The sequence below is a fragment of the Lysinibacillus sp. S1 genome, from assembly GCF_044986265.1.
Classification (GTDB): Bacteria; Bacillota; Bacilli; order Bacillales_A; family Planococcaceae; genus Lysinibacillus; species Lysinibacillus capsici.
Genome location: NZ_CP173154.1, coordinates 3,278,759 through 3,394,101, shown reverse-complemented (window position 1 = coordinate 3,394,101; position 115,343 = coordinate 3,278,759). Strand labels below are relative to the sequence as shown.

Sequence of the window (115,343 nt, the reverse complement as noted above, 5' to 3'; positions counted from 1 at the left end):
ATAATAACACTTATCTTTTGAAACCATTTCTCACAAAGCTCTATGGCTTCTTTATAGTCATCCTCCTCTTTTGATATGGGATCTTCACTATTATCCATGAACATATATTCTTGAATAGGCTCTGATAAATGATCTACTACTAACTTTAGCGATAGCTGTGAAATTGTATCTTCTTCTACCTCCTCTTCTTCTATTTCATCTGCTTCAGCAAGTAAGGAACCACTCATTAGATGATTCTTTGTTCTAACCGTAAATACTTCATCTTCCATGATGGCAACCTCATATATTCTGTTAAATGGAACCTCTATAATTTTTAGTTCTTCGTCTAAAGCTTCTCTTCGGGCAAAAATAAGCATGTTTGTCTGTTCATTTAACAGTAAAGCATTTAAAGCATCATTGGAAACTGTACATTGTGTATGAGGAATAGCCATTATCTCCTCCTCACTAGCTTCCGTCATGGCTGTCAAAGTTTGTATGGCAATATAACGCTCTTTTAAATAACGGATACTCCCTAGACCGACTAAAGCCAGCCCGATTAAAAAAAATAGTTGCTTAATAATGACTAATTCAATGGCATTTGCTAGATAAAGATAGACAATCCCTAATAAAATGAAGAAAATATTTTTCATCCAATTCCCGCCTTTATCAAGATAATCACTAGAAAAATTCAGATGATGTACTAGCAATAGTATTCTTGATTCTATCGTTTCATTCTAATAAAAAACACGAATTCATTGAACTTTACAATGAATCCGTGCTTTTGCTTTTAACGGCCAATTAGCGCTTCTTTACTACTTACGTCGTCTAATGTTTTATCTTTTTCTATTTTATGCATCTCAAGAACATGCTCAGATGGCGGAACGAGTATGCTCACCACGACAATTGTGATACCAGTTATAACAACACCTGAAAATACAGGAGCCTGCCATAATTCATTTAATAGACCTATGAAGCCTTCTGATTGGATTGTCAGACTAGGTACGAATGTTAGTGATGTCACAATGTAATAAACTAAGCCAACGGAAATACTTGCCCAAACTGCTGGTGTACTGACACGTTTCCAAAATGGTCCTAAAACGATTGGCCAGAATATTGTTACGAATATAATATCCCAAGCTAAATAAGCTAAATCAATTACTTTTTGGAAGCTTACAGCTAGCACTAAACCTAATAAAGCACTAGCTAGAATAATAGATCTCGAAAATCTTAATAGCTTCTTAGGATCAGGATTGTGATTAATAAAATCTAAATAAATATTCTTTGTCACAATCCCTGAAGTCGCTACATAACATGCAGCTACTGTAGACATCCCCATGGCTGCCATGGCTGTTAAGAAAATAGCTGCTAATAAAGGAGGAAAATAACCTTGTGCAAAGGTAAGCATCAATGTTTCTGGGTTTGTGCTTTCAGGATAAATAGACTTAAAGGCTTCCCCTAGCATCCCTGGAATCCAGCTAATTGCAATGACAATAATACCAGCAATAATCATGCTTCGTTGTGCCACCCGTGGACTTTTTGCAGCAGCTACCCTCTGCCCAAGGTCAACTGCAGGGATATCTCCAAGTGCTAGTACAAGATACAAAGTCCAGAATTCTGCTCCTGCCTTCTCAAATAATGTACTGATATTCCACCACTCGGGATTAAATGTAACGTCTGGATAGTAAAACAAAATAAAAATGGTAATACCCAAAATACCTGCCACTGCAAGTGCACCTTGTACGATTTCAGTATAGGCTACTGCCCATAAACCACCAATAACTGAATAAATAGCCGTTAGCGATACAAATAGAAGCGCCGCAGGTATAAAATCAATTTGCAATAATTGCTGAATAATATACGTTCCACCAACTGTTAACGCCGCTGCATTAAAAACTCCAAAAGCAATTGCCATAACAACCCCTGTATAGGCTCCTAGCTTTTTACTGCCATAGCGTAAACCGTAGTAATCTGCTAATGTCCAGCCCTTTAAACGTCGCAATGGCTTTGTCCAAATGAGTGCTCCAAGAATCATACAAGTCCCTAAACCACCCATTGTTGCCGAACCTTCAAAGCCACCACTTGTATAGCCAGAGCCTACCGCTGCAAAAAAGAAGGGAGCTGCTAATAATGCAGCGACTAAACTACCCGTGACAACGGATAAAGGCATGCTCCAGCCAGCAACAATTAAATCCTCGGCTGTGTTGACACGCTTATAGCCTTTATAGCCAATATAATAGATAAATAATAAGTATAAGCAAAAGATAATAATATTTAACATTATTTACTCCTTCGTTTTCCATTAACCGTTCATTACGACCCCACCATTTGGCGTTAAAATTTGACCTGTATAGAAGTCAGCATGATTAGAGGCTAAAAATAATACACTTTTCGCAACTTCTTCTGGTTGTGCTAAACGTTTTAATGGATATTTTGCGGATTCTTCCTCCACATAGTTATCGCCAAACTCTTGTAGAATGTCCGTAAATGTTCCACTAGGAGCAACTGCATTGACAAGTATAGAAGGTGCTAATTCTCTTGCTAAAGCCTTTGTAAAAGCATTAATAGCACCCTTTGCAGCTGAATAATGCGTGAATTCTTCACAACCCAAGCTACCAATATCAGATGAAATATTGATGATTTTTCCTGTATTACGTTCCTTCATTCTTTTTGCTGCTTCACGGCAATTATAGAAACAGCCATATAAATGAACTTTAATCATACGATCCCACTGCTCATCCGTTAAATCTGTAATGCTGGAACCCTGTGCAAATCCAGCGTTATTTACAAGAATATCAAGATTCCCGAGATGCTCGTCCATAAATTGATGCATCGCTTGTACTTCTTGAGAGTTAGAAACATCTGCGTGGAATATTAAAGCTTTCACACCCAACTTTTCTGCTTCTGCACGTACAGCTTCTGCCTCTTGCTCATCCCCAATATAATTAATTAAAATATTGGCTCCATGTTGCGCAAAGCCTAAAGCAATTGCTTTACCGATTCCTTTACTAGAGCCTGTAATTAAAACATTTTTTCCTGTAAAATTAATGTCCATTATGATCATTCTCCAATTTGAATTTTGCCACTAGACCTTGCAGCTCTTCTGCTGTTTTGCCCAGTGATGAAGAGGCATCCTTTACTTCCTGCATGGTAGATAATTGCTCTTGTGTAGAATTCGAGACATTTGAAGAGAACTCTGCTGACTGCTCTGCAGATTGTTTAATATTATTAACAGATGCCGCCACTTCTTCTGAGGATGCAGAAATTTGTTGTGAGGCTGCTGAAATTTCACGTATTTGGCTAGCTACTTCTTCTGAGGAAGTAAGAATTTCTTTAAAGATTTCGCCTACTTCATTGGTAAATGCCATCCCTACCTTAACATCCTCTTTACCTTTCTCCATAACCGTGATAGAAGCGTTTGAATCAGACTGAATAGAACTAATTAAATTGTAAATTTCTGTTGCTGATTGAGAGGATTGTTCAGCTAAGCGTCTCACTTCATCCGCAACAACGGCAAAGCCTTTACCGTGTTCACCTGCTCGTGCCGCTTCGATCGCAGCATTTAAAGCTAATAGATTTGTTTGATCAGCTATAGCAGTAATTAAGCTAACAATTTCACTTATTTTTTTAGTATTAACATGTAGTCCATTAATGGTTGTCCCTATTTGTTCAACAGAATCATTAATTAACTCCATTTGAGCAATAACTTGTTGTACAACTTCATTGCCTCGTTCAGAAGCCTGTGATGCTGAAATAGAGGATTCCGCAGCTACATTTGCAGAATCAGCAATTTGCTGAATACCTGTTGCAGTTTCTTCCATAGCAGCAGCTGTTTCCTCTGTCATGGTCATCGAGGCCTCAGCATTTTGTGTAATTTGATTCATGTCTAGTGCAATATTTGTTGAGCTGTTATAAGTTTCACCAGCATGTACCGTTAATTGATTGGCTGCTGAAGAAACGTGATTGGATGTATTGCGTATGTTTAAAATAATATGTTGCAAATTAGCCACCATTGTACGAATGGATTCAGATAATTTACCAATTTCATCCTTCGATGTCTCTAAATCCACATCTATTAATTCACCATTTGCCACTTGATTGGCAACGTTCACTACTTTTTTCAGTGGCTTTAATAGTCGATCTATAATTATGTAAACTAAAACTAATAAAATTAAAATGCCGATAATGGCAATGACAATTTGCTTAATCACACTTGTTTTAATAATCGTATTGATATAATCAGCGGAGTAATCAATCCCTAATAGGGCAATCAGTTGGCCATTATCATCTTTAATAGGACTAAAAACCGTTCTCCAAGAACCAAAAGGATCCTCGAATATATCAGTTACCTCTGTACTATTATTTTCAATAGCTAATTTTGCTGTTTCTACATGTTCATCCGCTAAATCAGTAAAAATTTCACCGGCTTCATATACTTCATTTAGATTAGAGGTATAGCCAATTGGATTGACGCCACCCTCATCCTTGACATCCCAAATATAACTCCAGCTCATAATACCTTGCTGGTCCTGAATCATATCAAGTTGCTTTTGGATCTTTGTAAACTTTGCGTTTGTTTCCCCTTTTTCGGACAGCAAATCTTTTACTTCATCACTGTCTAAGTTCATAGCTGTTAATAAACCAACACTTTTTAATTCTTGCTTCAAATCCACATTCATCCGATTATTCAATTCACTAATACTTTGCGTCGTAATAATAGCGATAAGCAGTAATACAACGATAGAGACTGTTAGTAAAAGCTTATTTTTTAATGATGTGTTTTTTAACAACTTCATTTCCCCTTTTCCTCCTTTGAACTTTACTTGCAAAAAAATGCCTATTTCAAAAGAAATAGGCATAAAAGAACAAAAACTAGAATGAGAATGATACAACTAGCACTCTTTTGCAACCCAGCCGCCATAGCATTTATTGCCTTAGACCTGTAGCTTTGCGTCTTTACTTTTCAGTAAATTTGCCTATATTTCCCTACCAAAATTAACACAGTAGGTAAAAGTAGTCAATGCTCTCTACTTAAAACATACATATTATATACTAGCTGTTCCTTCATTAATAATTATATAAATTACTTAATTATGATTCATCTATTGAACAAAATAAAAACAGCTACAACCTCAATTAGCGTTGTAGCTGTCCACTTTCAATTCACTTACCCCTAAGTGTTTGAATAAATTATACGTTTTGTGTGACAAGTAATACGGATGGTATAAAGGATAATGCAAACATAGCGATATACCATACGGAAGTACGTCGTAATGAAAAGCGTACTTTTTTTCGTTCCGCATAAAAAATATCTAACATAACTGCAACAATAAAAGGCATTGTAATACATGCAATAGCTACTAATAAGATGTCAAAATAAATCATACAAGCACCCCTTTGTCTGTGAACATTTTTCATCTTTTTTGTGAACATTTTGTGATAATTTTATTGTACACAATTTCATCACAAATTGTCAACGAGTTTTAAAGAAAAAAATGGCACTTTATGATTGATATCCATTGTGCATTATGCTCTATATTTATATGTTAGGCCCCTTAAAAAATTTCGTACGAATGAATCGCCACACTCTTTATAATTACGATGACTTGGATTTCTTAAAATAGCACCTAATTCACCTTTTGTAACTTTAATGCCGCCGTCATATAAAATCTCAAGCATCTCCTCCGTTGTTAAAGCTAAAGCAATTTTTACTTTCTTTAGCAGCATATTATTTGGGCTTTCTTTACCTGACACAGGTAAAGGTCCAACAGCCTGTCCTTCTCTTGGTTTCTGAGGCCCACGTTTAAAAGTAATTAATCCATTTAAAAATGCCTCTAACATTTTATTATTACATTTGATGTATTCCTCTGGCGCTTCTTCCTCATCATTAATCTTAATCAGCATATTTAATACTTCTTCCTTTGAATAATCCATGCCACCAAGTTTAAAAATTTCTACCATATCTACATTTTTTATATCGAACGCATAGCGTAAACGAATTAAGATATCATTATTTGTCATTATATTTCCTCCTTTAATTAACCTTATATAGTAAAGAGCCAGGCTTAATTATAACAGAGAGTTTGCTGATTATTGCTAGCTTTCCACAAGTTGTTGTTGTTAGCAAATAGCGTGTGCATTTCCTACTTTTTAAATGTATKAAAAATTTAATCGCAACCATTCTAAGKWCAARGAGGTGAGAACAATGGCTAACAATAACCGCAGTTCAAATAAACTTCTAGTACCTGGAGTACATGAGGCTGTCAATCAAATGAAATATGAAATTGCACAAGAGTTTGGCGTTCAGCTTGGGCCAGAAGCATCTTCTCGCGCAAATGGTTCCGTTGGAGGAGAGATTACAAAACGCCTTGTTGAAATCGCTGAAAAACGTTCAAAAGGTTTATTATAATTAAATACTAATAAGAAAAGAACGAATCCCATTTACATAATTGGAATTCGTTCTTTCGTGCTCTATAAAATTATGCTGTTTGCAATTCCTTCCCTGAGCTCTTAAGCGTTAGCATAACGATAAAGGAAATACAATACAGTGCTGCTAAGTAAATCATCACGACAGTCATATCGTAGCTTTGTAAAATAAAGCCTACAAAGATTGGTGAAAACCCACCTATAGCTCGTCCAAAGTTAAAAATGGTGTTTGTTGCTGTACTGCGAATTTGTACTGGATAAAAGCTACTAATTAATGCACCATACCCTGCAAACATTCCATTAGAGAAGAATCCTACAACCGCACCGCCTACTAATATCGCTACTGCACCTGTTGCAAACGAGTAAAAGAATACAGCACATGCAGAGGCTACTAAAAATATCCCGAATGTTCGCTTTGCACCAAAACGATCCATAAATCTGCCAAACGTCAGCATTCCAATGATCATGCCAACTGCGGTACTAATTGTCCACAATGCTGAGCTTGAAACCGATAAACCTTGTGATTTCTGTAACATCGAAGGTAGCCAAATCATTAGACCATTATAGCCTGCGATTTGAACAGTAGCCATTAGAATTAGGGAGAGTGTTGTCATGGTGATACGAGGTGAAGCAAATAATTGTGCTAATTTCCCGTTCTCTTGCTTATTATTTTGTTGTTTCTGCGCTGCTAACCATTCTGGTGATTCATCAATATTTTTACGTACGATAAAGGCGAAAATAACTGGTAGTAATCCTACAAAGAATAATGCACGCCACCCTAAAGTTGGTAAAATAATAGCACTTAATAAAGCGGCTAAAATTACTCCATATTGTGCACCTACACTGACATAAGAGGATGCTCTGCCTTGTTTATTCTTTGGCCAAGCCTCCGCCACAAGCGCCATCCCAATACCATATTCTCCGCCAGCACCTAAACCAGCGATAAATCTATAAACATAAACTTGTTCAATACTTGTTGCTACTCCTGTTAAGGCCGTTCCGATGGCAAACAAAATAATCGTATACGTAAACACTTTTACTCGACCATATTTATCTGCTAATACTCCGAAAATAATACCACCCAGTAGCATCCCAATATTCGTGATGGATGAAATCAATCCACCTGTTGCAAGATCAATATTAAATTCTGCAATAATCATTGTCATAGCAAAGGAAATAAACATAATGTCCATTCCTTCTAGCGTTAGCCCCGCCACTGAAGCAACCACGGTTTTTTTACGATAATCCATTCTTTTTAGCCTCCATTTTCTAGTTGTCGATCTCTTTTAGTGAATGGATTATAGCTGTCTTGTCCATTCTCTTTTGAAGCCTCACGGGACTTCCTTTAAAAGAGGAGTACGGAACAATAATAAAAGCCCTTCCGTCACAGAGGACAAAAGGGCATGACAAAGCAAAGATATTAGCTTAAAAATATCACATAGCCCTTTTCAGCCTCTCTGGACCGTATTAAAGGATTTATATATCGTTCATTTATACCGTTCTACATTCTATAAGATTACTGAAGAAAAAGCAATGGTCGAATAGTGGAAATTCAACACGGTATTTCTATAAAGTTTTGAGCAAACTGATAAATTAGATTGGCAGGTACAGCCAAATTAAGGTTTTGACCATCATCGAAGCCTGCTGTAATCAGACCAACCAATCGCCCATGCATATCCAATAAAGCACCACCTGAACTGCCATTTGATATAGCGGCTGTAAATTGAATCATAGACATTTGCCGAATATCACGAAAACCCGAAACAATCCCATCAGAAACTGAGTTAAACAATCCTAACGGACTGCCAATCGCCACAATTTTTTGCCCTCGAACTAATTGTCCATCCATTTTTACAGGTAAAGGATGGCCTATTCTGTCTACCTTCAAAATAGCCAAATCATGCATATCATGATATTTCACAAATTGATGGGTAATATACTCGTTGGTATCATTTTCATAGAGCACAGAATAATATTTTCCACCACCCACAACATGCAGATTTGTTAAAATATATCCATCTTGGTGGAGAATGACACCAGAGCCATAGCATAAAACCTTGTCATCCTCCCCGAAGGTCTTAATCATCACAACAGATGTGGCTAAGGAGGCTAATTGCTCATAGCTCCACTCCTCCGTCGCATTCGTTTTTTGAGCAGGAATGTTCAATTGTCTTGAAGTACTTTTAATAGGCAATGTTATTTCTTTTTCATAGAAATGTCGACACATATGTAAGGTAGATGACGCTTCTATTATAGGGTACAAATTGGCAATATCTCCTTTGGGATTCATGTAACAAATATCGCACCCCAGTGACGATAAGAAATATAAAAATAGTAATTCATGCTGCGTAATGTCACCTATAAAAACAATTTTGGGGGAAGTTGGATTTTCCTCCGAAAAAATTTGTGGTAAATAATAATCCATCCAATACAAAAATTTAACTGCAAAATTTTTTAACAACGTTTCATTAGTATAAGGCTGATTTTCTTTAAATATTTGAATCATCTGTTTAAAGCTTAGCTTTTTTGTCCATTCAAGTTGATCACTCACTAATTTACTGCACAAAGATAGCTTATACAGTAATTGCGGGTTTTCAGCAGCAGTCTGCCACATTCTCCAGCTTCCGACAATCTATCTACATCTTCCTTATTACGAATGACCTCAAGCTTATGCAGTCGTAAATAAAAAATGCTTTGCTTGGAGAAATACTCCTCCATTTTTAGAATCTCATCTTTATAAAAATCTACAGAATCAGGTATACCGATATATCGTAGAAAAACAACTTCCTTCGTAAGAGAATGTTTGTTGTGATTAATTTGCATAAACTCCTGAAAAGTATTTGCTGATTTATTGTATTTAATTTTTAACGGTCTAGTTGTCACAATCATCTTCATACAACTCCTATAAGCTCTTCATTACATATAATGGTACTTATATACAATTCTCTGATGTTTCTCTAAATCCTCTATTGATGCAAACAAAAAAGCCCGACTCTATAAAGAATTGGACGTAGCTTTGGAATAAAGATTTAGAATAACAACTTCCAATGTTTTTGAGTTGTTCATTAGTATTCAATTAGTTGTTAATGCCACTCTAACATAATTAAAAACTAAAAAGATGTTTTATTCATTCAATATAGTGGAATAGATTGAATGTGAACATATATAGGAGGGATCAATAATGACAGTCAAATTGACAGTAGAAAACGTAGTACAGGCGAAACAAGAAGTGGAGAAATTAGAAGCGCAAGGATATCTTCGAGATAACATTTACATCTTTGCGCACTATGAAGAACGTGAAGATGATATTAACGAAGCACTCGGGACTGAAGAAGCTGGTATTAGCGAGCAAGGGTTCCTGACTTCTATGAAGAACCTGGTGAATTCCCGTGGAGATGAACTCCGCAACAAGTTAGCTTCTGTCGGCTTAAGTGAATCGGAAGCTGCTCAATTCGAGAAGGAACTGGATACAGGTAAATTGGTCATAGTTGCCAATAAGTAAAAACAAACCCGGGAATCCAATCCCGGGTTTGTTTCATTTTAACCTTCGTCTCTGTATTCAAGATAGCCTTTCAACTATTGTCAATTATCTGCTCGAGGAAATTTTCTTCTTCTTCATTAAAAAGTCTTCTTCAACAATATGGTCCTATTCATAAAGAATGATAATTTTCCTTATTACGGAAAAGCACCCGATAATGGAATAACTAAATATGATTTCCATCAGATTATTTCTCCCAAATTAATACTGCACGTTCTAAAACTGAATCCCAAGAATCCTTTCCTCCAGGAACCATCTCTTCTGAATCAAATTCCACATAATATACCGCATCGTTATTTCCACTTTCAGGTAGAACGAAGGTATCTTCTTGTCCAAGCCTCTTTTCATCATCAATCAGGTTTCTCGAAGGTGAATCAGTCATTGTTTTTGTATAATAAATAAAACTCACAATCTTTTTCTCTCCATCAATTTCAAATTCCTTAGGAAACGTTCCGTGAACACCTGCACGGCTTTTGCCATAATATCGGGAAATCAACTGATGATCATTTTGTCTTTCGATTTTGATCAAATCTTCCGATTAAGGAATAACCGTTTCAAAATAGAAAACAGACAAATAGGTCCCCAATAAAATAAGTGCCGTTATAAAAACCGAAGTAATGGAAATGATCACTTTTTTCTTACGCCATTTTTTACTGATCTCTTTAAATTGAAAAGCCTTATTTTCTGCCGGGATATAAAGTTCCTGTTTCATGGTTTCATATTCTTTTTGACATTTTTCACAATGCTGTAAATGTTCGTCTACCATTTCTTTTGTATCTTCACTAACTACCTCATCAACATACAGAGGTAAAACATCTTGAATAATTGTGCATTTAATCTCTTTCATAATTCATCGCCTCCATATACTCGATAATTTGTTTTCTCGCTCTGTAAAAGGTAACCCTTGCCCACCCTACACTTTTTCCAAAAAGACGTCCTATCTTTTCAAAAGTTAATTCTCCAAAAGTACGTAATGAAAAGACCTCCTTATATGGCTCATTCATCGAGTGAAGAAACTGATGAACCATGAAGGCATCTTCTTCATTCATCAAATGCTTTACAATTTGCACTTCCATACTTGATTCTTCTACTGCACCTGAATCTACTTGTCGTTTCTTTMTTTTGTAGTGTGAGAAATATGTATTTTTCGCAATTGTAAAAAGCCATGCTCGAATATCCTTAGAACCATCAAATTTTTTTATTGCTTTTAATGCCTTAAAAAATGCTTCTTGTGTTATTTCCTCGGCTATGCGCTCATCGTGACTTAATGATAGGATATATAAATAAACTTCTTTAAAGTATTCGTGATAGATTTCCTCAAAGTCCACCTATTTTCACCCCTTTCACTTATATAACTCTTAGAATTTAATTACGTTACAAAAATATGTTATTTTCGATTACCAATATTCAAAAGATTCAGTAGCGACATTGTTAAATAAAAAAACATAAAAACAAGAGCCCCCTAGCATCTGACAAAACCTCAATAGCGATAAATTGAAAGGAGCAAAGAAAGGGAAATCTCATCCCAAAATCTTTGCTCCTACTTCTACTGTTATTTACTTGACTTTATTGGTGGGTTCATCATTTCATTGTCATTCAATATTGTTTGATTCAAAGTTGTCTAGCAATACACGCACTTCATCCGTTGATTTTGTGTTCATCAATTGACTTCTTAATTCACCAGCTCCTCGGAATCCTTTGACATAAATTTTGAAGAAGCGATGAAGTCCTGTGATGGAACGTGGCAGTTCTTCCGCGTATTGATCTTGAAGATCGAGCTGCAGTCTTAAAAGATTAAGATACTCTTTACTGCTATGCTCTTTTGGCTCTTTTTCAAAAGCAAAAGGATTTTTAAAAATACCTCGTCCAATCATCACGCCATCAATCCCGTATTGTTCAGCTAGTTGGAGTCCCGTTTGACGGTCAGGAATATCTCCATTGATCGTCAGTAGCGTATTAGGTGCAATACGGTCACGAAGTTTTTTGATTTCCGGAATAAGCTCCCAATGCGCATCTACTAGGCTCATTTCCTTTCTTGTTCGTAGATGAATCGAAAGGTTCGCAATATCCTGCTTTAATATATGCGTTAGCCAATCCTCCCACTCATTTACATCCTTGTAGCCAAGCCGTGTTTTCACGCTAACAGGCAGTCCCCCCGCTTTTGCTGCTAGAATTAATTCTGCGGCCACATCTGGTCGGAGAATAAGGCCACTCCCCTTCCCTCTTGATGCTACATTCGGTACAGGGCAGCCCATGTTAATATCAATGCCTTTAAAACCTAGCTCTGCCATCCCAATACTCATTTCACGGAAATATTCGGGATTATCTCCCCAAATATGTGCCACCATTGGCTGCTCATCTTCTGTAAAGAGCAAACGACCGTGCACACTTTTCTTTCCCTCTGGATGACAGTAGCTATCCGAATTTGTAAACTCAGTAAAAAACACATCTGGTCGACCTGCTTCACTTACAACGTGACGAAAAACAACATCCGTTACATCTTCCATCGGTGCAAGCACAAAAAAAGGCCGTGGTAAATCGCGCCAAAAATTATCTATCATGTTAATTCCAAATCCTCTCACTATGGACATATTGATATATTTACCTCATTACCTAATAGAGGTAGAAGCATTATTTATCAAGAGCTAATGTAAAAATCAACAATGTTTATTTTAACGAAAATCAGTACTAAATGGTATTTTAACAAACAAAAAAGTAGATGGTATAGATTGTTTCTACCTCATCTACTTTTATTATACCTAATTTTCATTTCTATATTTTTTCGAATGGATCCATTTGTGAGGTGGATTTAAACAAAATAGATAATATGACTGCAATACTATCGGGCAGAACTCAAATATTTACTTTCTATATTTGAGTTCTGCCGTTATCTTCTTGCATCTGTTTATTATACTGTACCTCTGGTTTCTCTGGTTTTTTCGACCAATAGGTAGCGAGAATCGGACCAGAAATATTATGCCAAACAGCCCCAAGTACACTAGGTAGGGCCGCTAAGGGACCGAAGTGGGCAGTGGCTAACGCTACACCCAGACCAGAGTTCTGCATTCCAACTTCAATTGAAATAGCTCTTCGATTGCTTTCATCAAGGCCTAATACACGAGCTGTTATATAACCAAATAACAATCCGAATGCGTTATGAAGCACTACAGCTGCAAAAATAATGGAGCCTGCCGAAGCGATGGTATCGACATTACCAGCAACAACAGCAGATACAATAATCATAATAGCAACTACTGAAATAAGAGGAATCACATTAATACTTTTTTCTACGATTTGAGGAACAACTCTTCTGATAATAATCCCTAGGATAATAGGGATAATAATTACTTGAATAATTGAAGTAAACATTGCTATTGGATCAACTGGCATCCATTTACCTGCAAGTAATAATAGGATGATTGGTGTGGCAATTGGAGCTAATAATGTCGAAAAGGATGTCATTGTGATGGACAAAGGTACATTTCCTTTAGCTAAATACACCATGACGTTTGAAGCAGTTCCACCAGGTACAGATCCAAGAAGGACTAGCCCTGCAGCTAATTCTGCTGGCAAGTTCATTATATAAGCAATTAAAAAAGCGGAAAGTGGCATGATAACATATTGAGCACATACACCAATAATGACTGGTACTGGATTCGTGATAACCAATTTAAAATCAACTGCTTTTAACGTCAGACCCATGCCAAACATAACAATGCCTAGCAAAATCGTGATATACCCGCCAAATATTAAAAAGGGTTCTGGAGCTATAAAGGCAATAACAGCAATACAAATAACCCATATAGCAAAGTATTTTCCAGCAATCGTACTAATCGCTTCTAAAATTTTCATATTTCCACTCCCTATATTTTTATTTTCAATATTTTATTCGGATTGAAAAGTGTGTCAGGGTCAAGTGCTTGTTTAATCTTTTCCATCACTAGAAGTGCTTTACCGTGTTCTTTCTCTTGATATTTCTGCTTACCAATGCCCACACCATGTTCTCCTGTGCAAGTTCCTCCTCGTTCCAGTGCATACATCACAATCAACTCATTTAATTCATCAGCTTTCTTTATTTCCTTTGGATCATTCATATCAATCATTAATAGTACATGGAAATTTCCATCACCAACATGTCCAACAACCCCACCTGTAAGCGCTAACATATCAAGTGCTTCTCTTGCATGTTCAATAGCACCTGCTAACTCGGATATCGGTAAGCAAACATCGGTTACCATTAGTTTTTTTCCTGGATGTCCATGGACATAGGCGTAAGCTAAATTATGGCGAGCTTCCCATAGTTGATTTCGGGCTGCATTATCCATCTCAAATTCAATATTTTTGCAATTATGAGCCGCTACAATCTCTTTCATAAATTCTACATCCTGCCTTAAGCCAGCCTCATTTCCCTCAAATTCCAAAAATAAGGTTGGTTGTTCTTCATAAGCTGTTTGACTATACAAGTTCAYTTGTTTCATTGAAGGTTCATTTACAAGTTCAACTCTTGCAATGGGAATTGCCGCTTGTAGAATACTCACAACACCTTCCACAGCATCATTCACTGTTTCGAAGGACGCTCTAGCAGCCATRACACATTCAGGAATACCATAAACTCTTAACGTCAACTCAGTAAAACAACCAAGTGTTCCCTCTGACCCAACAAATAGACCGTTTAAATGATAGCCCGATGAAGATTTTTCTGCTAAATTCCCTGTATGAATCACTGTTCCATCTGACAGAACAACCTCTAAATCTCGAACTTGATCGCGCATAGTTCCATATTTAACAGATGTTGTCCCACTAGCATTTGTTGCGGCCATTCCTCCAATTGTCGCATCTGCTCCTGGGTCTACGGAGAAAAATAATCCATATTTCTTCAACTCTTTATTCAATTGAGAACGTGTCACCCCTGGTTGAACTTTCACAAGAAAGTCCTTCTCTCTAACTTCTACTATTTTGTTCATGAGTGAAAAATCAATTGTTATCCCATGATTATAAGGAATCACATGTCCTTCTAAGCTTGTTCCTCTTCCAAATGGCACTATTGGTACTTTGTATTGATTTGCTATGTTCATTATCTTACTCACTTCTTCTGTCTTTGTCGGAAATACCACAATATCGGGTAGACAGGCACTATGATAGGATTCATCACTGCTATGCTGTTCTAAAATCGTTTGATTGATTGTCACTTCAATTTCTGGAAGAACACTTCGTAGGGCCATCACTAATTCTTCATTTGTAGTAATCATTTTTTCCTTCCCCTTTTGCTCTCATAGTATTTGGATGGTTTAATTAATAATTTTATATGTCATACCAATTTTCTATATTCTTAAAATTGGTCCAACCTTTTTACATTGTACTAAATATTCAGAAAATATCAACTATTATTTTTTTTCGTAAATTGATAAACATGCTGTATTTCTGTATGATTAAAGCGTTTATAGTACTATGTATTTAAGGTGGTGAGATAGGTAATGCCTCAACCAAAGAAAAAAGCGTATCAAGTAATTGTTGATCAAATAAAGGAATATTTTTTAAATGGTGAATTACAGCCTGGGGATAAACTCCCGACAGAAAGAGAATTAGCAAGTCGTTTTAATGTCAGTCGAACATCGGTAAGAGAGGCACTTCGAAAGCTTGAAATAAAGGGATTTATTGAAATTAAACAAGGCAGTGGTAGCTTTATTAAAACAGCAGAGTCCCATACTTTAGGTGAAGAACTTTCCTCTACAATTATTAATACTGAAAAAAAATTAATTTATGAAATGTTGGAGCTTCGCCAAGCACTTGAAGTGGAGTGTGCCTTTTTAGCTTCACGACGAGCTACTTCTGTAGACTTAGAACGAATTAGCCAAGCATTAGACATGATGGATCAAGGTAAAAATGATGTAGAATTAGGAATTCAAGCAGACCTAAGTTTCCATCATAATATTGTACTCGCTTCACATAACTCTATATTTTTACAATTATTTCAAACCCTTAGTGAGCATATGCAAGACACAATCCGAGCTACCCGCAGACAACGCTTGGAAGATTCGGAACGAATGCAAGAGACTATTGATGAACATAAAAAAATTTACTTAGCCATCGCCTCTGGAGATGCGAACCAAGCTAAGCAACTCATGGAAAACCATATCACGCAAATAAGACGAGAATTGACAGAGTCACTTTTAAGTCATATTGGAGAAAAAAACAATTAAAACTAGAGATACACAATTATATATAGTTTATAAGTGATGGGATGTTCTGAATGGTTTTTGTCAGTGGGAATTGGCTCAATTAGTGAATGTTACAGATGGAAGAAATTACATCGAAAAAAACTCGGATTCGTATTTGATCGAATCCGAGTTTTTATTGATTTTAACTAAATTCCGTCCTAAAACGGTAATTTTTATATTGTATAGATGAGTTTAGTAATGTGTTACACATTTAACTTAAGCCATGCCACGGCTTCACAATGTGTGGAGTGCGGGAACATATCCACTGGCTGGATTTCCTGCGTTTGATAGCCGCCATCCTCTAAAATGCGAAGATCGCGTGCTAGTGTGGCTGGGTTACAGGATACGTAGACCACTCGTTTTGGTCGTTGCTCTAGAATAGTAGTTAGCAGTGCTTCATCGCAGCCTTTGCGCGGTGGATCAACTACTAGTACGTCTGCTTCCTTGCCTTCTTTATACCATCTTGGGATAACTTCCTCTGCTGGGCCTGCCTCAAAATAAGTATTTGTAAAACCATTAAGCAGTGCGTTGCGTTTGGCATCTTCAATCGCTTGTGGGACAATTTCCACGCCCATGACAGCCTTTGCTTTTTGAGCAAGGAATAAAGAAATCGTACCAATTCCACAATACGCATCAATGACACGTTCATCTCCCTGTAAGTCAGCATAATCTAGTGCTTGCTTGTAGAGGACCTCTGTTTGCTCTGGGTTGACTTGATAGAAAGAACGAGCAGAGATTTCAAAACGTACATTACCGATAGTATCAATAATAACGTCTTTACCCCAAAGGTTGATTGTGTCATCACCAAAAATAACATTGGTTTTCTCACTATTCACATTTTGCATAATTGATGTAACGTTTGGCACTAGCTTTTGGATTACTGCAATAGCTGCCTCTTTTTGTGGGAACTTTTTCTTTTTCGTTACAAGGACAACCATGACTTCTCCTGTTGCTCGTGCTTTACGGATAACGACATGACGCAACATGCCTTCATGTGTATGCTCATTGTAAGAGCGAACACCTAACGTTGCTAATTCCTTTTTCAAGCCTGCAAGAATAGCATCTGCTTCTCCTGTTTGAATTAAACAGCGATCCATATCCACAATGCTATGCGTTTTTGTTTTATAAAAGCCTGCAATCGCTTGTCCTGCTTCATTTTCAGAGAAAGGAATTTGTGCTTTATTACGGTAGTGCCAAGGTTCTTTCATACCTTTTACTGGGTGAACAGGTGCATGAATTTTACCAATCCGCTGCATCACATTGCGCACCATATTTTCTTTCCATTTTAGCTGCCCCTCATAGGATAAATGCTGTAATTGACAGCCGCCACACTGCTTGAAGTAATCACATGGAGCTTCAACACGGTCTGGAGATGGCTTGATAATATCTATTACCTTTGCAAAGCCATAGTTTTTTAATGTTTTTAACACATGGATTTCGGCCGTTTCGTTTGGCAGTGCGCCTTGTATGAATAGTGGATAACCTTCAACCTTTGCGACACCATTGCCATCATGCGTTAGATCTTCTATATAAACTGAAAGTCGTTCATTTTTTTTCACGGGTGCTGACATTCGTACATCCTCCATTTCAATCTCCTTATTGTAGCATGTGTTGGCGAATGAAAAAAGAACAAGACTTGGCTGTTGCGCGTCTCTGCTAATTAACTTGAAAAAAGAGTCGCTATTCGCGACTCTTTTCCTGCTCTTTTGTAATATGATAATCCCTTGGTGCCCACCAAAATGCACACAAGATCCCAAGAATGACGACAATAAAAGGTGCATAAAAAATTAAAAAACTTTGCATATGTGCTTTCCTCCTATGCGTGATTGTCTTCTTTTCCTGTCACATATTTTTTATTGAATAAGAATAGTTTCATCAATAAATAAAGTGAAGGAAGAAGAAGACACAGTCCTAAAATAAATGCGATAACTAAAGCGATCGCCATTTGTGTGCTTGTAAAGCTATCGTAAATGGTTAAATACGGATACAGTAGGTATGGATATTGAGCAATTCCATAAGCAAAGAAGGCTACGGCAAATTGAGCAATCAGGAGCCCAACTGCAAGTCCGTACTTTTTACGCATGGCAATGAGTACGACTGTGACAATAAATAAGACAGCTGAAATCGCAAACATCCACCATAAATTTACCATATGACTGTAGCTCTCTGGGTTGATGGATTTCATTTCATACATAATGCCAAGCGCACTAATCATTAGCGGTGCTGCCCACACAAGAGCATATTTTCTCATTAGTTTCGTTGCTTCGCTATCATTTGCTTTATGCGCGTACCATGTTAAAAATACGGCAGAAATATACAATACCGCAGCGATACTTAGTACCACAATGCTCCAAGCAAATGGACTTGTATATAAAGTCCAGTAGTTCAGCACAGGCTGCCCATCAATTACATCAACATAGCCTCCACCAGCAATGGCAAAGACAACGGATAAAGAAGCGGGAATTAATAAACCTGCTACACCATATGTCAGTGTATATCCGATATGGCCTCGTGTACCATACGATTCAAAGGCATAGTAGGAGCCTCGAATTGCCAATAGTACAAGCGAAATACTAACGGGCACAAGTAAAATCGTTCCGTAATAAAAAGCGGTTTGCGGGAAAAAACCTACGATTCCTACAAAGAAGAATACTAAAAAGACATTGGTAACTTCCCAAACAGGCGATAAATAACGTTTAATAATATTTGTTAAAATATGATTTTTTCCAATAAGTAGGCTGTATGCATTAAAGAAGCCAGCACCAAAATCGATTGATGCGACTATGACATAGCCAAATAGGAATATCCATAATACTGAAATACCTAAAATCTCTAACGTCATAGGATGTCACCGCCTTTTTCAGAGTGGCGATCTTCAATCTCGCGTTCGATTGGGTTCTTTTTAAACATTCTTACCAATACGACAATACTTCCCACTGCTAATACTGCATAGACTCCTGCGAATAAAAGCAGCATTAAATCCACATGGTCGCTCGTCGTAGCTCCCTCAGGTGTACGCATTAGTCCATAAAGTATCCATGGTTGACGTCCAACTTCGGCAAGCCACCAACCTGCTTCAATCGCGATAATTGATAGTGGTCCTCCCGCTACGATAATCCATCTATACCATCGTGTATGAATAAACTGCCAGCCCCGTGCTTTCCCTACAACATAAAGTAATGAAACTAGCATCATAAACATACCAATGGAAACCATGATATCAAAGAGATAGTGAATATAGAGTGGTGGTAGATCCTCTTCCTCAAATTGATCTAAGCCGATTACCTCTGCATTAGGATTAAAATGTGCAAGAATGCTTAAAGCATACGGAATTTTGATAGCATATTTAACTTCTTCTCCATCTAAGACACCAAATAATACAAGAGACGCCTTACCTTCTGTTTCAAAATGCCATTCTGCTGCTGCTAGTTTTTCGGGTTGATATTCAGCTAAGTATTTTCCTGAAAAATCTCCAATCACAGCGGCTGCTATGGAGAAAATCAAGCCAATTTTCATTAGTAAAAGTAGTGATTTTTTATGGTATACATGCTTCGAGCCTTTTAACATTCTAAATCCTGCAATAGCTGCTAGCACAAATGCCGATGTCATGTACGCTGTCACAAGTACATGTGCAACCTTCGTTGGCATGGCGGGGTTAAACATTGCAAGAAAAGGTTGAATATTAACAAGTTCTCCGTCTACGATATCAAATCCTCTTGGTGCGTTCATAAAAGCATTAACGATTGTGATAAAGACTGCCGACATCGATGCTCCGACAGCAACAGGGATTAACAGAAGCATATGCTTTTTCTGACTATCAAAGCGATCCCAAGTATATAAATAGATGCCCAAGAATATCGCCTCAAAGAAAAATGCAAACGTTTCCATAAAAAGTGGTAACGCAATTGTTTGACCAGCGAGTTGCATAAAATTAGGCCACAATAATGATAGTTGTAAGCCGATTGCGGTTCCAGTTACCACGCCGACTGCTACAGTAATGACAAAACCACGGGCCCAACGTCTTGCCATTAAGATATAATGTTCATCATTCTTTTTATACCCAGTCCATTGAGCAATCATAATCATTAACGGGACACCCACACCAATTGTTGCATAAATAATATGGAACGATAATGTTAACTCCGTTAATGCTCGGCTCCAATAGACCGCTGATTCATTAATCATCTCATTGCCCCCTTAACTTCCAAATATTCTTCCAAGAATAGAAAGTAGCATAATGATTGCAACACCAAAGCTTAGCCATATAAGCTTCTTTTCTTGTGACTTATACAAAGGCAACACTTCCTTTCCCTTATCCATACCCCCATTTTCCACTATTCCAACGAAAAAAACCTTAATAACGGACCGAAACTTCAGTCTATTATTAAGGTTTCAAATTTTGTTCAAGTAATATACGCACATTTGCCAAACATTTTTCTAATTTCATTCACATTCTTACTTCTAAAGCTTAGTTTATGGGATTTAGCCAGTTTTATTCTAATGATGGAATTTTAATTTGGAGCGGCCTCTCCTTCTTTGAGAGCACTTCAAGCAATCAAAAAAATACAAAATAAAGCTCATCCACAATAAAATCGGATGAGCTTTTCGGGTTCATTAAATACGGTCTTCCTCTCGAATATCTGCGAGTGGAACAAAGATTTCGATGTGACGCTTTAGGTTTTCAAATGTAGCAGGAGCGTCTCCGCCATATTCGCCATCGAGGTTAAGGTGGACCTCATTTTCTGTAGTAACTTTGACAACGCTAGCTTTTTTGTAGATGACACGATCATCATTTAAATGTTCGCCTCTTAGTGCCATGGCAGCTAGTTGAATAAATTCAGGAAGACTTACCTTCTTTAGCACTATTAAAGTAAAGTAACCATCATTAATGCTTGCATCAGGAGCTAGTTTTTCAAAGCCGCCTACTGAATTCGTTAACCCACATAGGAACATCATAGCGTCGCCATCAAATACTTCGCCATCATATTCAATGCGCATATGTGAGGCTTTGATGGATGGAATCATCTCAACTGCCTTTACATAATAGGCTAACTGACCAAGCATTGTTTTCATTTTGCTTGGTACTTCGTATGTTAGCTCTGTAATACGTCCGCCAGCAGCAATATTGATGAAATAGCGTTCGCCATTTAAGAGTCCAACATCCACTGGCAATGTGTCGCCTTGAATAATAATGTCTACTGCCTCTTCAATATTTCGAGGGATATGCACGGCACGGGCAAAATCATTTGTAGTGCCCATTGGAATTAGACCAACTTTCGGACGGTTTTCAAATGGACTTACACCTGAAACAACTTCATTTAATGTGCCATCTCCACCAACTGCGATGATGATATCAAAACCGCGTTCTACCGCATTTTTTGCTGCAAGCGTTGCATCGCCTTCACATGTTGTTGCGTGACAGGARGTCTCATAGCCTGCTACCTCTAGTTTTTCCAACACCTCTGGTAGATGTTTCTTAAACACTTCGCGTCCAGATGTAGGATTATAAATGATTCTTGCTCGTTTCATAACATACCTTCCTGCTTCATAAGATTCTACTTCATTCAACGATTTATACGTTGAAATGTTGCAATACTCTTGTTATTTTTGTAATGCTTCTGTTACTTGCTTCTTAAAGTCCTCATAAACAAATGTCCAATATGTTTGATTGGAGATATTTTCTTCACGAATTTCTGCATAAAGAGCCTTTTGTGCCTCTTCAAATGTTGGATCTTCTTTATCTGGTAAGCTTGCTCGTTTCGTTACGACGAACTCTTGTAATTCTGGTGCGCGTGGTCCCCATTTTCCAATCACTTCTCCAGCATCATCTAATAATAGATAAATTGGAATTGCACGACCACCGTTTGTTAAATAACGATCAATTAGTTCTGTATCAGCATCACGGAAAACGGTACGCATATCTAATCCTGCCGCTTCAGCAATACGGCGAATAATTGGATTATTTAACATTGCGTCTCCGCACCAATCCTCTGTAATCGTTAAAATTTTAGGTTGTTTTTCTTTTAATAACTCAATAAAATCATCGTTTGTTGGTACTTCAAAGCCATCATAAATACGAAAGCTTTCTTCTTTTAACGTCGTCATGTTCTCCATATATTGCTGTATTGATATAGCTTCATTAAAATACTGTTGTTCTGTTTTCATTGGCTCGTCCCCCTTATTACTGTCTATTCTATATTTTGCTATGAATACTCTTTTTAAACAACTATTAAGTTTCGCAAAATGCAAATTTGTTACATTTTTGAAAATTAATAGCCGAGGGAGCAATGAAGCTCTCTCGGCTATTATGTTACAACGAGTATTATCGTTTGGCAATTTCTTGTTGTAATAATTTATTAACCATTGGTGGGTTAGCTTGACCTTTTGTTGCCTTCATAATTTGACCAACTAAGAAGCCAATCGCACGGTCTTTACCATTTTTGAAGTCCTCGATAGATTGAGCATTGTTATCTAAAACTTCTGTTACGATTGCTAGTAATGCACCTTCATCAGAAATTTGCACTAAGCCTTTTGCTTTCACAATATCCTGTGCAGATCCGCCATTTTCTACCAATTCAGCAAATACTTTTTTACCGATCTTAGAAGAAATTGTACCGTCTGTGATTAATTTCACCATTTCAGCAAGGTTTTCTGGTGTTAATGCAGTATCTTTTAGATCTTTTTGCTCTGCGTTTAAATAAGCAGAAACATCTCCCATTAACCAGTTAGCAGAAAGCTTAGCATCTGCCCCATTTGCTACCATTGCCTCAAAGAAGTCTGAGATCTCTTTAGAGATAACAAGAACTCCAGCATCATAAGGTGTTAAGCCTAGTTCTTCAACATAGCGTTTTTTACGAGCATCTGGAAGCTCAGGAATTTCAGATTTCACACGCTCTAACCATGCATCATCAATTGAAAGACGAACTAAGTCTGGCTCTGGGAAGTAACGGTAATCGTCTGTTCCCTCTTTAACACGCATTAAAATTGTTTTACCTGTTTTTTCATCAAAACGACGTGTTTCTTGCTCAATCACGCCACCAGATAACAATACATCTGCTTGACGTAATTCTTCATGTTCTAAACCACGACGAACATAGTTGAAGGAGTTCAGGTTTTTAAGCTCTGTTTTTGTACCAAATTCTTCTTGACCATAAGGGCGAATAGAAATATTGGCATCACAACGTAATGAGCCTTCTTCCATCTTACAATCAGATACGTCAGTATATTGAATAATCGATTTTAATTTTTCGAGATATGCATATGCTTCGTTTGGTGTACGAATATCTGGCTCAGAAACGATTTCAACAAGCGGTGTTCCTTGACGGTTAAAGTCAACTAGTGAATGGTCACCAGCATGTGAAAGTTTACCAGCATCTTCTTCCATATGAAGACGTGTGATACCGATACGTTTTGTATAGCCGTCTACTTCAATATCAATCCAACCATTTTTACCGATTGGTTTATCGAATTGTGAAATTTGATAAGCTTTCGGATTATCTGGATAGAAGTAGTTTTTACGGTCAAACTTTGTTTCTTGTTCGATTTCCATATTGAGTGCAAGTGCTGCACGCATAGCGAAATCTACTACATTTTTGTTCAGGACTGGTAGGACCCCAGGATAGCCTAAATCGATTACTGTTGTATTTGTATTTGGTTCAGCACCAAAGTGAGCTGGTGCTGGTGAGAAGATTTTTGAGTTAGTCTTCAACTCAACGTGTACTTCTAAACCAATGACTGTTTCAAAGTTCATGTTATTTTCCCTCCCACATTTGAGGAACTTCTTTATGGAACTCAGTTGCTTGTTCAAAAGCATGAGCCACACGGTAAATAGTTGCTTCATCGAAATATTTACCAATTATTTGTAAACCTAATGGTAGGCCGTTTTCAAAGCCACAAGGAATTGAAATCGCTGGTACACCTGCTAAGTTCATCGGGATTGTTAAAATATCGTTTGCATACATTGTCATTGGATCATCAACATTTTCACCAATCTTGAATGCTGGTGTTGGAGCTGTTGGTCCAATGATAACATCAAAGTCTTCAAATACTTTATCGTAGTCTGCTTTGATCAATGTACGTGCTTGTTGTGCTTTTTTGTAGTACGCATCATACGTACCTGCACTTAGTGAATAAGTACCTAGCATGATACGTCGTTTTACTTCATCACCAAAGCCTTGTGCACGTGTTTCTTTATAAAGGTCCATTAAATTTGTAACGTTTTCTGCACGGAAACCATAGCGGATACCATCAAAACGAGATAAGTTAGAAGACGCTTCAGATGAAGAAAGGATATAGTACGCAGCTAGTGCATATTTCGAGTGAGGAAGTGATACCTCTTCTACAGTAGCACCTAAGCCTTTTAATACCTCTAATGCCGCAAGCACTGATTGACGAGCTGCTTCACCAACTCCTTCACCAAGGAATTCTTTTGGCACAGCGATACGTAAGCCCTTAACATCACCAGTAAGAGCTGCAGCGTAATTTGGCACCTCAACATTCGCAGAAGTCGAATCATTTGGATCTAATCCAGCGATAGCTTCTAGTAATAGCGCATTATCTTCAACATTGCGTGTAATTGGTCCAATTTGATCTAGAGAAGATGCGAATGCAACGAGACCAAAACGAGATACACGACCATATGTAGGTTTCATCCCTACAACACCACAGTAAGCTGCAGGTTGACGGATTGAACCACCTGTATCTGATCCAAGAGAGAATGGTACTTCACCAGCTGCTACAGCTGCTGCAGATGCACCTGAAGAACCTCCTGGTACGTGGTTTAAGTTCCATGGATTTTTTGTTGTTTTATAGTATGAGTTTTCGTTTGAAGAACCCATTGCAAATTCATCCATGTTTAATTTACCAACTGTAATCATGCCAGCTTCACGTAGCTTGTTGACAACAGTTGCATCATAGATCGGCATAAAGCCTTCTAGAATTTTAGAGGCACATGTTGTTTCTAAGCCTTCTGTTACGATGTTGTCTTTCACACCGATCGGTAGACCGAATAATGGTCCACGCTTTTCAAATGGTACTTTATCCATTTCAGCAGCTTGAGCAGTTGCTTTTTCTTCGTTTGAAGCAAGGAATGCTTGTACATCGCCATCAAGCTTTGCAATACGCTCGTATGCTTCTTTCGTTAAGTCAGCGATAGATAAGTTACCCGCTTTAATTTCTGCTTGTAACTCCTTAGCTGAACGTTCAAATAGCGTCATGAGGAATCCTCCTATGTTTTAGTATTACATGATAGCTGGTACTTTTACTTGACCATCTTCTTGTTCTTTTACGTTTAACATCATTACTTCGCGGTCTAAACCTTTTACTGCTACATCTTCACGCATTACATTCACTAATGGTAAAACGTGCGTTGTTGGTTCAACATTTGTTGTATCCAGTTCATTTAACTGCTCCGCAAAGTCTGTAATTTTACCAAGCTGTTCAGCAAATTTCTCTGCTTCTTCTTCTGTAATTGCAAGACGTGCTAAATTTGCCACGTGCTTTACTTCTTCTTTTGTTAATTTAGCCATTTTTCACACCTCCGAATACTTGTTCAATTCATTGTTTTTATTGATAACAATAGGGTTGAATAAAGTTAACCATGCCAATAATCATAACATTTTTCATTTTAAAAATCACAACTTTCACTAAAAATATAGAAACTTTCACTACTATAACAAAGTGTTGTCTCTATCATCCTGTTGTGTTCCTCTATTTCAATCCATTACCATAAAAAATATAGTCAGCACAAAGGCTGACTATATTAATCATAAACATGCACGTAAGGGTCCTTGTCATTGGCCTTTTTGATGATTAATGCCTCAGGACCATTCACTGAAGTAACACTTACTTCCACATGAATATTATCAAATTGATTGATTAAAATCCCTGTTAAATATTGCGTAAATCCTATTATCTCTGCTTTGCCGAAAAATTGGATTGGGATTTCAATCGAAAGGTTTTGTATTTGTTTATTACGATAGAAACCAGTTCCGATCACACTTGTATAGTTAGAAAAATATTTATCAACATCTTGTTTGAAGTTCTTGAAGTTATTGTTGACATCTCGGTATACATCTTGTGAATCATCTGTTGGGAACAAGACGTAATTTTCATCTATACCTTCCCAATCAGCGATGCTGTTCTGCCCAGCTTTTGCTACACCATAGCTAAAGTATGTCCCTGGAATAATTTGATTACGGGCTTGTTGCTTAAACAGACCGACCACAATCGGTACATCCTTTAACTCTTCACGTGAACGTAAACGAGAAACGATTTCAGCAGCCATTTTTTTGCCCTGCTCAATAAGAGTAGACTCTGAAATTGGTTCCTCGTAATATTCGCCATACTGTTCTTTTTGATAGTAATAGATAGAATTTAAGGCAAGACCGATTGAAATCCCACCTAGTTTCACTTTATTATCCTTCGTTTTTGTTAAGTAGTTTTGCTCTACAATATGGGATAAATAAACTGGAGCCTTTGTTGCTCGCTCCTCAGGTGTCATTGTGTCTGTTGTCGGTGGATTTAATCCATCCTCTGTTTGTGAACTACGAGCAAGCCAAGAGCTTACTGTACTTTCAGCTAAATATTGACCTTCTTGGAAGTAGTAGTTTTCTGTGTCGAACTCATTTTGAGATAAACGCATTAAACCTGATTCAACTTCCTTCATATCATATTTCGTATAAATGTTAGATACCACTAGACCTCTACTTGCACTCTCTTTATAAGGGATAAGCGTCTTATAATAAGATTCATCAATTTGTATGCTTGGGATAATTGTTGTTTCAGCTTTTTCTTTCTGTTGCGTTTCCTGTGTAAGCTCTGTCTCCTTCTTGTCAGAAGGCACACAGCCGACTAGCATTGCAGCAGCTACGATTGCTGGAATGAGTCGAAAAGACTTCATTATTTAGTGCTCCTTTACTAATAGTCAATTTTAGGTCGACGAAACTACTCGACGCCTTGTTGTAACGGTTGTGCACTCAACATTGCCTCCTATTCATAAAAGGAAGGATATCATGCACTTATTAAATGAGGTTAAGTTGTTCAATTAAGTTATCTTCAGTCCAAACTTCGATACCCAATTGCTCAGCCTTTGTTAGTTTAGAGCCTGCATCCGCACCTGCGATCACTAGATCTGTTTTTTTGCTGACACTACCCGTGACTGTACCACCTAACTCTTCTATTTTCGCTTTTGCTTCGTTGCGTGTCAATTGCTCAAGTTTACCAGTTAAGACAATTGTTTTACCTGCAAAAGGACTATCACCTATCGCTACTTCTACTTTTTTACCTTTGTATGTCATATTCACGCCTGCATCAGCAAGACGCTTAATGACTGCTCGTGCATCTTCATTTGAGAAATACTCCACTAACGATGAAGCCATTTTATCTCCAATTTCATAAATTGCTACAAGCTGCTCCTCTGTTGCAGCCATCACTGCTTCCATTGAACCAAATTCCTCTGATACGATTTTGGCTGCTTTTTCACCAACATGACGAATTCCTAGTCCAATTAATAAACGCTCCATCGAATTTTCCTTCGATGCTTGAATGGCATTTACTAAATTAGTTGCTGATTTTTCGCCCATACGCTCCAATTCCACAAGCTGCTCTACCGTTAAATGATACAGGTCAGAAACATCATGTATTAAATCTGCACGTAATAATTGCTCCACTACTTTATCCCCAAGACCGTCAATATTCATCGCGTTTCGAGAAACAAAATATTTTATGCTTTCTGCAATTTGCGCAAAGCAGGCAGGATTTACACAGCGCAGGGCAACTTCGCCTTCAATCCGAATCAATTCACTATCACAAACAGGGCAATTTTTTGGCATGACAAAAGGGACTGAGTCCTCAGGACGTTGTTCTATTAGCACACCCACAACTTGAGGAATAATGTCACCAGCTTTTCGAATAATAACTGTATCTCCAAGACGAATATCCTTATCTCGAATTAAATCTTCATTGTGTAAAGAAGCACGTTGAACGGTCGTTCCTGCTACTTGTACGGGGGTTAAAATCGCCGTAGGAGTAACAACACCTGTACGACCTACTGTTAAATCAATATCAAGTAACGTTGTAACAACTTCCTCTGCGGGAAATTTGTAGGCAATCGCCCAGCGTGGACTCTTTGCTGTATAACCTAGTTCATCTTGCTGAGCATAACGGTCAACTTTAATAACAATTCCGTCAATCTCGTAAGCTAATTTTGGACGATTTTCTGTCCAATGTTCTATAAAGGCCATTACCTCTTCAATAGTAGAGCATCGTTGGCGTTCTTTATTGGAAGGGAAGCCTAAGCCTTCTAAATAATCAAGCATTTCTGCATGACCGTCGATACCATATACTTCTCCGTCTCCGCCAATGGCATAGATAAACGTTGATAATTGGCGACTGGCCGCAATTTTAGGGTCTAACTGACGTAATGAGCCAGCAGCAGCATTCCGTGGATTAGCAAATAACTCCTCACCATTGTCTGCACGTTGGGCATTTAAGTTTTCAAAGGATTTTTTTGGCATATACGCCTCACCACGTACTTCAATCGTAATGGGTTCCTTTAAACGAAGGGGAATCGCACGGATTGTCTTTAAATTGGCGGTAATATCTTCTCCTACCACACCATCTCCTCTTGTAGCCCCTTGTACAAACATGCCATTTTCATATTTTAATGAAATAGCTAAACCATCTATTTTCAGCTCACATACATATGAAAATTGGTCTCCGATAGCCTGACGCACTTTACGATCGAATTCTCGTAAATCCGCTTCATGAAAAGCATTTGAAAGACTAAGCATTGGGTAATCATGCGTCACTTTTTTAAAACCTTCTACCACTGCTCCACCAACACGCTGCGTAGGAGAATCGGGGTAAATAAGGGATGGGTTCGCTTCTTCTAATGCAATCAGTTCCTGTAATAGCTGGTCATAGACACTATCTGCCACGACAGGTTTATCTAATACATAATAGGCATAACCATATTCATGCAATAATTTATTTAACTCCGCTATTCGCTGTTCTATTTCGTTCATTTATGTTCCTCCGCTTACGCTTTTTCAATCGGTGCAAATTGAGCAAGTAATCGCTTTATACCAATTGGTTGTGGGAATGCGATATCAAGCTCTGTACTATCACCTTCACCTTTTACACTAACAACCATACCTGTTCCCCATTTTTTATGAATCGCCTTATCTCCAGCCTTCCATCCAAATTGATCTCCCCCCGTTGCTTGTAAACGTGCTGTGGCAGGTTGTGTTTGCTGAATAGCACCCAGCGTACGCTTTTGATGGCCACTGGTTGAACGATTGTTAGTAGCAAATGGTACTGTTGATGTTGTCCCTGCCTTAGAAATTGACTCTGTAATATCTTGAGAAATTTCACCTAAAAATCGGGATGCATTATTAAAGCTTGAACGACCAAAAATCGTACGGCTTTGGGCACATGTTAAATATAGACGTTCCTCAGCACGGGTCACACCTACGTACATAAGGCGGCGTTCCTCTTCCATTTCATCTTGATCGTCTAATGAGCGGGAATGTGGGAAGATGTTTTCCTCCATACCGATTATAAAGACAACTGGGAACTCTAAGCCTTTAGCTGCATGCATCGTCATTAAAATAATATTGCCTTTAGATGCATCCTCCTTGTCGAGTGCATCAATATCAGCTATAAGGGCTAAATCTGTTAAAAAGGCAATTAAGCTTTTATCATCACTACGCTCTTCAAAAGCCTTTGTGACAGATAAAAACTCTTCAATATTTTCTAAACGGCTTTCTGCTTCAATTGTTTTTTCGTTTTGTAACATTGCTCGATAACCCGATTTATCAATAACTTGCTCCACAATTTCAGTGACAGATAGATATTCCTGCATTTGTGTAAAGCCTTTAATCATGGCATAAAATTGCTCAGCCGAATTTGCTGCTTTCCCTGATAATCCCATGAAAACAAGATCATTCATCGCATCAAAAATCGAACGATCCTGATCTATCGCATAACGTGCCATTTTTTCAAAGGAAGTTGCACCAATACTGCGCTTTGGCTCATTAATAATACGTGCTAGTGATAAATCATCATCATTATTAGCAATAAGTCGTAAATATGCTAGTAAGTCCTTTATCTCTTTTCGATCATAGAACTTTGTTCCGCCTACTATTTGATAGGCCATATTGGACTTAACAAGTACTTCCTCCATTACACGAGATTGAGCGTTTGTACGATATAAAATAGCAAAGTCATCAAATGAACGATTTTCTTTTTCAATTAACTGTTGAATCGTTTGTACAACAAATTGCGCTTCCTCCTGCTCGTTATAAGCTTTATATAGTGCAATCTTTTCACCTTCTGAATTTTCTGTGCGTAATTCTTTTGGGTAACGTGTTGTATTATTTTGAATGACGTCATTGGCTGCCTGTAGGATGCGTTTAGTTGAACGATAATTTTGCTCTAGCATAATCACCTTTGCAGTTGGATAATCCTTTTCGAAGGATAGGATATTCCCAATATCTGCACCACGCCAACGATAGATAGACTGATCGGAATCACCTACAACACAAATATTTTTAAATTTCTTTGCTAGTAACTGTACAAGTAAATACTGAGATTTATTGGTATCTTGATATTCATCGACATGAATATATTGAAATTTATTTTGATAATATTCAAGCACTTCAGGTACACGTTTAAACAACGTAATAGTCGTCATAATCAAATCATCAAAATCAAGGGATTGGTTGCGGCGTAATCTTTTCTCATAGCCTTTATAGACACGTGCAACTGTTTGTTCATAAGGATTCTTATCATTCATTTGGCCTGCGTAATCATCCGCTGCTATACACTCGTTTTTTGCTGCACTAATAGCATTTAAAATTGCTCGTGGCTCAAAACGTTTTGGATCAATATTTTCTTCCTTCATCACATTTTTGATGACTGAAAGCTGATCCGTAGAATCTAAAATAGAGAAATTACGAGAAATGCCTAGTTGATCGATATTACGACGTAAAATTCTTACACACATAGAGTGGAAAGTAGAAACCCACATACTATCGCCCGTACCATTACCAAGAATGCCATCAATACGTTCACGCATTTCTCGTGCTGCTTTATTTGTAAATGTAATCGCTAAAATTTTAGAAGGATATACTTCCTTTTCGATAACTAGGTAAGCAATACGATGTGTTAAAACTCGTGTTTTTCCTGACCCAGCACCTGCCATAATGAGTAATGGTCCTTCAGTTGTTTTAACTGCTCTTTCTTGTTCAGGATTCATGCCTGCTAGTAAATTTTTTGTTAACTGTTCCATTTCGCACCGCCTTACAAACATTTGTTCTAAAATTATAACGTATTTTTAACAGCCTTAACAGTCGCAAGTGCAGCTTTTAAATCTTCGTAAATAATATTTCCAACTACTACCGTATCTGCAACGCGTGCCATTTCCTCTGCTTGCTTTACAGATGTTATGCCACCACCGTAAAAGAGTTTGGTATGCTTCAGTTCGTTTTTCACAGCACTAACTACCTCTAGATTGCCATACATTCCACTGTACTCTAAATAAAAAACAGGCAGTTTAAAGAAATTCTCTGCCATGCGTGCATAAGCTACCACGTCATCAATTGTTAAATCTGTTTTCGCACCCGTTACATGGGCTACTTTACAATCAGGATTTAAAATACAATATCCTTCCGCTACTAATTCATCCCATACCATAATATCGCCGTATTCTTTAATAGCCTCATGATGTAAATTTTTAATCCATTTTGGATCATCACTATTTAATACCGTTGGGATGAAATAATAGTCGTAACCTGGTGTTACCGCATCGATCGTAGAAATTTCAAGTGCTATCGGCACCTCAAAACGACGCACTCGAACAAGTAAATCTAATACCCCATCCAACGTTACATTATCTGTTCCCCCGACCAAAATAACATCTGTCCCAGACTCGCAAATTTTTTCTAATGCTTCATCGGAAATGTCCTTCGCTGGATCTAGCTTGAACACATGTCTCCATTCTAAATAATCCATCTATGTTTACCACCTATCATTTTCTATCTATTCGTTTACAAGTATAGCTTATGATTCACGACAAAAAAATGAAAAAGACCGAGTAGAACTTCTACTCAGCCTTTTTTCTGACTATTCTTTTGGTGCTTGGAATGGTTTTTCATCTGGATACAAACGACCTAACATTTCATCATATGTATCATTCCCATAATCGAAGCAGCGACGCACGCGCGAAATAGTTGCAGTACTTGCCCCTGTTTCCTTTTTAATGGATTCGTAGGTTTTCTTTAATCGTAATAAATGTGCAACCTCAAAGCGTTGTGCCAACGATTGAATTTCACTAATCGTACATAAATCATCAAAAAACTTATAGCATTCCTCGATGTCCTTCAACTCTAACACTGCTTTAAATAATTGATCTGTTTGATGCCCCCGAATTTTTTCGATTTGCATACAATTTTCCTCCCTTTAAGGCTGCGTTTTCACCATTGCTTGTAACCCTGGCGAAGATGGTACGAAATGAACCCACGACTTTCCTGGTACAAGCTTTACAGGATCCCCTGTTTGCTCTACAGCCATTGGTATTCCATTAACATTAGCCCATTTGACTTCCCTCAAATAGCCATTTTGAAATACATACGCATTTCCACCAGACGTTAAATCAATTGCTTGGCGACCAATATCATCAATTGTTTGGTGATCCATTTCGAAAAATAGAACATTTGCTAATGACACTGTTTCGCCTGTTAACATATCTTTTGTGTCCACGCTAGCCGATTGTCGTTCATAGTGATTAGTTTGATGATTATACACATACGCGTTATGGAAATCTTCATTATTTCCGTAATAAATGTCAACTTGACTTGTTTCAATACCTATTTTACCACGTTCATCTGGTTCATAAAAAGCCTGAAGTACTTTTTCACTGTAATTCATTGAAGCACCTACCATTTCAGCACCTTTTAGAATGTTTTCTGATGTAATATAGGAATTGTGTGGTGCAACGCGGTCGTTAGAACGTTTAAACAGAATACCATCATAAGCCATACCGTTGATATTGTCGACGATACGATGATCAAGCATTGTTTTCGCCTCTGGACTATAGCCATGTGCTACATAAAAGGCATCAAATCCCTTGGCCATATCGATAAAATAAGAGCGTGCACTACGAACTGGTCCAATATTTTCAGGCAGTTCACTTTGGTATACTGCTAAAAAGCGTGTCACATTACCTTCTGCAAGCATTTCATAAATGATATCCGCCGCAGCTAAGCCTGATTGTGGACGTGCCGCTGGATGATTATTAATGGTTACGATAATTGGTCGCTGTGTAATTTCTTCTTGTACAGCCTCCCCAGTAAGTGGTGCAACAAATGCTGGTTGTTGCACAGGCTCCTCCACTACTGCTTCTTCCTCTACAATTGGTTCATCATCCTCTTTGACTTTTGGTGTATCCTTTGAACATCCCCCGATTACCAAAGCACTAAATGCAAAAGCAATCCATAATTTTTTCGATTTGAACACAAGCATATCTCTCCTTTGAACAATTACAATATTTGTAATTGTTTAAACAACTGAAACACTTTCATGAATTAGCGCATAACAGCAGGTAATAATAACTTATTCTTCATCACATCGAAAATTCCTTGTGGTGTTATACGAATATATGGTAAATGAGTAGATTGTAAAAATAATAATGTATAAATGGCATCTCCTAATTGATAGCCTCTATCTGCTAAAGCTTGTTTTAAAGCCTTTTCTTTCTCTGTTAAAGTGAATACATCTCCATCATATAAAAGCCCACCAATTGTTAATGGTATATCCGCTATAACTTCACCTTTTTCGACGAGAACAATACCACCATTCATTGCCTTCATTTCTTCGAAGGCTTTAATCATATCGTCTTTATTTTTTCCAATTAACAATATGTCACCCGTGTTGGAATAAGAGGATGCAAAGCCTTGGACATCTGTTGCAAATCCTTTAATCATTGTATTTACATGCCAGTTGCCTTTTCGGTTAATGAGCATTAAATAACACTCATCATGATTTGCCAATGGCCCTTCTTTCGTAATTAAAGAATTATAAGGCTTTGTAATCACATCATTAACTAATTGAATCCCAAACGGCATAGAAAACTGGAAATCCTGTGAATCTAATGAGAAATCTAAATCTAAAGCTGGGATGGCAGAATAATCAATTGTCGCCATTCTATGCACACGATCTCCATTACGCTTCAACCAGACACCCTTTGATAAAACACTTTCTGGAACAGGATGATATTCATCTTGTAAAATATTGAGTGAAGCAAAACGCCCTGTTGCGATAAAACCATGTAAATTAGACATGTTGTAATAACGTGCTACATTATAGGAAGCCATTTGATAAGCATCAATAGGAGATACCCCTGCATCTAAAGCTACTTGAATGCATTTATCCATCACACCATCCTCATGGAATGAAGGAGTTGAACCGTCTGTTGTCATCATTAAATGATCAAAGATTGGAAGCTCTTTTTCTACTATTCCTTTTAGTAGATGTGGTAAATCTGGTCGTATGGAAGAATGACGTAAAGTTACAGCATAGCCCTGCATAATACGACGCTCTACCTCTTCTACTGTCATTGCCTCATGATCACCATCAGCACCGAGCAGTTTCATTCGTGCCAATGTTCTTTCTGAAGCTCCAGGGAAATGACCTTCAATTTTTTTTCCCAGTCCCTTAGCCATTTGCATACGATAAAGCATTTGATCGTCGCCATGCAACAGCTTAGGCCAGCCTGTCAACTCTCCACCAAGTAAGACATCACTTCGCTCTAACCACTCTAATATAGAAGTATTAGAGAAAACCTCTTCTTCTTGCTCCAATTCAGTTTGTGAGTCAAAGCGAGTCCACCAATAAAAAGAAAAAGGTAGCTTTTTCAAACTCTCTAAAATTGAAAACGCTTTCTTATTTTCTAAATTTAAAACAAAGCTTAAATTATCCGAAATAAAAGTTGTTGTCCCAAGCTGACCACAAAAATCTGCAAATGACTGTGGATGATAAAGCTGGAATGGGTGTACATGTGGCTCAATATAGCCAGGTACGATTGTTTTTCCTGTACAATCCACCACTTCTGTTCCTTCTAATAAAGGAGGCATTCTGTCACCAGCATAGACAATGCGATCTCCCAAAATCCAAATGTTCCCTACTATGAATTGCTTTAACATACTATGCAAATAACGTGCATTCTTCAGCACGATATCTGGTGCCTTTTTCCCATCGATTACTGCTAATTGTTGACGTATTTTTGTTATTTTCCATACTGGATCCATGCTATTCGCTCCTTCCTAAATTACGTAATTTTTCATTGTGTAAATCCAACTTGAAATCACATACTACTACTGCATAATCGCATATTTTCATAAAAATTATGCTTTATGCAATCATCTTGTTTCAATCGTAACACAGCACTTTCATAAAGCAAAGTGCACCTCGCTTATTTTTTCCACAATGACTAAAGGAGGAAGTAATGATGATGCAGCAAGCAAATTTAAGCGAAAAGAATGCATTTTGTCGTTTTGCCATGGGGACAAGTTTAACCGCATTTGGTATCGCTAAAGTTTCTAGAAATCCTAATTGTACAAAAGGTCGATTAATGATTGCATTAGGTGCCATGAAAATGGCTGAGGGACTTTTTAAATATTGTCCAACGAAAGCAGTTTTAAGCTCCAATATGCAGAATGCCATGAACACCTCTATGCAAAGTATGTTCAGCGGGCAAAATTCTATGTCTACTGAACAAATCGATAAGCTCATGAAGGATTTTTCCTCTGCTATAGCTGGTAATTCTTCAGGTTCACAAGCTACTGCTTCAAAACAATCTAACACCAGCACTTCAACCCAAAATTCCTCAAATAGTAGCGATTCTTCAACGAATAAAGCTCAGAATCCTTCTTAGTCAAAGGAGCCGTCCCAATCTATTATTGAGACGGCTCTTACCTCTTACGTTTTGAAACAACAAGAGGTTTCAAAAGACGATAAAAAATATTTAGTGAAAATAATAATTACTTAAACGTACGCCAGCCAATATCTTTACGGAAGAAAAAGTGATCCCATGTTTCCGTTGCAATACCTTCATAAACCTTTTCCTGTGCTTCTTGTAAAGTAGCTGCTTTTGCACCAACTAACAGTACACGTCCTCCATTACCAACGAATTGACCGTCTACTAATTTTGTACCTGCATGGAAAACTGCATGTGATGTCGAAATTGCCTCTAAATTCGGTAATACCTTACCTTTTTCAACGTCTCCTGGGTAACCCTCTGCTGCAATGACTACACCAAGCATTGCTTCTTCTGACCATTGTAAATCAAAAGGCTGTTCATCCATTAACGCCATCATAAATGCACCAAAATCTGAAACCATACGTGGCAATACAACTTGAGTTTCAGGATCACCAAAACGGGCATTAAACTCTATGACCTGAGGACCTTTCTTTGTTAAAATTAACCCTGCGTATAAAATACCTGTAAAGGAAGCACCATCTGCCTCCATCCCTTTAACAGTTGGTTCTACAATAGTTTGAAATGCAATATCTATTACCTCTTGTGGGATTTGTGGTACTGGTGAATAAGCACCCATACCTCCTGTGTTTGGTCCTTTATCACCGTCATAAGCTCGTTTATGATCTTGTGCAATAACCATCGGATAAATTTGTCCTTTGTGCACAAAAGACATAAAGGAGAATTCTTCACCGTCTAAAAATTCCTCAACGACAACACGTGAAGAGGATTCACCAAAACGTTGGTTTCCAATCATATCCTCTACAGCTTCAATCGCTTCTTCCTCTGTCATTGCCACAACGACACCCTTACCAGCCGCTAAACCATCAGCCTTAATGACAATAGGCGCACCTTGTTCTTTAATATAGACTATTGCTTTTTCTGCTTCAGTAAATGTTTCATGTGCTGCTGTAGGAATATTGTATTTATTCATAATTTCTTTCGCATAGGATTTACTGCTTTCTATTTGAGCAGCAACTTTTGTAGGACCAAAAATACGTAAACCTCTAGCTGTAAAGAAATCGACAATGCCTTCAGCAAGCGGCTGTTCTGGGCCAACAAATGTTAATGCAATATCATTTTCCTTGGCAAATTGAGCGAGACCTGCGAAATCCATTGTATCAATAGCAACAACTTCTACTTCGCCTCGCATCCCATCATTTCCTGGCGCTACGAATACGTTGTTCACTGATGGAGAGATGCTAAATTGTTTAGCTATTGCGTGCTCACGGCCACCGCTTCCGATTACTAATACATTCATTTTAGAGAATCCTCCTCTTTGTAAGTAAAACCGAGATGAACCAACATCTCGGTCTGTTTAGATTTCTATATAATTCTACAATTAATGTTTAAAATGACGTACGCCTGTGAATACCATCGCAATGCCGTATTCATTTGCTTTATCAATGGAATCTTGATCTTTAATGGAACCACCTGGTTGAATAATTGCTGTAATCCCTGCAGCGGCTGCCGCCTCCACAGTATCGCTCATTGGGAAAAATGCATCTGATGCTAATGCAGCACCTTTCGCTTTTTCTCCAGCTTGTTCAAAGGCAATTTTAGCTGCACCTACACGATTCATTTGCCCTGCACCAACCCCAAGTGTCATTTGAGAATCTGTTACAACAATCGCATTGGATTTCACATGTTTGACAACAGACCAACCAAGTTGCAATGCTTCCCATTCTTGCTCTGTTGGTTCACGATCTGTCACCACTTTAATATCCGCATTGCCAAAGCCATAACGATCTGGCTCCTGTACAAGAAGGCCACCCTCAACTGATACTACATTGAATGAATCTTGTTTCGCTTGCTCGAAAGGAATTGTTAGTAAGCGGATATTTTTCTTTTTCGTTAAAATATCTAATGCTTCTTGTGAGAAAGCAGGTGCAATAATAATCTCTAGGAAAATATGACTTAGCTTCTCAGCAGTTGCTGCATCCACTTCCATATTTAATGCGATAATACCGCCAAAAATAGATGTTGGATCTGCTTCATATGCTTTATCGAATGCTGCCTCTAACGTGACACCAGTGCCAACACCACATGGATTCATATGTTTCACCGCTGCAGCAGCTGGCATTTCAAATTCTTTTACAATTTGCAATGCTGCATTACCATCTTGAATATTATTGTAGGATAACTCTTTACCATGTAATTGTGTAGCATAAGCTAATGAAAAGTCAGAGCCAAGACGCTTTTGGTAGAAGGCCGCTTTTTGGTGAGGGTTTTCGCCATAGCGTAAATTTTGCTTTAATTCATATGTCATCGTTAAGCTCTCTGGGAACTCTTCTTCAGTCAGGTAGTTCGAAATATAAGAATCATATGCGGCTGTGTGACGGAAAACTTTCGCAGCTAGTTTACGACGTGTTTCAATTGTTGTGGCACCGTCTGCTTTAAGTTCCTCTAATACTGTTGCATAGTCATTGCTGTCCACGATTACTGTTACATATTGATGGTTTTTTGCAGCAGAACGTAACATTGTTGGACCACCGATATCAATGTTTTCAATTGCATCATCCCAAGTTACATTAGGCTTTGAAATTGTTTCAACAAACGGATAGAGATTCACACAAACAATTTCAATTGGTTCAATTCCATGCTCATTCATCTGTGCTTGATGAGAGACATCATCAAACTTTCCTAATAGACCACCGTGAATCATTGGATTTAAAGTTTTCACACGACCATCTAAAATTTCAGGAAACTTCGTTACTTCATCTACTGCTGTTACAGCTACCGCATTATCCTGTAACATTTTTTTTGTACCGCCAGTTGATAAAATTTCATAACCTAATGCTACTAATTCCTTTGCAAATTCTAAAATACCATCTTTATTGGAAACACTGATTAATGCACGTTTTGTCACAACAATATCCTCCTAATTTTTATCGTGCTGTCCACGACTGACTTGCTTCAATAGATTAATAGAGTTAGGTCTTACTTGTTGAGTAGGATTCTCGACCTAACTCCCTCTTCAGTTACTGTAATAATTGCTGTAATGCCTTTGTATATAATAAATGCTCTTGTTTATGAATTTCAGCTTCTGTTGCCTCGCGATTTCCTTCAATGACAGGTACCGCTGCCTGAGCGATAATTGGTCCAGTATCCATTCCTTCATCAACAAAATGCACTGTTACACCTGTTATTTTCACACCATGATTAATGGCTTGTCCAATAGCGTCCTTTCCAGGAAAGGCAGGCAATAGGGACGGGTGAATATTAACAATTCGCTGTGGAAAGGCTGCTAATAATACGTCACTGATTAAACGCATATACCCAGCAAGCACAATCCATTTCACATCGCACTCATGTAAAGCTTCGATAATAGCTGTCTCATATGCTGACTTTGAGACAAACTCTTTTGGATTCAATGCTAACACTGGAATCCCAAAGTTTTCAGCACGTGTTACTACAAATGCTCCAGGCTTATCTGTGACCACTAGTGCGACCTTTGCATGGAGTTCACCACGTTCAATGGCCTCTTGAATGGCTTGAAAATTGCTACCGCTACCTGACGCGAACACGGCTATTTTTGTTGGTGCAGTCATTACACTAAACTCCCATCATGTGAGCCATTAAATACTACTCCGTCACCTTTAATAACACGTCCGATTGTATAAGCCTTTTCACCATTTGCTTCAACTGCAGCGATTACTTTATCAGCTTCAGTTTCTGGCACAGCTATTACAAAGCCAATACCCATGTTAAACACATTATATAAATCTTTATCTTCTAGCTGACCTTTCTCTTTTAGGAATTCAAAGATACGTAATACAGGCCAAGAACCTAAGTCGATTTCCGTTGCTAGTCCCTCTGGCATCATGCGTGGTAGATTTTCATAGAAACCGCCACCTGTAACATGTGCACAGCCATGTACATCTGCTGCCTTTAAAGCTGCTAGCACAGGTTTAGCATATAGCTTTGTTGGCACTAGAAGCGCCTCACCGATTGGGCCTAGATCTTCATAGCCTTCTACAATAGCATCCACAGCATATTGATGATCTGCAAAGACAATTTTACGCACTAAAGAATAACCGTTTGAATGTACACCACTTGATGCAATTCCAATAAGTACATCGCCTTCTACGATTTCTTCACCTGTCACGATGGCAGACTTTTCACACGCGCCTACTGCAAAGCCAGCTAGATCATATTCATCTTCTTCATAAAGACCAGGCATTTCCGCAGTTTCTCCACCTATTAGAGCCGCACCTGATTGCACACAGCCATCTGCAACACCTTTGACAATTTGTTCGATTTTTGCAGGCTCTGCTTTTCCAAGAGCTACGTAATCTAAAAAGTACAGCGGTTCTGCTCCTTGAGCAACAATATCATTTACACACATTGCTACACAGTCCACACCGATTGTATCGTGCTTGTCTACCATGAAGGCTAGCTTTAGCTTTGTTCCAACACCATCTGTCCCCGAAATAAGAACAGGTTCTTTAAGATTCAGTTCTGACAAGTCAAACATGCCACCAAAACCACCAAATGTCCCCATTACACCTAGACGGTTCGTACGTTCAACATGAGACTTCATTCGTTTTACGGCTTCATAGCCCGCTTCAATATTTACACCTGCTTGTTCATATGCCTTTGACACGCAGAGTTCCTCCTTATCATCCAAGTCGCCTAAGTTTCCTAGATAGAAATGACTGTAAGACACTAATTTGTTGCGATGTTGTTCTTAACGTAATAATTCTTTTTCATGTGGCAAAATCGTATCCGGGAAAATCTCTGTTGGATATTTGCCTGTAAAGCATGCAAGACAAAGTCCTCGGTTTTCATCTTCGTATGGTCGTGCAATTGTTTCTACCATCCCCTCAACAGAAAGGAATGTCAGAGAATCTGCACCAATTGCTTCACGAATTTCATCTACATTATGACTAGAAGCAATTAGTTCTTCATGCGTTGATGTATCAATGCCATAATAACAAGGGTTTGTCATCGGCGGTGATGAAATCACAACATGAACTTCCGCTGCGCCAGCATCTTTTAGCATTTTGACAATGCGACGAGATGTTGTACCACGAACGATAGAATCATCAACCATTACTACTTTTTTTCCTTTTACGACTTGAACAACAGGTGAAAGTTTCATTTTCACACCACGTTCACGTAGCTCCTGTGTCGGCTGAATAAACGTACGACCAACATAACGGTTTTTAATAAGACCTAATTCATAAGGGATTCCACTTTCTTCTGCAAAACCAATCGCTGCGGAAATACTTGAATCAGGAACACCTGTTACAACATCTGCTTCAATATGCGCACACTCACGAGCAAGCTGTTTACCCATACGTTTTCGTGCCATATGAACGTTAATACCATCAATATCCGAATCAGGACGTGCTAAATAAACATATTCCATCGCACACATCGAACGTTTATCCATATCAGCAAAACGATCTGATTTTACGCCCTCATCATTAATAATGATTAATTCACCTGGTTCTACCGAACGAACGAATTCTGCACCAATTAAATCGAATGCACAAGTTTCAGAAGCTACCACCCATCCATCTCCTAGCTTTCCAAGAGATAATGGACGTAAACCATGTGGATCACGTGCAACAAGCATTTCATCCTTTGTCATAATTAAGAAAGAATAGGCACCCTTTAAAAGAGATAGGGCATTTTTCACCTTCGCACGGAATGGTGAATGTGAACTTTTCTTAATAAGATGCGCCAACACTTCTGTATCAGAGCTAGAGTGGAAAATGCTACCTTGTCGCTCTAGATATTGCTTTAAATGTGTCGCATTGACTAAGTTACCGTTATGGGCAATTGAAAGGCTACCAGTTGAGGAGTGGAATAATAATGGCTGTACATTTTCAATACCGCCACCACCAGCAGTCGTATAACGAACATGCGCAATAGCTGCTTTGCCGTTCACTGCTTTTAATTTATCTTCGTTGAAAACATCATTAACTAGTCCTTCGCCTTTCACCGCGCGAAGATGCTGTCCGTCTGAAACGACAATTCCAGCGCCTTCTTGTCCACGGTGTTGAAGAGCATGAAGCCCGTAATAGCTAAGGTGCGCTGGACTTGGGTTACCCCAAATACCAAACACCCCACATTCTTCGTTTAAGCCTCTGAGTTCAGCAAGCATGGGATTGCTCCTTTCCAATTAGAACGGAATTCCTCCACTGTACCTTCTACAAGCACACCTTTGTCCCCGTTGATTTTCACAAGTGCATCGTTTGTTACGACACCAATTTTTTGAGCATCTTTCATGATTTCTACAAATGCTGCAGCGTTTTCTTCTTTAACTGTAACAACAAAACGAGATTGACTCTCACTGAATAGCGCAGTTGTTGCAGAGCCTGTTAATGTTACATCCACACCAAGACCGTTAGCGCCAAATGTTGTTTCAGCAATCGCCACAGCTAGACCTCCCTCTGCTACATCATGCGCAGATTGAACAAGGCCTGCTTTAATCGCCTTTAATAAAGCTTGCTGACGTGTCGCTTCAACCTCTAAATCAATAGCTGGCGCTTTCCCTGAAATAACACCATTATTTAAAAGTTTTTGAAGCTCTGAACCGCCAAATTCTGTTTTTGTCTCACCAATAACAAAGACAAGATCTCCTGCTGCCTTTACATCCTGTGTCGTTACATGTGCTAAGTCTTCAATAAGACCAACCATACCAATTGTTGGCGTTGGATACACCGCTTCGCCTGAACGCTCATTATAAAGAGAAACGTTACCTCCGATTACTGGAGCATTTAATGCCGTACAAGCTGCCGAAATACCATCTGCAGATTTTTCAATTTGCCAGAAGATTTCTGGTTTCTCTGGATTACCGAAGTTTAAGCAGTCTGTAATCGCAAGTGGCGTGCCACCAGTTGCCACGATATTACGAGCTGCTTCGGCTACTGCGATAGCACCACCCACTTCTGGATCTAAATAGATATAACGTGAGTTACAGTCTGTTGTCATTGCCAACCCTTTATTTGTGCCACGTACTCGAATAACAGCAGCGTCAGAGCCTGGTTTAACAACTGTTGATGTACGTACCTGGTAATCATATTGATCGTATACCCATTCTTTAGAAGCAATTGTCGGTGCTTTTAATAAAGCAATGAGTGTTTCTTTGTAATCAGTCACAGCAGGTTCAGTGTTTTCGATTGCTTGGAACTGAGCATAGTATGCAGGTTCTGCAGATGGTTTATGATAAACAGGTGCATCTTCTGCTAATGCGTCTGCAGGTACCTCTGCAACTACTTGTCCTTTGTGTAGCAGACGAAGCATTTTATCATCTGTAACGCGACCAATCGCTACTGCATCTAAATCGTATTTATCGAAAATCGCTTTAATTTCATCTTCGCGACCTTTTTTCACAACTAAAAGCATACGTTCTTGAGACTCAGACAACATCATTTCATACGCTGACATTCCTGTTTCACGCTGAGGCACTAAGTCTAAGTTCATTTCTACACCAGAACCAGCCTTTGAAGCCATTTCTGCTGAAGAAGAAGTAAGACCAGCTGCACCCATATCTTGAATACCAACTAGAGCATCCGATTTTACAACCTCTAAACAAGCTTCAAGTAAAAGCTTCTCCATAAATGGATCTCCAACTTGTACCGCTGGACGTTGGTTTTCTGATTCCTCAGTTAATTCCTCAGAGGCGAATGTTGCACCATGAATACCATCACGGCCTGTTTTTGCTCCAACATACATCACTGTATTACCTACACCAGCAGCAATGCCTCGTTGAATATCTTTATGATCAATTAAACCGACACACATAGCATTCACTAGAGGATTACCTTCATAGCAAGGATCAAATTGAATTTCGCCACCTACTGTTGGGATTCCGATACAGTTACCATATCCTGCGATTCCCGCTACTACTTCTTCAAATAGATATTTACCACGTGCTGACTTTAATTCACCAAAGCGTAATGAGTTTAACATAGCGATTGGACGTGCACCCATTGAGAAAACGTCACGGATAATACCACCGACACCCGTTGCAGCCCCTTGATAAGGTTCTATTGCAGATGGATGGTTATGCGATTCCATTTTAAACACTACTGCTTGTTCGTCACCAATATCAACAATACCTGCACCTTCACCTGGTCCTTGTAATACCTGTGGCCCTTTAGTAGGGAATTTACGTAGTACTGGCTTTGAATTTTTGTACGAGCAGTGTTCAGACCACATTACTGAGAAAAGACCTGTCTCTGTCCAGTTAGGTAGACGTCCTAAAATACCTTCTACCATTGCAAATTCTTCGTCTGACATCCCCATTCCAGCGTATAGCTTCTCATCTTTAATCTGCTGTGCTGTTGGCTCAAACTTAGTTGTTGACATGATTTTCCCTCCACTGCTTCACGATTGATTTAAATACTGCTAGACCGTCTGCGCCGCCCACCAGTGCATCAACAGCTCGCTCTGGGTGTGGCATCATCCCTAATACATTGCCGCGCTCGTTTATAATCCCTGCGATATCTTCTAAAGAACCGTTTGGATTGTCACCTGAGTATGTGAATACGATTTGATTATTATCTTTTAGTGATTGTAAAGTTTCCTCGTCACAGTAGTAGTTACCTTCACCATGTGCGATTGGAATATTGATGATTTGACCTTGCTCATATTGATTTGTGAATAATGTATTGTTGTTTTCAACTTTAAGCTGCACTGTACGGCACATAAATTTTAAGTTTTTATTGCGCAATAAAGCTCCTGGCAATAAACCTGCTTCCGTTAGGATTTGGAAGCCATTACATACACCTAATACAGGTTTACCAGCATCTGCTGCCTTCTTAACTTCTGTCATAATGTTAGATTGATTAGCCATTGCACCACAACGAAGATAATCCCCATAGGAGAATCCTCCAGGTACTAATACACCATCAAAACCACTTAGATCTGTTGCTGTATGCCATACATATTCTACTTCTTCACCTAGCTCGTCTTTAATCGCATGATACATATCGATGTCACAGTTTGACCCAGGGAATACGAGTACTGCGAATTTCATGATTAAATAGCCTCCTCGACTTCGTAACGGTAGTCTTCAATTACAACGTTCGTTAAAACCTTTTCACACATTTCTTTTACTAGAGTATCAATGTCACGTTCTGAATCTTTAATTGATAGTTCAAGATATTTACCGATACGTAAATCTTCTACTTCACCGTAGCCCATCTTAGCTAAAGAACCTTGTACTGCAGAGCCTTGAGGATCAAGAATACTCTCACGTAATGTTACATAGATTTTTACTTTTTTCATTGTTATTTGCCTCCGAGTCTAGAAAGTATAATAGTATAAACTTCAGTTAAATTACCAAGGTCACGACGAAAAACATCTTTGTCTAACTTTTGCTTCGTTGTTGCATCCCAAAGTCGGCATGTATCTGGTGAAATTTCATCTGCCAATAATACATGACCATCCATATCACGGCCGAACTCTAATTTAAAATCAATCAATGTCACATTGACATCTGCAAAGATCGGCTGTAGCACTTTGTTAACGGCTAATGCACCATCATAAATAGCTGTTACTTCAGTTGGTGTGGCAAGTTCAAGAACATCAATATGTTCTGTCGTAATAAGTGGGTCGCCTAAATCATCGTCTTTATAATAAAATTCAACGATTGGTCGTTTTAAAGGTGTCCCTTCTTCAAGACCTAGACGCTTTGCTAAACTTCCAGCAGCAATATTACGAACAACTACCTCAATCGGAATAATTTCTACTTTTTTTACAAGTTGTTGTGTATCGGATAATCGTTTTACGAAATGTGACGCAATTCCGTTAGCTTGTAATTTTTCGAAAATTAATGAAGTAATGCGATTATTTAAAATGCCCTTACCTTCAATTTCCTCTTTCTTTTCACCATTGAATGCTGTTGCACTATCCTTGTACTCAACAAGTAGCACATTTGGCTCCTCTGTTGTGAACAATTTTTTTGCTTTACCTTCATACAAAAGTTGACCTTTAGTCATTTCGTTTTCCCCCTGATATTATGAGATACGCTTGTAATAATGTTCAGAATTGAACCGTATCTCTACGATTCAACTCTGAAACTTTTACTGGTGGCTCTAACATTTATTATTAGATGGCTAAATAAATATTAGTTAAGTCCTAGTCGTTCAAAAATCATATCAACATGCTGTAAGTGGTAGTTGTAATCAAAACAATCATCCAACTCTTCTTTTGTTAAATAAGATGTGATTTTTTCACTTGCATCGACTAATGTACGGAACTGAACTTGCTCGTCCCAAGCCTGCATTGCTAAAGGTTGTACTGTATCATAAGCTTCTTCACGTACTAGTCCTTTATCAATCAATGCTAGTAAGATGCGTTGAGAATAAATAAGACCAAATGTACGATCCATATTACGTTTCATGTTCTCAGGGAATACTGTTAAGTTTTTCACAATATTACCGAAGCGATTTAGCATATAGTTAAGAGTAATTGTTGCATCCGGTAAAATAACACGCTCTGCAGATGAATGTGAAATATCACGCTCATGCCATAAAGCTACATTTTCATAAGCAGTCACCATATAACCTCGCATTAAACGAGACATACCAACCATGTTTTCAGAACCGATTGGATTACGCTTATGTGGCATTGCAGATGATCCTTTTTGTCCTTTTGCAAAAGCTTCCTCCACTTCACGTGTTTCAGATTTCTGTAGTCCACGAATTTCTGTTGCGAATTTTTCAATTGAAGTAGCGATTAAAGCTAATGCACCTAAATACTGAGCATGGCGATCACGCTGTAAAGTTTGTGTGGAGATCGGTGATGCTGCAAGTCCTAATTTATCGCAAACATATTGCTCAACACGAGGATCGATATTGGCATATGTTCCAACAGCTCCAGACATTTTTCCTGTTTCAATTACTTTGGCAGCTGCTTCAAAACGTTCAAGGTTACGCTTCATTTCCTCATACCATAAACCAAGTTTCAAACCGAAAGTTGTTGGTTCAGCATGAACACCATGTGTGCGTCCCATCATAACTGTATGTTTATGTTCTTTTGCCTTAGTAGCAATAATATCAATGAAATTTACTATATCTTTTCGTAAAATATCATTTGCTTGTTTGATTAAATAAGAAAGTGCTGTATCTACTACGTCCGTAGAAGTTAAACCATAATGTACCCATTTGCGCTCTTCTCCAAGTGTTTCAGAAACAGCACGAGTAAAGGCTACAACGTCATGACGAGTTTCTTGTTCAATTTCTAATATACGATTCACATCAAATGAAGCATTTTCGCGAATTTTAGCAACATCCTCTTTAGGGATATCTCCTAACTCTGCCCATGCTTCACAAGCTAAAATTTCAACCTCTAGCCAAGCTTGGTATTTATTTTGTTCTGTCCAAATTGCGCCCATTTCGGGTCTTGTGTAACGTTCAATCATCGCGTATCTCCTTCTATTCTGACCAAATGCCAGAACTCTCGATTTGTTGTAGTGTAGCTTCTAAGTCTTTTGTCATAATCGTCACATGGCCCATTTTACGGTTGACCTTAGCTTCAGCTTTCCCATAAAGATGTATGGACCATTCAGGATATTTAGCAATTGAGTTACTGAGTGGCACGACATGCTGCCCTAATACATTGACCATAATGGATGGTGCCCATAGTTGTGGCTTACGTAACGGCCATCCACAAACAGCACGAATATGCTGATGGAATTGTGAAACATTACATGCTTCAATTGAATAGTGACCAGAATTATGAGGTCTTGGTGCTAATTCATTGATAACAATACTACCATCTTCTAATACAAACATTTCTACCGCTAGCGTTCCTACTAAATGTAAATAATCTGCAATTTTCAAAGCTTCTCGTTCTGCAGCTTGAGCTGTGCTTTCAGTTATGCGAGCAGGTACTATTGTCTCGTGAAGAATATGATGAACATGAATGTTCTCTCCAACTGGCTGACAATACGATTCACCATGACCATTTCTTTGAACAATGACCGATACTTCCTTTACGAAAGGAACAAATCCTTCTGCAATACATTGCGAATGCGTGAATAATTCTTTCGCTAAAGGCAAATCTTCAGTTGATTTTAAAAGCTGCTGTCCCTTGCCATCATAACCACCTCTTGCTGTTTTGACTATACAAGGATAACCAATCGAATCAATATTGGCTACTAATTCTTCATAAGTTTTTGCAACAATATATGGTGCTACTGGGCAACCAGCTTTCACAATAGCTTCTTTCTCTGTTATACGGTTTTGTGTAATACGTACCAACTCTGCTCCTTGAGGAACATAAGCCATTTGTGATAAACGCTTTAAGCCTTCATAATCAATATTTTCAAATTCATATGTGATAATATCACTTACTTCTGCAAGTTCTTCTAAAGCAGCTTCATCATCATATGGAGCTACAATGCGAATATCTGCAACCTGCCCACAAGGTGAGTCCATTGCTGGTTCAAGAACAGCCACTTTAAAACCTGACTCCTTTGCAGCAAGTGCCATCATTCGACCAAGTTGCCCTCCGCCTATAATGCCTATCGTTTGTCCAGGATAAATAATCTTCGTCACACTAAGTCACCTGTACTTTCTAATACTTGCTGCTTTGTTGCTTCACGTCTAGCATCTAATTTATTAGCAAGCTCCGCATCTGTTGTTGACAAAATTTGAGCTGCAAGTAACCCTGCATTAGTCGCTCCTGCTTTGCCAATCGCTACAGTAGCTACAGGTACGCCACCAGGCATTTGAACGATGGATAATAGTGAATCAAGTCCATTAAGTGCGCGGGATTGAACTGGTACACCGATGACAGGTAATGTTGTTTTAGCTGCCACCATTCCTGGTAAATGTGCAGCACCGCCTGCTCCAGCAATAATTACTTGTATTCCTCGCTCGCGAGCTGCCTCTGCATATTCAAACATTAAATCAGGTGTACGATGTGCAGATACAACTTTCTTTTCGTACGGTACTTGTAATTCATCTAAAATATCACATGCATGTTTCATTGTTTCCCAGTCACTTGAACTACCCATAATGACACCGATTTTCGGATTCATAAATTGTCGCTCCTTTTAAACGATAGAAAAATGATCAATTATTTATTGTGCTAGCCTCTATTTTGAATAGCTACTGCAATTCTTATTTACAAAGAAAATCCCCAAATAAACTACTCTCTACCAGTACACGTGAAAGCAGTTTACTTGAGGATTATTCGGACAAGATCGTCTCCATGTACATAGCTGTACAAAGACCTTCTCACCATACGCCAAAAGTGCTTTCCCGCATAGTCCAGCATTTACGGTGCCGGGTAGAGACACTAGAGCCAATCCTCTAGCATATATGTGGGATCTATTTGTTTTTCCTTCTCACATTTTAACAAGGGATTGTCTTATCGTCAATCCAAAAATGCGAACATTTTTTATTAGGTGAAAAAAAATGTTCGGTTTTTAGTCAAAATCATTCGATATCTTGAGCAGGTATACCTTTAAACTGAATTTTTTGGCGCAAATAAGCTGGCTCACCATCTACGATATGAAAAAGTGGCTCTTCTTTTCGTCCTATGACCATAAAGCCATCTTTCCGCATTCTTGCCAAGCAATCCTCGATTGACTCGTTTTCCTGTACCTCATACCAAATTTGCTTTTTTCCCAACTTTTTCTTCCTTTCCATTGTACATATTCATTCACAACCAATTTGTAATTCATTATACCTTTTGTTGCTTACAGAAGTATGTAAGAACTTAAATAAATAGAAAAAACTGCAGAATTCCTCTCCGCAGTTTTGATGAATGCTCATGGAACATAAAATGCCTTTAAATAGATACAAAAAAATAATAGCAGTAGGAACAAATGAAGGACAACAAGAACCATACGATATCCTTTGATGCCAAATAGGGCACTGGTGATGCCTAAACCACCTAAAATAAACGGCATAAACATATTTACACGATAGAGAAATGTAAAAAAGTTTCCATACCATTTGGTTGAATCATAGCCAAACATAAAGAATATAAGTAGTAGACTTGAGATCGAAATCGCAGAAAAAATGTTCTGCCTCATTTTGATTCCTCCATTATTAAATCCAGAATGTATCTAGGCGAAAGAAATTTCCTTTAAATCCACTTGTAAATATTAAATATATTATAGCATTTTATGAATAGTTCACAAAATAAAAAAAAGCCATGGAATACATCCATGACTTTTTAATTGCCTAGCGACGTCCTACTCTCACAGGGGGAAGCCCCCAACTACCATCGGCGCTAAAGAGCTTAACTTCCGTGTTCGGTATGGGAACGGGTGTGACCTCTTTGCCATCATCACTAGACTATGGTCGACCTTCCATACACGGCGTACTGCTGTGTCTAGAAGCTCTCTCTTTAGAAAGATTTGCTCTTTCAAAACTGGATAAACGATACATTGAATATTTCAAACTGTTTTGGTTAAGTCCTCGATCGATTAGTATTCGTCAGCTCCATGTGTCACCACACTTCCACCTCGAACCTATCTACCTCATCGTCTTTGAGGGATCTTACTTACTTGCGTAATGGGAAATCTCATCTTGAGGGGGGCTTCATGCTTAGATGCTTTCAGCACTTATCCCGTCCACACATAGCTACCCAGCGATGCCTTTGGCAAGACAACTGGTACACCAGCGGTGTGTCCATCCCGGTCCTCTCGTACTAAGGACAGCTCCTCTCAAATTTCCTACGCCCACGACGGATAGGGACCGAACTGTCTCACGACGTTCTGAACCCAGCTCGCGTACCGCTTTAATGGGCGAACAGCCCAACCCTTGGGACCGACTACAGCCCCAGGATGCGATGAGCCGACATCGAGGTGCCAAACCTCCCCGTCGATGTGGACTCTTGGGGGAGATAAGCCTGTTATCCCCGGGGTAGCTTTTATCCGTTGAGCGATGGCCCTTCCATGCGGAACCACCGGATCACTAAGCCCGTCTTTCGACCCTGCTCGACTTGTAGGTCTCGCAGTCAAGCTCCCTTGTGCCTTTACACTCTACGAATGATTTCCAACCATTCTGAGGGAACCTTTGGGCGCCTCCGTTACCTTTTAGGAGGCGACCGCCCCAGTCAAACTGTCCGCCTGACACTGTCTCCTGCCCCGCTAAGGGGCATGGGTTAGAATTTCAATACAACCAGGGTAGTATCCCACCGACGCCTCCTTCGAAGCTGGCGCTCCGAGATCTCTGGCTCCTACCTATCCTGTACAAGTTGTACCAAAATTCAATATCAGGCTACAGTAAAGCTCCACGGGGTCTTTCCGTCCTGTCGCGGGTAACCTGCATCTTCACAGGTACTATAATTTCACCGAGTCTCTCGTTGAGACAGTGCCCAGATCGTTACGCCTTTCGTGCGGGTCGGAACTTACCCGACAAGGAATTTCGCTACCTTAGGACCGTTATAGTTACGGCCGCCGTTTACTGGGGCTTCAATTCGCAGCTTCGCTTGCGCTAACCACTCCTCTTAACCTTCCAGCACCGGGCAGGCGTCAGCCCCTATACGTCACCTTACGGTTTTGCAGAGACCTGTGTTTTTGCTAAACAGTCGCCTGGGCCTATTCACTGCGGCTCTCATGCGCTTGCACGCTCAAGAGCACCCCTTCTCCCGAAGTTACGGGGTCATTTTGCCGAGTTCCTTAACGAGAGTTCTCTCGCACACCTTAGGATTCTCTCCTCGACTACCTGTGTCGGTTTGCGGTACGGGCACCTCTCACCTCGATAGAGGCTTTTCTTGGCAGTGTGAAATCAGGAACTTCGTCCATACGGACTCGCCATCACAGCTCAACGTTACAGTGTGCGGATTTGCCTACACACACGCCTTACTGCTTGGACGCGCACAACCAACGGCGCGCTTACCCTATCCTACTGCGTCCCCCCATTTCTCAAACGGTGAGGAGGTGGTACAGGAATATCAACCTGTTGTCCATCGCCTACGCCTATCGGCCTCGGCTTAGGTCCCGACTAACCCTGAGCGGACGAGCCTTCCTCAGGAAACCTTAGTCATACGGTGGACGGGATTCTCACCCGTCTTTCGCTACTCATACCGGCATTCTCACTTCTAAGCGCTCCACCAGTCCTTCCGATCTGACTTCAACGCACTTAGAACGCTCTCCTACCACTGACATCGTAGATGTCAATCCACAGCTTCGGTGAATCGTTTAGCCCCGATACATTTTCGGCGCAGCGTCACTCGACCAGTGAGCTATTACGCACTCTTTAAATGATGGCTGCTTCTAAGCCAACATCCTGGTTGTCTGTGCAACGCCACATCCTTTTCCACTTAACGATTACTTTGGGACCTTAGCTGGTGGTCTGGGCTGTTTCCCTTTTGACTACGGATCTTATCACTCGCAGTCTGACTCCCGTGTATAAATATCTGGCATTCGGAGTTTGTCTGAATTCGGTAAACCGGGATGGCCCCCTAGTCCAAACAGTGCTCTACCTCCAGTATTCTCATCACGAGGCTAGCCCTAAAGCTATTTCGGAGAGAACCAGCTATCTCCAAGTTCGATTGGAATTTCTCCGCTACCCACACCTCATCCCCGCACTTTTCAACGTGCGTGGGTTCGGGCCTCCAGTAAGTGTTACCTCACCTTCACCCTGGACATGGGTAGATCACCTGGTTTCGGGTCTACGACCACGTACTATTTCGCCCTATTCAGACTCGCTTTCGCTGCGGCTCCGCCTTCTAAAGCTTAACCTTGCACGTAATCGTAACTCGCCGGTTCATTCTACAAAAGGCACGCTATCACCCATTAACGGGCTCTAACTACTTGTAGGCACACGGTTTCAGGATCTCTTTCACTCCCCTTCCGGGGTGCTTTTCACCTTTCCCTCACGGTACTGGTTCACTATCGGTCACTAGGTAGTATTTAGCCTTGGGAGATGGTCCTCCCGGATTCCGACGGAATTTCACGTGTTCCGCCGTACTCAGGATCCACTCAGGAGAGAACGAACTTTCGACTACAGGGCTTTTACCTGCTCTGGCGGACCTTTCCAAGTCGCTTCATCTAACTCGCTCTTTTGTAACTCCGTATAGAGTGTCCTACAACCCCAAGAGGCAAGCCTCTTGGTTTGGGCTCTTCCCGTTTCGCTCGCCGCTACTCAGGGAATCGATTTTTCTTTCTCTTCCTCCAGGTACTTAGATGTTTCAGTTCCCTGGGTCTGCCTTCAAGACGCTATGTATTCACGTCAAGATACTACGCGATTAAACGTAGTGGGTTCCCCCATTCGGAAATCTCCGGATCAAAGCTCACTTACAGCTCCCCGAAGCATATCGGTGTTAGTGCCGTCCTTCTTCGGCTCCTAGTGCCAAGGCATTCGCCGTGCGCCCTTAATAACTTAACCAAGTTATTAAGCCTATAAAAAACTTAAAAAATAAATGTGTTTGTTACAATTTCAATGTCGTTTTATCCAGTTTTCAAAGAACAAGTTTTGAAGTGTTTCATTCAGAAGAATGAACCTTCAAAACTGAACGCAAAACGTAATCTTACAAACCCAAGGTTTGTATTCCGAAATAATCCTTAGAAAGGAGGTGATCCAGCCGCACCTTCCGATACGGCTACCTTGTTACGACTTCACCCCAATCATCTATCCCACCTTCGGCGGCTGGCTCCAAAAGGTTACCTCACCGACTTCGGGTGTTACAAACTCTCGTGGTGTGACGGGCGGTGTGTACAAGGCCCGGGAACGTATTCACCGCGGCATGCTGATCCGCGATTACTAGCGATTCCGGCTTCATGTAGGCGAGTTGCAGCCTACAATCCGAACTGAGAACGACTTTATCGGATTAGCTCCCTCTCGCGAGTTGGCAACCGTTTGTATCGTCCATTGTAGCACGTGTGTAGCCCAGGTCATAAGGGGCATGATGATTTGACGTCATCCCCACCTTCCTCCGGTTTGTCACCGGCAGTCACCTTAGAGTGCCCAACTAAATGATGGCAACTAAGATCAAGGGTTGCGCTCGTTGCGGGACTTAACCCAACATCTCACGACACGAGCTGACGACAACCATGCACCACCTGTCACCGTTGCCCCCGAAGGGGAAACTATATCTCTACAGTGGTCAACGGGATGTCAAGACCTGGTAAGGTTCTTCGCGTTGCTTCGAATTAAACCACATGCTCCACCGCTTGTGCGGGCCCCCGTCAATTCCTTTGAGTTTCAGTCTTGCGACCGTACTCCCCAGGCGGAGTGCTTAATGCGTTAGCTGCAGCACTAAGGGGCGGAAACCCCCTAACACTTAGCACTCATCGTTTACGGCGTGGACTACCAGGGTATCTAATCCTGTTTGCTCCCCACGCTTTCGCGCCTCAGCGTCAGTTACAGACCAGAAAGTCGCCTTCGCCACTGGTGTTCCTCCAAATCTCTACGCATTTCACCGCTACACTTGGAATTCCACTTTCCTCTTCTGCACTCAAGTCCCCCAGTTTCCAATGACCCTCCACGGTTGAGCCGTGGGCTTTCACATCAGACTTAAAGGACCGCCTGCGCGCGCTTTACGCCCAATAATTCCGGACAACGCTTGCCACCTACGTATTACCGCGGCTGCTGGCACGTAGTTAGCCGTGGCTTTCTAATAAGGTACCGTCAAGGTACAGCCAGTTACTACTGTACTTGTTCTTCCCTTACAACAGAGTTTTACGATCCGAAAACCTTCTTCACTCACGCGGCGTTGCTCCATCAGGCTTTCGCCCATTGTGGAAGATTCCCTACTGCTGCCTCCCGTAGGAGTCTGGGCCGTGTCTCAGTCCCAGTGTGGCCGATCACCCTCTCAGGTCGGCTACGCATCGTCGCCTTGGTGAGCCGTTACCTCACCAACTAGCTAATGCGCCGCGGGCCCATCCTATAGCGACAGCCGAAACCGTCTTTCAGTCTTTCACCATGAAGTAAAAGAGATTATTCGGTATTAGCCCCGGTTTCCCGGAGTTATCCCAAACTATAGGGTAGGTTGCCCACGTGTTACTCACCCGTCCGCCGCTAACGTCAAAGGAGCAAGCTCCTTTTCTGTTCGCTCGACTTGCATGTATTAGGCACGCCGCCAGCGTTCGTCCTGAGCCAGGATCAAACTCTCCATAAAAAGAAATTTGATTAGCTCAAATTGTTTTGCTGGCATCATGTTTGATGTCCAAAATTTTTTTTGTTCACTAGCAAAACTAGCTACTTAAAACTTTATTGATTACGTTTTGCTTGTTCAGTTTTCAAGGTTCATTTACTAGTTACACTAAGTAACTTTTTATAATTTAACATAATGTTAACTCGTTGTCAACTGTTTATGTTAATATTTTTTAAGTTGTTCGTTTATTTCGTAACAACGTGTTTAAATATATCATCATAAATTTAAGTTTGCAAGTGTTTCATTAAAGTAAAACTATTCGCATTATTTAAAACCGAGTTTCTTCTATATAAATGTAAAAATAATACCTTCTTTTATTTTGGATCAACTCAATAAAAAACACCTTTAATTGTTAGCAACTTACTAACAATTAAAGGTGTCTGTTTAACTAACGTACCCAAATGAAGTATGCAAGGAAAACAAAGAATAGACCATACATCATTGGGTGAATTTCTTTTTTACGACCTGCTAATAACATTGTAATTGGGTAGAATACAAAGCCGATTGCAATACCAGTAGCAATTGAATAACCAAGTGGCATCATTAATACTGTAAAGAATGCAGGTACTGCTATTTCGAATTTGTCCCAATCAATTAAGCGTAAGGACGATACCATTAGTACCCCTACGATTACTAAAGCTGGAGCAGTAACTGCTGGTGTTACCACTGCTAGTAATGGTGAGAAGAATAATGCAACTAAGAACAGTACTGCTGTTACGACTGCTGAAAATCCTGAACGAGCGCCTGCAGCAACTCCAGAAGTTGACTCTACGTACGCTGTTGTTGTTGACGTACCAAATAAAGAACCGATAGTTGTTGCTAGTGCATCTGCCATTAAGGCACGTCCTGCACGCGGTAATTTATTATCTTTTACTAAACCTGCTTGTGTCGCTACAGCCATTAAAGTACCAGCTGTATCAAAGAAATCAACAAACAAGAATGTTAACACTACTACTAAAAACTTCACGTTAAATAATGTACCGAAGTCACCAAGTGGTTCTAGTGCTACCATGAATGTAGAATCTACACTTGGAATAGCTGATACAACGGCTGTCGGAGGATCAATGATACCTGTGATCATCCCAATAACTGCAGTAATCACCATCCCTAAGAAAATACCGATACTGCGCAATTTAATAATAAGAATAACTGAAAGAATAATTCCGAATACCGCTAATAATGTAGCGCCTGTGAAACTTCCTAAAGTGACTAAAGTAGCTGGGCTATCGACAATGATCCCTGCTCCTTGTAAACCAACAAAAGTTATAAATAAACCAATACCTGCAGAAACTGCATATTTAAGTTGTACTGGTATAGCATTAATAACAGTTTCGCGGATACCAGTTAAAGATAAAATAATAAAGATAATCCCTGAGAAGAACACGCCTGTTAAACCAGTTTGCCACGGAATACCGTATGCTCCGACTACAGTAAATGCAAAGAATGCATTTAACCCCATCCCAGGAGCAAGTGAAATCGGAAACTTAGCGAAAATCCCCATAATCAAAGAACCGACTGCTGCTGCTAATGCTGTTGCTACGAAAACAGCACCTTTATCCATCCCTGCATTTTCTAGAATACCTGGGTTAACAGCTAGAATATATGCCATTGCAAGGAAGGTTGTAATACCGCCTATTATTTCGCGGCGATAATTAGTTCCTAATTCATCGAACATGAAATATTTTTTCATTATCAAAAAATCCTCCGTGTGGTCGTCTTCAATATCGAAAACAAAAAAGACACGCTGACTACTCTACTAGTCGCATGTCTACGATATATTTCATCACAATTAGTGTGTGAAACAAATTAGTGTTTATACATTTATGTATAAACCTAAATCGTAGTCAAGTTATTTACGGTAACTTGGTAGAAACTCACGGGCCTTATCCCCGACATTATACGACGACGTATTTAATTTACATTCGTAATATATCATTTCGTTTTTTAGATTTCAACCCTATTTCCGAACATTTTTCTAAAAAGAAATGCGAAAGTTCGTGTAAAATTCTTATTTAATGTTCAGGTTCTATTAAATGTATTACTAAAGAGGCTTTGTACTGAACATTTCAGCAATTAGTTTAAAGAAAAAATCCCCTAGAAATTCTAGAGGATCCTTCTTTTGAACGTATGTTTTAACTCATCACTTTACTTTGCAAGACTTGAATTCTTTTTTCTAATTTTTCTTTCCAATCTTCTGCTAATGCATCTACTGCTTGTATTTGTTTCATAGCGATTGCATCATTGTTTTTGAAGTACACTTCATTGCAATACAAAACAGAGATACGTGCAGGATGCTTTTCTACAAGCTCAATTGTTGAATCTGCACAGATTGTCCCTTCTTCAAGTACACGCGCAAGGAAACCTGTATAGCCTGTTTCGATTAAACGTTTGAGTAATGTGTTTGCCTCGGTATATCTATCAATCGTACTACATGGAATACGTCCCTGTGTAATTTGAATGACAGCATCTCCAATTTTATAAATATCACCAATACAAACATCTGATTCTAACATATTTGTTACGGTTAAATTTTCGCCAAATGCAGCAACGGGTAACGTTTTTCCAAGTTCCTGTTCCCATTGTATGTAATGCTCCGCAGGATATAAACAAACTGCTCGATCAGGGCCACCGTGATGTTTTTTATCTGCCACATCATCCCCTTCAAAGCCTTGAGAGGACAAATAAACTTCTTGCACTCGTTGCTTTTCAATCCCTGTAATCATTGAACGTCCTTTACTATCAACCAATTCTTTTGGCATCCCAACCGTTAATGTATGAATCATTGGTTTATTTTTCTCCATTTAAATCCCCCCTAATCTGAATAGTATAATTTCTTGTGCATTCATTTAGTTTACTACATACAACACTTTACCAGCAATTTTTGCAGTTGAGATACTTCATTAAGCCATAAATTCAGAAGGAAATAAATCAAAAAAAGCCCTAAAAACCTCTCAGGGCTTTTAGGGCTTTTGCTATTATTCCCACTCAATCGTTGCTGGTGGCTTAGATGTAATATCATACAGCACGCGGTTCACGTGTTTTACTTCGTTTACAAGGCGGACGGAGATTTTCTCTAGTACATCCCAAGGAATACGTGCCCAGTCAGAAGTCATACCGTCGATAGATGTAACGGCACGGATACCGATTGCATAGTCATACGTACGAGCATCGCCCATTACACCTACTGAACGGATATCAGGTAATACCGTAAAATATTGCCAAATGTCACGATCAAGGCCAGCTTTTGCGATTTCTTCACGTAGAATGAAATCAGATTCGCGAACGATTTCTAATTTTTCTTCTGTTACTTCACCAAGCACACGGATACCTAATCCAGGACCTGGGAACGGTTGACGCCAAACGATTTTTTCGTCTAGTCCAAGCTCTAAACCTAGTGCACGTACTTCATCTTTAAATAAAGTTTTCAGTGGCTCAATTAGTTGGAATTGCATATCTTCAGGAAGACCACCAACATTATGGTGTGATTTGATTGTTTGTGCAGTTGAAGTACCAGATTCAATAATATCTGTGTAAAGAGTTCCTTGTGCTAAGAAATCCATACCTTCAAGCTTAGATGCCTCTTCATCAAACACATAAATGAATTCATTACCGATAATTTTACGTTTTTTCTCTGGATCAGAAACCCCAGCAAGTTTGTCCATGAATCGTTTACGTGCATCAATTTTAATAAGATTCATGTCAAAGTCTTCTGTGAATGTTTTCATTACTTGTTCAACTTCGCCTTTACGGTTTAAGTTGTGGTCTACGAACATACAAGTTAATTGATCGCCTATTGCTTTATGGATTAACACCGCTACCACTGATGAGTCTACACCACCAGAAAGTGCACATAATACTTTTTTATCGCCAACGATTTCACGAATTTTTGCAATTTCAAGCTCAATGAAGTTTGCCATTGACCAATCGCCTTTCGCTTCACAGATGTCGAATACGAATTGACGTAATAGATCATTACCATATACAGAGTGACGTACTTCTGGATGGAATTGTACAGCATATAGTTTACGTTCAACGTTTGCCATTGCAGCAATCGGACAAGATGCACTAGTTGCGATGACTTCAAATCCAGCTGGAACTTCTGTTACATGGTCACCATGGCTCATCCAAACGATTTGTTCTGTAGGTAATTCACCAAATAATTTGTTTGGTGTTGTTACTTGAATTTCGGCTTTACCATACTCGCGTGTTTCAGCACCTTCAACTTTACCGCCGTTTGTATGGGCCATTAATTGCATACCATAGCAAATACCTAAAATCGGTAAACCTAATTCGAAGATAGCTGGATCCACATGAAAGGCATTTTCATCATAAACAGAGTTTGGACCACCTGAGAAAATAATACCTGTTGCGTTCATATCTTTAATTTCTTCTGCAGTTACCGTATGTGGATGTAATTCACTGAAAACACCAAATTCACGAATACGACGTGTAATTAATTGGTTAAATTGGCTACCGAAGTCTAGTACAACGATTTTTTCTTGCTCTTTTAATAAAGGGCTAGCTGTCAAAATTTCCACCTCTTCTATTATTTTTAAAGGATTTTTCATGTGTTCAAAGAAAAACGCGAAGAAAGTAAAAAAACTTTCTACGCGTTCATAAGCTCTAGAATATTGATAAAGGCGAATGCGTAGCAAAGTAAAGTGATTTACTATACTTTTCACCTAACGAAAACATCCGCCTTCATAGAGAAATCATTTAAGGTGATTTCGTAGAAACATCCGAACCCTATTATCGAACTTATATGAAAGCAATCCTTGCATTTAATTTTTTTCATTTTACTCTTTGTCTACGTTAAAATCAACTGATAGTGCGATTGATTAAATATTCCCAACTTTCTTTCAGCTTCACAAAATCAACATCTTCTTTGTCTTTCCCATAAATATGTTGCTCGTAAACTACCGTCAGCTTTTGCATTTCATCTGTTTCTAATGCTGAATCTACACGCTCTGCGAATGCACTTAACGTTTCTCCATCTTTTCTCCGCAAACCAATACGGGATAATTGCTTCAGTAAAACATGGTAGGAAGAATCGAAATTTGACCAATCCGCTACTTTTTTACGGTATGCTCGAACATGCATCTTAGGAATCCACGTTTTACGCTGTAAGAATAAAGAAATACCTGTGATTATTAATAATACAACAATTATCACCCAAACATAGGCAAACTTTTTCATCCATAACCACATTGCATCAAAGCTAAATGTTGATTTTGTCTGTTCCTTCTCGGTTACCTGTTCTTGTGGTTGTGGCTGCTCGGGTTTTCGTTCTGGCTGCGCCACTTCCTCCTCATCAGACGTATCTAACGGAATATCATAATCGATGTTAACATTGCCAGAAAAGCCGATTGTAGGCTCAAACTCCATCCATCCCGTTCCAGGTATAAAAGCTTCTACCCATGAGTGCGCATTGTCATTCGTGATGCGATATTCGCGTAATCCATCTGACACAGGTCCTGCAGTCCCAGGTGCAAAGCCTTTCACCCATCGAGCTGGGATTCCTACTGAGCGTAAAAGTACCACCATTGAAGTGGAGAAATTATCACAATACCCAACTTTTGTATCGAACAAAAATTGATCGACATAATCCTGATTTTCACCAGGAATGGCAGCTTGCGTTTTATCGTACTTAAAACCATTTGTTCTAAAATAACTTTCTACAGCCTTAATTTGTTCATAAACCGTATCTTTCTTTTGCGTTATTTCAGACGCTAAGTCCCTTACACGCTGAGGAAGTTGGTTAGGTAACTGCAAAAATCGATCAAAGGAAGAATCCATTGTTTCAAGTGTTGCTGGATATGACAATTGGAGCTGCTCCATACTATAAACAGGCTCACTATAAGACAATGAATAGTTTGATAATGATTTCGATTCCCCTACCTGTTGTTCTATATTCATTTTTTCAGTCTGCTCATCTTGAATAAATAAAGTGGAATCTTGAGCCGAAACAGAAAGCATACCATATGTTTGAATTAAAAATGGCATTGGAACAGCAATATCTAATTGAATCTGACGTTCACTTTCGGGCGGCCCTACTTGTAAAGAAGTCAGAATGGGTGTATTTGACTCATAAACATTTTTCCCAAAGTTCCCCTCTGAAACAATCCAACCTTTTGACGTATACGTATCTTTTGTTTCAATACGCCAATAATGACGATCACGGGAAGAGGCAGTGAATATTAAAGTATTATCTCCTTGGAACGGACCACCTAACTGACTATCATCCTGGCTATAACCAACTGATTTTTGACCATTTCCATTTCCGTCTTGTCCAGTAACCCCTTGGATAAACGGCACCGGATCTGCCCATGTTGGCCCAGTCTTTGGTAAAAAGTATGCTACAGAACTAACGAGTAATACAGATACTAGCATGGGAATAACAATTTTCCATTTCTCCATTACCGTACTTGTAGTTTCTACTTGAAGCCATAGGCGCTTGACAAAAAGAACACCTGTCATGATTAATCCTAAAACAACAACTTTTACAATTGCCGCTTTACCGTCATAGTCACTAAATGTATCCAAAGTAGCAATAAAGAATACGGTCATGGCAAAGAAGTAGAATATATTTTTTCGCACCGAAACCCAATGGTGAATTAAATAGACCAGCATCCAAATCAATACAAGAAATAACACTGTTCTGAAAACATCTGAAACCTGTCCAAAGTCACCTGTTAGAATCGTGGCCATGTTCCCTCTCCATTCAGCCAATAAAAAAGGCAATGTATCACCAGATAATACAGGACTAGGGCTATAGATAAAAACGACAAACCAGGTAATATAACCAAACTTCACTAATCCTGATAATAAAGGATGTACGCGGAAAAGACTTAGCGCTAAAGACATACCGATAAACACTAAGAAAAGATGCATCCCACCTGTATTCGTTAATTGCATAATGGGAATAAGCCATTCACGCAAAATGAAAAATACAATAACATAAGCTATGGCTAATTCTAAAAATTCTCCTAATGATTGCTTCACGGTCTTATCACCTCCGTGAATAAATGATAGAAATCTGCTGGATTTACATAAATAACTTGTATATGTTTATACCGCATCGCAAGCTCAGATTGCACTGGTTGCTGCTTTGCCACTACAAAACAAATACAGCTTTTCACTATATTCGCAAGAGTATGTAGGAATTCATCTGAAACATCACTTGTCACATAAAGCAGTGTTGCAACTTGTTTAAAGGCTTGTTGGTCATGAAATCGAAACTTGACATTCTCTGTAGGTTTTATCGCAGCTAAATGATACATGACTTGATCTAAATGCTTGTCACCCTGTATAGCTGGGAATACTTTCGTCATTGCTCCAGCAGAAATAAATGATAAATCTCCTCGTTCCTGAACGATCATTTGTAGCATTGAAGCTACTAACTCTACTTTTTCTTCAAACATCGAGGATTTTGTAGCGTCTAGCACTAACATTAGTTCAGATGATTGTCGATCCTCAAATTCCTTAGACTGTAACTTTTGTGTACGTGCAAATGATTTCCAATGAATCCACGAAAAACGATCTCCTGGAACGTACTCTCGTAATCCAACAGCCATCGATGTGTCCTTCACAATAGAGTATGGAGACATCATCAAGCCAACATCATATTTTGTTTGAAGCGCAGCATATTTCATCTCTTGTACTCTTGGGTAAACTAAAATAGTTTGGTCCTTTTCTGCTACGACAACCTTTTTAGCCCAGCCAAAAAAATCATAGAAAACAATTGTAACACCTAGGTAGCGATGTTCACCACGTGGCATATTTTCCAATTCATATTGCCAGCTAAAGGTCTTTTTGAATCCAACGAACTTAATGGCATTCGCATTTTGTATTTTAGCTTGCACTAATCCCTCACTATCCACAAGTTCCTCCATTACGATATAGGCAAATGGAAAACGTGTTTTACGTTCTATCGTAATAAGCACCTTCGCTGATTGACCTCGTTCTATATGAATCGGGTCAATCTTGCGTTCGATTAGTAAAATATCTTCTCTAACGACAAAGAAAATGAATGCATATACTAAAAATGGGCTAACCGTAAAAAATACAAACCAGCTCACAAACCCACCTTGGAACATTGCATAACAAAATGTTACGATCATCAAGAAAGCGATTAATAGGAAATGTTTGCTTTTTTCTACAAAAGCTTTCCATTGCCTCATTGTTCTGCAAACCTCTTTGTCGGAACTGGTGTTTTAGCAATGATCCGCTGGATAATTTCGTCTGCTGTCACGTTATCATAGCGTGCATCTGGTTTTAAAACTAAACGATGGTTAAAAACAAATGGCACTAAATATTGAACATCATCAGGGGTAACATAGCTTCGTCCTTTTAAAAATGCGTAAGCTTGAGAAGCTTTCATTAGCGCTATTGTGGCACGTGGACTCACACCTAAATAGACATAATTATTTTCTCTTGTTAGGGTAGCAAGCTCCACCATATAATTTTTAACAGAATCTTCTACATACACACCTTGAACAAGTTCCTGTAATTCGATTAATTGCGCTACCGATAATACTGCTTCGATTTTTTCAATGGCTTTACCATTCTCAGCTCTTCGTAAAATTTCAACCTCTTGCCCCCTAGATGGATAGCCCATTTTTATCTTTAAGAGAAATCGATCTAGTTGTGCTTCAGGTAAAGGATAGGTACCTTCATGTTCAATCGGATTTTGTGTAGCCATCACAAAAAATGGCTGATTGATCATCAGCGTTTTCCCATCAATTGTAACAGAAGCCTCTTCCATCCCCTCTAACAACGCTGATTGAGTTTTCGGAGACGTTCGGTTAATTTCATCGGCTAATACAACATCCCCCATGATTGGTCCTGGACGAAATTCAAACTCCATTGTCTTGGGATTATAAATAGAAATACCGACTACATCTGATGGCAATAGATCTGGCGTAAATTGAATACGCTTAAATTGTGCATCAAACGATTTTGCAAGTGCTCGCACCATCATTGTCTTTCCTACTCCAGGTACATCCTCCAATAAAACGTGTCCCCTTGCTAATAATGCGACAATACTGAGCTCAGCAACTTCTCTTTTACCAATCATTACTTTTTCTATATTTTCTAAAACATTCTGTATTTGAGCATTCATTAATCGAAAAGCCTCCCATTCCATCAAGCAATTGTGTGAATTGCAAGCAAACTTAATCTAAGCATAGCGAAATCTGTCTTGTAAAACAATTATCTGAAACTTCTACTTCCTACGAACATTCATAAAAAAGGCTTGTTTGATAACATCCAAACAAGCCTAATCCTTATTATATAACGTCATTAACCATTAGAATGTTACAAATTCAATCTTTTTAACCATATTTCTTCTAAAGATGTAGAATTTTCTTGCAAGAAAATTTCAGATATCGCCCCAGAAATGATAATTTCACCTTCATGTAAAACTAATACATCATCTGCTATTTCTTCAGCAAAAGATAGCAAATGAGTAGAGAAGATAACGGTATTGCCTTTTTTCTTCTCCTCCAGCATCATGTTTTTCAACTGTGCTATCCAAAAGGGATCTAGACCATTCGTTGGCTCATCTAAAATTAACAATGACCCGCTACCAAGTAAGCTCTGGGCTAGGTTTAGCCGTTGGAGCATCCCTTTGGAAAAGTGTTTAGCTCTTTGCTTCCGAACATCCCACAAGGAAACACGCTTCAGTACATTCTCTTGCTCATATTTATCTACTTGTTTTAAAGATGCCAACAGCTCTAATATTTCAGCTGCAGTTAGCATAGTTGGAAAGTTTACATCATCAGGCATAAAACGGATTGTTTGTGGTTGATGCCATATTATTTCACCAGATTGCTGTTTCTCTTGACCCGTTAACAAACGAATCAAAGTACTCTTCCCAGCCCCGTTTCCTCCAACCAATGCAAGAATTCGACCAGCTTGCAGCTGAAAGGAGGCTTCTTTTAATCCTCTATCATTTTCATAAACCTTAGCTACATTTTTTCCCTCTAACAGAATCATCGCCGCTCCCCCTCCTTTAACAGCTTCGTAGCAAGCATTAACGGTAGTACAATCCAGAGTATTGTTATTATTCCATACACCACCTGACCAAGCGGTGATAAGTAAAACCTCGTTACATCATAAAAGGCTGGACCAAGCACACTAGCTTGATTACTAAATATAAAATAGCCGAAGCGCAGCCATTCTACTGGATTAATATGTATCATTATGATGATGAGCTTTTGTAAAAGATGTCCTGAAACAACTGCACCTATCGCCATTAAAGCATAAGAAATGAGCAATAAAAGAAAGGACCATACTACAAGTGATAATGCAAGTGCAAATAATCTTTTTTTTGCAAATACCCCTAGCAAGATTCCTAAAGACACAAAGATAATAATACATAATAGCGTAAGAATAACTAAAACAATTGGTAACCGTACCCCACCTAGTAACCCACCTACGGTTAATACAAAACTAAATGCCACTACTATTACTAATAAAAACGCAAGTACCGTAGCTACATATTTGCCTGTAATATATTGCTTCCGCTTCATAGGGTATGTTTTTAATAACGATAACCAACCTGATTCTATATCACCAGCTATACTCATACTACCAATGGTGAGGATAAATAGCGGCAGCAGAAATAATAACACACTTAAAAATGATGCAGTTTGACGTGTAAAGCCTTCAATATCTGGTAAAGCCATTTGTTGAATGACGACTATGGCAACGAAAACAAACGTAAACAGAAAGGCTACTAGTTGCATCCATCGACTTCTTAAAATCTGCTTCAGCTCTATTTTTACAAACATCACTCATGAATCCCCCAATTCAATGTCAGCAAATCACGATAGGCAAATAGTTGACCTTCTTCTTCATCATTCATCCATTCTTTGGCTTCGTCTTTTGTAGCAAATGCAATAACACCATAGTTCATCGGCGTCCAATAATTTTTGTTGTACACATAAATCGCTTTATAAACGTCAATCCATTCATTCGTTGCTTTATTTTTAATATAGGCTGCTCCCACTTCACCATCGCCATTTAGCTCAATGTAATCCATTAAGCATCCAATATCATCAAAAGTCTCATAGTCTCCATTTTTCAAAACAATTTGCCCTGCGTATTCATTATGAACAATACTCATATTACAAACTTTACAAACATCTGTTTCACTATTGATTTCACGTGGATGGTATGCTTTTTCACCACAGCCTCCTAAAATAACGCCACATATAATTACTATCATTATCCATCTAGTCACACTCGTATCCCCCTTTTCCAAAGCCATAAACTTCCCATAAACACGATAAAACCAATCACTAATTGTAAGATATTTAATGAAAACTCTATCTCTTTCATATTGCTCAGTAATTTTGGTTCATTATCTACCATTAGATTTCGTTCTGTTTTATTAATCTGTTGATCTAGTGACGTCAGGATAACAACGCTTGGTGATGCCACAAAAAATTGATAAACCGGCTGTCTCACCATCCATTGTCCAAAACTCGACACAGCCACATATGGAATATCTCCAAAACCATCACCTGTAACATCTAGCCCTGTATAATCATCATAAAAATTATGAATTAAACGTAATCCTCGATTGTCTGACCTTGCTGTTAATATATTGCCTGTAAACTGATTATTCATAATGATTGAACGCTCATCGACTTTTGTACCTTCTAATGCAGTTTGATTCATCTGAAAGCGATTTTCTTGTATTTGAATCACTGAACTCTTCTGCAACGCTACCCCTACACGATTATGCAGAAAGCTATTTTCTCTTACCATTGCCTCCTGTGTGTCATACATCATAAGTCCATAACTATTGAAGCCATTATGATTACTAATTGTATTACTACTTATTTCTAAATTAGTAGTCATCATCACCATAAGACCTGTAACATTCTGTAAATATGTATTGAACAACACCTTCACATTACTTGAATACATAAAATGTGTTCCATAACGGCAATTTGTTACCTTGTTTCGCTGTACATCTATTCGCGTCCCTTCTTCAACATATATACCATCCTGGACTTGTTCGATCGTATTTTGATCGATCACGACATCTTCACTTTTAAAAACCGCAATTCCATTTCCTTTTTCAGCAAAGTGAGATTCATTTCCAATGATCCTATTTTCTAAAATTCGTATATGCCTTGAATGCTGAAGATGTATACCAACTCGGATATCTTTTAGTTCAATAGCTCTTAGCTCTAAATTATCCGCCTCATTAGTAACAATTCCTTTATTTTTTGCTGTTATCCTTATATTTTCTATGGAAACATTCGATACATGTTCAATTTTTAATACAGGTTCATCATTTTGAGCATAAAGCTCAGTCCCTTTTTGTCCGTACAGTTTGATCGGTTTCTTCACCGTGAAATTCCCTTGGTAACGACCAGCAGGAATATGAATACTATCTCCAGCTTTTGCTTGATCGATAGCATATTGAATATCAAATTCTGCATACGCCGTTTGACTTGTCATGAGAAAAAATAAAAAGAACAACATGATTTGCTTCATCACTTTCCACCTCCTCATTCAGCAAGAAAAGACTAGAGGATTTCCCCTAGTCTATAATTTAATGACCGTGCCCTTCTTGATTCACCTCATTCGAATGCATAGAACCGGATGCATCTTTTTCATCCTCAGCCTTTTTTTGCATCATTTTCTTACGTCTCTCCAATGCATCATCTTTAATTTTTTGTAGTTCCTCCACATAAGCTTTCGAATTTTCTTGCATATATTTATCTGCTTCAGCCTTGTCCACGAAATAAATATAGCCCCAGTTCATCGGAGATTTCAGCTCTGTTTTTATAATTGTTACATCTTCAATCTTTGCCCAATCTTTCGACACAAAATCACGTACAAATTTTTCGTTTTTTTCTTCATTAGCAACCTCTGCATTTAATAAACAGCCAATATCGTCATAAAAAGCGATTGTTCCATCTTCTTTTATTGCCTGTGCTGAAAATACACCCATCTCATGGTCTTTCATATAAACTTTCATATTACACATTTCACAAGTTGTCTCTTCTTCAGGCTCTTGTAACCGTGTATCTACTAATGAAGCAACTTGCACGGTTTCTGATTCATTTTTCGTAACTTCTTGCTCAATTTCCGTTTCTTCTACCTGTTTCTTTTCGCTACCACAAGCTGCAAGTACAAATAATAATATTAGTGCAGGTAACCATAATTTTTTCACAACTTTATCCTCCAAGTTTAGTTTTTTGTTGCCATCTCCTACACTACAGATTAGTTGTGAAATTAGTTAAAAATCGCTGTGAAGAAATGGAAAAATTACCTTGAACATTCCATGAACATCTTCACTTCAAATATTTTGAATTTAGTACTTTCATTTACTTCCCCTCAAAAATAAAAACTCTCCACACTGATGTGGAGAGTTTGGCTTATATGGAAGAACGGTAACTATTGAGACGCTTCTTTTGTTTGTTTAAACGACTGAGCTTTAATGCCGTCTCATTTAATTCACGGCGAATTTCCAAATCACTAGCGCTATCTATATGGATAGGTGTAATCGGTTGCTGCTGTTGTGAATTTACAGAAATAGTTGTTGAATTGTACGTCTTCTCTTTATTTTTTTGTAATCTATTCCGAAATTGCTTTTGTGGATTTTGCCCAAAGTTATGGCGGAGATCACCAGCATGTAAATACTGTTGTTCCTGCCGAAAAACACTACTTGTCGTTGCACTCACTCTAGAAGTCCTCATAAAAAGTTACCCTCCCCTACATTTTATTATCCTTATAGGTAATTATATCGACATTATATGCTGACAATTAACAACATAGAACCATAATACATAAAAAAAGAGCGAAAAGAGCTATTTTCAAAAGTGAAACCACTTTCTTTATAACCCTTTTCGCTCATCTTACTTCCAAAAATCATCAAATATTGTAATTGGCATATGACGTTTATGTTGGGAACGCAAATAATACCCTTCTAATCTTTGGCGAGGTTCTTCTGGAATTTCTTTCCCCTCTAAATAATCATCTATTTGATCATACGACACACCTAGCGCCACTTCGTCTGGCAATGAGGGACGATCTTCTTCTAAGTCTGCTGTAGGCACCTTTTTATAAAGATGCTCAGGGCATTGAAGTTCTGCTAACAATTGCTTTCCTTGTCGTTTATTTAAACGAAAGATTGGCATTAAGTCTGCTCCACCATCACCAAACTTTGTATAGAAGCCTGTAATAGCTTCCGCAGCATGATCTGTTCCTAATACAACCGCTCCATTCATTGCAGCAATTGAATATTGGACCTTCATACGCTCACGAGCCTTTTCATTCCCTTTCACAAAGTCATTCAGCTCAACCCCCGCATTTGTTAGAGCTCTCACACTAGCATCCACTGCGTCTTTTATATTTACTGTATAAACCTTCGTTGGCTTTATATAATCAATGGCATCTTGGCAATCCTGTTCATCAGCTTGTACGCCATACGGTAATCGTACAGCGAAAAACGAATACTTCATTTCTCCCACTTCTGCATTTAATTCATCAATAGCCAACTGCGCTAGTTTTCCTGTTAATGTTGAATCTTGACCACCAGAAATACCAAGAACAAAACCTTTTACAAAACTATAGCGTTTTGCATATTCCTTTAAAAAATCAATTGATTTACGTATTTCCCTCTGTACATCAATGTTAGGCAGTACGCGTAATTCCTCAATAATTTGTTGCTGTAAAGTCATTGCACCCGTCACTCCTTTTTACATTCGTTTAACCATCGCATGCACTTCTTCAATATTACGCATCTTATTATCCCAGCATTTTTGACTGAGATCGACCGGATATTCTTCAGGATTCATCGCACGCTTATATTCATCCCACAACAGCTCTAAATTCTCCGCCGCGTAATCACGCATTTCCTCTAATGTAGGGTTTTGATAATTGATCGCTCCATTTTTAATAACATGCTGATGTAAATTTTTTGCTTCAAAATTTGTGACAAACTTTGAGACAAACGTATGAATCGGATGGAACATTTTGATACGTTCCTCAGCTTGAGGATTTTCATCGTGCATTGTGATGTAGTCTCCTTCTGCCTTTCCATTCTTTTTATCGATAATACGATAGACATTTTTCAAGCCTGGCGTTGATACCTTTTCCGCATTAGCTGAGATTTTTATTGTATCTTCAAGTTGCCCTTCGCTATTCTCGATAGCCACCATTTTATATACTGCACCTAACGCAGGCTGGTCGTAAGCTGTAATAAGCTTTGTACCAATTCCCCAAACATCCACTTTTGCTCCTTGAGCTTTTAAATTTAAGATGGTGTATTCATCTAAATCGTTTGAGACAATGATTTTGGCATCATGGAAGCCTGCAGCATCCAACATACGACGAGCTTCTTTTGATAAGAAAGCAATATCGCCGCTATCTAAGCGTATGCCAATAAAGTTAATTTTGTCTCCTAGCTCTTTAGCTACTTTAATTGCAGTTGGCACCCCTGATTTCAATGTATTATAAGTATCTACCAAAAACACACAATCGCGATGACGTTTTGCATAAGCATGGAATGCATCATAATCATTTTTATAAGCTTGCACTAATGCATGGGCATGTGTACCAGAGACAGGAATTTTAAAAAGTTTACCTGCTCGAACATTACTTGTGGAAGCAAAACCACCGATAAACGCGGCACGCGTTCCCCAAATAGCAGCATCCATCTCTTGTGCACGCCTTGTACCAAATTCCATCGCCACTTCATTTTTAATAATTTGCTTGATACGGCTAGCCTTTGTAGCAATTAATGTTTGATAGTTAACAATATTAAGTAAGGCTGTTTCAATTAGCTGCGCCTCTACTAATGGAGCTTCAATTCGGACGATTGGTTCATTAGCGAAAACCAGTTCCCCTTCTACCATGGAATACATTTCTCCAGTAAATCGGATGTTCTTTAAATACTGAATAAAGTCATCTTTATAACCTACTTCATCACGTAAATACGCAATATCCGATTCACTAAAATGAAAATCACGTAGATAATCAAGCATTCGCTCTAACCCAGCAAATATGGCATAGCCATTACCAAAAGGTAATTTTCTAAAATACAATTCAAAAACCGCTTTTTTATTATGTATGCCATCCGCCCAGTAGGATTCTGCCATATTGATTTGATATAAGTCTGTGTGTAGCGCTAAGCTATCATCTGCATAGTTTGATCTCAAAAGAAACCCCTTCTTCCGCTTTGATAATTAGTCCTAGTATACACTATATACCCAAATTCTTGCGTATTACATTCCCTCTTGTAGATGTTAGGTTTTTTAACATAAATAGTCAGAAAATTTAGAACCGTACACATTTTAGACACAAATTTTAGTACCGCTTTCATTCCCTTTATAAAAACCTTTTTTCTAAAATACTTCGAGACTAGAAATATTCTATGTAAACTAACCTTACATAGAATTCAAAAAAACAATTGCACTGTTTTTAATACCGTTTTAACATGTAAATTAAATTTACGCAAGGAGCTGGTACTCATGAAAAAAATTGAAGCAATCATTCGTCCTGAAGTTTTTGGAGCTGTTCGGGATGGTCTTGCACAGGAAGGAATTGCAGGGTTAAGCGTTTCTGAAATCGCTGGTTGTGGTCGTCAGCTAGGTCGAACAGGACTCTTCCGCGGCAATACGTATGAAATTGAATTTTTACCTAAATTAAAATTAGAAATGATTGTAGACGATGGCAAAGTTGATGCCATTGTAGAGATTTTATTGCGTGAAGCAGCAACCGGTAAAGTTGGGGACGGGAAGATTTTCATTTATCCAGTAGAACAAGCAATTCGTATCCGAACAAAAGAAGTCGGATCGATTGCAGTAGAATAAAGGGGGCGATATAAATGGATGAAGTACTATTATCTGTTAATTTAATTTGGGTGATGCTTGGCACTATTTTAGTATTCTTTATGCATGCAGGTTTTGCTATGGTTGAGGCTGGATTTACCCGCTCAAAAAATGCAGTCAATATCATCATGAAGAATTTTCTTACCATTTCTCTTGGTGGAATCGTCTATTTTTTATGTGGCTATGCCATTATGTTCGGAGACTCAGTAGGTGGCATTTTCGGCACAAGTGGCTTTGCTTTAAAAGGAGTAGATGATCTTTCTTTCTTTATCTTCCAAACGATGTTTGCTGCAACTGGAGCAACTATTTTATCGGGGGCTGTTGCAGAACGTACTAATATTTTCGCTTATGTTGGAGTTATTATACTTATGTCTTTAGTTGTTTATCCTGTAGTAGGCCACTGGGTTTGGAGTGGTCAAGGTTGGTTAACAGATTTAGGTTTTGTTGATTTTGCTGGCTCGACAGTTGTCCACTTAACAGGGGCTGTTGCAGCATTTGTCGCAGCAGTTATGGTCGGACCTCGACTAGGCAAATATGAAAATGGGCGAGTAAATGTTATTACAGGACACAGCATTCCATTAGGTGCATTAGGCGTATTTTTACTTTGGTTTGGTTGGTTCGGCTTCAATGGCGCTTCTACATTAGCAGCTGATCCAGAGCTAGTTCCTAGTGTTATTGCTAATACGTTTTTTGCAGCTGCAGCTGGTGTCGTTGCCACTGCTTTCTATACAAAATTTCGATACGGACATATCGATGGCTCTCTTACATTAAATGGTGCATTAGCTGGGCTTGTAGGGATTACTGCTGGTGCAGCGAATGTCAGCATTTTTGGCTCACTTATCATTGGTTTAATTGCTGCCCCTTTACTTGTGGAAGGTGTACGCTTCCTAGAGTGGAAGCTAAAAGTTGATGATCCTGTTGGAGCAATTGCTGTTCATGGTATTTGTGGTATTTGGGGAACACTGGCAGTTGGCCTCTTTGATATTGGTGGGCAAGGCTTATTTTATGGTGGGGGTTTTGGTCTATTAGGTATTCAAGCAATCGGCGTTATTGCAACTATTGCTTGGGTTAGTGTATCTGTAGCTGCAGGTTTATTGATCATCAAAGCATTTGTCCCATTACGAGTAACAGCTGAAGAAGAAATTGCTGGATTAGATGTAATGGAACACGGAACGCCTGCCTACGAATACCAAGATATTTTCAAAAGCTCCGCTGTACGAGGCGAAACCTTCGCTCATCGTTTAACACATTTCGGTAAAACGCAGAACAATGTTCAAGAAGAACAACATGTATAGCTAGTTCATCTGCTCCTTTATCTTTGGATAATGGGGCAGATTTCTTTTGGTGCACTCCTACATGTGAAACTGTTCGTTTACAGAGAAAGAAGGTTACTTTGTTTGAAGTGATCCAATCCATAGAAAAAGCGCTCTTTCCATTATTTCGCAAGAGACTAACATTTACCGCTTCACTCGTTCTATTCCTTCTCTAACTCAAGTAAAAATTGTTTCATAGCTAAGCCGCTTCTGAAGCCTGTTAATTGACCATTTTTGCCAATAACCCGATGACATGGAATAATTGCCAGGATTGGGTTTGCTCCAATAGCAGTCCCCACCGCTCTAACCGCTTTGGGATTACCAATGCGTTGAGCAATATTTCCATAAGTTGTTGTTGTACCATAGGGTAATTCTTTTAATGCATCCCACACTGCTAATTGAAATGCTGTCCCTTTCACATGGATTGGAAGATTAAATTCAATAAGTTCCTTCTTAAAATAGGCTGTTAACTGCTCTTTATATGGGAGCAACTTTTCTGAATTCTCTTCAAAACAATATCCTTTAAATGGTTTTATAGCCCACTCCTTTACTTCATCGAATGCTGCATTTGGTGTACCTATATAAACAAGTCCTTTGTCTGAAGCCACAACATACATATCGCCTTTTGCATATGTTAATGTATCGAAATACAATATTTCCATTCCCAAATTCCCTTCTTTCTTTTATTTCAACACCATCTTCCAGTCATTTCATGCTAAAGTTATTTTACTGACTAAAGTAAAGGAGTTTCAATAGATGAATATGTTATATGAACCTGCCATTCACTTTCAACAAGTTCATTTTTCAGTAAATGACAAAATGATATTAAAGTCAATTACTGGGTCATTTCCGAAAGGGCAAATCACCACTCTCGTTGGCCCCTCTGGCGCTGGTAAAACAACATTACTTAAATTATGTAATGGCCTTCTCTCACCATCAAATGGGCATATACTCGTCGATAATCAACCTATTTCTACATATGATCCAACAGCTTTAAGAAGGCATGTTGGTATTGCTTTACAGGCAGCTCCTATGATAGCAGGTACAGTGTTAGAGAATCTTGCACTTCCCCGTACACTGCAAGGACAAAAACTTTTGCAGCAGGAGGCTATTCAATATTTAGAGGACGTTGGGTTAAACGAAAGCTTCCTGCATCAATCTACAAATGATCTATCAGGCGGACAACGTCAAAAGGTATCCATCGCTCGAACACTTATCAATAAATCCTCTATTTTATTATTAGACGAAATAACGTCTGCCTTGGATCGTCAATCCGTACAGGATATTGAAAAATTGATTGTCACCATTAACAAAAAATACAATGTTACCATTATTTGGATTACCCATAATTTGCAACAAGCGCTAACGATTGGTCACTATACATGGGTTATGATGAATGGGGAGCTCGTTGAAACTGGTAAAAGTTCATTACTCGATGCACCAACAAATCCACGTGTTGCCGAGTTTGTACAGGGGGTAAACAAATGACATATACAGCCTTATCACTGACATTAATTTTTGTTTGTATCCCTTTACTATTATCCAAAATATTAAAATTAGACCTTGAAAAAGATACGCTTATTGCAACATTACGCTCCATCATTCAATTGCTTGCTGTCGGCTATATATTAAAGTTTGTGTTTGATGCAAATAGTTATAGCTATATTTTCCTGATGGTAGCACTAATGATTATCGTAGCCACGTTAAATGCACGAAAAAAAGGAGCAGGTATTAAAGGAATCACCTGGAAGATAGCACTGACTCTTGTCATGATAGAAATAATTACACAAGGTGTTTTGCTAGGCTTTCATATTGTTCCAGCAACCGCTCAGTATATCATTCCCATTAGCGGGATGCTAATTGGTAATTCCATGGTGCTATCCATTTTATTCTTAAATCGTTTTACAGCTGAAATTATTAACCATAAGGATCAAATGGAACTAATACTATCCCTGGGTGGCACACCAAAACAGGCTATTCATCGCCAATTAATTAATGCCATAAAAGCTAGTATGATTCCTACGATTGAGAGTCAAAAAACAATCGGGCTAGTACAGTTACCAGGTATGATGAGTGGTCAAATTATTGGGGGAGCCGACCCTATTCATGCAGTCCAATTTCAACTTTTAATTATCTTTGCTCTCTTAACTACTGCAACATTATCCAGCGTTATGATTGGCTTTTTAAGTTATCCTGCACTATTTAATGAACGTATGCAATTACTCGAAATGAAATAATTGTTAGGCTGAATGTAATATAGTTTAAAAAATTTATGTTATACTAAAAAGAAAATGCAGTTAGGAGAATGACCATGTTATTACGCGATTTTTTCATCCACTTATCTGAGAACCAACTATTAAATAGTGCTGCAAAGAAATATGGCCTAAAATTAGGAGCACAAAGTGTAGTAGCTGGTACAAATATCGAAGAAACAATTGCAAGCATCAAAGAACTAAATGCACATAATATTTCTTGTACAGTAGATAACCTAGGTGAATTTGTTTCAAGTAAAGAAGAAGCGACTGCTGCTAAAGAAAAAATCCTTACTGTGATCGAAGCTATTCACGAAAATGGTGTAGCGGCACATATTTCATTAAAGCCATCTCAATTAGGCTTAGATATTGATGTTGATTTTTGTTATGACAATCTGTATGAGATTGTAGAAAAAGCCGCTTCATACGATATCTTTGTTAACTTTGATATGGAAGACTATGGACGTCTACAAACTTCCTTCGATATGGTGGAAGAATTATCGAAAACATTTAATAATGTTGGTACAGTCATCCAATCATACTTTTACCGTGCAAAAGATGATATTGAAAAATTTAAGGACTACCGTTTACGTATCGTAAAAGGTGCTTATAAAGAGCCAGTTGAAGTAGCCTATCAAGATAAATTAGATATTGATTTAAACTTTATTGAGTTGATTGAATATCACCTACTAAATGGTAAATTTACATCAATCGCAACTCACGATCACAATATTATTGCGCACGTAAAACGCTTTGTAGCTGATCATAATATTCCGCTTGATAAATTTGAATTCCAAATGCTATATGGTTTCCGTACAGATATGCAAAAAGAACTTGCAAAAGAGGGCTATAACTTCTGTGTGTACGTTCCATTCGGTGAAGATTGGTACGGCTATTTCATGCGCCGTTTAGCTGAGCGTCCTCAAAACCTTAATCTTGTCACAAAACAAGTATTTACGAAAAAAACGAATACTGTTCTTGCAGTAGCAGCAGGTGCATTCGTTCTTGGCCGTTTAACTAAACGTAATAAGTAAAAAAAAGAGAACCTTTTCGCTTATGATGCGAAAAGGTTCTCATTTTATTTATTCCATCCTTTTTCTTTAAAGCGTGCAATGGCCTCAATTCGATTGCCGACGTTTAGTTTTTCTAAAATCGTCGAAATATAGTTACGAACTGTGCCAGCAGACAAAAACAGCTCAGCAGCAATTTCCTTTGTCGTCTTGCCCTCTGCTACAAGTGTCAGAACTTGACTCTCTCGCTCCGTTAAAGGATTTTCACTATCATCTTCATAGACAAAATCAACGAGCTCTGGCGCATAAATGCGTTTACCGTCCATGATTGTACGGATTGCGCTCACTAACTCCTCTATAGGGCTATCCTTTAATAAATAGCCTCTGACACTCGCTTTTCTAGCACGTTCGAAATAACCAGGTCTAGCAAATGTAGTTAAAATAATGACTTTACAACCTGAGCCAGTGCTATGCATTTCTTCTGCTGCATCTAGTCCCGTTTTCACTGGCATTTCAATATCCATAATACAAATATCAGGCTGATGCTCTTCCACAAGCATCAATGCTTCCTCACCATTTTTTGCTAAGCCAACAACCTCCATATCCTCCTCCATACTAAGTAAAGAGCGAAGCGCGCCTAATAGCATCCCCTGATCTTCAGCAATCACAATTCGTATCATGTCACAATCCTCTTTTCTATATATTCTTCAGATTGTCTTTGACATTCTGATGCGTAATAGCTACTGGGATAGTTACCGTTAATGTGGTGCCCTCAACACTTTCAATTTTGAAGGACCCATTAATAAACTCTAAACGTTCCCGCATTCCTTTCAATCCATTACCAGTTCTCCAGGCTTGTTTTTTCGTAATGCCCTGTCCGTTATCTCGCACTACTAAGTAAACTTCTTTAAAATTTTGATGGAAAGCAATTTCACATTTCGTTGCTCCACTATGTTTGACAACATTATTAACCGCCTCTTTTAAGCACATAGATAAAACATTCTCTACAAGTGGTGGAACTTGCAGTGCGTTTTTATCCCCCTCAAAGACAAACTCCATTTCAGCTGCCTTTAGTATTTGTGAAATACGCATGATCTCATCTTCAAATTTTGCCGTGCGCATATCTGAAACTAATTCCCGAACCTCTTTTAAAGCAATACTAGCCGTCTGGCGTATATCCTTAATCTCAATCAAGGCCTGCTGGGGATTTCGTTCAATCAGCCTAGAAGCTAGATCACTCTTCAAACCAATCATGGACAATTTTTGCCCTAATGTATCATGCAAATCTCGAGCTATTCTTTGTCGTTCTTCAAAAACAATTAACTCAGCAATACGTTCATTGGCTGTTTCTAACTGTCCCTCTAAATTTTCACGTTTATTTTTGGAATAAAGCGTTAGCGGTAAAAGGACGACAGCTAAAATTGTTAATACAACGAAAGGCAACTGCGATAAAAATAGGTTGAGCTCTACAAAGAATCCAGCGCCAGTTGAAATAACTGTAAATCCAATATGTAGACCATACATAATATAAAAGCCGACGGGTCTTCGGATATTGCCAATAAAAAATGCTGTAAAAATGGACAAATAGACATAGCCATACAAGATGGTCATAATAATGTTTATGACCATTTCAAAGCTAATCCACATGTAAACTAAACCGCTTTTCGAATTCATGGCAAATCGATAGAAGATAAAATAGAGCATTAAAAATGTAATGCCTATCGAAATTTCGATGTAAGAAGATTTCCTAAAAATGAAGAAAAACGGTAGGAAACAAAAAATTATCCACAAATATACACTGAGCATCGGACTATTCGGAATAATACTATGCCATTTCCTCAACATAATCTCACGCTCTTTCCTACTTTTCCCTTATTATAACAAGAAAATTAAATTTATGCCTGTACATGCTTTGACCCATATTCTTCTCTTTACATAAAACAGCCATCTCTCTTGCAGAGATGGCTGTTATCAACTAAGCGGCAATACTGCCTCTTTCTTTACGTTTTATAATTTCATTTACTTCTTTAAACGTCACAAATTTACCTTGATCTTCATCATATAACTTGTAACGTAGTGATTCTAAACTCGTACGTAAAGTAATCGTTGTTGCCATGTGTAATGGCGGTGTCTCATTGTGTGCCTTTTCAAGATTATAATTAGGTACACGAGGAGCTAAGTGATGAACATGATGGAAACCAATATTCCCTGTTACCCATTGTAAAAGTTTTGGCAATTTATAATAGGAGCTTCCTTCAACTGCAGCTTTCACATAATCCCACTCTGAATCGTGTTCAAAATAAGAATCTTCATACGTGTGCTGGATATAAAATAACCAAATTCCTAAAGAACCTGCAATAAATAAAGTAACGCCTTGCACTAATAAAAACGCTTGCCAGCCCATGAAGAAAATTAAAGCGGCACAAATTCCTACAATGACAATATTCGTTAAAATTGTATTGAGACGTTCCTTCTTCTTCGCATCCTTACGATTAAAACGATTTAAGACAAGAACCATATAAAGTGGGCCTAATCCAAACATCACAAATGGATTACGATAGAAGCGGTACCATAGACGTTGCCCTTTTGAGGCTTGCATATATTCTTCAACTGTCATCATATCAATATCACCGATACCACGCTTGTCTAAGTTTGAGCTTGTTGCATGGTGAATTGTATGTTCACGTTTCCATTTTTCATAAGGGAATGATGTTAGCACCCCAGTAAAAAATCCAACCCAGTCGTTTGCCTTTTTACTTTTGAAAAATGAGCCGTGTGTACAATCATGAAAAATAATAAAAGTTCGTACGACAAAACCTGCTGAAATAGCACTTAAGCCGACTGTTAGCCAAGGTGATACATCCACTAACAAGTAACCAGCCACCCATAATGCAATTAACGGTACAATTGTATTTATAATCTGAAAAACACTTTTACGCGTATCTGATTTGGCAAATGGCGCTACATCTTGGCGTAACTTTTTTGTTTTTTCTTTAATAGTTGCCATCTTTTACTCCCTCGTTTCTTTTTTTCTTATGACCTCATCATAAAACAAGAATACAAGTCAGTAACAGACGCAAACATCACAAAAAGGATATGACATTTGTCATATCCTTTTATGATTTCGGTCCAGTCAAATGAAGTTGATAGAACACAAGGTCTAGCCATTGTTCAAATTTATAGCCTGCATTTTTAATGGTTCCTGCATATTCAAAGCCTAATTTTTCATGTGCTTTAATACTACCAATGTTTTCTCCATCAATACCAGCAACAAGCGTTTTGACACCATTTTCTTCAGCGATCGCTATCAGCTTGTTCATGAGCTTTGTCGCAATCCCTTTTTGATAATGTTCTTTATGCACATAGACAGAGTGCTCCATTGTATATTTATAACCTGGGTAAGGACGGAATTGACTATAGGTAGCAAAGCCAGCGACAAGCCCATTATCCTCAAATACAAGTAAAGGATTATCTAATGCTTGTTGCTCCCTAAACCACTGTACTTTTTCATCTAAAGTTTGTATTTCGTATCGATAGACAGCCTTGCTTGTTAAAATAATATCATTATAGATAACCAAAACCTCGGGAATATCTCTTTCTTCCATGAATCGTATCATTCTGCTCACTTCCCTTAACCAAATGTTTTCTTCTATAAAGAAACAGAGATAGACGGTCATTGAATAGACTATCTATCTCCTCTTATTTTATGCCTTAAACATTGAAGTAGCGAGCATCAGGATGAGCAAAAACGATTGCAGATACAGATGCTTCAGGCTCCATCATAAAGCCTTCTGTAAGATGGACACCAATATCCTCAGGTTTTAATAGGCCGAATAGTTTCTCTTGATCCTCCAAGTTAGGACATGCAGGATATCCGAATGAAAAGCGTTGACCTTGATATTTTGCAGCAAAACGATCTCTCATAGTGAAATCTGTTGCATCAGGGAAGCCCCATTGGTCACGAATTTCCTGATGCATACGTTCAGCAAAGCCCTCTGCTAATTCTAAAGCAGTCGATTGCAAGGCATGACTTTCAAGAAATTTCCCAGCCTCTTTTAACTGGCGTGCTTTAGCCATAACTCCTTGCCCTGCTGTTACAACCATGAGTGCAATATAGTCCATTTCACCGCTCTCTACCGTTTTTAAGAAATCTGCAAGACATAAAAATGGTTCAACCTGCTGACGAGGGAAGGTAAAACGTTCAATTTCTGTCTTACTATCGGCAGGATCATACACAACGACATCATCACCATCTGCTTGAGCCGGGAAAAATTGATACAAACCTGATGGCTTTAATAGATCACTTTTTAAATAATCATCTACTAAATCCTTGAGCTCTGTTGCTCTTGAATCGCCCGCATCAAGCAATTGCTGGACTTGCCCTTTCAAGCCTAAATGGTGTCCTAGTAATGTACGCATATTAACATAAGGATATAAATGAGATACAGAATAGTCTTTTTTCACATGACGTCGTAAATCAGCTGGTAAAAATACTGGCGCTCCTTTTACTGTTCGCGCAGGCTTTATTGTTACCTCTTTTGCCGGACGAGCAGCTCGTTTTTCATCGGCCGCTAAACGTTTTTGACGGGATTCTTCAATTTCTGCTAAGAAATTTTCACGTGTCCCTTCACCCATTAATAGATTCGCTTGCTCTAAGCCTTGCATAGCATCCTTTGCATAAATAACAGGACCACCATATTCATCTGCAATTTTTGTTTCAGTAAAACGACGTGAAAGTGCAGCACCACCAACTAAAATAGGAACATCAATTCCCGCCTCTTTAAAATCCTGAGCAGTAATAACCATCTGTTGCGCTGATTTTACGAGTAAACCTGACAGCCCAATAAAATCAGGTTTTTCCTTACGAATCGCTTCAATCAATTGGGCAGGGGTTACTTTAATGCCCAAATCGACTACCTTATAGCCATTATTACTTAAGATAATATCAACAAGGTTTTTCCCAATATCGTGAACATCGCCTTTTACTGTAGCAAGTACCATTTTCCCTTTTCCAGCACTCTCTTCATCCTTCTCCATGAATTGCTCTAAATGAGCAACTGCAGCCTTCATCACACCTGCTGATTGTAAAACCTCTGCTACAATGAGTTGATTATCATTAAATAAACGACCTACCTCAGCCATGCCCTCCATTAAAGGACCATTAATTATATCAAGTGGCGCCTCGAAGATTTCCCGTGCAGCGTCTAAATCCTCAATTAGCCCTTCTTTTGTACCTTCTAATATATAGTAAGCTAAACGACCTTCAACCGTTTTTGGAATATCAGCTTCCGTTTTTTCCTTCTTTTTATCTCGATAAAAATCTGTAAACACTGCTAATGTTTCATCATTTGTATTAAAGAGCAGGTCATTTGCGAGTTTGATTTCCTCTTCAGGGATGGATGCATAACGCTCCAATTTCTCTGTATTAACAATGGCATAATCTAAGCCCGCCTGTGTACAATGATAGAGATAAACAGCATTCAGTACTTCACGACCAACAGGTGGTAAGCCAAATGAGATATTACTTACGCCAAGTACAGTCAATGTCTGCGGCAATTTTTCTTTGATGAGACGAATGCCTTCAATTGTTTCTAGCGCTGAACCAATATACTGCTCATCCCCAGTTCCTACAGGGAACATTAATGGGTCGAAAATGATATCCTCTGGTGCAATCTCCCATTTTTCCGTTAAAAGTTGATAGGAGCGCTCGGCAATTTCGAGCTTTCGATGACGGTCAACCGCCATCCCCTTTTCATCTATCGTTCCAACAACTAATGATGCACCATATTTTTTCACGAGTGGTAATACTGCATCAAATCGTTCTTCACCATCCTCTAAATTAATAGAGTTAATGATGGCTTTCCCTTGTGAAAACTTTAATGCTTCCTCAATTACTTTTTCATCAGTTGAGTCAATCACAAGAGGCACCTTAACCTTTTTTACAACCTCCTGCATAAATCCACGCATATCGGCTAATTCATCGCGATCAGGGTTGGCTAAACAAATATCAATAACATGTGCACCATTTTTGACTTGAGCACGTGCAATCTCTGCGGCCTCCTCAAATTTCCCGTCAATGATTAAATTCTTAAATTTACGAGAGCCGATTACATTTGTTCTCTCCCCAATAAATAACGGACGCATAGAATCGTCATACAATAACGGTTCAATTCCTGATACCGCATGACCATGTGTTTTTTCTGGTAATTGACGAGGTTTTTCATCTTTTAAGATCTCACGAATGGCTGCAATATGAGCGGGTGTCGTCCCACAACATCCACCTACAATATTAAGCCAACCCTTTTCTGCAAAGCCTTTTAATTTTTGCGATAGCGATTCTGGTGATTCATGATAACACCCTTCTTCATCTGGTAAGCCAGCATTTGGGTAACAGCTAATATAGCCTGTTGAAAGCTCTGCTAATGAACGAATGTGATCCGTCATAAACTCAGGTCCCGTCGCACAGTTTAGGCCAACTGATAATGGTTTAATATGCTCGATCGAAATATAAAAGGCATCAATTGTTTGCCCTGCAAGCGTTGTACCCATCGGTTCTATTGTTCCTGAAATCATGACAGGTAGCTCTTTTCCCGTTGATGCAAAAGCGCGCTTTACGCCAAGTGTGCCTGCTTTGACATTGAGCATATCCTGACTTGTTTCTAATAACAAAACGTCGGCTCCTGCCTCAATTAAAGCTTTTGCCTGTACATAAAAATTTTCCTCTAGCTCTTCAAATGTAATACCACCTGTTACTGATAACGTTTTTGTTGTTGGCCCCATAGCCCCTGCAACAAAACGTGGCCAATCCGATGTGGAATAACGATCCACTGCTTGGCGAGCAATTTCCACTGCACGCTTATTAATTTCTTCTGCTTTTGTGCCAAGATCATATTCATTTAACACAAGAGGCGTCCCACCAAATGTATTTGTACAAATAATATCTGCGCCTGCCTCTAAGTATTTATGGTGAATTTTTTCAATAACATCTGGTCTAGTAAGCACAAGATTTTCATTACAGCCATCAAGTTCCTCGCCACCAAAATCCTCTGCTGATAAATTTTCATTTTGTAGCATTGTTCCCATTGCGCCATCAAGAATTAAAATACGTTTCTCTAGTTGCTCTTCAATCGAGTGCTTAGCCATGTATACTTACTCCTTTTTTCTGTTCATCCAATTGCTCTATATATTTCATCAACTCTAGTGTCACATCGTAACGTAAAAATGGTGTAATAAGGTAAATCCCATTGAAATATTGCGTAGCCACTTCTACTAATTCTTTGGCAATAGCAATCCCTTCCAATGTTGCCCTTTCTTTATCTTCTCCACATGCTTTCATTCTTGTTAAGGCATCTTCAGATAATTTGATACCTGGCACTTCATGATGTAAAAATTCAGCGCTTTTATAACTCGTAACAGGCATAATACCGATGTAAATTGGAGCTTGTAAATGCTTTGTTGCCTCATAAATCTCTACAATTTTCTCGATCGTATATACTGGTTGAGAAATGAAGTAGTCTGCCCCATGCTCAATTTTCTTCTCCAAGCGTGTCACAGCACGATCTAACACACGGACGTTTGGATTAAATGCAGCAGCAACTGAGAAATTTGCTTTTTTACGAAGTGGCTTACCTGAGAAAGAGACCCCTTCATTTAATTGCTTAATTAATTGGATTAGCTCCATGGAAGATACATCATAAACACTTGTCGCACCTGGGAAATCTCCTACTTTCGTTGGATCACCCGTAACGGCCAACACATCATGAATACCTAAAGCATTTAACCCCATTAAATGAGATTGTAGACCAATTAAATTACGGTCTCGACATGTAATATGAGTTAGTGGGCGTACACCATGTGAGCTCTTCAACAATGCGCCCATTGCAATATTGCTAATACGTGGAGAGGCCAATGAATTGTCTGCCATCATAACTACATCTGCACCTGCATCATATAATTGCTTTGCTCCTTCAAGGAACCCATCAATCTCTAAATGTCTAGGCGTATCCAACTCTACTATGACAGAGCGTTCACGTTTAACCTTTTCATGAAGAGGCTCATACTTTGTTGGCTCCGCTTCCCGAACAATCTCAATCTTTTTAGGCTTCGCATGCTTCTCCTGAACCGGTGATAACTCTTCTAAATACTTCTTTGCTGCTGCAATATGTTTGGGTGTTGTACCACAGCAGCCCCCTATTAAACGTACACCTTGATCACGCAATTCAACAGCCGCTCGACCAAAATAATCAGCTTCTGATTCATAAACGACACGCCCATCCTCTAAGTCCAGAAGTGATGCATTTGGATAGGCCGACATAAATGCCTTATTAGGAAGTTCTACACCTTCAAATGCCTGAATTGTATGGTGTGGACCTAGTCGACAATTGACACCAACAATATCAGCACCTAGGGCTTCAAGCTCATGGAGAGCATTATTTAAAGACATCCCATTTTGTAGAACACCGGGCTCATGCATAGAAACTTGTGCAATAATCGGCAATTTTGTTTTTTCTCGTAGCATCTTTAAGGTTGCTGTTAATTCTTCAAAATCATAATAAGTTTCAAGTAAAAGGCCATCTGGATTCCCTGCAAGTAAGACGCTTGCTTGTTCTTCAATAGTTGCTAATATTTCATCCAAGGTTGCATCACTTTTACGAATTCCCCGAATACCACCAATTGTTCCTAAAACAAATTGACCGCCATCAGCCGCTGCTCGTTTTGCGATGGTGATAGCAGCTTCATTAAATTGTTGGACACGTGATTCTAATCCATAGCGAGCTAATTTAATGGCATTTGCACCGTACGTATTCGTTTGAATGATGTCAGCACCAGCTGCAATATATTCTCTATGAATCTTTTCAATTAACTCGGGTCTCTGAACATTCATTTCCTCATGGCAATACTCCAATCCATAGCCATATAGCACTGTGCCTATTGCACCGTCTGCCGTCAAAACATGCGTTTTTAACCTTTCAAGCAATCCCATAAAATTAGCCTCTCTTCCTATGTCTCTATATAATAAAAAGCCTTCTTTCATAAAAAAAGAAGGCTTTAACGATTCATCATTGTTGTTCCTTCTCATCTTCGACTCAACGGTCTTCTGGATTTAGCACCTGACAATAAAGTTGGTTGCTGAAGCTTCAATGGGCCAGTCCCTCTGCTTCTCTTGATAAGAATTAAGTATGAATTTTTTAAATAATTAAAAGAATCATATCGTTTACTGACGAATGAGTCAAGACTATTTCACATAACAAAGTTTTTTTCCACTTAAAACCTTAGAAATTGGCAAGTTCCTTTGCAAGCTCTTCACCAATTTTTTTCCCGTTTTGAATGCAAGCACCAATACCTACGCCAAAATACGAGCACCCTGCAATCGATAAATTAGGATATTTCTCATGTAATTCTTGTAGTAAGCCTTGTAATGCTTCACGATGTGCTAGATCATATTTAGGCATTTGATCAATCCATTTTGTTACATTCACAACGGTTGGCTGCTCCTCTATTCCTAGGCTCTTTCTCACATCTTCTAAAGCAACTGCTGCTAATTCTTCATCCGTCATGGCGCGTAGTTGCTCATAGGCTGGATTGATGCTCTTATAAAAGAGTCGCACAAGTAATTTATTTTCTTTCGATGTATGCTTCCATTTACGACTAGTCCAAGTTGCTGCATTACAAGTTACGTCTGAATTATGGGAAACAATATAGCCCGTTCCATCTGCTGGCAATTTAGCGTCTGGCACATCAAAACCCAAATAGATAGTAATCGCTGACGCTGTCGTAAATTGGTCAAAATAGCGGTTTAAAGATTCATCCTGTAGCAGATTTTGTACAGTATCGTTCGGTAATGCTAAAACGACATAATCTGACTCAATAATTTCACCATTAGCTAAGGAAATTGTGTAGTTCTTATCTTGTTTTTGAACATTTAGTGTAGTAACACCCTTGATAATTTCTACATCGGATAAGGTTTGTTCAAGTCGATCAATTAAAGAAGATAAACCATTTTTAAAGGATATAAATTTTTTGTTCGCTGCTTTAACAAATTGCTCACGATTCGCATCAAAGCCTTTAATAATACTTCCAAAATCATTCTTATAATCAATTAAATACGGTAAAGTAGAGCCAATAGAAAGCTGATGTAAATCTCCCGAATAAACACCTGCAAGGACTGGTGCAATTTGGTTTTTCACCAGTTCCTCTCCTAAATAGTAAGTTAAAAATTCACCAATCGAACTTTCCTTTGTGAAGCCATTGTTTGGCAATGTTAAATCCTTCAACGCTTCTTTTTTTCCCTGCTCGGAAATAAGTGTACTTTCCTCTAAGGATGCTACACTCATCGGTATTCCGAAAGTTGAATCTGCCGGAATAGCATGTAACTCATTATTCGTATAAATATAAGAAATACCTGTTTCGTTGTAAACTAATTCCGCCTCAAAATCAAGCTCCTGAACGAGTTCCATAACGCCTTGATGACGGGCTACAATAGAATCAGCACCCGTTTCCATGATGAAACCTTGTTCATGTGCTGAATATAATTTGCCTCCTAAATATGTATTTTTTTCTATAAGCACTAGACGAACATCTAAATTATGTTCCTTCACTTGACGTTGCAAATAATGCATTGTACATAGTCCTGTAATACCGCCGCCTAAAACAACAACTGTTTTCATCATAACCGCCCCTATTATTCATTCTTTCTACAGTATAATCCTTTTTCATTGAAAATTACGTTAAACCCTTTACAAATTTAGCAAAAATAGAGCTATTTCATCAGTGAAATAGCTCTTACTTTCTGAACCTCTATAAAATTGATCCTCTATAGCGATAACTTCACAACAAACATTTAAATAGGTACTATAGTGTTTATTACGTCTAAAAATATGAAAAATAGAATGTAAATGTTAGTAGTCTATCCTTTTAAATTTTGCGCAAAGCTCGCTAATTTTTCAGCTGAATTTGTTACCTCAGTAAATGAAGTGCCTAATTCACTTAATATACCTACAATTGCTTGTATTTTTGTTGCCATACACTCATTTTGATCTTTTGCTTCTGTCATGGCTCCCAATATACTCGTAAATTGGCCTTCAGTTTGTAACATATTTTCTTCACCTGCTGCAACTTCATCTTGAATGTTGGTCAAAGAATACTCTAATTTCTCTGTTCGTTCACCTGTCTTTTTCAATAACAAAGCCACCGCTGTAACAGATTCTTTTGTCTGAATTGATAATTTACGTACTTCATCGGCCACTACGCTAAAGCCCTTTCCCGCTTCCCCAGCACGTGCTGCTTCAATTGCAGCATTTAAAGCCAATAGATTCGTTTGATTCGCAATATTGGTCACAACACTCATAATTGTTTCCATTTCCTTAGACATACCTGATAATTGTTCAATATTTTCTTCTATATCATGAAGAGAATGACTAATATTGAGCATATTTTGTGATTGATTTTTTAAACGCTTGCGACCCTCAAGTGCTTGGTTTTCAGCCAGCGTAGACACATCGAGTGATTTTTTTGCCAAATGTTTAATTTCGTCAGATTGCTTACTTAAGCAGCAAAATGAATTATTGGTTTCCTGCGAGATAGCTGCAAGTGCTTCCGAAGAATCTACAATCTGTCGTTCAATCGCTTCTTTTTCATGAACCATTTTTTCTTTCAGTTGTTCCACAGTGTTTTCAAAAGCTTCTAAAACGAGTTGTTGCTCAAAATTACAAATTTTCGATATAGCTCTGATCGTATTAAATTGATCTTGTGGAAATTCTATATTTTTTTCGACTAAATCAATAAATGATATCGATAAATCTTGGAATGCGCAGATATACCACTGTGTTCTAAGCCCAATGTGGACATGCACCTTTGCAATTTTTACCCGCCTTTGGTAATACATCTCATCAATGGTTCCGTTAAACATTTCAATAATATGTTGCCGTAATGTTACTTTAAGCTTTTCTACAGAACTATGATGACTGATAATATCTACCAAATGATGCTCTGTTCCAATCATGTTGTAAAAACGGTTTACGATGTGATCTACATTATCCATAACTATTGGCTGGAAAGCTTTTAAATATTGTAAGTCGTTCTTCGTTAAGTTCAGCATTTCAATTTGCTTCGCCATCGATTGACGAGAGGACAAATCCATTTTCACTGTGTATTGCTGTAAATCCAATACCTTCGTCTTTCTTTGTTTTTGAAAAATCACACATCTTCCCTCTTTCATTCCGTTTACTTTCATCAGGCTGAGAAACATCAAATCCCTTTTAACATATTGATGGATACACGAAAAAATACCGGTAAAATCTGATTAGTCAGATTTAATGGTTACATTCGATAGCGCAATTCCGTATGACAAACTTCCTCCAAAAGTATGTAGGGTACCCATTTGCTCAATTTATCCTAAGGTCATTTGCTCTCAGCAAACAGATATAGTCCCTACATGACTAACAGTAAATTATTTACGTATGCTTCTTTTCAAAATCACTCATTTACATTAATCATTTTATAAATGACTGTCAATCTTATTAATACCATTATTTTACACAAAATGTATAAAAAGTCCTTGTTGTTAAATAAAGCGTAATAAACTATAAAAAAGCTACCACAATATTATTGGGTAGCTTTTTTAACTATTTTTTTGTTTATTATGCTTACTTGCTTTATATTTATTCTACTTTTTTATCGATCATCTTCAAATTTCACTATACTAATATTTTTTATCCTCAATCACGATCTATCTAAATACTCGTAAACAGCAGTCTATTTTAGACCAAAATACCCTCATACCGTAGCAACATAAATAATTCTAAAAGCCTATGTTTTTTTAACACTAAATTTACAATCCTTTAAGTTCCTGTAATATTTTAGCCGCTTCTTCGGATCCTGCATCTGCCGCGAGTCCATACCATTTAATAGCTTCTTTCAGATTTCTATCTAACCCTGTATCTTTATTAAAAATATGCCCCAACTGTAGCTTGGCTTCTACATCTCCTTGAAGTGCAGCCTGCTTAAACCAATGAATACCTTTTTCGAGATTGCGTATTCCGGCCAGACCATTACTCCATATATAACCTAAATCATAAAAGGCGTCTACATGATATTGCTCCGCAGCTCTTTCATACCAAAACAGACCACGATTGACATCTTTCGCTTGGCCTAAGCGCCCCTCTAAATAAAATCCACCAAGTCGATATTGTGCTTCCACATACCCTGCCTCAGCTGATTTTTTATAGGCGTTAAAAGCTTCTTTCTCATCTACCTCAACGCCTAACCCCTGCTCATAAATTATTCCTAACGTAAACATTGCCTCTGCCACATTCTTTTGTGCAGCATAATCAAACCATTTTTTTGCTAATGTATAATTCGTTGCTACGCCCTCGCCATTAAAGTACATATCTGCTAAATTATTGGCAGCATCCGCATGTCCCTGCAAAGCTGCTTTTTCATAGTATGAAAAGGCAAGGGAATAATTTTCCTCCATACCTATGCCCCCAAAGCAAAAATTCCCAAGCATATATTGAGCATCTGCATTTCCCTGGGCAGCGGCTAGCTCAAACCATTTCAATGATTTTTCAGGTTGAAAATGTTTACCCTCTCTAGAATTATAGTATTCACCCAGTTGATATTGGGCATCCCCATCCTGCTCTTCAACCGCTTCTTTATACAAATCAATAATGAGCTCATGATCTAAGTCCTCTTCATCTAGAGCAGCAACTTGTTCATCTTGATGGCGAAAATACCACTCTACAATATCAAGCACATCATCTACTACTTCTATACTGTTTTTTAACTTTTCTAGCGAAGAAATTTGCCAAATGAGTATATAGATAGGCTGTGGAATGGCATCGCGCAAGACATCATCATATTCTGCCAACAGCGTTAATACATTCTCCTGTATCGATTGAGATTGCACTGTATGGACAATCTGTAAATGACGTTGTTGCTGTTCTTTTAATAACCCTCGTACTACTTGATACAGTATTTTCTGCAAGGCTGTTAGGTTAACTTCAGCGAATGTAAGTAATTTTATATTTTGAGCAAACCACTGATCTTGAGTTTGTGTAAGATTTTGTAGGGAAATTATTCGTTCTTTATTTCGCTTGGCTAAAATTTGCTCGTACATTATTTTCCTCCCTTGCACACTATGTAAAAAAACTGCCTTACCACTATTATATGGAAGACAGTTGAAGTTTGGTTACACATATGCTCTCAATAGTAAGCCTACGAATAGCGTAATAATTAAAAATACTGTGACATGGGTCCATTTATACATGGCTAATAAACCTATAAATTCTCGTGTGAATGCATTAGGAACATAGTAAAAAGCAGTTTTTGAGCCAATCCCCTCGGCATCTAATGCTGCTTTCCTAGCATAAATACTTGCGCGAAACACATGGAAATTATTCGTAACAAAAATGGAACGATAGTTCTCTCCATGAGAATGGTGGTCCATTATTTGCTTTGAAAAGATCATATTTTGTTCTGTATTGGCTGAACAATCCTCCATAATTATCTTGTCAGTCGGAATATGATGTACTTCTATTAGGTATTGTTTCATTGCATATGCTTCTGATACCTTTTCATCATTTCCTTGACCACCAGAGACAATGATATAAGGCTTCATCTCATACTTTATATATTGCTTTACTGCTTCGTCTAAACGGCTTGCTAAAAGTGGAGGTACTCTATCGCCAATTAATCCTGAACCTAATGCAATAATGTAATTTGGTTTATAACGTATTGGTGTAAGAAGATACAATATTGAATAAGCAAGGACACTAGTGTATAAGAACATTGTATAACCAAAAATCAAAAACGCATAGAAGAAAAGAATATGCCAAAATACATTTTCAATTTCAATAAAAATGACGAATACATACCATAACATCATAATAACAAAACTTAGCCCTAATATGGCTAACATTAAGTTACGGAATTTGCGTCCTTCCTTTTCCAATAATACTTTACTATTGAAAAACATGGCTATTGATAAAATAAACATAATACTTGGAAAGCTTCCTAATATAATGAATATCCCCATTTCAGAAATAATCCCCTGATCATTTGGTAGCAATAAAGGATAATGAATAATAAACGCTCTGACAATATATATCCCTATCACGCCAAGGGCTACAACGTTGAGAAAGCGCCTTTTTTCTGTTAGGTACAAAATGATAAAAATGGTAAGGAAGATTGATAAAGTTAGTAGCATTTTTTCACTCCTTCCTATTGCATAATTTCTACAATCATTACATCTGCCACTATTTGTCCATATTTTTTGATCTAGCTTAATTTTTGAAAGCGTTTGTTTTATTTTTTAATATAGTTCATGTAATATTACTATATAAGAACTAGTTTATGATTAAATTAAAAATTATATTGGAGGAATGTATGTAATGAAAAAAATTCTTGCCGCTCTTTTTGCAGCGACACTGATATTTTCGACTGTTGGTGCAACATTATTTATTTCTGATACACCAACGGCAGAAGCTAAATCCTATAAATCGGGTAAAAAGGGCTTCTCTAACAATAATAATAGCTCGAATATCCAAAAGTCGGATACTACTAAAGATCAAAACAATGCAACAACAAATAAAAACAACTCAACATCTACTAATAAAGCAGATACTACTAAAAAAGGTGGTTTTTTCTCAGGTGGTCTGATGAAAGGATTAATGCTTGGCGGACTTGCTGGATTATTATTCGGTAGTCTATTTAGTGGTATGGGTATACTGGGGAATATTTTAGGTTTACTTATTAATGTGGCAGCAATTGTTGTTATTGTGATGCTTGTTGTGAAGATAATAAATATGTTTAAAGATAAAAAGCGCAAAGAGGAAGCACAATGGCACAAATAATCAACGAACAAGATATTATTAATGCTATTTGTTTATCTCAAGCCTACTATCAAAACATTCGCCCTGAGGATGTTCTTGTTGAATTAACTTACGAGGATGATGCAGGTTTTGGTGCAGAGGTCGAAGTCAACGGTCAAATCGAGGTGCTTAATACAGCAGCCATGATTGGTGCCTTACGTGTTTGGATCAAGGATGTTCTACACGGTGATCCATTCTCGACAGGGATTGAATTAGTTTTAGATGACGAAGAAGGCATTATTGCCAAACTATCATAAAAAAATAGCAGTACAATGAATCGTCCAAAAAATTCATTGTACTGCTATTTTACTTTTTCAAACGTTTTTTAACCTCTTCTTTTTCTTCTTCATTCAGAGAAAAATCTACGATAGAGCGTCCCAGCATTAATAACATGATAAACATTACTCCTGTACCAACAATTAAATAAATCATTGTAAATACTTTAGAATAAGCCGTTGTTGGATATAGTCCTGTTTCGACTCCAGTTGGAATTAAGCTCACTACAGCAAAATACATGGCATCCAACCAGTACCATCCTTCTGTCCCCTTGTAGAATAGAGTTCCTGATAGAATGATTAAAAATAGTGTAGTAAATAATGATAGGAACTGTGGACGTTTAAAGGACCTCCACAGTCCTTTTCCTAATCTTTTAGCAGATAATATAAATGACAGCATCCCATTCTCCTTTATTTAGATAGACTATACTTCGTTTTTTACGAAAACATCAAAAGGTAGAGGAGACAATCCCCCTACCTTTTAATGATTATTGAATGAGTAGCTGACTAAGATTGGTAAATATTTTAGCTGCTTGACCTCTTGTTGTGACAGCCTCAGGTGAAAATTTCCCTCCATCCCCTGTCACGATTCCTAATTCATACAGCATTGTGATTGCACGTTTGGTTTCTGCATTATATGAAGCGACATCTACAAATGGCACATTGCCTTTTGCAATATACGGCTGATTAGATTGCTGTTCATAAGCGCGATGAATCATTAAAGCTAATTGAGCGCGTGTCACAGGGTGTCCAGGCTTAAATTTCCCATCTGTTCCTTTAATAAGACCATGTACATATGCTGCCGCAATTTCTGCCTGTGTTGCTGCATCATAATTTTCGATATCAGTAAATGGTGCTTTTTCTTCTGTAGTTAAGCCAAGGCTTCTTACAAGAATAGCTGCAGCTTGGGCACGTGTTACACTACTCTCAGGTCTAAATGTCCCATCAGTATAGCCGTTCATTATACCTATATTTGCAGCTGTTTGAATATAATCTTTTGCCCAATGATTCTGTGTATCTGTAAAGCTAACTGTTCCTTTCGTAGTGAAAGTTACTGTAGGATTTTGAACACTTTCATTACCAGCAGCATCAATTGCTTTGATAGATACATTGTAGGTTGTATTTTCTATTAAATCTTTGAGCGTAATTGTAGTAGTGTCAGCATTTAATGTTGAAGTTAATTTTCCATTCACATAGACAAGGTAATTTGCTACGCCTACATTATCTGTCGCTTCTTGCCAGCTAACCTTAACAGTTGTACGATCTTTTACCTCTACTCCAATAGCCTGCGTGACATCCCATAAAGAGCTTGTTTTAATGATTGGTAAAAATGCTTCATTTGCTACTGCTAAATAACCAGCTTCACTTAAATGAATATTTTCAGGGTTTGGTAGATAGTTGGCAACATCCTTTGCAACAACATCATATGTAGGAACAAAAATAGCGCCCGCTTTTTCAGTAGTTGTTTTAATTGTTGCATTCAATGTAGCTAATAACAAATTAAATTGTTTTTGTAAGTTCTCACTATAGTATGGGAAGGAATTATAATAGCCCATTACATATACTTCAGCTTGTGGATTAATCTTTTTGATTTCAGATAGAATAGTAGCAATGTTCGATACAGCTTCTTTAGTAGCTTTTATGATAGCCACAGTGTCAATTCCCGTTGCTTGAGATTCTTTTAATATTGGCAATAGATCATTTGCCCCAGCTGTTAATGTGATGATTTCAGCTTCTTTAATAGAAGCCCGTAACTTTGCCTGTTCGTCTGTATAGCCAAAACCAGTCACTGTTTTTGCAACATCATTTTGTAGATCAGCTAAAACATTTTTAGTTGTGTAGCCTGACATAGCAAAGCCCTTATTAAAGGAAGTAAGGAAGCCGTCTTGCTGTAATGCCTGTGCAATAAAATCGGTATAGCCTAATCCAATTACACCTACTTCATTCATTCCATGTGCTAATGAATCACCAAGTGCCACATAATCGGTTTGTACAACCCAACTTGGTGCTATATGGTCACCCTGTCCTTCTTCTGCACTAGCTGCTACAGGTATAGCTAATTGCAAAGCCAATACACTTGAAGCTAAAAAACGAAATTTCTTTGATAATCGCATTTACTCTCTCCTCTACTTATAAAATAGTCGTTATTTTCACTATTTTACTAGAGGAACGATAAAAATAGGTTAAATTACAACAATCTTTTTGAAACATTTCATTTTTTATCTAATCAACCTGTATCTTTCCATAAATCCCACCACCACCAACTTCAATGGCTAATTGACCCGTTCTCGCTAAATCGATTAAATGGGCTAGTTTATGTGGCACAATTTGTTCAAGCTGGTCGATTGTTACACGATGCAAAATATTCATTTCTGTACCAAATGCTTCGATTAAACGTTCCATCATTTTAGGACCAATACCTGGAATGAAATCAAGTGGTATTTGATGAATATAAGGTGGTCTATTTCGTTTATCGGGAAAGTCTTCAGATAGCTCCTGTATACGGGTAGCTACTCCCTTTATAATTTGAGTACTCCCACATTCTGTACAAATGGTAGCCTCTTTACTTAGCTGTTGACTACATTTTGCACAAACTGTTTGATGATATTTGCCAAGCAAAGGGTTTAGGCCATAATTGGCTATTACCGCTCGTCCCTCTTGCTCATGCAGGGCCATTTTTAATTCTGTAAAATTCGCTTCTGCTAATCGTAACTTTTGATACTCTCGTGCTAATTTCCCAAGCGAATGTGCATCAGAATTGCTAACGAATGTATATGCTTGTAATTCTTTAATATGACTTACCATATTTGTATCAGAGCTTAAACCTAATTCAATACCATCAATAAGCTGCGGATCAAAGACTTCAGTTAAACTTCGACGAACCCCTTTGCCAAACAAGCTTTTAAATGGTGTAAATACATGTGCAGGAATAAAAATACCTCCCAATTCATGTACCTTTTGCTGCAAGGTCTGACCATCACAATAAATACGCTGTGAACTTAAATGGATATTCTTCATATGTTGTGACATCCATTCTGAGAACAGCTTCATGAGCTCTAGTGTAGGAAAGTAAGCAAGCACATGAATAGGACCCTGACAATGTTGATCATAAATTTCGATCTCTGATCCGGGAATTAAAGTTGTTTCCTGAAATCGCAGACCACCTTCTTTAAGTTCTTGTAGTTCTCCGTGTTCAATCATCCTCACCATTTCTTCGATTACTTCAGGTGAGTGACAGTCAATGATCCCAATGATGTCTAATCCCTTTCTTGCACTAGCCGTCTCTAAAATTCGTGCTAATGTTAACGTTTTACTGCCAGTAATTTTCACTGCCCTTCCACTAGAAGTACGTCCAATATGAATATGTAAATCAGCATAGAATTCATTCAATTCAAACMCTCCTTTAAATACATKYKWKWMWAMGRRAMWRCCTTACATTACTGCAAGGCATTTCTCACTTCATTATGATGGATGATTTGTAGTAGTGCTATTATTTGACTCAAAAGCGCCGGAACCGTGTGATGGTGTGGAGGAAGCATCATAGGCAACTAATGTTACACCAATCTTTTCTTCAAGCTCATTAATTTTTTCTAGTTGCTGCGGGTCTAATTGTGCAAACTTAATTTCTTTCATGGTCATCAATCCTTTCAATTATACAATTCCCCGAAATATAGAAAATATACTCCTTCGCATAATTGTGGAATTACAAACGAACATTGGATAATAAAAATGACTGATAATCAGTCATTTTTATTGACATTATTTTTCTTATTCTATAACATAATAATTAAGTAAGGCAAAAGTGAGGGATTGCATGTCAAAAGAAGAAAAAATTATTCAAGCTGCCATTGAGGTTTTTCGAGAAAAAGGTATAGAAAAAACAAAAGTTTCAGATATCGTTAAAGCTGCTGGGATCGCTCAAGGAACATTTTATCTTTATTTCCCATCACGCCTTTCTGTTATGCCTGCTATTGCAAAAAATATGGTAGAAAGAATTATTGCTACCTTAGATGAAGGTATTTCAAGTCATAAGCCCTTTGAACAGCAACTTGAAGAGGTTGTGGAAATGGTTTTCTTAATCACGAAAGATTATGGAGATATCGTTGCACTTATTTATGCAGGTATTGCGCAAACTGAGCATTTAAAAGAATGGGAAAATATATATGCACCCTATTATGACTGGATGAGTCATTTCTTATTATCTGGCCAGCAACAGGGAATGATACGTGATTCAATTGACCCAACACGTTCTGCTAAACTGATGATTGGTCTAATTGAATCTGCTGCTGAACAAATTTATTTATTTGATGATAGCAAGGACGAAACAATGAAATTGCTCAAGCTTGAGCTTATAGACTTCCTATCTCACGCACTTGGCCTACGTCACCCATAAAAGTGACGTTCTCTTTTACCTCGAAAATGACTGAATGTCAGTCATTGTATTACCTAATAGAAAGGATTTTATTGATGAAAAAAGAATGGATGTACGTCGTTTTAACAAGTTTATTTGAATTGCTTTGGGTATTTGGCTTTAACGTAGCAAGCTCATGGTGGCATTGGATAATTATTGTGACAATCATTGCTATAGATTTTCATTTCTTATCGAAGGCTTGTGAGAGCTTACCTACTGGTACAGTCTACGCTATTTTCGCTGGAGCAGGTGCAATCGGTACCACATTAATGGATATTTTCATTTTCGAAGGAGAATTTAATGCCATTAAAGGACTGTTCATGATTATTTTATTATTAGGTGTGATTGGTCTAAAATTAGCGGATAATTCCTCTAAAGAGCAGATGCAAACGAAAGGAGAGAATGTATAATGGGTTGGATACTTATTATCTTAGCTGCATTGTCTGAAATTATAGGTGTGGTTGGCTTACGCTTCTATAGTCAGCATAAAACATTACGAAACTTAATGTTATATATTGGTGGTTTTGGTGTGTCTTTTGCCCTTTTATATGCATCCTTCAACTATTTGCAGTTAAGTATTGCCTATGTTGTTTGGGTAGGAATTGGTACTGTTGGAGCTGTACTCGTAAATATCATTTTCTTTGGCGAATCCAAAAATCTATCACGTATTATCAGTATCATAGCAATTATCGTAGGTGTAGCAGGCTTAAAAGCAGTATCTTAATGGCTTTACAATATAGGACGCCACTCTTAAATCGGAGGCGTCCTGTATTCATTTATTTAAAATGGCATGAAATGGGAGTAATTAAGATAAAAATTCATAAATACCATCCGCGATAAATTCTGCAGGTCCACGCATCCAGATATGATCATTGTCAGCCCATCGTATGACTAAGTCACCGCCACTAAGTTGGACTACTATCTCTTCTCCCTTCTGACAAAAACCATTTAATATAGCAGCCACTACCGCTGCACAAGCACCTGTCCCACATGCCTCTGTTATACCCGAACCTCGTTCCCAAACGCAGCATTTTAATGCCTTCTCATGAACAACCTCTACAAACTCAACATTGCAGCGATAAGGAAATCTCATATCGTTTGCTATAATACCGCCTAATGTTCTTAATGGTGCTTGCTCGATCGCATTCACAAAAACTACGGTATTGGGATTGCCCAAAAACAAAGCTGTTACTAAAAGAGTTTGTTGGGGTAAAGGAAATATTTCATTGATGACAAGCTCATTTGGGTTTCCTAACATCGGAATGTCTTTGCGCAATAAGAGAGGCTTGCCCATATCGACAATCACTTCTATTACACGATTGTCTTGCACCACTACCTGTACCAGCATAATCCCGGATTTCGTTTCAATCGTAATTAGCTCTTGTCGTACAATATGACGTTCAAAAATATACTTAGCAACACAGCGAAGACCGTTACCACAATTTGTCCCCTCAGATCCATCTTTATTAAATACACGCATACCACAGTCAGCAATTTTAGAGGGTTGGATAATAATCAATCCATCTGAGCCAATACCAGTATGGACATTGGCCATTTTTTGAGCCAATTCACAAAAGATATCTTCCTTGTAATCATGTTGGAAAAGATCAAGATAGATATAGCTGTTGCCAATACCATGCATTTTCGTAAAGGCTATTTGCATACAGTCACTCCTTAAAGGTTGTTTTATGTATCTAATAGAAGATGACACTTTTCTATATTTGGCTAAACCCCTTCGTGAACTGTTCAGGAACATATGTAAGATACGGCTTCCCTGTCATTGGATGTATTTGAATATCCGCAAAAACACCAAATACATCTTGCAGCACTGTTGGCGTAAGTACTTCCTCTGGTGTACCATGACAAACTATTCGCCCTTGCTGTAAAACGTAAATTTGATCGCAATACATAGCAGCAATATTCAAATCATGTAAAGCTGCTACTACGGTTAAATGCAAAGTCTGAATTAAATCCATAAGTTGAAGTTGATGTTGAATATCTAAATGATTCGTCGGCTCATCTAATATTAATATCTGTGCTTGTTGAGCGAGTGCCCTTGCAACCATGACACGTTTTTTCTCGCCACCAGAAAGCGAACTAAAGCTTCGTTTCTCTAAATGCGATATGCCCGTTTGCCTAAGAGCCTCTTTAACAATTTGAAAATCTTTCTCTTGATCAAGCTCTAACAGCTTTTTATGTGGGGTTCTTCCCATACTGACTAAATCATGCACAGTGAAATCAAATAATACGGGTGTCTCTTGGCTTACAACAGCCAAATTTTTCGCAATTGCTTTGCTTGATTGCTTTAATATATCTTGCTCATTTAATACTACCGAGCCACTTTCAGGTTTTAGGAGACGATACATATTTTTTAACAATGTTGATTTTCCGCTCCCATTAGGACCAATTAATCCAACAAATTGCTTTTCTTTTATTTGAATACTTACATCATGCAGTATACGCTGATCGTAAATGGAGAATGATACTTTTTTCGCTTCTAATGTCATGGAAGTTAATCTCCTTCACCGAAAGAATAATTGTTACGACGGAGAAGCCAAATGAAAAATGGTCCTCCACAAAAAGCTGTAATAATACCAATTGGCATTTCCTGAGGAGCAATAATAATTCGAGCAAAGGCATCTGCCCACACTAAGAATATTCCACCTATTAAAGCACTGATAGGTATTACGTATTTATAGTTTGAGCCCACAATTAAACGCACAATATGGGGAATAATCAATCCCACAAATCCTATAGAACCACTAACTGCGACAAGCACACCTGTTAATAGAGATACTAGTAGTATTAACTGAATACGGAATTGCTGAAGATTAACGCCTAATGTCACTGCCGCCTCTTCTCCTAGTAATAATAAATTTAAATTGCGATAGTGTAGCCACAGTAGCCCAAATACAATAAAGAATACGAAAGCTGGAATCACAATATTATTCCATTTGGCTCCAGCTAAACTACCTAGCATCCAAAACATAACAGCCTTTAAGGCCCCTTCTTGCTTTGACATCATTAAAATAAAGTTAGAGATAGCCGTTAAGATAAAGGACACAGCCATGCCTGCCAATAGCAAGCGGAAAATAGAGACACGTCCCCCAACACGTGATAAGAAAAAGACAAGTGCAATGGCAAGTAATGAACCAAGGAATGCGGATACTGAAAGAGCGTAAATACCTAAAAATGAAAAGGCTCCTAAAATAATCACAGAAGTAGCTCCGACAGCTGCCCCTGAAGAAATCCCTAGAATATACGGGTCTGCAATAGAATTACGTACTAGTGCCTGAATGGCTGCCCCTGCAATAGCTAACCCCGCTCCTACTATCGCAGCTAGCAAAACACGAGGTGCTCTTATTTGCCAGATGATGATTTCCTGAGAGCGACTCCAATCTTGCTCGATCGAATTTTGTATAAAAGGAATTTTAGAAAGAATGACTTTCCATACATATAACGGTGTAACTGTAACTGAGCCAACYATTACAGCAAAGGTCATTGAAACAATTAATACCATGAAAAGTACGAAGGAAAATAACATAAATTTTTTATTCATCTGTTTTAAACTCCTACTGAATATTGATGAATGAAGCAATAAAAAAAGGTATCCCATGCGAAAATGCGCATAGAAATACCCAAGATTAAACAAAGTCAGAAAAATATCCAGCTATTGTCCGTAATTGCTTGCATCCTCGTGGGCATTACAGGTATTACTAAATGGCAGGTCTCCTGGCTTCGATTCACTATCCTATAATTGCCTTCCCATTCTTAAACAGTGGCAAATCATATTATAGGATTCATCGTTACAGTTGCGGGACAGCGTCGGACTTCCACCGACTTCCCTTTTAAGTGACATTCAAAATGTCACACCAATAGTATTTGAAGTTATAAAATTGTGACGATTCTATCATACATTTTTATAGATAGATAGTCTACTTCAATTTAATTCAGTAATTGCGTTAACTTATACAAATAATAAAGTTGACACAAATGTATTCGTTTTTTACACTAGCAGTAATAACTTATAAAACGAGGTGAAATCATGGCAACTGTTACACAACATAGTCACCATAAGTTAAGAACTGTTGACATTACCTACATTGGATTATTTACAACGCTAATGATGGTGGGTGCTAATATCACTTCCTTTGCACCTTTTATGGTAGTAGGTGGTGTACCCATTACGCTTCAAACCTTCTTTGCAATTTTAGCAGGGCTTATTCTTGGTAGTAGAAAAGGTGCGCTCGCCTGCACAATTTATATGTGCGTAGGATTGGCAGGAGCTCCTGTCTTTGCTCGTTTCGGGGGTGGAATTGGCCAAATTTTAAGCCCTACCTTTGGGTTTATTATTACTTTTATATTTGCGGCATTTGTTGCGGGGTTAATCGTAGAACGAAGCGGAACAAAGAAAAGTTTTATCGTAGCTGCTTTGGTAGCAACGGCTATAAATTATTTGATAGGAACAAATTGGATGTTTTTTGCCTATAAGCTATGGGCAAGTGCGCCAGAGAATTTTTCATATAAGCTCGCTTGGCTTTGGATGATTCCTCCACTACCAAAAGATATTATTTTAGCTATTTTTGCTGGTATCTTCGCCCATAGATTACAAAAAACATTGAAGATCATGCCCATTCAATAGCATATCTCCCCGCCAGACTAGAGAAATGTTTTTCATAGGTTATATCCATCGTTTCTGCATATTTATTTGCTACATTAGGAGCACATAGTGAGGAGGATATCATATGAAATTCAATAAAAGATGGTCAGTCGGACTATTATCAGTAGTCGCTCTAATTAGTTTATCGGCTTGTACAGAGGATCAAACAAAACCTGCGTCCACTTCTAATGAAGCTGCTGAAGAAATGGATCATTCTACAATGAACCATTCAAGTTCTGGCGAAGTACCAGTAACGTTAAAAAAAGCTGAAAATCCGAAATTTCCTATAGGAAGCACAGCCATTATTACAGATGGACATATGGAAGGTATGAAAGGGGCCGAAGCAACAATAGTAGGTGCCTATACTACAACTGCCTATGTTATTTCCTATGAGCCTACATCTGGTGGAAAGCGAATAGAAAAGCATAAGTGGGTAATTCATGAAGAATTAATTGACCCACAAGAAGCACCACTGGCTCCTGGAACAGAAGTAAAAACGGACGCAACACATATGGAAGGTATGGAAAATGCGACTGTCCTTATTGACGAGGCTGTGCAAACAACTGTATATATGGTTGATTATACTTCCACTACAAGTGGTGAAGCTGTAACAAATCATAAATGGGTAACAGAAGAAGAGCTTAGTCCAAAATAATAGAAAATAACCTCTACCTTCAATTCTGGTAGAGGTTATTTTCTAGCTTTTATGTTCCATTTGCTTTCTCTTTGCAGACTTATGCCATTTATAGCCGATGCCCCAAACGGTTTGCAAGTAATCATCCGCCGGAAAACCACTTTTTCTTAATTTTTCTCGTAAATTACGTACATGTGAATCAATGGTACGATCTTCAATCGTTACATCATATCCCCAAACGGCATGTATAAGGTGTTCTCTAGAAAATGCTCTATTTTGATAATCTAAAAATAGGGCGAGCATGGCAAATTCCTTTGGTGTTAATGGAATTGCCTTATGTTGAAAATATACTTCAAAGGACTCTCTATCTAAACAAAGCCCTTCAAAGTTAATCACTTTTTCTTCAGATATCGTTCTTCTTAATACAGCATGTATGCGTGCTAACAATTCTTCCTCATCAAAAGGCTTTAAAACGTAGTCATCAGCACCAAGATTTAAACCTTTTACAATATCAGCGTGTTCTCCTTTTGCAGTAAGCATAATGATAGGAACATCCCAAAACTTCCTAATTTCCTGGCAAACCTGCCACCCATCCATCTCTGGCATCATAATATCCAAAAGAACTAAATCCACATGCTCTTCTTCTAAAAAATGCAATGCCTCTTGTATAGAAGACATTGCTCTACAATTAAATAGTGGTTCCAAATAAAGGGTTAATAAATCTAACATTCTTGGTTCATCATCAATGCATAAAATCGTTTTCATTCATTTCTACTCCTTTAAATGATAATTCAAAAGTAGTCCCTTTATTTATTTCACTTCTAACCTTTATTTCTCCCCCATGTGCTTGTACTAGCTCCTTGACAATAGCAAGCCCAAGTCCAGATCCACCTAAAGCACGACTACGTGATTTTTCCACTCGATAAAACCGATCAAAAATATACGGTAAATCCTTCTTTGGAATTCCTTTCCCTGTGTCTTCAACGATGATGCTTAAAATTCCACTGTCTTGTTTTACAGTGACTGTAGTCATATCTCCTGGTGCACAATAGATTAATGCATTATTTAATAGATTAATCAGAATTTGCTCAAGTCTTGCTTCATCTGCACATAGTGTTAAGCCATTATCACAACGTACAACTAAATAGATACCTTTATCTTGAAAAGCGGGACTTAATTTTTCTTCAATGCTTGTAAAAAACGGCTCTAAATGTAAGCAATGTTTTTCAATTACAAATGAGTTTTCATCCATTTTCGCTAAATCAAATAAATCTTTGATTAATCTAGAAAGTCTATTTGTTTCTTCTATTATAATAGCTAAATACTTTTGACGATCTTGCTCTGTTAAATCCCGTTTAGCAAGAATGTCTGTATAGCCTTTAATAAAAGTTAGCGGTGTACGAAGCTCATGTGCAATACTCGATAAAAACTCCTTACGCTCTTGCCTTAGATGATTTAAATCATTGGATAAAAGCTGGATAGCATTTGATAAATCCCCAAGCTCATCTTTTCCATTCGTAGAAAGAGCAACTGTAAAATCACCCTTACTCATTTTCAATGTAGCCTCTTTCATTTGAATAAGTGGCTTAGCCAGCTTACGAGATAGAACAACAATGACTGCAATACTGACTAGACCAGATACAATACCCACGATGAGAAAATGCTTATTCAGCCGTTTCATTAATGCATGGATGGAATCGGTATTTTGAAACATAAATACATAGCCAATCGTTCCTTGCTGATTTTGAATAGGGCTTATAGTCGCAATTGCTTTAACTTCTTGCCAATTGTCTTGTAAAACCCTTCCTTCATAAGGTATTTCCCCCTCTATTTCACGAATCAGATCACTGATTTCTTGATGTGGCTGTGAGGATGCAAGGATTGTCCCGAAATGGTCAGTCACCACGACATCTGTACTTGCTTCTGATTCCATAAGAACGACATGTGCTAGTGTTTCATTATTGAAGTTCTGTTCTAATATAGTACGATGTGAATTTCCTCTCGCTTGTAAACGCTCTAGTTCCTCTTCCACTCTAGAATTCGTCAAGGAAACATGCAAAAAAAACATCATAAAGGTTTCAATACAAAACAATGTGATGAAGAAGATAATGCCCAGCTTTAATGATAATTTTCTCATCCGTAACCACCATTTTAGAATTTCTTAAAAGTATATCTTGAAAGTGTGAAGATTTCATGCAGAAGTAGCATCTTTCCAAACAAAAAATGCCCATAAGTATATTGTATACCTATGGGTCATAGTATTGAACATTCATTAGAATTTGTATGAAAAAGGCTTGCCGCTTCACAAGAATTACCATCTTAGCAAAGATTTTATGGGTAACTAATCACTTCTCCAAGTGCCTATCCTTTCTCTAATGGGCTATTTTATCCGTTACTGCTAATATGAAAAATAATCTCTTGATGTATGGTTGATGGGAGAGGAGCTAGCGTCACAGAGTAGACCCTAGAGCGAACGGAATTGAGGGAAGCGGCATCGGACGCTAGCGGAACCGAAATCAACCATTCGCCTTAACAAAAGAGCTTTTTTTGCTAGTGACATCCTCTTTTTTTCAACAATATAACCCATAAGTATATTGTATACTTATGGGTTATATTTTAATTAAACGTATTTTTTTGCCCAACTTAAGAAATTATCAATAACTACGTCAAGGAATTTCACTGTACCTTCATCAGTTAAATTGCCTTCTTCATCAAATTTAGTGTGAACAGCACCAATATAAACGTCATTACCGCTAAGTAATGGTGAGTTAATGCCTGGAGAGAATAAAATATCACGTAAATGTAATTGTGCTTTTACAGTACCTAAGTTCCCCATTGATGCACCCATAATGATAGATGGTTTGCCAATCATTACTTTATCTACACGAGATAGCCAATCAATAGCATTTACCATAACCCCAGGAACTGTACCATTATATTCAGGTGTAACCCAAAGTACAGCGTCTGCAGCTTTTACTTTTGCTTTAAAATCAAGAACTGCTTGTGGAGCCTCATTTTCAATATCTTGATTATACATTGGTAGGTCCTTTAAGCTTAATACTTCAAGATCTAACTTTTCTGTATAACGTTTTTGAATAAATTGAGCTAATTGCATATTATAAGATTCTTTACGGATACTACCTACGATTGCTACTACTTTCATGATGTTTCCTCCTAAATGTACATTATTCATAGTATTTGTATAGCTATTGTATTTTATACCATTTCAATAATAAATGGCAAATTCTTCAACTGGCTTGCGATACCCACGTAATCGACGACTGCTTTCTTTTTCTTTCCCAATAGTAATCATTAAGGCTATTTCATGTGTTTCTGGCACATTGAAAAGCTCACGCATTTTCTGATTATCAAAGCCAATCATTGGGCAAGTGTCCCAACCACGATTTTTCGCAGCTAGCATGAATAACATTGCAGACAGAGAAGCATTACGAATGGCTTCATCTTTCATGAATCCTTCACCGCGATCCTCATAAAATCTTGTATTCTCTGCTACAATATCCTCTAGTTCACCCGCTGTAATTATGCCTAAATCCACCATGCCCTGACTTAACTCAGCAGTATTTTTATATGCTTCCTTGTCACCTAGTACAAGAATTACACCTGAAGCTGAATGTACTTTATATTGACCATATGCTGCCTCTCTCACCTTTTCTTTCATATCCTCATCCAGCACAACAATATAATTAGCATGCTGTAAGTTAAATGCTGAAGGGGCAAGCTTAACATCCTCCAAAATAGGGCGTATATCTTCTTCAGTCATTTTAACGTCCTTGATAAAATTATTAGCAGAGCGACGCTTATCAATCAGCTTGGAAAATTCCATTTTTTTATCCCCCAATACAGTTATGTATACATCCAGTGGGGCTTTGCTTTCCCAACTGGATGAAATTGTGTTACTCATATTCTTTATCGAACATAATGGAACTTCTTACAGTGTCAATCGGACGAACAAGACTTTCAATCTGTTCACGTTTTGGTTCTAAAAATGGTGGTAATGACAGTTTTTCTCCTAATGTTTCATATGGTTCATCGCCCATAAATCCTGGACCATCTGTAGCCAATTCAAATAAAATCTGCGGAGCTACTCGTGCATACAATGATTCAAAGAAATGACGATTTACATAGCCAGAAGTGTGGAAACCAAAACTTTCGAAACGTGCAGTCCATTCATCTAATACCGAACGATCCTCTACACGAAAGGCAGCATGGTGAACAGTACCAAAACCTTGACGAGCAACGGGTAACACTGTGTTGTGCTCGACAATAATCTGGGCGCCATTTCCTCCCTCGCCTACTTCAAATAAATGGAAGTCCCCTTCATCTGCAATCTCTGTAAAAAGCATTACCTTTTCTAAAACATCCTTAAAGTATTTAAAATTAGCGACACGGACAAAAACTGGTCCTAAACCTGTAATGGCATACTCAAGTGGGATGGGGCCATTCTGCCAAGGCGTACCTGCCGCCACACCTGTATTGTGCTCATCAGAAATTAACTGATAGTGCTGATCATCAAAATCTACGAAAGATAGTGTTTTCTTACCAAACTGTTCTTTCATACCTGTATGCTTCACATTTAAACGGTCAAAGCGCTTTATCCAATAATCTAAAGCAGCATCCGTTGGTACACGGAAAGAAGTCTTTGAAATTTCATTTGTACCATGTACACCTTTTGGGATATTAGGGAAATCAAAGAACGTCATATCTGTACCCGCACTACCCTTATCATCTGCAAAGAATAAATGGTATGTTTGAATGTCATCCTGATTCACTGTTTTCTTTATTAAGCGCATTCCTAAAACATAGGTAAAGAATTTATAATTTTCTTCAGCACTACTTGTGATAGCCGTTACATGGTGTACACCTTTTAAATGATTCATAGTATGCTCCTCCTATATATCTCGATATCGAGATATATATTTAAATTTTTTTATTGGTTAGTGGCGTTCTTGCCAACTTTTTTAAGTGATAAAATCATGTTGTCCAGCTCCTGGGCTTCCAATACTTCAAATATCTCATTTATTTTCTGTTCATGCTTAGGGAATATTTCCTCCATCAAAACCTGTCCCTCAAGCGTTAGTAATACGTACGTAACACGACGATCTCTTGGACATGCCTTACGGTACACATAGCCCTTTTGCTCGAGCTTATCAATCACATAAGTAATACTACTGCTTGCAATTAATATTTTTTTACCAATCATTTGAACTGGTTGTTCTCCATGGTGATACAAAAATTCAAGAACCGAAAATTCAGTTTGATTTAAATCGAATTGAAGTAAATCTCTTCTAGTTGCATCTTGAATCGTTTGATATGCTCGGAACAAGACCGTAAATGCTTTTAAGTTACGATTGTTTTGCTTCATACGACTCCCTCTTTTTACYWCRAWYWYMMTTAWCTCTAATTCGRGATAATAATAACATATACATTTTTAAACAGCAAACAATTTGTTTCTTTATGTTTGTCATCTTTTCGTTCGGGTAGAAGGTAGTTGTAACTTATAAAGGAGGATTCTAAATGAAAAAAGATGTCAATCAAAAACAACAACAGCTAGAAGCATTCCGAGTAAGTGATAAAGATCAACCTCTCACAACCAATCAAGGATTAAAAATATCGGAAGATGAACATTCACTAAAAGCAGGTGAGCGAGGACCCACTTTACTAGAGGATTTTCATTTCCGTGAAAAAATGACTCACTTTGACCATGAACGAATTCCTGAACGAGTAGTACACGCACGTGGCTCAGCCGCTCATGGAATTTTTGAAACTTATGAATGCGCAAGTGATATTACAAAGGCTCAATTTTTAAATGGAAAAGGCACTAAAACCCCTGTTTTTGTCCGCTTCTCTACCGTTGCCGGGTCTAAAGGCTCTGCAGATACTGTTCGTGATGCACGCGGCTTTGCTACTAAGTTTTATACACAAGAGGGCAATTATGATTTAGTTGGAAATAACATACCAGTATTTTTTATTCAAGATGCTATTAAATTCCCCGATTTTGTACACGCTGTAAAGCCCGAACCAAATAACGAAATACCACAAGCACAAAGTGCCCATGATACTTTTTGGGATTTCATTGCAAATAATCAGGAGTCTGCTCATATGGTTATGTGGCATATGTCAGATAGATCGATTCCACGAAGCTATCGAATGATGGAGGGCTTCGGAGTTAATACTTATCGCTTTATCAATGCCGAAGGAAAAGCCCACTTTGTTAAATTTCATTGGAAACCTGTACTTGGGGTAAAATCATTAGTATGGGATGAAGCACAAATTATTGCTGGAAAAGATCCCGATTTTCACCGCAGAGATTTATGGGAATCCATTGAACGTGGGTATTTCCCAGAGTGGGAGCTTGGTGTGCAACTTATTCCCGTTGAAGATGAATTCAAATTTAGCTTCGATATTCTTGATGCCACGAAAATATGGCCTGAAGAAGAAATTCCAGTACGCATTCTTGGGAAAATGACCTTGAATAAAAATGTGGATAATTTTTTTGCAGAAACGGAACAAGCCGCATTCCATGTCGGGCATGTTGTGCCTGGCATTGATTTTTCACATGCCCACTTAGTACGAGGTCGTTTATTCTCCTACACCGATACACAGTTAATACGACTGGGAGGACCTAATTTCCATGAGCGTCCTATTAATAAACCAATTTGTCCATTTCATAATAACCAACGAGATGGCTATGGCCGACAAACCATTAATGTGGGACAAGTTAGCTACCATAAAAATTCCTTAGCCAATAATACACCACATCCTGTTTCTGAAGCAGATGGTGGATATAAGCATTATGAAGAAAAAGTTGAAGGGCATAAAGTACGTGCACGTAGTGAGAGCTTCAAAGACCATTTTTCTCAAGCAAGATTATTCTGGCTTAGTATGACAGATATTGAGAAAAAGCATATTATCGATGCCTTTAGCTTTGAACTTGGCAAAGTAAAAAATAAAGCGATTCGAAAACAAGTTGTAGACATGTATGCTCATGTCAGTTACTCACTTGCTTCAGCTATCGCTGAGCGTATTGGTATAGTTCCACCTGTAGAAGTGGAAGTACCACATATTCAACAAACTTCTCCTGCTGTTAGCCAAGTAATCAATGCAAAGGAAAGTGTCAAATCTAATAAAGTAGCTGTAATTGTTAAAGAAAATAGTAGTGAAAAATTAAATGAACTTATTGCTACATTTTTAAGTGAAGATATCGTAGTTGAACTAGTAAGTAATAAACAAGGCATAGTAAGCGGTTATGAAATTCACGAAACATTTGCTACTACCTCCTCAGTTCTTTATGATGGGGTTTATGTTACAGGAGCCTTTCAGAATTCCTATGAACAAGCAAAAGCAGAACAGTTTATTGAACAAGCCTATCAGCACTGTAAAACAATAGGTTATACGGAAAATGTTTTATTTTTACAGCATATAGCCAATAAACATGGGGTTGCAACCGATCCAAAATCTTTTGTTCATGCCCTTGCTAAACATCGACATTGGGTACGAGAATGTAAATGAATGTAAAGCCAGCTAACTGATTAAATCAGCTAGCTGGCTTGTTTTTATTATTTAATTCGTTTAAATTCCTTTTCATTGCCGTCTACAAATTCGACATCCACTTCAATGGATTGATAGTTATCTTCAATATTGAATACTTTGATTACTTGATCAATCACTTCATCATTAGATGTTGTAGAATCAAAATTCAACTGCTTAAATAACGGCTCTAATTTAGTATAAGCTTCATCGCCCTGCAGTTTTTCATTTTTTCGATCATCTTCTAATTTTGCTTCTATTCCTGTTTTTTTATCCTCATATTCTACCTCATAAGACTCCGTTGCAGAGTAATCAACATCTAAAGAAAACTCTAAAAAATTAAATGTCACTTGGTCAGTTGGCGTCTCACCCGTCTGTTGAGTAGCATTCTGATCTGCTGGAGCATTTGCAGGCACATCTTTTACCTCATCCTTATTACAGCCGTAAAGAATAACAGTCATTAAAGAAATCACTAAAATAAATTTCAATTTCAATTTATTCACTCCTTTCTTTACATATTATTTCCCCATTCTTCTACAAACTAACCTAAAAAGGGCATCTCCTACAAATAAGGAGATACCCTTTTCATGGAATGCGACTTAATAATAGAAGTTACGATCCACTTTATTTTCTTGAATAGCTTTTGCTAAACGAACTGTTGACACAGCCAAATCGGCATATGACACACTCTTGGTAGCATTAAAGTTATTTTGCTGTGTATCAATCAGCCCCATCCCATTTGCTATTGCTATATAGCCTGTATACGCTGGATCAATAGAAGCTGCATCCGCAAAGTTTAATTTGTAAATATCCTTATACTTTGCAACATTCTCCAATTGCATTGCTTTAACAGCCCATACTGCTAGCTCTTGACGAGTCAATGTTTCATCCAAAGCGAATTGGTTTGCTGGCTGTAAAATTCCCATTCTTACAGCTTGTTCAACCACTCCATATAATGGATGGTTTTTATCGATATTGCTGAAGGTTTGCTTTTCACCATCGCCACTACCAAAATGGCCATATGTTAAAGATTTTAGTAGAATCTTTAATGCTTCTCCCTTTGTCACAGCAGCATCAGCATTAAAGTTTGCTATATCTTTTATCTCTAATACATTTTGATGTAGAAGATAATTTAATTCATTGGCTGCTGTTGGGTGTGAAATAGATTGCTTTTCTTTTGAGCCATCTACCTCATACAACCATTCACCAGTAATTGCATCAATTTGATTAACTAAGCTACCGTTGTAAGTTGGAGCATAGACTAGATCATAATGTTGTTTACCTTCAGTATCCTGCTTTACATATTGTAGTTGTAATGTAAGGGCCTTACTATATGCTTCTTTTGCTTTATCAGCAGAGATTACTTGACTAAGAGAAGGCCAGTTATTAATCTTTTGTTTATTAACATTCAATGAACGTAATGATCCATCAGAGCCAATACCTACGTTTATTTCATCTCCAACAACCGCAATTCCGTTTACGATGCGTGGGAAGGAGAAGTAATAATCTTTACTATAATCATCATGTACAGGATCATCAATTGGCATCGAATACTCATGTAAATAGGATGGAGCCCATTGCTTTAAGTATTCAACAGCCTTTGCTAATGCCGCATCCTTAGAGAGGGTAGTTGTTTTGTCAGTGTTGATAAAATCTCTCATAATATCGTGATACTGTACGATATCGCCTGTTGCCTTATTAATTTCTAAAGAGGTACCAGACCCGCCATTATTGTACATATACATGTAATTTACTGTATAAACCGTTTCACCATTGTCATTTTCTCTTTCGTCAACCATATCAATAGTGAGCTTTGCCTTGTCTTCATCAACTTTTAATAAATTTTTAGCGAATTCCTCAACTTCTGCTACTGTCATACCGCTTTTTCTTGGTGGTAATTGCTGTGAGGATATTTTCTCAGCCCTTTTCGTCTTAGGAACTTGTGTAGAGAAGCCATTCGTTGTTTGCCATTGACCCGTTAATGCATGTACACCATTAAATCCTGTTGCTGGCATATAGACAAGCTTCACATTACGTTGATCGCTAAAATAGTCAACGTAATAACGAAGTTCAACTGCTAAGTTATCACGTACTTGTGCAACAATTTCTTCCTCATTTTTTTTCTGGCTTGAGCTATCAAAGGTTGCTTTACCAATTGATTCTGTATTTTTATACATTCCTGTTATTTGACCATTAGCAAGAACATCTATAGTGATACTTTGATCGCCAATAAGCACTCCATTATAGGTTGGCGAATAAACAAATGAGTAGGTAATTGGTTGTGATAATGGACGATTAATGACATTGTAATAACCGAAGCCATCTTCACGGAGTTTATAGTTCTCTATTTTCGCAAATTTTCTTAGGAAGTCATCTGCAATTTTTTTTGCTTCAGTCTCTGAATATTTTGCGGGATATACTGCTTCAGCGATATTAGCTGGCTGATAATAGAAATGTTCTAACTCTAAATCTTCACCTTTAAATGTAAAACCACCATATACATCTTTACCATTTACCGTTTTATGGAAGTTTAAATCATAACGGACCGTTGTATCATCTCTAAAGAAATGACCGCCTCCAGAATTAAACTCATTATCAGCTACAAATTTGAACTCTTCAGGGAATAGTGCACGTAATTTGTTAATTAGCATACCTTTTGTCACTTTCGTCTCTGAGGCAGCCAACTGTATTGCAATACGCTCGGAAGGTTCTTTCACATTTGCAGAAGCTTGTGAAACGGGTGCTAGAATACCAACAGAAAATGCAGTAGTGGTTAAAATAATACCTAACTTTTTAAATTTACCCAAAATATACCTCCTAAAATACTATTTACCATAATTATAATATATTTACCCATAATTAGAAATGAATTTTACAGATAATTTCCTCTTCGAAGAAAATACATTGGGCAATCCGTCCTTTTTTCTTCATTTTCTCATTTCTTTACCACATCAAAATTGGCACCAATTAACACCCAGTTCTGAGGGAATGGTAGTCCTAATTTCCAATAACCAATACCACGAAGGTTATATTGTTTAATGAGATTGAATTTAGCTTGAATAGATCTAGCATCTTCAAACCACACCATATGCGCCCTACCTTGCTCATCATAGTATTCAAAAAATGGTGCTTGGGCTCTCCAATCATACTGAATTGCTGCATTATAACGTTTAGCAATTTCAATGGCTCGCTGTGGACTAAGCGCTTCTGCATACGGTCCCCCCTGAACAAAAGGTAACGTCCAATCGTAGCCATATAAATTTTGCCCTAACATAATTTTGCTTGCAGGTATTTCACTCACCGCATATTTTACAACTGCTTCTACCTCTGGGAGAGGTGAAACGGCCATTGGTGGGCCAGCTGAATATCCCCATTCATAAGTCATGAGTAAAACAAAGTCCACGATTTCCCCATGTGCTCTATAATCATGTGCCGCTGTCCATGGTCCTCGTTCACTATCACTTGTTTTAGGAGCTAATGCTGTAGACACTGTATATCCTTGAGCGTGAAATTTTTCTACAGCTCTTCTTAAAAAATTGTTATAGGCTTGTCGTTGATCTGCTGGCAAATTTTCGAAGTCAAAGTGGATATCTTTAACATCCCCAAGTCGCTTTGCTTCTGCAAGAATATTATCAAATAATAAATCTTGAACAGCTGTACTTTGAAAAATATCTCTCGCTAATTCACCACTAAAACTAAAATTCTCCAAATTAGAAATAACCATTGCCATTGATGCTCCCGTATCATTTGCAATTTGTGTCACACCTTGGCTTGGTGGCCTCTGTAAAGTACCATCACGCCTAGCCTCATAGCTAAATAAAGCTAAATATGTTAAATTAGGACCCGCTTCCCTCGCTTGATTCAAGAGTGCTTCACTAACTGATGTTCCTCTCGGCTCTAAATAGGCTAATGTTTCTGCCCTTGTTTTTGGTGGCTGTGGGATATATAATCTCGTTCCAACTGCTAATGGTTGATTTGGATTAATGCCATTTACTTGTGCAAGTGTTACATAATTAATACCGAAACGTTGGCCAATTGACCATAGGCTATCACCTGGCTGTACATAATAAAAGCTTCCGACAATCGGGATTACAAGAGCTTGCCCCACAACTAAACGATTTGGCTCTGGAATTTGATTGGCATCTATAATGCTCTGAACCGTAGCCCCATACGCCTGTGCAATTCCCCATAAAGACTCGCCAGCCCGTACAACGTGTATTTGAATGATTTTGCCTCCTTCTAGCTTTATAAAATCATACCTATAAAGCTTATGAAATCAGAGATGAAAAGATGTCTCTTAACAACTCCACAAAAGTACACCACTATTCAAAGCAAATAAATAGTATGCTATATTATGTCACCTATTTAATACTAATGAGAATAATCTTCGTTTACGAGATTTCATGAAAGAATGTTCTTTTAAATACGTATGTCTAAAAAGTTACCTGAGTAATATATTCTGCTTCTTCACCGTTATTAGAATAAAAAAACGCAAAATGATACTTATCTTGATAACAATAATCGTACAAATGTTCTACTTTCCGCATAATCTTCAGTAAATTTTTACCCACTTTCTACCCTACAAATCAGTTGTAGCAGGCTACTTTTGATAACACTTTTCCCAAATTTTTTTACGCAACTAGCGTCATATGCCTTATTCTTTTCCCTGTTCTCACTCTTGTATAATGAAATTATTGTAAGGAGGTGTTAGATTGCGTTTATTTTACCAGCAAAAAGTAATCGGTAAGAAGTCTCGTAAACTTGAAAAAATTTCATTTTCAATTGAAGAGCCTGTCATAACGTTACAAGATTTACTTGTTCAGCTTGTTACACAGCAGGTTCAACAATTTAATGAGAAAATGGTAGATACACCACTTCATGTTTATTTATCGGATCAGCAACTAGAAGAAGCTGCTCAATATGGCAAAGTACATTTTGGAGAAAAGAAAAAGGATACTGTACAGTCAGTGGATCAAGCTATTTCCACAATGCTTCAAGCCTTTCAGGACGAGCTGTTTTTAGTCCTTCATAATGAAGAATCTTTAGATTCTCTTTCTACACCATTAAACATACAGGAAGACGATGTCTTTACATTTATTAAACTTACTATGCTTGCAGGACGAATTTGGTAAGGAGGGATTTATATGACACTTTCACATGAACAAAAAATACATTTTCAAAGTATAGTTGATTCTGCACCTATAGCAATACAGCCTTTAGCAGCTGCATTGTTAAAATACAT

105 protein-coding genes, 3 rRNA genes and 6 riboswitches (2 of these 114 running past the window's edge) are annotated in these 115,343 nt (G+C 38.1%); of the genes, 19 read left to right on the top strand and 89 right to left on the bottom strand.

Annotated features, from left to right (window positions below; all coding sequences use genetic code 11):
* From ACHZEU_RS16845 to ACHZEU_RS16820, 6 genes are all read right to left on the bottom strand, one after another.
* Positions 1–629, bottom strand: the 5' portion of a protein-coding gene (locus ACHZEU_RS16845; RefSeq protein ID WP_054548995.1) for a hypothetical protein. It extends 46 nt beyond the left edge of the window; the window shows 629 of its 675 coding nt (coding positions 1–629); the start codon lies at positions 627–629; its stop codon lies off the left edge, out of view.
* A gap of 137 nt (positions 630–766) precedes the next feature.
* On the bottom strand, positions 767–2,257 hold the full coding sequence (locus ACHZEU_RS16840; protein WP_404803580.1) for a sodium:solute symporter: 1,491 nt from the start codon (positions 2,255–2,257) through the stop codon (positions 767–769).
* Positions 2,258–2,278: 21 nt separating this feature from the next.
* Positions 2,279–3,031 (bottom strand): SDR family NAD(P)-dependent oxidoreductase, encoded by a 753-nt coding sequence (locus ACHZEU_RS16835; protein WP_048394852.1) that lies wholly within the window; start codon positions 3,029–3,031, stop codon positions 2,279–2,281.
* Complete coding sequence (locus ACHZEU_RS16830) at positions 3,021–4,772, bottom strand: methyl-accepting chemotaxis protein (protein ID WP_112116695.1); 1,752 nt, start codon at positions 4,770–4,772, stop codon at positions 3,021–3,023. Before ACHZEU_RS16830 ends, ACHZEU_RS16835 begins: the two co-directional genes overlap by 11 nt.
* 105 nt (positions 4,773–4,877) lie before the next feature.
* A riboswitch (cyclic di-GMP riboswitch) is annotated at positions 4,878–4,963 on the bottom strand.
* Between the two features lie 203 nt (positions 4,964–5,166).
* A complete protein-coding gene (locus ACHZEU_RS16825; protein WP_004225659.1) occupies positions 5,167–5,361 on the bottom strand; it encodes a hypothetical protein in 195 nt (64 codons plus the stop codon).
* Positions 5,362–5,502: 141 nt separating this feature from the next.
* The gene (locus tag ACHZEU_RS16820; protein ID WP_048394854.1) at positions 5,503–5,997 is read right to left on the bottom strand and encodes a DUF1456 family protein; all 495 of its coding nucleotides are present in this window, start codon (positions 5,995–5,997) and stop codon (positions 5,503–5,505) included.
* Positions 5,998–6,181: 184 nt separating this feature from the next.
* Here ACHZEU_RS16820 and ACHZEU_RS16815 point away from each other — a divergent pair, with 184 nt between their 5' ends.
* The gene (locus ACHZEU_RS16815; RefSeq protein WP_004225662.1) at positions 6,182–6,385 is read left to right on the top strand and encodes an alpha/beta-type small acid-soluble spore protein; all 204 of its coding nucleotides are present in this window, start codon (positions 6,182–6,184) and stop codon (positions 6,383–6,385) included.
* Positions 6,386–6,455: 70 nt separating this feature from the next.
* Here the strand turns inward: ACHZEU_RS16815 and ACHZEU_RS16810 are convergent, their stop codons facing one another.
* The 3 genes from ACHZEU_RS16810 to ACHZEU_RS16800 all read right to left on the bottom strand — a co-directional run bounded on the left by ACHZEU_RS16810 (position 6,456) and on the right by ACHZEU_RS16800 (position 9,291).
* A complete protein-coding gene (locus tag ACHZEU_RS16810) occupies positions 6,456–7,652 on the bottom strand; it encodes an MFS transporter (RefSeq protein ID WP_004225665.1) in 1,197 nt (398 codons plus the stop codon).
* Between the two features lie 302 nt (positions 7,653–7,954).
* Positions 7,955–9,016 (bottom strand): trypsin-like peptidase domain-containing protein, encoded by a 1,062-nt coding sequence (locus tag ACHZEU_RS16805; RefSeq protein WP_404803579.1) that lies wholly within the window; start codon positions 9,014–9,016, stop codon positions 7,955–7,957.
* The gene (locus tag ACHZEU_RS16800) at positions 8,953–9,291 is read right to left on the bottom strand and encodes a hypothetical protein (RefSeq protein WP_404803578.1); all 339 of its coding nucleotides are present in this window, start codon (positions 9,289–9,291) and stop codon (positions 8,953–8,955) included. The genes ACHZEU_RS16805 and ACHZEU_RS16800 overlap by 64 nt, the downstream gene beginning before the upstream one ends.
* Before the next feature lie 292 nt (positions 9,292–9,583).
* Here ACHZEU_RS16800 and ACHZEU_RS16795 point away from each other — a divergent pair, with 292 nt between their 5' ends.
* Complete coding sequence (locus ACHZEU_RS16795) at positions 9,584–9,904, top strand: general stress protein (protein ID WP_069481407.1); 321 nt, start codon at positions 9,584–9,586, stop codon at positions 9,902–9,904.
* A 223-nt stretch (positions 9,905–10,127) separates the two neighbouring features.
* On the opposite strand, the gene ACHZEU_RS16790 is transcribed toward ACHZEU_RS16795, so the two are convergent.
* From ACHZEU_RS16790 to ACHZEU_RS16765, 6 genes are all read right to left on the bottom strand, one after another.
* A complete protein-coding gene (locus ACHZEU_RS16790) occupies positions 10,128–10,469 on the bottom strand; it encodes a hypothetical protein (protein WP_404803577.1) in 342 nt (113 codons plus the stop codon).
* A gap of 9 nt (positions 10,470–10,478) precedes the next feature.
* Positions 10,479–10,787, bottom strand: a complete 309-nt coding sequence (locus ACHZEU_RS16785; RefSeq protein ID WP_404803576.1) for a zf-HC2 domain-containing protein — start codon at positions 10,785–10,787, stop codon at positions 10,479–10,481.
* Complete coding sequence (locus tag ACHZEU_RS16780; protein ID WP_404803575.1) at positions 10,774–11,268, bottom strand: RNA polymerase sigma factor; 495 nt, start codon at positions 11,266–11,268, stop codon at positions 10,774–10,776. Before ACHZEU_RS16780 ends, ACHZEU_RS16785 begins: the two co-directional genes overlap by 14 nt.
* Before the next feature lie 264 nt (positions 11,269–11,532).
* Positions 11,533–12,501, bottom strand: a complete 969-nt coding sequence (locus ACHZEU_RS16775; RefSeq protein ID WP_404803574.1) for a tRNA dihydrouridine synthase — start codon at positions 12,499–12,501, stop codon at positions 11,533–11,535.
* A 307-nt stretch (positions 12,502–12,808) separates the two neighbouring features.
* A complete protein-coding gene (locus ACHZEU_RS16770) occupies positions 12,809–13,792 on the bottom strand; it encodes a bile acid:sodium symporter family protein (RefSeq protein WP_048394864.1) in 984 nt (327 codons plus the stop codon).
* 11 nt (positions 13,793–13,803) lie between these two features.
* A complete protein-coding gene (locus tag ACHZEU_RS16765; RefSeq protein WP_404803573.1) occupies positions 13,804–15,189 on the bottom strand; it encodes an FAD-binding oxidoreductase in 1,386 nt (461 codons plus the stop codon).
* Between the two features lie 225 nt (positions 15,190–15,414).
* Between ACHZEU_RS16765 and ACHZEU_RS16760 the strand changes: the two genes are divergently transcribed.
* Positions 15,415–16,140 (top strand): FadR/GntR family transcriptional regulator, encoded by a 726-nt coding sequence (locus ACHZEU_RS16760; protein ID WP_269897884.1) that lies wholly within the window; start codon positions 15,415–15,417, stop codon positions 16,138–16,140.
* Positions 16,141–16,361: 221 nt separating this feature from the next.
* Here the strand turns inward: ACHZEU_RS16760 and rlmD are convergent, their stop codons facing one another.
* The 16 genes from rlmD to ACHZEU_RS16680 all read right to left on the bottom strand — a co-directional run bounded on the left by rlmD (position 16,362) and on the right by ACHZEU_RS16680 (position 35,465).
* Positions 16,362–17,729 (bottom strand): 23S rRNA (uracil(1939)-C(5))-methyltransferase RlmD, encoded by a 1,368-nt coding sequence (gene rlmD / locus ACHZEU_RS16755; RefSeq protein WP_054549033.1) that lies wholly within the window; start codon positions 17,727–17,729, stop codon positions 16,362–16,364.
* 109 nt (positions 17,730–17,838) lie between these two features.
* The gene (locus ACHZEU_RS16750) at positions 17,839–17,961 is read right to left on the bottom strand and encodes a cytochrome bd oxidase small subunit CydS (RefSeq protein WP_004225690.1); all 123 of its coding nucleotides are present in this window, start codon (positions 17,959–17,961) and stop codon (positions 17,839–17,841) included.
* 13 nt (positions 17,962–17,974) lie between these two features.
* Positions 17,975–19,000 carry a cytochrome d ubiquinol oxidase subunit II gene (locus ACHZEU_RS16745; protein ID WP_004225693.1) on the bottom strand — a complete coding sequence of 342 codons (1,026 nt, stop codon included), beginning with the start codon at positions 18,998–19,000 and terminating at the stop codon, positions 17,975–17,977.
* Complete coding sequence (locus tag ACHZEU_RS16740) at positions 18,997–20,343, bottom strand: cytochrome ubiquinol oxidase subunit I (protein WP_404803572.1); 1,347 nt, start codon at positions 20,341–20,343, stop codon at positions 18,997–18,999. The genes ACHZEU_RS16745 and ACHZEU_RS16740 overlap by 4 nt, the downstream gene beginning before the upstream one ends.
* A gap of 429 nt (positions 20,344–20,772) precedes the next feature.
* A complete protein-coding gene (locus ACHZEU_RS16735; protein ID WP_004225701.1) occupies positions 20,773–21,687 on the bottom strand; it encodes a diacylglycerol kinase in 915 nt (304 codons plus the stop codon).
* Between the two features lie 72 nt (positions 21,688–21,759).
* Positions 21,760–22,323: a thioredoxin family protein gene (locus tag ACHZEU_RS16730; RefSeq protein WP_054548986.1), complete on the bottom strand. Its 564-nt coding sequence runs from the start codon at positions 22,321–22,323 to the stop codon at positions 21,760–21,762.
* A gap of 157 nt (positions 22,324–22,480) precedes the next feature.
* Positions 22,481–23,908 (bottom strand): Asp-tRNA(Asn)/Glu-tRNA(Gln) amidotransferase subunit GatB, encoded by a 1,428-nt coding sequence (gene gatB / locus ACHZEU_RS16725; protein WP_048394874.1) that lies wholly within the window; start codon positions 23,906–23,908, stop codon positions 22,481–22,483.
* A gap of 1 nt (position 23,909) precedes the next feature.
* Positions 23,910–25,373 (bottom strand): Asp-tRNA(Asn)/Glu-tRNA(Gln) amidotransferase subunit GatA, encoded by a 1,464-nt coding sequence (gene gatA, locus ACHZEU_RS16720; protein WP_004225706.1) that lies wholly within the window; start codon positions 25,371–25,373, stop codon positions 23,910–23,912.
* 24 nt (positions 25,374–25,397) lie between these two features.
* Positions 25,398–25,685: an Asp-tRNA(Asn)/Glu-tRNA(Gln) amidotransferase subunit GatC gene (gene gatC, locus ACHZEU_RS16715; protein ID WP_004225708.1), complete on the bottom strand. Its 288-nt coding sequence runs from the start codon at positions 25,683–25,685 to the stop codon at positions 25,398–25,400.
* Positions 25,686–25,918: 233 nt separating this feature from the next.
* On the bottom strand, positions 25,919–27,058 hold the full coding sequence (locus ACHZEU_RS16710) for a CamS family sex pheromone protein (protein ID WP_048394876.1): 1,140 nt from the start codon (positions 27,056–27,058) through the stop codon (positions 25,919–25,921).
* Between the two features lie 121 nt (positions 27,059–27,179).
* Positions 27,180–29,183 carry an NAD-dependent DNA ligase LigA gene (gene ligA, locus ACHZEU_RS16705; protein WP_112116709.1) on the bottom strand — a complete coding sequence of 668 codons (2,004 nt, stop codon included), beginning with the start codon at positions 29,181–29,183 and terminating at the stop codon, positions 27,180–27,182.
* Positions 29,184–29,197: 14 nt separating this feature from the next.
* Entirely contained in the window at positions 29,198–31,450 is a 2,253-nt protein-coding gene (pcrA, locus tag ACHZEU_RS16700) for a DNA helicase PcrA (protein ID WP_315061702.1), read from the bottom strand.
* A gap of 32 nt (positions 31,451–31,482) precedes the next feature.
* A complete protein-coding gene (locus ACHZEU_RS16695) occupies positions 31,483–32,172 on the bottom strand; it encodes a heptaprenylglyceryl phosphate synthase (protein WP_054548982.1) in 690 nt (229 codons plus the stop codon).
* A 111-nt stretch (positions 32,173–32,283) separates the two neighbouring features.
* Positions 32,284–32,604, bottom strand: coding sequence for a YerC/YecD family TrpR-related protein (locus tag ACHZEU_RS16690; RefSeq protein WP_004225717.1), 321 nt, complete (start codon positions 32,602–32,604; stop codon positions 32,284–32,286).
* A 15-nt stretch (positions 32,605–32,619) separates the two neighbouring features.
* Positions 32,620–33,675 carry a DUF3048 domain-containing protein gene (locus ACHZEU_RS16685; RefSeq protein ID WP_308339970.1) on the bottom strand — a complete coding sequence of 352 codons (1,056 nt, stop codon included), beginning with the start codon at positions 33,673–33,675 and terminating at the stop codon, positions 32,620–32,622.
* A gap of 68 nt (positions 33,676–33,743) precedes the next feature.
* Positions 33,744–35,465 carry an adenine deaminase C-terminal domain-containing protein gene (locus tag ACHZEU_RS16680; protein ID WP_054548980.1) on the bottom strand — a complete coding sequence of 574 codons (1,722 nt, stop codon included), beginning with the start codon at positions 35,463–35,465 and terminating at the stop codon, positions 33,744–33,746.
* A 200-nt stretch (positions 35,466–35,665) separates the two neighbouring features.
* On the opposite strand from ACHZEU_RS16680, the gene ACHZEU_RS16675 reads away from it, so the two are divergent.
* Positions 35,666–36,091 (top strand): YgaP-like transmembrane domain, encoded by a 426-nt coding sequence (locus tag ACHZEU_RS16675; RefSeq protein WP_053075731.1) that lies wholly within the window; start codon positions 35,666–35,668, stop codon positions 36,089–36,091.
* A 106-nt stretch (positions 36,092–36,197) separates the two neighbouring features.
* Here the strand turns inward: ACHZEU_RS16675 and purD are convergent, their stop codons facing one another.
* The 31 genes from purD to ACHZEU_RS16520 all read right to left on the bottom strand — a co-directional run bounded on the left by purD (position 36,198) and on the right by ACHZEU_RS16520 (position 71,457).
* Positions 36,198–37,454 (bottom strand): phosphoribosylamine--glycine ligase, encoded by a 1,257-nt coding sequence (gene purD, locus ACHZEU_RS16670; protein WP_048394889.1) that lies wholly within the window; start codon positions 37,452–37,454, stop codon positions 36,198–36,200.
* A gap of 81 nt (positions 37,455–37,535) precedes the next feature.
* Positions 37,536–39,062, bottom strand: coding sequence for a bifunctional phosphoribosylaminoimidazolecarboxamide formyltransferase/IMP cyclohydrolase (purH, locus tag ACHZEU_RS16665; RefSeq protein WP_048394891.1), 1,527 nt, complete (start codon positions 39,060–39,062; stop codon positions 37,536–37,538).
* A 112-nt stretch (positions 39,063–39,174) separates the two neighbouring features.
* Positions 39,175–39,744 (bottom strand): phosphoribosylglycinamide formyltransferase, encoded by a 570-nt coding sequence (gene purN, locus ACHZEU_RS16660; protein ID WP_004225729.1) that lies wholly within the window; start codon positions 39,742–39,744, stop codon positions 39,175–39,177.
* On the bottom strand, positions 39,744–40,799 hold the full coding sequence (gene purM / locus ACHZEU_RS16655) for a phosphoribosylformylglycinamidine cyclo-ligase (protein WP_048394892.1): 1,056 nt from the start codon (positions 40,797–40,799) through the stop codon (positions 39,744–39,746). Before purM ends, purN begins: the two co-directional genes overlap by 1 nt.
* An 84-nt stretch (positions 40,800–40,883) precedes the next feature.
* Positions 40,884–42,308, bottom strand: coding sequence for an amidophosphoribosyltransferase (gene purF, locus ACHZEU_RS16650; RefSeq protein WP_048394893.1), 1,425 nt, complete (start codon positions 42,306–42,308; stop codon positions 40,884–40,886).
* On the bottom strand, positions 42,284–44,518 hold the full coding sequence (gene purL, locus ACHZEU_RS16645; RefSeq protein ID WP_048394894.1) for a phosphoribosylformylglycinamidine synthase subunit PurL: 2,235 nt from the start codon (positions 44,516–44,518) through the stop codon (positions 42,284–42,286). Before purL ends, purF begins: the two co-directional genes overlap by 25 nt.
* The gene (gene purQ / locus ACHZEU_RS16640) at positions 44,505–45,188 is read right to left on the bottom strand and encodes a phosphoribosylformylglycinamidine synthase subunit PurQ (protein WP_048394895.1); all 684 of its coding nucleotides are present in this window, start codon (positions 45,186–45,188) and stop codon (positions 44,505–44,507) included. Before purQ ends, purL begins: the two co-directional genes overlap by 14 nt.
* A gap of 2 nt (positions 45,189–45,190) precedes the next feature.
* A complete protein-coding gene (purS, locus tag ACHZEU_RS16635; RefSeq protein WP_004225741.1) occupies positions 45,191–45,439 on the bottom strand; it encodes a phosphoribosylformylglycinamidine synthase subunit PurS in 249 nt (82 codons plus the stop codon).
* A gap of 2 nt (positions 45,440–45,441) precedes the next feature.
* A complete protein-coding gene (gene purC, locus ACHZEU_RS16630) occupies positions 45,442–46,152 on the bottom strand; it encodes a phosphoribosylaminoimidazolesuccinocarboxamide synthase (protein WP_048394896.1) in 711 nt (236 codons plus the stop codon).
* A 128-nt stretch (positions 46,153–46,280) separates the two neighbouring features.
* On the bottom strand, positions 46,281–47,576 hold the full coding sequence (purB, locus tag ACHZEU_RS16625) for an adenylosuccinate lyase (RefSeq protein ID WP_004225746.1): 1,296 nt from the start codon (positions 47,574–47,576) through the stop codon (positions 46,281–46,283).
* 13 nt (positions 47,577–47,589) lie between these two features.
* Positions 47,590–48,714 (bottom strand): 5-(carboxyamino)imidazole ribonucleotide synthase, encoded by a 1,125-nt coding sequence (gene purK, locus ACHZEU_RS16620; protein WP_004225748.1) that lies wholly within the window; start codon positions 48,712–48,714, stop codon positions 47,590–47,592.
* Positions 48,711–49,199 (bottom strand): 5-(carboxyamino)imidazole ribonucleotide mutase, encoded by a 489-nt coding sequence (purE, locus tag ACHZEU_RS16615; protein WP_004225751.1) that lies wholly within the window; start codon positions 49,197–49,199, stop codon positions 48,711–48,713. Before purE ends, purK begins: the two co-directional genes overlap by 4 nt.
* A gap of 208 nt (positions 49,200–49,407) precedes the next feature.
* Positions 49,408–49,506, bottom strand: a riboswitch (purine riboswitch).
* Between the two features lie 93 nt (positions 49,507–49,599).
* Complete coding sequence (locus ACHZEU_RS16610; protein WP_036076850.1) at positions 49,600–49,794, bottom strand: NETI motif-containing protein; 195 nt, start codon at positions 49,792–49,794, stop codon at positions 49,600–49,602.
* Positions 49,795–49,934: 140 nt separating this feature from the next.
* On the bottom strand, positions 49,935–50,201 hold the full coding sequence (locus tag ACHZEU_RS16605) for a hypothetical protein (protein WP_048394900.1): 267 nt from the start codon (positions 50,199–50,201) through the stop codon (positions 49,935–49,937).
* Positions 50,202–50,350: 149 nt separating this feature from the next.
* Positions 50,351–50,466 (bottom strand): 5S ribosomal RNA (rrf, locus tag ACHZEU_RS16600).
* Positions 50,467–50,577: 111 nt separating this feature from the next.
* A 23S ribosomal RNA gene (locus tag ACHZEU_RS16595) occupies positions 50,578–53,505 on the bottom strand.
* 180 nt (positions 53,506–53,685) lie between these two features.
* A 16S ribosomal RNA gene (locus ACHZEU_RS16590) occupies positions 53,686–55,237 on the bottom strand.
* The 16S, 23S and 5S rRNA genes sit together here, the layout of an rRNA operon.
* 424 nt (positions 55,238–55,661) lie before the next feature.
* Entirely contained in the window at positions 55,662–56,963 is a 1,302-nt protein-coding gene (locus ACHZEU_RS16585) for an NCS2 family permease (protein WP_004230532.1), read from the bottom strand.
* A gap of 131 nt (positions 56,964–57,094) precedes the next feature.
* Positions 57,095–57,196: riboswitch (purine riboswitch) on the bottom strand.
* A 209-nt stretch (positions 57,197–57,405) separates the two neighbouring features.
* Positions 57,406–58,074, bottom strand: coding sequence for an MOSC domain-containing protein (locus ACHZEU_RS16580; RefSeq protein ID WP_048395027.1), 669 nt, complete (start codon positions 58,072–58,074; stop codon positions 57,406–57,408).
* Positions 58,075–58,248: 174 nt separating this feature from the next.
* Positions 58,249–59,802: a glutamine-hydrolyzing GMP synthase gene (gene guaA, locus ACHZEU_RS16575; RefSeq protein ID WP_036076059.1), complete on the bottom strand. Its 1,554-nt coding sequence runs from the start codon at positions 59,800–59,802 to the stop codon at positions 58,249–58,251.
* Positions 59,803–59,957: 155 nt separating this feature from the next.
* A riboswitch (purine riboswitch) is annotated at positions 59,958–60,059 on the bottom strand.
* Between the two features lie 32 nt (positions 60,060–60,091).
* Positions 60,092–62,275: a transglutaminase domain-containing protein gene (locus tag ACHZEU_RS16570; RefSeq protein WP_066038120.1), complete on the bottom strand. Its 2,184-nt coding sequence runs from the start codon at positions 62,273–62,275 to the stop codon at positions 60,092–60,094.
* The gene (locus tag ACHZEU_RS16565) at positions 62,272–63,453 is read right to left on the bottom strand and encodes a DUF58 domain-containing protein (protein ID WP_328025426.1); all 1,182 of its coding nucleotides are present in this window, start codon (positions 63,451–63,453) and stop codon (positions 62,272–62,274) included. The genes ACHZEU_RS16570 and ACHZEU_RS16565 overlap by 4 nt, the downstream gene beginning before the upstream one ends.
* Positions 63,450–64,394: a MoxR family ATPase gene (locus tag ACHZEU_RS16560; RefSeq protein WP_048395021.1), complete on the bottom strand. Its 945-nt coding sequence runs from the start codon at positions 64,392–64,394 to the stop codon at positions 63,450–63,452. Before ACHZEU_RS16560 ends, ACHZEU_RS16565 begins: the two co-directional genes overlap by 4 nt.
* A 194-nt stretch (positions 64,395–64,588) precedes the next feature.
* Positions 64,589–65,269 carry an ABC transporter ATP-binding protein gene (locus tag ACHZEU_RS16555; protein WP_053075732.1) on the bottom strand — a complete coding sequence of 227 codons (681 nt, stop codon included), beginning with the start codon at positions 65,267–65,269 and terminating at the stop codon, positions 64,589–64,591.
* The gene (locus ACHZEU_RS16550; protein ID WP_333881133.1) at positions 65,266–66,066 is read right to left on the bottom strand and encodes an ABC transporter permease subunit; all 801 of its coding nucleotides are present in this window, start codon (positions 66,064–66,066) and stop codon (positions 65,266–65,268) included. Before ACHZEU_RS16550 ends, ACHZEU_RS16555 begins: the two co-directional genes overlap by 4 nt.
* Positions 66,066–66,518, bottom strand: a complete 453-nt coding sequence (locus ACHZEU_RS16545) for a nitrous oxide reductase accessory protein NosL (protein WP_233436264.1) — start codon at positions 66,516–66,518, stop codon at positions 66,066–66,068. Before ACHZEU_RS16545 ends, ACHZEU_RS16550 begins: the two co-directional genes overlap by 1 nt.
* Positions 66,515–67,786: a right-handed parallel beta-helix repeat-containing protein gene (locus ACHZEU_RS16540; protein ID WP_333881132.1), complete on the bottom strand. Its 1,272-nt coding sequence runs from the start codon at positions 67,784–67,786 to the stop codon at positions 66,515–66,517. Before ACHZEU_RS16540 ends, ACHZEU_RS16545 begins: the two co-directional genes overlap by 4 nt.
* A gap of 58 nt (positions 67,787–67,844) precedes the next feature.
* On the bottom strand, positions 67,845–68,468 hold the full coding sequence (locus ACHZEU_RS16535; RefSeq protein ID WP_333881131.1) for a nitrous oxide reductase accessory protein NosL: 624 nt from the start codon (positions 68,466–68,468) through the stop codon (positions 67,845–67,847).
* A 205-nt stretch (positions 68,469–68,673) separates the two neighbouring features.
* Positions 68,674–68,994, bottom strand: coding sequence for an NAD synthetase (locus tag ACHZEU_RS16530; protein ID WP_333881130.1), 321 nt, complete (start codon positions 68,992–68,994; stop codon positions 68,674–68,676).
* 159 nt (positions 68,995–69,153) lie between these two features.
* Positions 69,154–69,978 carry an ammonia-dependent NAD(+) synthetase gene (nadE, locus tag ACHZEU_RS16525; RefSeq protein ID WP_333881129.1) on the bottom strand — a complete coding sequence of 275 codons (825 nt, stop codon included), beginning with the start codon at positions 69,976–69,978 and terminating at the stop codon, positions 69,154–69,156.
* Between the two features lie 18 nt (positions 69,979–69,996).
* Complete coding sequence (locus tag ACHZEU_RS16520; RefSeq protein ID WP_082148178.1) at positions 69,997–71,457, bottom strand: nicotinate phosphoribosyltransferase; 1,461 nt, start codon at positions 71,455–71,457, stop codon at positions 69,997–69,999.
* A 312-nt stretch (positions 71,458–71,769) separates the two neighbouring features.
* On the opposite strand from ACHZEU_RS16520, the gene ACHZEU_RS16515 reads away from it, so the two are divergent.
* Together ACHZEU_RS16515 and ACHZEU_RS16510 are read left to right on the top strand one after the other, a co-directional pair.
* Positions 71,770–72,111 (top strand): P-II family nitrogen regulator, encoded by a 342-nt coding sequence (locus ACHZEU_RS16515; RefSeq protein ID WP_016995352.1) that lies wholly within the window; start codon positions 71,770–71,772, stop codon positions 72,109–72,111.
* 14 nt (positions 72,112–72,125) lie between these two features.
* Positions 72,126–73,424, top strand: coding sequence for an ammonium transporter (locus tag ACHZEU_RS16510; RefSeq protein WP_016995351.1), 1,299 nt, complete (start codon positions 72,126–72,128; stop codon positions 73,422–73,424).
* A gap of 179 nt (positions 73,425–73,603) precedes the next feature.
* On the opposite strand, the gene ACHZEU_RS16505 is transcribed toward ACHZEU_RS16510, so the two are convergent.
* Complete coding sequence (locus ACHZEU_RS16505) at positions 73,604–74,104, bottom strand: methylated-DNA--[protein]-cysteine S-methyltransferase (RefSeq protein ID WP_333881128.1); 501 nt, start codon at positions 74,102–74,104, stop codon at positions 73,604–73,606.
* Positions 74,105–74,198: 94 nt separating this feature from the next.
* On the opposite strand from ACHZEU_RS16505, the gene ACHZEU_RS16500 reads away from it, so the two are divergent.
* From ACHZEU_RS16500 to ACHZEU_RS16490, 3 genes are all read left to right on the top strand, one after another.
* Positions 74,199–74,930: an ATP-binding cassette domain-containing protein gene (locus ACHZEU_RS16500; protein WP_048394997.1), complete on the top strand. Its 732-nt coding sequence runs from the start codon at positions 74,199–74,201 to the stop codon at positions 74,928–74,930.
* The gene (locus ACHZEU_RS16495) at positions 74,927–75,679 is read left to right on the top strand and encodes an ABC transporter permease (protein ID WP_048394995.1); all 753 of its coding nucleotides are present in this window, start codon (positions 74,927–74,929) and stop codon (positions 75,677–75,679) included. The genes ACHZEU_RS16500 and ACHZEU_RS16495 overlap by 4 nt, the downstream gene beginning before the upstream one ends.
* Positions 75,680–75,753: 74 nt before the next feature.
* On the top strand, positions 75,754–76,728 hold the full coding sequence (locus tag ACHZEU_RS16490; RefSeq protein WP_048394992.1) for a proline dehydrogenase family protein: 975 nt from the start codon (positions 75,754–75,756) through the stop codon (positions 76,726–76,728).
* A 44-nt stretch (positions 76,729–76,772) separates the two neighbouring features.
* Here ACHZEU_RS16490 and ACHZEU_RS16485 read toward each other — a convergent pair whose 3' ends face one another.
* The 10 genes from ACHZEU_RS16485 to ACHZEU_RS16440 form a co-directional block, all read right to left on the bottom strand.
* Complete coding sequence (locus ACHZEU_RS16485) at positions 76,773–77,384, bottom strand: response regulator transcription factor (RefSeq protein ID WP_048394990.1); 612 nt, start codon at positions 77,382–77,384, stop codon at positions 76,773–76,775.
* A 16-nt stretch (positions 77,385–77,400) separates the two neighbouring features.
* Positions 77,401–78,408, bottom strand: coding sequence for a sensor histidine kinase (locus tag ACHZEU_RS16480; RefSeq protein WP_175400777.1), 1,008 nt, complete (start codon positions 78,406–78,408; stop codon positions 77,401–77,403).
* Between the two features lie 271 nt (positions 78,409–78,679).
* Positions 78,680–79,711 carry a fatty acid desaturase gene (locus tag ACHZEU_RS16475; RefSeq protein WP_048394986.1) on the bottom strand — a complete coding sequence of 344 codons (1,032 nt, stop codon included), beginning with the start codon at positions 79,709–79,711 and terminating at the stop codon, positions 78,680–78,682.
* Between the two features lie 109 nt (positions 79,712–79,820).
* On the bottom strand, positions 79,821–80,321 hold the full coding sequence (locus ACHZEU_RS16470; protein ID WP_048394984.1) for a GNAT family N-acetyltransferase: 501 nt from the start codon (positions 80,319–80,321) through the stop codon (positions 79,821–79,823).
* A gap of 94 nt (positions 80,322–80,415) precedes the next feature.
* Positions 80,416–83,847 carry a methionine synthase gene (gene metH, locus ACHZEU_RS16465; RefSeq protein WP_319839670.1) on the bottom strand — a complete coding sequence of 1,144 codons (3,432 nt, stop codon included), beginning with the start codon at positions 83,845–83,847 and terminating at the stop codon, positions 80,416–80,418.
* The gene (locus ACHZEU_RS16460; protein ID WP_404804600.1) at positions 83,840–85,687 is read right to left on the bottom strand and encodes a bifunctional homocysteine S-methyltransferase/methylenetetrahydrofolate reductase; all 1,848 of its coding nucleotides are present in this window, start codon (positions 85,685–85,687) and stop codon (positions 83,840–83,842) included. Before ACHZEU_RS16460 ends, metH begins: the two co-directional genes overlap by 8 nt.
* 89 nt (positions 85,688–85,776) lie before the next feature.
* Positions 85,777–85,877: riboswitch (SAM riboswitch) on the bottom strand.
* A gap of 99 nt (positions 85,878–85,976) precedes the next feature.
* Positions 85,977–87,371, bottom strand: a complete 1,395-nt coding sequence (locus ACHZEU_RS16455) for a protoporphyrinogen oxidase (RefSeq protein WP_048394981.1) — start codon at positions 87,369–87,371, stop codon at positions 85,977–85,979.
* 239 nt (positions 87,372–87,610) lie between these two features.
* Positions 87,611–88,903: a globin-coupled sensor protein gene (locus ACHZEU_RS16450; protein WP_054548863.1), complete on the bottom strand. Its 1,293-nt coding sequence runs from the start codon at positions 88,901–88,903 to the stop codon at positions 87,611–87,613.
* Positions 88,904–89,533: 630 nt separating this feature from the next.
* Positions 89,534–90,820 carry a tetratricopeptide repeat protein gene (locus ACHZEU_RS16445; protein WP_404803570.1) on the bottom strand — a complete coding sequence of 429 codons (1,287 nt, stop codon included), beginning with the start codon at positions 90,818–90,820 and terminating at the stop codon, positions 89,534–89,536.
* A gap of 72 nt (positions 90,821–90,892) precedes the next feature.
* Entirely contained in the window at positions 90,893–91,909 is a 1,017-nt protein-coding gene (locus tag ACHZEU_RS16440) for a YdcF family protein (protein WP_054548865.1), read from the bottom strand.
* A gap of 184 nt (positions 91,910–92,093) precedes the next feature.
* On the opposite strand from ACHZEU_RS16440, the gene ACHZEU_RS16435 reads away from it, so the two are divergent.
* Entirely contained in the window at positions 92,094–92,555 is a 462-nt protein-coding gene (locus tag ACHZEU_RS16435) for a hypothetical protein (protein WP_048394976.1), read from the top strand.
* Positions 92,543–92,830 carry a DUF2653 family protein gene (locus ACHZEU_RS16430; RefSeq protein ID WP_004224435.1) on the top strand — a complete coding sequence of 96 codons (288 nt, stop codon included), beginning with the start codon at positions 92,543–92,545 and terminating at the stop codon, positions 92,828–92,830. Before ACHZEU_RS16435 ends, ACHZEU_RS16430 begins: the two co-directional genes overlap by 13 nt.
* Before the next feature lie 49 nt (positions 92,831–92,879).
* Here the strand turns inward: ACHZEU_RS16430 and ACHZEU_RS16425 are convergent, their stop codons facing one another.
* The 4 genes from ACHZEU_RS16425 to ACHZEU_RS16410 form a co-directional block, all read right to left on the bottom strand.
* The gene (locus ACHZEU_RS16425) at positions 92,880–93,248 is read right to left on the bottom strand and encodes an ion channel (protein WP_048394973.1); all 369 of its coding nucleotides are present in this window, start codon (positions 93,246–93,248) and stop codon (positions 92,880–92,882) included.
* An 88-nt stretch (positions 93,249–93,336) separates the two neighbouring features.
* The gene (locus ACHZEU_RS16420; protein ID WP_048394971.1) at positions 93,337–94,962 is read right to left on the bottom strand and encodes an S-layer homology domain-containing protein; all 1,626 of its coding nucleotides are present in this window, start codon (positions 94,960–94,962) and stop codon (positions 93,337–93,339) included.
* Positions 94,963–95,071: 109 nt separating this feature from the next.
* The gene (locus ACHZEU_RS16415) at positions 95,072–96,238 is read right to left on the bottom strand and encodes an endonuclease Q family protein (RefSeq protein ID WP_048394969.1); all 1,167 of its coding nucleotides are present in this window, start codon (positions 96,236–96,238) and stop codon (positions 95,072–95,074) included.
* A 72-nt stretch (positions 96,239–96,310) separates the two neighbouring features.
* A complete protein-coding gene (locus tag ACHZEU_RS16410) occupies positions 96,311–96,481 on the bottom strand; it encodes a hypothetical protein (protein ID WP_175400775.1) in 171 nt (56 codons plus the stop codon).
* Positions 96,482–96,662: 181 nt separating this feature from the next.
* Between ACHZEU_RS16410 and ACHZEU_RS16405 the strand changes: the two genes are divergently transcribed.
* From ACHZEU_RS16405 to ACHZEU_RS16395, 3 genes are all read left to right on the top strand, one after another.
* A complete protein-coding gene (locus ACHZEU_RS16405) occupies positions 96,663–97,241 on the top strand; it encodes a TetR family transcriptional regulator (RefSeq protein WP_048394966.1) in 579 nt (192 codons plus the stop codon).
* 74 nt (positions 97,242–97,315) lie between these two features.
* Entirely contained in the window at positions 97,316–97,669 is a 354-nt protein-coding gene (locus ACHZEU_RS16400) for a multidrug efflux SMR transporter (RefSeq protein ID WP_048394965.1), read from the top strand.
* Positions 97,669–97,983, top strand: a complete 315-nt coding sequence (locus ACHZEU_RS16395) for a multidrug efflux SMR transporter (protein WP_048394963.1) — start codon at positions 97,669–97,671, stop codon at positions 97,981–97,983. The genes ACHZEU_RS16400 and ACHZEU_RS16395 overlap by 1 nt, the downstream gene beginning before the upstream one ends.
* 81 nt (positions 97,984–98,064) lie before the next feature.
* On the opposite strand, the gene dapF is transcribed toward ACHZEU_RS16395, so the two are convergent.
* The 3 genes from dapF to ACHZEU_RS16380 are packed head-to-tail and all read right to left on the bottom strand — an operon-like array spanning position 98,065 to position 100,818.
* Complete coding sequence (dapF, locus tag ACHZEU_RS16390; protein ID WP_048394961.1) at positions 98,065–98,922, bottom strand: diaminopimelate epimerase; 858 nt, start codon at positions 98,920–98,922, stop codon at positions 98,065–98,067.
* A gap of 52 nt (positions 98,923–98,974) precedes the next feature.
* The gene (locus ACHZEU_RS16385; protein WP_048394959.1) at positions 98,975–99,766 is read right to left on the bottom strand and encodes a heme ABC transporter ATP-binding protein; all 792 of its coding nucleotides are present in this window, start codon (positions 99,764–99,766) and stop codon (positions 98,975–98,977) included.
* A gap of 5 nt (positions 99,767–99,771) precedes the next feature.
* Positions 99,772–100,818, bottom strand: coding sequence for a FecCD family ABC transporter permease (locus ACHZEU_RS16380; RefSeq protein WP_404803569.1), 1,047 nt, complete (start codon positions 100,816–100,818; stop codon positions 99,772–99,774).
* A 145-nt stretch (positions 100,819–100,963) separates the two neighbouring features.
* Positions 100,964–101,151: riboswitch (cobalamin riboswitch) on the bottom strand.
* 153 nt (positions 101,152–101,304) lie between these two features.
* Here ACHZEU_RS16380 and ACHZEU_RS16375 point away from each other — a divergent pair.
* Together ACHZEU_RS16375 and ACHZEU_RS16370 are read left to right on the top strand one after the other, a co-directional pair.
* Positions 101,305–101,901, top strand: coding sequence for a biotin transporter BioY (locus ACHZEU_RS16375; protein ID WP_048394956.1), 597 nt, complete (start codon positions 101,305–101,307; stop codon positions 101,899–101,901).
* A 103-nt stretch (positions 101,902–102,004) separates the two neighbouring features.
* Positions 102,005–102,574 carry a YdhK family protein gene (locus tag ACHZEU_RS16370; RefSeq protein ID WP_048394955.1) on the top strand — a complete coding sequence of 190 codons (570 nt, stop codon included), beginning with the start codon at positions 102,005–102,007 and terminating at the stop codon, positions 102,572–102,574.
* Between the two features lie 42 nt (positions 102,575–102,616).
* Here the strand turns inward: ACHZEU_RS16370 and ACHZEU_RS16365 are convergent, their stop codons facing one another.
* The 6 genes from ACHZEU_RS16365 to ACHZEU_RS16340 all read right to left on the bottom strand — a co-directional run bounded on the left by ACHZEU_RS16365 (position 102,617) and on the right by ACHZEU_RS16340 (position 107,936).
* On the bottom strand, positions 102,617–103,318 hold the full coding sequence (locus ACHZEU_RS16365; protein ID WP_048394952.1) for a response regulator transcription factor: 702 nt from the start codon (positions 103,316–103,318) through the stop codon (positions 102,617–102,619).
* Positions 103,296–104,690 carry an ATP-binding protein gene (locus ACHZEU_RS16360; RefSeq protein WP_197078737.1) on the bottom strand — a complete coding sequence of 465 codons (1,395 nt, stop codon included), beginning with the start codon at positions 104,688–104,690 and terminating at the stop codon, positions 103,296–103,298. Before ACHZEU_RS16360 ends, ACHZEU_RS16365 begins: the two co-directional genes overlap by 23 nt.
* Positions 104,691–105,173: 483 nt before the next feature.
* The gene (locus tag ACHZEU_RS16355; protein ID WP_048394950.1) at positions 105,174–105,716 is read right to left on the bottom strand and encodes an NADPH-dependent FMN reductase; all 543 of its coding nucleotides are present in this window, start codon (positions 105,714–105,716) and stop codon (positions 105,174–105,176) included.
* Positions 105,717–105,779: 63 nt separating this feature from the next.
* Positions 105,780–106,397, bottom strand: a complete 618-nt coding sequence (locus tag ACHZEU_RS16350) for a nitroreductase family protein (RefSeq protein WP_004224402.1) — start codon at positions 106,395–106,397, stop codon at positions 105,780–105,782.
* Positions 106,398–106,467: 70 nt separating this feature from the next.
* Positions 106,468–107,451, bottom strand: a complete 984-nt coding sequence (locus ACHZEU_RS16345; protein ID WP_048394949.1) for a ring-cleaving dioxygenase — start codon at positions 107,449–107,451, stop codon at positions 106,468–106,470.
* 50 nt (positions 107,452–107,501) lie between these two features.
* Positions 107,502–107,936, bottom strand: a complete 435-nt coding sequence (locus ACHZEU_RS16340) for a MarR family winged helix-turn-helix transcriptional regulator (protein WP_004224400.1) — start codon at positions 107,934–107,936, stop codon at positions 107,502–107,504.
* Positions 107,937–108,088: 152 nt separating this feature from the next.
* Between ACHZEU_RS16340 and ACHZEU_RS16335 the strand changes: the two genes are divergently transcribed.
* Positions 108,089–110,083 (top strand): catalase, encoded by a 1,995-nt coding sequence (locus tag ACHZEU_RS16335; protein ID WP_404803568.1) that lies wholly within the window; start codon positions 108,089–108,091, stop codon positions 110,081–110,083.
* A 47-nt stretch (positions 110,084–110,130) separates the two neighbouring features.
* Here the strand turns inward: ACHZEU_RS16335 and ACHZEU_RS16330 are convergent, their stop codons facing one another.
* The 3 genes from ACHZEU_RS16330 to ACHZEU_RS16320 form a co-directional block, all read right to left on the bottom strand.
* Entirely contained in the window at positions 110,131–110,604 is a 474-nt protein-coding gene (locus tag ACHZEU_RS16330) for a YusW family protein (protein WP_231595732.1), read from the bottom strand.
* 96 nt (positions 110,605–110,700) lie between these two features.
* Positions 110,701–112,908 carry a YcdB/YcdC domain-containing protein gene (locus ACHZEU_RS16325; protein WP_404803567.1) on the bottom strand — a complete coding sequence of 736 codons (2,208 nt, stop codon included), beginning with the start codon at positions 112,906–112,908 and terminating at the stop codon, positions 110,701–110,703.
* Positions 112,909–113,036: 128 nt separating this feature from the next.
* On the bottom strand, positions 113,037–114,326 hold the full coding sequence (locus tag ACHZEU_RS16320; protein ID WP_048394945.1) for a glycoside hydrolase family 18 protein: 1,290 nt from the start codon (positions 114,324–114,326) through the stop codon (positions 113,037–113,039).
* 487 nt (positions 114,327–114,813) lie between these two features.
* On the opposite strand from ACHZEU_RS16320, the gene ACHZEU_RS16315 reads away from it, so the two are divergent.
* Entirely contained in the window at positions 114,814–115,233 is a 420-nt protein-coding gene (locus tag ACHZEU_RS16315) for a hypothetical protein (RefSeq protein WP_048394944.1), read from the top strand.
* Between the two features lie 12 nt (positions 115,234–115,245).
* Positions 115,246–115,343, top strand: partial view of a DUF4132 domain-containing protein gene (locus ACHZEU_RS16310; RefSeq protein ID WP_404803566.1) — the 5' end (the start) only. The gene runs 4,993 nt beyond the window's last position; the window shows 98 of its 5,091 coding nt (coding positions 1–98); it begins with the start codon at positions 115,246–115,248; the stop codon falls past the right edge of the window.

Coding starts and splice junctions, on each gene's coding strand:
- ACHZEU_RS16840 (WP_404803580.1), bottom strand. CDS start 2,257: ATGTTAAATATTATTATCTTTTGCTTATACTTATTATTTATCTATTAT.
- ACHZEU_RS16835 (WP_048394852.1), bottom strand. CDS start 3,031: ATGGACATTAATTTTACAGGAAAAAATGTTTTAATTACAGGCTCTAGT.
- ACHZEU_RS16830 (WP_112116695.1), bottom strand. CDS start 4,772: ATGAAGTTGTTAAAAAACACATCATTAAAAAATAAGCTTTTACTAACA.
- ACHZEU_RS16825 (WP_004225659.1), bottom strand. CDS start 5,361: ATGATTTATTTTGACATCTTATTAGTAGCTATTGCATGTATTACAATG.
- ACHZEU_RS16820 (WP_048394854.1), bottom strand. CDS start 5,997: ATGACAAATAATGATATCTTAATTCGTTTACGCTATGCGTTCGATATA.
- ACHZEU_RS16815 (WP_004225662.1), top strand. CDS start 6,182: ATGGCTAACAATAACCGCAGTTCAAATAAACTTCTAGTACCTGGAGTA.
- ACHZEU_RS16810 (WP_004225665.1), bottom strand. CDS start 7,652: ATGGATTATCGTAAAAAAACCGTGGTTGCTTCAGTGGCGGGGCTAACG.
- ACHZEU_RS16805 (WP_404803579.1), bottom strand. CDS start 9,016: ATGTGGCAGACTGCTGCTGAAAACCCGCAATTACTGTATAAGCTATCT.
- ACHZEU_RS16800 (WP_404803578.1), bottom strand. CDS start 9,291: ATGATTGTGACAACTAGACCGTTAAAAATTAAATACAATAAATCAGCA.
- ACHZEU_RS16795 (WP_069481407.1), top strand. CDS start 9,584: ATGACAGTCAAATTGACAGTAGAAAACGTAGTACAGGCGAAACAAGAA.
- ACHZEU_RS16785 (WP_404803576.1), bottom strand. CDS start 10,787: ATGAAAGAGATTAAATGCACAATTATTCAAGATGTTTTACCTCTGTAT.
- ACHZEU_RS16775 (WP_404803574.1), bottom strand. CDS start 12,501: ATGATAGATAATTTTTGGCGCGATTTACCACGGCCTTTTTTTGTGCTT.
- ACHZEU_RS16770 (WP_048394864.1), bottom strand. CDS start 13,792: ATGAAAATTTTAGAAGCGATTAGTACGATTGCTGGAAAATACTTTGCT.
- ACHZEU_RS16760 (WP_269897884.1), top strand. CDS start 15,415: ATGCCTCAACCAAAGAAAAAAGCGTATCAAGTAATTGTTGATCAAATA.
- rlmD (WP_054549033.1), bottom strand. CDS start 17,729: ATGTCAGCACCCGTGAAAAAAAATGAACGACTTTCAGTTTATATAGAA.
- ACHZEU_RS16750 (WP_004225690.1), bottom strand. CDS start 17,961: ATGCAAAGTTTTTTAATTTTTTATGCACCTTTTATTGTCGTCATTCTT.
- ACHZEU_RS16745 (WP_004225693.1), bottom strand. CDS start 19,000: ATGACGTTAGAGATTTTAGGTATTTCAGTATTATGGATATTCCTATTT.
- ACHZEU_RS16740 (WP_404803572.1), bottom strand. CDS start 20,343: ATGATTAATGAATCAGCGGTCTATTGGAGCCGAGCATTAACGGAGTTA.
- ACHZEU_RS16730 (WP_054548986.1), bottom strand. CDS start 22,323: ATGAAAACAGAACAACAGTATTTTAATGAAGCTATATCAATACAGCAA.
- gatB (WP_048394874.1), bottom strand. CDS start 23,908: ATGAACTTTGAAACAGTCATTGGTTTAGAAGTACACGTTGAGTTGAAG.
- gatA (WP_004225706.1), bottom strand. CDS start 25,373: ATGACGCTATTTGAACGTTCAGCTAAGGAGTTACAAGCAGAAATTAAA.
- gatC (WP_004225708.1), bottom strand. CDS start 25,685: ATGGCTAAATTAACAAAAGAAGAAGTAAAGCACGTGGCAAATTTAGCA.
- ACHZEU_RS16710 (WP_048394876.1), bottom strand. CDS start 27,058: ATGAAGTCTTTTCGACTCATTCCAGCAATCGTAGCTGCTGCAATGCTA.
- ligA (WP_112116709.1), bottom strand. CDS start 29,183: ATGAACGAAATAGAACAGCGAATAGCGGAGTTAAATAAATTATTGCAT.
- pcrA (WP_315061702.1), bottom strand. CDS start 31,450: ATGGAACAGTTAACAAAAAATTTACTAGCAGGCATGAATCCTGAACAA.
- ACHZEU_RS16695 (WP_054548982.1), bottom strand. CDS start 32,172: ATGGATTATTTAGAATGGAGACATGTGTTCAAGCTAGATCCAGCGAAG.
- ACHZEU_RS16690 (WP_004225717.1), bottom strand. CDS start 32,604: ATGCAAATCGAAAAAATTCGGGGGCATCAAACAGATCAATTATTTAAA.
- ACHZEU_RS16680 (WP_054548980.1), bottom strand. CDS start 35,465: ATGGATCCAGTATGGAAAATAACAAAAATACGTCAACAATTAGCAGTA.
- ACHZEU_RS16675 (WP_053075731.1), top strand. CDS start 35,666: ATGATGCAGCAAGCAAATTTAAGCGAAAAGAATGCATTTTGTCGTTTT.
- purD (WP_048394889.1), bottom strand. CDS start 37,454: ATGAATGTATTAGTAATCGGAAGCGGTGGCCGTGAGCACGCAATAGCT.
- purN (WP_004225729.1), bottom strand. CDS start 39,744: ATGACTGCACCAACAAAAATAGCCGTGTTCGCGTCAGGTAGCGGTAGC.
- purF (WP_048394893.1), bottom strand. CDS start 42,308: ATGCTTGCTGAACTCAGAGGCTTAAACGAAGAATGTGGGGTGTTTGGT.
- purL (WP_048394894.1), bottom strand. CDS start 44,518: ATGTCAACAACTAAGTTTGAGCCAACAGCACAGCAGATTAAAGATGAG.
- purQ (WP_048394895.1), bottom strand. CDS start 45,188: ATGAAATTCGCAGTACTCGTATTCCCTGGGTCAAACTGTGACATCGAT.
- purS (WP_004225741.1), bottom strand. CDS start 45,439: ATGAAAAAAGTAAAAATCTATGTAACATTACGTGAGAGTATTCTTGAT.
- purC (WP_048394896.1), bottom strand. CDS start 46,152: ATGACTAAAGGTCAACTTTTGTATGAAGGTAAAGCAAAAAAATTGTTC.
- purB (WP_004225746.1), bottom strand. CDS start 47,576: ATGATTGAACGTTACACAAGACCCGAAATGGGCGCAATTTGGACAGAA.
- purE (WP_004225751.1), bottom strand. CDS start 49,199: ATGAATCCGAAAATCGGTGTCATTATGGGTAGTTCAAGTGACTGGGAA.
- ACHZEU_RS16605 (WP_048394900.1), bottom strand. CDS start 50,201: ATGAGGCAGAACATTTTTTCTGCGATTTCGATCTCAAGTCTACTACTT.
- ACHZEU_RS16585 (WP_004230532.1), bottom strand. CDS start 56,963: ATGAAAAAATATTTCATGTTCGATGAATTAGGAACTAATTATCGCCGC.
- ACHZEU_RS16580 (WP_048395027.1), bottom strand. CDS start 58,074: ATGGAGAAAAATAAACCAATGATTCATACATTAACGGTTGGGATGCCA.
- ACHZEU_RS16565 (WP_328025426.1), bottom strand. CDS start 63,453: ATGAGGCAATGGAAAGCTTTTGTAGAAAAAAGCAAACATTTCCTATTA.
- ACHZEU_RS16560 (WP_048395021.1), bottom strand. CDS start 64,394: ATGAATGCTCAAATACAGAATGTTTTAGAAAATATAGAAAAAGTAATG.
- ACHZEU_RS16555 (WP_053075732.1), bottom strand. CDS start 65,269: ATGATTCTGTTAGAGGGAAAAAATGTAGCTAAGGTTTATGAAAATGAT.
- ACHZEU_RS16550 (WP_333881133.1), bottom strand. CDS start 66,066: ATGTTTGTAAAAATAGAGCTGAAGCAGATTTTAAGAAGTCGATGGATG.
- ACHZEU_RS16540 (WP_333881132.1), bottom strand. CDS start 67,786: ATGAAGCAAATCATGTTGTTCTTTTTATTTTTTCTCATGACAAGTCAA.
- ACHZEU_RS16530 (WP_333881130.1), bottom strand. CDS start 68,994: ATGAGGACTTCTAGAGTGAGTGCAACGACAAGTAGTGTTTTTCGGCAG.
- nadE (WP_333881129.1), bottom strand. CDS start 69,978: ATGACTTTACAGCAACAAATTATTGAGGAATTACGCGTACTGCCTAAC.
- ACHZEU_RS16515 (WP_016995352.1), top strand. CDS start 71,770: ATGAAAAAAATTGAAGCAATCATTCGTCCTGAAGTTTTTGGAGCTGTT.
- ACHZEU_RS16510 (WP_016995351.1), top strand. CDS start 72,126: ATGGATGAAGTACTATTATCTGTTAATTTAATTTGGGTGATGCTTGGC.
- ACHZEU_RS16505 (WP_333881128.1), bottom strand. CDS start 74,104: ATGGAAATATTGTATTTCGATACATTAACATATGCAAAAGGCGATATG.
- ACHZEU_RS16500 (WP_048394997.1), top strand. CDS start 74,199: ATGAATATGTTATATGAACCTGCCATTCACTTTCAACAAGTTCATTTT.
- ACHZEU_RS16495 (WP_048394995.1), top strand. CDS start 74,927: ATGACATATACAGCCTTATCACTGACATTAATTTTTGTTTGTATCCCT.
- ACHZEU_RS16490 (WP_048394992.1), top strand. CDS start 75,754: ATGTTATTACGCGATTTTTTCATCCACTTATCTGAGAACCAACTATTA.
- ACHZEU_RS16485 (WP_048394990.1), bottom strand. CDS start 77,384: ATGATACGAATTGTGATTGCTGAAGATCAGGGGATGCTATTAGGCGCG.
- ACHZEU_RS16480 (WP_175400777.1), bottom strand. CDS start 78,408: ATGCTCTATTTTATCTTCTATCGATTTGCCATGAATTCGAAAAGCGGT.
- ACHZEU_RS16475 (WP_048394986.1), bottom strand. CDS start 79,711: ATGGCAACTATTAAAGAAAAAACAAAAAAGTTACGCCAAGATGTAGCG.
- ACHZEU_RS16470 (WP_048394984.1), bottom strand. CDS start 80,321: ATGATACGATTCATGGAAGAAAGAGATATTCCCGAGGTTTTGGTTATC.
- metH (WP_319839670.1), bottom strand. CDS start 83,847: ATGGCTAAGCACTCGATTGAAGAGCAACTAGAGAAACGTATTTTAATT.
- ACHZEU_RS16460 (WP_404804600.1), bottom strand. CDS start 85,687: ATGGGATTGCTTGAAAGGTTAAAAACGCATGTTTTGACGGCAGACGGT.
- ACHZEU_RS16455 (WP_048394981.1), bottom strand. CDS start 87,371: ATGAAAACAGTTGTTGTTTTAGGCGGCGGTATTACAGGACTATGTACA.
- ACHZEU_RS16445 (WP_404803570.1), bottom strand. CDS start 90,820: ATGTACGAGCAAATTTTAGCCAAGCGAAATAAAGAACGAATAATTTCC.
- ACHZEU_RS16440 (WP_054548865.1), bottom strand. CDS start 91,909: ATGCTACTAACTTTATCAATCTTCCTTACCATTTTTATCATTTTGTAC.
- ACHZEU_RS16435 (WP_048394976.1), top strand. CDS start 92,094: ATGAAAAAAATTCTTGCCGCTCTTTTTGCAGCGACACTGATATTTTCG.
- ACHZEU_RS16430 (WP_004224435.1), top strand. CDS start 92,543: ATGGCACAAATAATCAACGAACAAGATATTATTAATGCTATTTGTTTA.
- ACHZEU_RS16425 (WP_048394973.1), bottom strand. CDS start 93,248: ATGCTGTCATTTATATTATCTGCTAAAAGATTAGGAAAAGGACTGTGG.
- ACHZEU_RS16420 (WP_048394971.1), bottom strand. CDS start 94,962: ATGCGATTATCAAAGAAATTTCGTTTTTTAGCTTCAAGTGTATTGGCT.
- ACHZEU_RS16410 (WP_175400775.1), bottom strand. CDS start 96,481: ATGAAAGAAATTAAGTTTGCACAATTAGACCCGCAGCAACTAGAAAAA.
- ACHZEU_RS16405 (WP_048394966.1), top strand. CDS start 96,663: ATGTCAAAAGAAGAAAAAATTATTCAAGCTGCCATTGAGGTTTTTCGA.
- ACHZEU_RS16400 (WP_048394965.1), top strand. CDS start 97,316: ATGAAAAAAGAATGGATGTACGTCGTTTTAACAAGTTTATTTGAATTG.
- ACHZEU_RS16395 (WP_048394963.1), top strand. CDS start 97,669: ATGGGTTGGATACTTATTATCTTAGCTGCATTGTCTGAAATTATAGGT.
- dapF (WP_048394961.1), bottom strand. CDS start 98,922: ATGCAAATAGCCTTTACGAAAATGCATGGTATTGGCAACAGCTATATC.
- ACHZEU_RS16385 (WP_048394959.1), bottom strand. CDS start 99,766: ATGACATTAGAAGCGAAAAAAGTATCATTCTCCATTTACGATCAGCGT.
- ACHZEU_RS16375 (WP_048394956.1), top strand. CDS start 101,305: ATGGCAACTGTTACACAACATAGTCACCATAAGTTAAGAACTGTTGAC.
- ACHZEU_RS16370 (WP_048394955.1), top strand. CDS start 102,005: ATGAAATTCAATAAAAGATGGTCAGTCGGACTATTATCAGTAGTCGCT.
- ACHZEU_RS16365 (WP_048394952.1), bottom strand. CDS start 103,318: ATGAAAACGATTTTATGCATTGATGATGAACCAAGAATGTTAGATTTA.
- ACHZEU_RS16360 (WP_197078737.1), bottom strand. CDS start 104,690: ATGAGAAAATTATCATTAAAGCTGGGCATTATCTTCTTCATCACATTG.
- ACHZEU_RS16355 (WP_048394950.1), bottom strand. CDS start 105,716: ATGAAAGTAGTAGCAATCGTAGGTAGTATCCGTAAAGAATCTTATAAT.
- ACHZEU_RS16350 (WP_004224402.1), bottom strand. CDS start 106,397: ATGGAATTTTCCAAGCTGATTGATAAGCGTCGCTCTGCTAATAATTTT.
- ACHZEU_RS16345 (WP_048394949.1), bottom strand. CDS start 107,451: ATGAATCATTTAAAAGGTGTACACCATGTAACGGCTATCACAAGTAGT.
- ACHZEU_RS16340 (WP_004224400.1), bottom strand. CDS start 107,936: ATGAAGCAAAACAATCGTAACTTAAAAGCATTTACGGTCTTGTTCCGA.
- ACHZEU_RS16335 (WP_404803568.1), top strand. CDS start 108,089: ATGAAAAAAGATGTCAATCAAAAACAACAACAGCTAGAAGCATTCCGA.